The sequence below is a fragment of the Streptomyces sp. NPDC058619 genome (genome assembly GCF_042717785.1).
In the GTDB taxonomy this organism is placed as follows: Bacteria; Actinomycetota; Actinomycetes; order Streptomycetales; family Streptomycetaceae; genus Streptomyces.
In genome coordinates this window covers 1-111,243 of sequence record NZ_JBHXQN010000023.1, presented here as the reverse complement: position 1 = coordinate 111,243, position 111,243 = coordinate 1, and the positions used below count along the sequence as shown (strand labels likewise).

At 72.9% G+C, this 111,243-nt stretch carries 105 protein-coding genes, 3 tRNA genes and 3 pseudogenes (1 of these 111 only partly in view); 55 read left to right on the top strand and 56 right to left on the bottom strand.

Annotation, left to right across the window (positions count from 1 at the left end):
* Both ACFWTC_RS22870 and ACFWTC_RS22865 read left to right on the top strand, forming a co-directional pair.
* On the top strand, positions 1-327 hold the 3' end of the coding sequence (locus ACFWTC_RS22870; RefSeq protein WP_383915416.1) for an alpha/beta hydrolase. It extends 813 nt beyond the left edge of the window; the window shows 327 of its 1,140 coding nt (coding positions 814-1,140); the start codon falls outside the window, past its left edge; its stop codon occupies positions 325-327.
* Between the two features lie 66 nt (positions 328-393).
* Positions 394-1,242: a DUF4429 domain-containing protein gene (locus ACFWTC_RS22865; protein ID WP_383915366.1), complete on the top strand. Its 849-nt coding sequence runs from the start codon at positions 394-396 to the stop codon at positions 1,240-1,242.
* 45 nt (positions 1,243-1,287) lie between these two features.
* Here the strand turns inward: ACFWTC_RS22865 and ACFWTC_RS22860 are convergent, their stop codons facing one another.
* On the bottom strand, positions 1,288-2,310 hold the full coding sequence (locus tag ACFWTC_RS22860) for an aldo/keto reductase (protein WP_384028047.1): 1,023 nt from the start codon (positions 2,308-2,310) through the stop codon (positions 1,288-1,290).
* Positions 2,307-2,765, bottom strand: a complete 459-nt coding sequence (locus ACFWTC_RS22855) for a MerR family transcriptional regulator (RefSeq protein WP_383915364.1) — start codon at positions 2,763-2,765, stop codon at positions 2,307-2,309. Before ACFWTC_RS22855 ends, ACFWTC_RS22860 begins: the two co-directional genes overlap by 4 nt.
* Positions 2,766-2,843: 78 nt before the next feature.
* Between ACFWTC_RS22855 and ACFWTC_RS22850 the strand changes: the two genes are divergently transcribed.
* Positions 2,844-3,668 (top strand): serine hydrolase domain-containing protein, encoded by an 825-nt coding sequence (locus tag ACFWTC_RS22850; RefSeq protein WP_384028073.1) that lies wholly within the window; start codon positions 2,844-2,846, stop codon positions 3,666-3,668.
* A gap of 13 nt (positions 3,669-3,681) precedes the next feature.
* Here the strand turns inward: ACFWTC_RS22850 and ACFWTC_RS22845 are convergent, their stop codons facing one another.
* Positions 3,682-4,335: a pirin family protein gene (locus tag ACFWTC_RS22845; protein ID WP_383915363.1), complete on the bottom strand. Its 654-nt coding sequence runs from the start codon at positions 4,333-4,335 to the stop codon at positions 3,682-3,684.
* 81 nt (positions 4,336-4,416) lie between these two features.
* Between ACFWTC_RS22845 and ACFWTC_RS22840 the strand changes: the two genes are divergently transcribed.
* The 5 genes from ACFWTC_RS22840 (at position 4,417) to ACFWTC_RS22820 (ending at position 9,337) form a co-directional block, all read left to right on the top strand.
* Positions 4,417-5,634 carry a PucR family transcriptional regulator gene (locus ACFWTC_RS22840; RefSeq protein ID WP_383915362.1) on the top strand — a complete coding sequence of 406 codons (1,218 nt, stop codon included), beginning with the start codon at positions 4,417-4,419 and terminating at the stop codon, positions 5,632-5,634.
* 89 nt (positions 5,635-5,723) lie between these two features.
* On the top strand, positions 5,724-6,641 hold the full coding sequence (locus tag ACFWTC_RS22835) for an ACP S-malonyltransferase (RefSeq protein ID WP_383915361.1): 918 nt from the start codon (positions 5,724-5,726) through the stop codon (positions 6,639-6,641).
* Positions 6,642-6,660: 19 nt separating this feature from the next.
* On the top strand, positions 6,661-7,665 hold the full coding sequence (locus tag ACFWTC_RS22830; RefSeq protein WP_383915360.1) for a ketoacyl-ACP synthase III: 1,005 nt from the start codon (positions 6,661-6,663) through the stop codon (positions 7,663-7,665).
* A gap of 54 nt (positions 7,666-7,719) precedes the next feature.
* A complete protein-coding gene (locus ACFWTC_RS22825) occupies positions 7,720-7,968 on the top strand; it encodes an acyl carrier protein (protein ID WP_073914859.1) in 249 nt (82 codons plus the stop codon).
* Positions 7,969-8,047: 79 nt separating this feature from the next.
* Positions 8,048-9,337 (top strand): beta-ketoacyl-[acyl-carrier-protein] synthase family protein, encoded by a 1,290-nt coding sequence (locus ACFWTC_RS22820; protein WP_383915359.1) that lies wholly within the window; start codon positions 8,048-8,050, stop codon positions 9,335-9,337.
* Between the two features lie 59 nt (positions 9,338-9,396).
* Here the strand turns inward: ACFWTC_RS22820 and ACFWTC_RS22815 are convergent, their stop codons facing one another.
* Positions 9,397-9,891 carry a DUF3145 domain-containing protein gene (locus ACFWTC_RS22815; RefSeq protein WP_383915358.1) on the bottom strand — a complete coding sequence of 165 codons (495 nt, stop codon included), beginning with the start codon at positions 9,889-9,891 and terminating at the stop codon, positions 9,397-9,399.
* A 250-nt stretch (positions 9,892-10,141) separates the two neighbouring features.
* Between ACFWTC_RS22815 and ACFWTC_RS22810 the strand changes: the two genes are divergently transcribed.
* Positions 10,142-11,038, top strand: coding sequence for an SGNH/GDSL hydrolase family protein (locus tag ACFWTC_RS22810; RefSeq protein ID WP_383915357.1), 897 nt, complete (start codon positions 10,142-10,144; stop codon positions 11,036-11,038).
* Positions 11,039-11,146: 108 nt separating this feature from the next.
* On the opposite strand, the gene ACFWTC_RS22805 is transcribed toward ACFWTC_RS22810, so the two are convergent.
* Complete coding sequence (locus ACFWTC_RS22805; RefSeq protein WP_384028048.1) at positions 11,147-13,627, bottom strand: glycoside hydrolase family 3 protein; 2,481 nt, start codon at positions 13,625-13,627, stop codon at positions 11,147-11,149.
* Between the two features lie 207 nt (positions 13,628-13,834).
* Between ACFWTC_RS22805 and ACFWTC_RS22800 the strand changes: the two genes are divergently transcribed.
* Positions 13,835-14,425, top strand: a complete 591-nt coding sequence (locus ACFWTC_RS22800; RefSeq protein WP_384028049.1) for a TetR/AcrR family transcriptional regulator — start codon at positions 13,835-13,837, stop codon at positions 14,423-14,425.
* A gap of 250 nt (positions 14,426-14,675) precedes the next feature.
* On the opposite strand, the gene ACFWTC_RS22795 is transcribed toward ACFWTC_RS22800, so the two are convergent.
* Entirely contained in the window at positions 14,676-15,011 is a 336-nt protein-coding gene (locus ACFWTC_RS22795) for a winged helix-turn-helix transcriptional regulator (protein WP_383915354.1), read from the bottom strand.
* A 96-nt stretch (positions 15,012-15,107) separates the two neighbouring features.
* Between ACFWTC_RS22795 and ACFWTC_RS22790 the strand changes: the two genes are divergently transcribed.
* Both ACFWTC_RS22790 and ACFWTC_RS22785 read left to right on the top strand, forming a co-directional pair.
* Entirely contained in the window at positions 15,108-16,025 is a 918-nt protein-coding gene (locus tag ACFWTC_RS22790) for an NAD(P)-binding domain-containing protein (RefSeq protein ID WP_384028050.1), read from the top strand.
* Positions 16,026-16,037: 12 nt separating this feature from the next.
* Positions 16,038-16,358, top strand: coding sequence for a DUF6193 family natural product biosynthesis protein (locus tag ACFWTC_RS22785; protein WP_383915352.1), 321 nt, complete (start codon positions 16,038-16,040; stop codon positions 16,356-16,358).
* Here the strand turns inward: ACFWTC_RS22785 and ACFWTC_RS22780 are convergent.
* The 3 genes from ACFWTC_RS22780 to ACFWTC_RS22770 all read right to left on the bottom strand — a co-directional run bounded on the left by ACFWTC_RS22780 (position 16,355) and on the right by ACFWTC_RS22770 (position 18,791).
* Positions 16,355-17,182, bottom strand: coding sequence for an EI24 domain-containing protein (locus tag ACFWTC_RS22780; RefSeq protein ID WP_383915351.1), 828 nt, complete (start codon positions 17,180-17,182; stop codon positions 16,355-16,357). The genes ACFWTC_RS22785 and ACFWTC_RS22780 overlap by 4 nt on opposite strands.
* A 99-nt stretch (positions 17,183-17,281) precedes the next feature.
* The gene (locus ACFWTC_RS22775; RefSeq protein WP_383915350.1) at positions 17,282-17,704 is read right to left on the bottom strand and encodes an organic hydroperoxide resistance protein; all 423 of its coding nucleotides are present in this window, start codon (positions 17,702-17,704) and stop codon (positions 17,282-17,284) included.
* Positions 17,705-17,768: 64 nt separating this feature from the next.
* Positions 17,769-18,791, bottom strand: coding sequence for an NADP-dependent oxidoreductase (locus tag ACFWTC_RS22770; protein ID WP_383915349.1), 1,023 nt, complete (start codon positions 18,789-18,791; stop codon positions 17,769-17,771).
* A 94-nt stretch (positions 18,792-18,885) separates the two neighbouring features.
* On the opposite strand from ACFWTC_RS22770, the gene ACFWTC_RS22765 reads away from it, so the two are divergent.
* The gene (locus ACFWTC_RS22765; RefSeq protein WP_383915348.1) at positions 18,886-19,308 is read left to right on the top strand and encodes a MarR family winged helix-turn-helix transcriptional regulator; all 423 of its coding nucleotides are present in this window, start codon (positions 18,886-18,888) and stop codon (positions 19,306-19,308) included.
* A gap of 9 nt (positions 19,309-19,317) precedes the next feature.
* Here the strand turns inward: ACFWTC_RS22765 and ACFWTC_RS22760 are convergent, their stop codons facing one another.
* On the bottom strand, positions 19,318-20,130 hold the full coding sequence (locus ACFWTC_RS22760) for a hypothetical protein (protein ID WP_383915347.1): 813 nt from the start codon (positions 20,128-20,130) through the stop codon (positions 19,318-19,320).
* A gap of 78 nt (positions 20,131-20,208) precedes the next feature.
* On the opposite strand from ACFWTC_RS22760, the gene ACFWTC_RS22755 reads away from it, so the two are divergent.
* The gene (locus ACFWTC_RS22755; protein WP_383915346.1) at positions 20,209-20,832 is read left to right on the top strand and encodes a hypothetical protein; all 624 of its coding nucleotides are present in this window, start codon (positions 20,209-20,211) and stop codon (positions 20,830-20,832) included.
* Here ACFWTC_RS22755 and ACFWTC_RS22750 read toward each other — a convergent pair.
* Positions 20,829-21,539, bottom strand: coding sequence for an esterase/lipase family protein (locus ACFWTC_RS22750; RefSeq protein ID WP_383915345.1), 711 nt, complete (start codon positions 21,537-21,539; stop codon positions 20,829-20,831). The two genes, ACFWTC_RS22755 and ACFWTC_RS22750, sit on opposite strands and share 4 nt — an antisense overlap.
* Positions 21,540-21,750: 211 nt before the next feature.
* Between ACFWTC_RS22750 and ACFWTC_RS22745 the strand changes: the two genes are divergently transcribed.
* The 4 genes from ACFWTC_RS22745 (at position 21,751) to ACFWTC_RS22730 (ending at position 26,093) form a co-directional block, all read left to right on the top strand.
* Positions 21,751-22,788, top strand: a complete 1,038-nt coding sequence (locus tag ACFWTC_RS22745; protein ID WP_383915344.1) for a rod shape-determining protein — start codon at positions 21,751-21,753, stop codon at positions 22,786-22,788.
* Positions 22,785-24,356, top strand: a complete 1,572-nt coding sequence (locus tag ACFWTC_RS22740) for a GAF domain-containing protein (protein WP_383915343.1) — start codon at positions 22,785-22,787, stop codon at positions 24,354-24,356. Before ACFWTC_RS22745 ends, ACFWTC_RS22740 begins: the two co-directional genes overlap by 4 nt.
* A 93-nt stretch (positions 24,357-24,449) precedes the next feature.
* On the top strand, positions 24,450-24,725 hold the full coding sequence (locus ACFWTC_RS22735) for a hypothetical protein (protein WP_384074398.1): 276 nt from the start codon (positions 24,450-24,452) through the stop codon (positions 24,723-24,725).
* Positions 24,726-24,734: 9 nt separating this feature from the next.
* Positions 24,735-26,093, top strand: coding sequence for a carboxyl transferase domain-containing protein (locus ACFWTC_RS22730; RefSeq protein ID WP_383915341.1), 1,359 nt, complete (start codon positions 24,735-24,737; stop codon positions 26,091-26,093).
* An 84-nt stretch (positions 26,094-26,177) separates the two neighbouring features.
* Here the strand turns inward: ACFWTC_RS22730 and ACFWTC_RS22725 are convergent, their stop codons facing one another.
* Positions 26,178-27,440 (bottom strand): MFS transporter, encoded by a 1,263-nt coding sequence (locus tag ACFWTC_RS22725; RefSeq protein ID WP_383915340.1) that lies wholly within the window; start codon positions 27,438-27,440, stop codon positions 26,178-26,180.
* 214 nt (positions 27,441-27,654) lie between these two features.
* Between ACFWTC_RS22725 and ACFWTC_RS22720 the strand changes: the two genes are divergently transcribed.
* Both ACFWTC_RS22720 and ACFWTC_RS22715 read left to right on the top strand, forming a co-directional pair.
* Positions 27,655-28,866, top strand: a complete 1,212-nt coding sequence (locus ACFWTC_RS22720) for a glutamate--cysteine ligase (protein ID WP_383915339.1) — start codon at positions 27,655-27,657, stop codon at positions 28,864-28,866.
* Between the two features lie 258 nt (positions 28,867-29,124).
* On the top strand, positions 29,125-30,741 hold the full coding sequence (locus tag ACFWTC_RS22715) for an MFS transporter (RefSeq protein ID WP_383915338.1): 1,617 nt from the start codon (positions 29,125-29,127) through the stop codon (positions 30,739-30,741).
* A 347-nt stretch (positions 30,742-31,088) separates the two neighbouring features.
* Here the strand turns inward: ACFWTC_RS22715 and ACFWTC_RS22710 are convergent.
* The 3 genes and pseudogenes from ACFWTC_RS22710 to ACFWTC_RS22700 form a co-directional block, all read right to left on the bottom strand.
* A pseudogene (locus tag ACFWTC_RS22710) lies at positions 31,089-31,713 on the bottom strand (FAD-dependent oxidoreductase); the annotation flags it as partial.
* Positions 31,710-32,501: an aquaporin gene (locus ACFWTC_RS22705; RefSeq protein ID WP_383915337.1), complete on the bottom strand. Its 792-nt coding sequence runs from the start codon at positions 32,499-32,501 to the stop codon at positions 31,710-31,712. The pseudogene ACFWTC_RS22710 and the gene ACFWTC_RS22705, both read right to left, overlap by 4 nt.
* A 39-nt stretch (positions 32,502-32,540) precedes the next feature.
* Positions 32,541-32,855 (bottom strand): ArsR/SmtB family transcription factor, encoded by a 315-nt coding sequence (locus ACFWTC_RS22700; protein WP_383915336.1) that lies wholly within the window; start codon positions 32,853-32,855, stop codon positions 32,541-32,543.
* Between the two features lie 76 nt (positions 32,856-32,931).
* On the opposite strand from ACFWTC_RS22700, the gene ACFWTC_RS22695 reads away from it, so the two are divergent.
* The 4 genes and pseudogenes from ACFWTC_RS22695 to ACFWTC_RS22680 all read left to right on the top strand — a co-directional run bounded on the left by ACFWTC_RS22695 (position 32,932) and on the right by ACFWTC_RS22680 (position 36,088).
* Positions 32,932-33,066, top strand: a complete 135-nt coding sequence (locus ACFWTC_RS22695; RefSeq protein ID WP_383915335.1) for a hypothetical protein — start codon at positions 32,932-32,934, stop codon at positions 33,064-33,066.
* A gap of 43 nt (positions 33,067-33,109) precedes the next feature.
* Complete coding sequence (locus ACFWTC_RS22690) at positions 33,110-33,529, top strand: arsenate reductase ArsC (RefSeq protein WP_383915334.1); 420 nt, start codon at positions 33,110-33,112, stop codon at positions 33,527-33,529.
* A gap of 32 nt (positions 33,530-33,561) precedes the next feature.
* A pseudogene (locus tag ACFWTC_RS22685) lies at positions 33,562-34,244 on the top strand (NAD(P)/FAD-dependent oxidoreductase).
* Between the two features lie 683 nt (positions 34,245-34,927).
* Complete coding sequence (locus ACFWTC_RS22680; protein WP_383915333.1) at positions 34,928-36,088, top strand: acyltransferase family protein; 1,161 nt, start codon at positions 34,928-34,930, stop codon at positions 36,086-36,088.
* Positions 36,089-36,358: 270 nt separating this feature from the next.
* Here the strand turns inward: ACFWTC_RS22680 and ACFWTC_RS22675 are convergent, their stop codons facing one another.
* The 4 genes from ACFWTC_RS22675 to ACFWTC_RS22660 all read right to left on the bottom strand — a co-directional run bounded on the left by ACFWTC_RS22675 (position 36,359) and on the right by ACFWTC_RS22660 (position 37,377).
* Complete coding sequence (locus tag ACFWTC_RS22675) at positions 36,359-36,850, bottom strand: hypothetical protein (RefSeq protein ID WP_383915332.1); 492 nt, start codon at positions 36,848-36,850, stop codon at positions 36,359-36,361.
* A gap of 119 nt (positions 36,851-36,969) precedes the next feature.
* Positions 36,970-37,043: transfer RNA gene (locus ACFWTC_RS22670), tRNA-Ile, on the bottom strand.
* Between the two features lie 183 nt (positions 37,044-37,226).
* A tRNA-Asn gene (locus ACFWTC_RS22665) sits at positions 37,227-37,299 on the bottom strand.
* Between the two features lie 5 nt (positions 37,300-37,304).
* Positions 37,305-37,377: transfer RNA gene (locus ACFWTC_RS22660), tRNA-Asn, on the bottom strand.
* A 145-nt stretch (positions 37,378-37,522) separates the two neighbouring features.
* On the opposite strand from ACFWTC_RS22660, the gene ACFWTC_RS22655 reads away from it, so the two are divergent.
* The 4 genes from ACFWTC_RS22655 (at position 37,523) to ACFWTC_RS22640 (ending at position 43,209) form a co-directional block, all read left to right on the top strand.
* Complete coding sequence (locus tag ACFWTC_RS22655; protein WP_383915331.1) at positions 37,523-37,825, top strand: YtxH domain-containing protein; 303 nt, start codon at positions 37,523-37,525, stop codon at positions 37,823-37,825.
* Between the two features lie 98 nt (positions 37,826-37,923).
* Positions 37,924-39,375 carry an FGGY family carbohydrate kinase gene (locus ACFWTC_RS22650; protein ID WP_383915330.1) on the top strand — a complete coding sequence of 484 codons (1,452 nt, stop codon included), beginning with the start codon at positions 37,924-37,926 and terminating at the stop codon, positions 39,373-39,375.
* A gap of 181 nt (positions 39,376-39,556) precedes the next feature.
* A complete protein-coding gene (locus ACFWTC_RS22645; protein ID WP_384028052.1) occupies positions 39,557-41,290 on the top strand; it encodes an ABC transporter ATP-binding protein in 1,734 nt (577 codons plus the stop codon).
* Positions 41,287-43,209: an ABC transporter ATP-binding protein gene (locus tag ACFWTC_RS22640; RefSeq protein WP_384074395.1), complete on the top strand. Its 1,923-nt coding sequence runs from the start codon at positions 41,287-41,289 to the stop codon at positions 43,207-43,209. Before ACFWTC_RS22645 ends, ACFWTC_RS22640 begins: the two co-directional genes overlap by 4 nt.
* An 80-nt stretch (positions 43,210-43,289) precedes the next feature.
* Here the strand turns inward: ACFWTC_RS22640 and ACFWTC_RS22635 are convergent, their stop codons facing one another.
* From ACFWTC_RS22635 to ACFWTC_RS22615, 5 genes are all read right to left on the bottom strand, one after another.
* The gene (locus tag ACFWTC_RS22635) at positions 43,290-44,420 is read right to left on the bottom strand and encodes an RNA polymerase sigma factor (protein ID WP_384028053.1); all 1,131 of its coding nucleotides are present in this window, start codon (positions 44,418-44,420) and stop codon (positions 43,290-43,292) included.
* 750 nt (positions 44,421-45,170) lie between these two features.
* Positions 45,171-47,249 carry a molybdopterin oxidoreductase family protein gene (locus ACFWTC_RS22630; RefSeq protein WP_384028054.1) on the bottom strand — a complete coding sequence of 693 codons (2,079 nt, stop codon included), beginning with the start codon at positions 47,247-47,249 and terminating at the stop codon, positions 45,171-45,173.
* A 46-nt stretch (positions 47,250-47,295) separates the two neighbouring features.
* Positions 47,296-47,694, bottom strand: coding sequence for a hypothetical protein (locus ACFWTC_RS22625; RefSeq protein WP_383915325.1), 399 nt, complete (start codon positions 47,692-47,694; stop codon positions 47,296-47,298).
* A gap of 119 nt (positions 47,695-47,813) precedes the next feature.
* Positions 47,814-48,578: a glucose 1-dehydrogenase gene (locus ACFWTC_RS22620; RefSeq protein WP_383915324.1), complete on the bottom strand. Its 765-nt coding sequence runs from the start codon at positions 48,576-48,578 to the stop codon at positions 47,814-47,816.
* Between the two features lie 72 nt (positions 48,579-48,650).
* Positions 48,651-49,265: a vancomycin high temperature exclusion protein gene (locus tag ACFWTC_RS22615; RefSeq protein ID WP_383915414.1), complete on the bottom strand. Its 615-nt coding sequence runs from the start codon at positions 49,263-49,265 to the stop codon at positions 48,651-48,653.
* A gap of 448 nt (positions 49,266-49,713) precedes the next feature.
* On the opposite strand from ACFWTC_RS22615, the gene ACFWTC_RS22610 reads away from it, so the two are divergent.
* From ACFWTC_RS22610 to dnaG, 4 genes are all read left to right on the top strand, one after another.
* Positions 49,714-50,496 (top strand): sirohydrochlorin chelatase, encoded by a 783-nt coding sequence (locus ACFWTC_RS22610; RefSeq protein WP_383915323.1) that lies wholly within the window; start codon positions 49,714-49,716, stop codon positions 50,494-50,496.
* 99 nt (positions 50,497-50,595) lie between these two features.
* The gene (locus ACFWTC_RS22605) at positions 50,596-51,924 is read left to right on the top strand and encodes a deoxyguanosinetriphosphate triphosphohydrolase (protein WP_383915322.1); all 1,329 of its coding nucleotides are present in this window, start codon (positions 50,596-50,598) and stop codon (positions 51,922-51,924) included.
* A 93-nt stretch (positions 51,925-52,017) separates the two neighbouring features.
* On the top strand, positions 52,018-53,292 hold the full coding sequence (locus ACFWTC_RS22600; RefSeq protein ID WP_383915321.1) for an NAD(P)/FAD-dependent oxidoreductase: 1,275 nt from the start codon (positions 52,018-52,020) through the stop codon (positions 53,290-53,292).
* A gap of 34 nt (positions 53,293-53,326) precedes the next feature.
* Complete coding sequence (dnaG, locus tag ACFWTC_RS22595) at positions 53,327-55,237, top strand: DNA primase (RefSeq protein ID WP_384028055.1); 1,911 nt, start codon at positions 53,327-53,329, stop codon at positions 55,235-55,237.
* A 31-nt stretch (positions 55,238-55,268) separates the two neighbouring features.
* On the opposite strand, the gene ACFWTC_RS22590 is transcribed toward dnaG, so the two are convergent.
* Positions 55,269-55,712, bottom strand: a complete 444-nt coding sequence (locus ACFWTC_RS22590) for a gamma-glutamylcyclotransferase family protein (protein ID WP_383915319.1) — start codon at positions 55,710-55,712, stop codon at positions 55,269-55,271.
* Positions 55,713-55,880: 168 nt separating this feature from the next.
* Between ACFWTC_RS22590 and ACFWTC_RS22585 the strand changes: the two genes are divergently transcribed.
* The 4 genes from ACFWTC_RS22585 to ACFWTC_RS22570 all read left to right on the top strand — a co-directional run bounded on the left by ACFWTC_RS22585 (position 55,881) and on the right by ACFWTC_RS22570 (position 58,701).
* Positions 55,881-56,078: a hypothetical protein gene (locus ACFWTC_RS22585; RefSeq protein WP_383915318.1), complete on the top strand. Its 198-nt coding sequence runs from the start codon at positions 55,881-55,883 to the stop codon at positions 56,076-56,078.
* On the top strand, positions 56,075-56,998 hold the full coding sequence (locus tag ACFWTC_RS22580; protein WP_384028056.1) for an ATP-binding protein: 924 nt from the start codon (positions 56,075-56,077) through the stop codon (positions 56,996-56,998). The genes ACFWTC_RS22585 and ACFWTC_RS22580 overlap by 4 nt, the downstream gene beginning before the upstream one ends.
* A 273-nt stretch (positions 56,999-57,271) precedes the next feature.
* Positions 57,272-57,814 (top strand): hypothetical protein, encoded by a 543-nt coding sequence (locus ACFWTC_RS22575; protein ID WP_383915315.1) that lies wholly within the window; start codon positions 57,272-57,274, stop codon positions 57,812-57,814.
* Between the two features lie 131 nt (positions 57,815-57,945).
* Complete coding sequence (locus ACFWTC_RS22570; protein ID WP_384028057.1) at positions 57,946-58,701, top strand: class F sortase; 756 nt, start codon at positions 57,946-57,948, stop codon at positions 58,699-58,701.
* Positions 58,702-58,735: 34 nt separating this feature from the next.
* Here ACFWTC_RS22570 and ACFWTC_RS22565 read toward each other — a convergent pair whose 3' ends face one another.
* The 3 genes from ACFWTC_RS22565 to ACFWTC_RS22555 form a co-directional block, all read right to left on the bottom strand.
* On the bottom strand, positions 58,736-59,512 hold the full coding sequence (locus ACFWTC_RS22565) for a sulfite exporter TauE/SafE family protein (protein ID WP_383915313.1): 777 nt from the start codon (positions 59,510-59,512) through the stop codon (positions 58,736-58,738).
* A gap of 37 nt (positions 59,513-59,549) precedes the next feature.
* Complete coding sequence (locus tag ACFWTC_RS22560; protein WP_383915312.1) at positions 59,550-59,837, bottom strand: hypothetical protein; 288 nt, start codon at positions 59,835-59,837, stop codon at positions 59,550-59,552.
* A gap of 177 nt (positions 59,838-60,014) precedes the next feature.
* Positions 60,015-61,310, bottom strand: a complete 1,296-nt coding sequence (locus ACFWTC_RS22555) for a ferric reductase-like transmembrane domain-containing protein (protein ID WP_384028058.1) — start codon at positions 61,308-61,310, stop codon at positions 60,015-60,017.
* A 157-nt stretch (positions 61,311-61,467) separates the two neighbouring features.
* On the opposite strand from ACFWTC_RS22555, the gene ACFWTC_RS22550 reads away from it, so the two are divergent.
* The 3 genes from ACFWTC_RS22550 to nirD are packed head-to-tail and all read left to right on the top strand — an operon-like array spanning position 61,468 to position 65,706.
* Entirely contained in the window at positions 61,468-62,844 is a 1,377-nt protein-coding gene (locus ACFWTC_RS22550; RefSeq protein WP_384028059.1) for an NAD(P)/FAD-dependent oxidoreductase, read from the top strand.
* 1 nt (position 62,845) lies between these two features.
* On the top strand, positions 62,846-65,377 hold the full coding sequence (nirB, locus tag ACFWTC_RS22545) for a nitrite reductase large subunit NirB (protein ID WP_384028060.1): 2,532 nt from the start codon (positions 62,846-62,848) through the stop codon (positions 65,375-65,377).
* A complete protein-coding gene (gene nirD / locus ACFWTC_RS22540) occupies positions 65,374-65,706 on the top strand; it encodes a nitrite reductase small subunit NirD (RefSeq protein WP_383915308.1) in 333 nt (110 codons plus the stop codon). The genes nirB and nirD overlap by 4 nt, the downstream gene beginning before the upstream one ends.
* Before the next feature lie 9 nt (positions 65,707-65,715).
* Here nirD and ACFWTC_RS22535 read toward each other — a convergent pair whose 3' ends face one another.
* Entirely contained in the window at positions 65,716-66,123 is a 408-nt protein-coding gene (locus ACFWTC_RS22535) for a VOC family protein (RefSeq protein WP_267718507.1), read from the bottom strand.
* Positions 66,124-66,760: 637 nt separating this feature from the next.
* Here ACFWTC_RS22535 and ACFWTC_RS22530 point away from each other — a divergent pair.
* The gene (locus ACFWTC_RS22530) at positions 66,761-67,921 is read left to right on the top strand and encodes an alkaline phosphatase PhoX (protein WP_383915307.1); all 1,161 of its coding nucleotides are present in this window, start codon (positions 66,761-66,763) and stop codon (positions 67,919-67,921) included.
* Positions 67,922-67,984: 63 nt separating this feature from the next.
* Here ACFWTC_RS22530 and ACFWTC_RS22525 read toward each other — a convergent pair whose 3' ends face one another.
* The 3 genes from ACFWTC_RS22525 to dusB all read right to left on the bottom strand — a co-directional run bounded on the left by ACFWTC_RS22525 (position 67,985) and on the right by dusB (position 73,624).
* A complete protein-coding gene (locus ACFWTC_RS22525) occupies positions 67,985-68,995 on the bottom strand; it encodes an ArsR/SmtB family transcription factor (RefSeq protein ID WP_383915306.1) in 1,011 nt (336 codons plus the stop codon).
* A 384-nt stretch (positions 68,996-69,379) separates the two neighbouring features.
* Positions 69,380-72,088, bottom strand: a complete 2,709-nt coding sequence (gene ppdK / locus ACFWTC_RS22520) for a pyruvate, phosphate dikinase (RefSeq protein ID WP_383915305.1) — start codon at positions 72,086-72,088, stop codon at positions 69,380-69,382.
* A gap of 375 nt (positions 72,089-72,463) precedes the next feature.
* Positions 72,464-73,624 carry a tRNA dihydrouridine synthase DusB gene (dusB, locus tag ACFWTC_RS22515; RefSeq protein ID WP_383915413.1) on the bottom strand — a complete coding sequence of 387 codons (1,161 nt, stop codon included), beginning with the start codon at positions 73,622-73,624 and terminating at the stop codon, positions 72,464-72,466.
* A 34-nt stretch (positions 73,625-73,658) separates the two neighbouring features.
* Here dusB and ACFWTC_RS22510 point away from each other — a divergent pair, with 34 nt between their 5' ends.
* Positions 73,659-75,095, top strand: a complete 1,437-nt coding sequence (locus ACFWTC_RS22510) for an MFS transporter (RefSeq protein WP_384028061.1) — start codon at positions 73,659-73,661, stop codon at positions 75,093-75,095.
* 119 nt (positions 75,096-75,214) lie between these two features.
* On the opposite strand, the gene ACFWTC_RS22505 is transcribed toward ACFWTC_RS22510, so the two are convergent.
* Positions 75,215-75,355, bottom strand: coding sequence for a hypothetical protein (locus ACFWTC_RS22505; RefSeq protein WP_384028062.1), 141 nt, complete (start codon positions 75,353-75,355; stop codon positions 75,215-75,217).
* Positions 75,356-75,435: 80 nt separating this feature from the next.
* On the opposite strand from ACFWTC_RS22505, the gene ACFWTC_RS22500 reads away from it, so the two are divergent.
* The 3 genes from ACFWTC_RS22500 to ACFWTC_RS22490 are packed head-to-tail and all read left to right on the top strand — an operon-like array spanning position 75,436 to position 77,451.
* Positions 75,436-75,747 carry a DoxX family protein gene (locus ACFWTC_RS22500; RefSeq protein WP_383915412.1) on the top strand — a complete coding sequence of 104 codons (312 nt, stop codon included), beginning with the start codon at positions 75,436-75,438 and terminating at the stop codon, positions 75,745-75,747.
* A 48-nt stretch (positions 75,748-75,795) separates the two neighbouring features.
* Complete coding sequence (locus ACFWTC_RS22495) at positions 75,796-76,836, top strand: aldo/keto reductase (protein ID WP_383915302.1); 1,041 nt, start codon at positions 75,796-75,798, stop codon at positions 76,834-76,836.
* A 21-nt stretch (positions 76,837-76,857) separates the two neighbouring features.
* On the top strand, positions 76,858-77,451 hold the full coding sequence (locus ACFWTC_RS22490) for a TetR family transcriptional regulator (protein WP_383915301.1): 594 nt from the start codon (positions 76,858-76,860) through the stop codon (positions 77,449-77,451).
* A 345-nt stretch (positions 77,452-77,796) separates the two neighbouring features.
* Here the strand turns inward: ACFWTC_RS22490 and ACFWTC_RS22485 are convergent, their stop codons facing one another.
* Positions 77,797-79,173 carry a glycine--tRNA ligase gene (locus ACFWTC_RS22485; protein WP_383915300.1) on the bottom strand — a complete coding sequence of 459 codons (1,377 nt, stop codon included), beginning with the start codon at positions 79,171-79,173 and terminating at the stop codon, positions 77,797-77,799.
* Positions 79,174-79,330: 157 nt separating this feature from the next.
* On the opposite strand from ACFWTC_RS22485, the gene ACFWTC_RS22480 reads away from it, so the two are divergent.
* From ACFWTC_RS22480 to ACFWTC_RS22465, 4 genes are all read left to right on the top strand, one after another.
* Positions 79,331-80,308: a metal ABC transporter substrate-binding protein gene (locus ACFWTC_RS22480; RefSeq protein ID WP_383915299.1), complete on the top strand. Its 978-nt coding sequence runs from the start codon at positions 79,331-79,333 to the stop codon at positions 80,306-80,308.
* 29 nt (positions 80,309-80,337) lie between these two features.
* Entirely contained in the window at positions 80,338-81,129 is a 792-nt protein-coding gene (locus tag ACFWTC_RS22475) for a metal ABC transporter ATP-binding protein (RefSeq protein WP_383915298.1), read from the top strand.
* Positions 81,129-81,992 (top strand): metal ABC transporter permease, encoded by an 864-nt coding sequence (locus ACFWTC_RS22470; protein ID WP_383915297.1) that lies wholly within the window; start codon positions 81,129-81,131, stop codon positions 81,990-81,992. The genes ACFWTC_RS22475 and ACFWTC_RS22470 overlap by 1 nt, the downstream gene beginning before the upstream one ends.
* A 65-nt stretch (positions 81,993-82,057) precedes the next feature.
* Positions 82,058-82,486 carry a Fur family transcriptional regulator gene (locus ACFWTC_RS22465; RefSeq protein WP_383915296.1) on the top strand — a complete coding sequence of 143 codons (429 nt, stop codon included), beginning with the start codon at positions 82,058-82,060 and terminating at the stop codon, positions 82,484-82,486.
* Here ACFWTC_RS22465 and ACFWTC_RS22460 read toward each other — a convergent pair.
* From ACFWTC_RS22460 to leuA, 6 genes are all read right to left on the bottom strand, one after another.
* Positions 82,483-83,007: a YcxB family protein gene (locus ACFWTC_RS22460; RefSeq protein ID WP_384074393.1), complete on the bottom strand. Its 525-nt coding sequence runs from the start codon at positions 83,005-83,007 to the stop codon at positions 82,483-82,485. The genes ACFWTC_RS22465 and ACFWTC_RS22460 overlap by 4 nt on opposite strands.
* A gap of 23 nt (positions 83,008-83,030) precedes the next feature.
* Entirely contained in the window at positions 83,031-83,852 is an 822-nt protein-coding gene (locus ACFWTC_RS22455; protein ID WP_384028064.1) for an isoprenyl transferase, read from the bottom strand.
* Positions 83,853-83,863: 11 nt separating this feature from the next.
* The gene (recO, locus tag ACFWTC_RS22450) at positions 83,864-84,610 is read right to left on the bottom strand and encodes a DNA repair protein RecO (protein WP_383915293.1); all 747 of its coding nucleotides are present in this window, start codon (positions 84,608-84,610) and stop codon (positions 83,864-83,866) included.
* A gap of 117 nt (positions 84,611-84,727) precedes the next feature.
* Positions 84,728-86,263, bottom strand: a complete 1,536-nt coding sequence (locus ACFWTC_RS22445; RefSeq protein WP_384028065.1) for a nucleobase:cation symporter-2 family protein — start codon at positions 86,261-86,263, stop codon at positions 84,728-84,730.
* Positions 86,264-86,911: 648 nt separating this feature from the next.
* A complete protein-coding gene (locus tag ACFWTC_RS22440) occupies positions 86,912-87,607 on the bottom strand; it encodes a TerB family tellurite resistance protein (protein ID WP_383915291.1) in 696 nt (231 codons plus the stop codon).
* A gap of 222 nt (positions 87,608-87,829) precedes the next feature.
* On the bottom strand, positions 87,830-89,593 hold the full coding sequence (gene leuA / locus ACFWTC_RS22435) for a 2-isopropylmalate synthase (protein ID WP_383915290.1): 1,764 nt from the start codon (positions 89,591-89,593) through the stop codon (positions 87,830-87,832).
* 362 nt (positions 89,594-89,955) lie between these two features.
* Here leuA and ACFWTC_RS22430 point away from each other — a divergent pair, with 362 nt between their 5' ends.
* The 4 genes from ACFWTC_RS22430 (at position 89,956) to ACFWTC_RS22415 (ending at position 92,972) form a co-directional block, all read left to right on the top strand.
* Entirely contained in the window at positions 89,956-91,026 is a 1,071-nt protein-coding gene (locus tag ACFWTC_RS22430) for a M4 family metallopeptidase (protein ID WP_384028066.1), read from the top strand.
* Between the two features lie 9 nt (positions 91,027-91,035).
* Positions 91,036-91,314, top strand: a complete 279-nt coding sequence (locus ACFWTC_RS22425) for a protealysin inhibitor emfourin (protein ID WP_383915288.1) — start codon at positions 91,036-91,038, stop codon at positions 91,312-91,314.
* A 26-nt stretch (positions 91,315-91,340) separates the two neighbouring features.
* Positions 91,341-92,141 (top strand): GNAT family N-acetyltransferase, encoded by an 801-nt coding sequence (locus tag ACFWTC_RS22420; protein WP_384028067.1) that lies wholly within the window; start codon positions 91,341-91,343, stop codon positions 92,139-92,141.
* A gap of 114 nt (positions 92,142-92,255) precedes the next feature.
* Positions 92,256-92,972 (top strand): class I SAM-dependent methyltransferase, encoded by a 717-nt coding sequence (locus ACFWTC_RS22415; RefSeq protein WP_384028068.1) that lies wholly within the window; start codon positions 92,256-92,258, stop codon positions 92,970-92,972.
* 105 nt (positions 92,973-93,077) lie between these two features.
* Here ACFWTC_RS22415 and era read toward each other — a convergent pair whose 3' ends face one another.
* From era to ACFWTC_RS22395, 4 genes and pseudogenes are all read right to left on the bottom strand, one after another.
* Entirely contained in the window at positions 93,078-94,028 is a 951-nt protein-coding gene (gene era, locus ACFWTC_RS22410) for a GTPase Era (protein ID WP_383915411.1), read from the bottom strand.
* Between the two features lie 501 nt (positions 94,029-94,529).
* Positions 94,530-94,841, bottom strand: a pseudogene (locus tag ACFWTC_RS22405) (WxL protein peptidoglycan domain-containing protein); the annotation flags it as partial.
* Between the two features lie 167 nt (positions 94,842-95,008).
* Positions 95,009-96,304 carry a beta-xylosidase gene (locus ACFWTC_RS22400; protein WP_383915285.1) on the bottom strand — a complete coding sequence of 432 codons (1,296 nt, stop codon included), beginning with the start codon at positions 96,302-96,304 and terminating at the stop codon, positions 95,009-95,011.
* A gap of 152 nt (positions 96,305-96,456) precedes the next feature.
* Entirely contained in the window at positions 96,457-97,617 is a 1,161-nt protein-coding gene (locus tag ACFWTC_RS22395; RefSeq protein WP_384028069.1) for a GlxA family transcriptional regulator, read from the bottom strand.
* Positions 97,618-97,688: 71 nt separating this feature from the next.
* On the opposite strand from ACFWTC_RS22395, the gene ACFWTC_RS22390 reads away from it, so the two are divergent.
* Positions 97,689-98,999: an MFS transporter gene (locus ACFWTC_RS22390; protein ID WP_383915283.1), complete on the top strand. Its 1,311-nt coding sequence runs from the start codon at positions 97,689-97,691 to the stop codon at positions 98,997-98,999.
* A 39-nt stretch (positions 99,000-99,038) separates the two neighbouring features.
* Here the strand turns inward: ACFWTC_RS22390 and ACFWTC_RS22385 are convergent, their stop codons facing one another.
* The 6 genes from ACFWTC_RS22385 to ACFWTC_RS22360 form a co-directional block, all read right to left on the bottom strand.
* Positions 99,039-99,392, bottom strand: a complete 354-nt coding sequence (locus ACFWTC_RS22385; RefSeq protein WP_383915282.1) for a cytidine deaminase — start codon at positions 99,390-99,392, stop codon at positions 99,039-99,041.
* Positions 99,393-99,476: 84 nt separating this feature from the next.
* Positions 99,477-99,839, bottom strand: a complete 363-nt coding sequence (locus ACFWTC_RS22380; protein WP_383915281.1) for an MmcQ/YjbR family DNA-binding protein — start codon at positions 99,837-99,839, stop codon at positions 99,477-99,479.
* On the bottom strand, positions 99,836-101,140 hold the full coding sequence (locus ACFWTC_RS22375) for a hemolysin family protein (protein WP_383915280.1): 1,305 nt from the start codon (positions 101,138-101,140) through the stop codon (positions 99,836-99,838). Before ACFWTC_RS22375 ends, ACFWTC_RS22380 begins: the two co-directional genes overlap by 4 nt.
* Entirely contained in the window at positions 101,137-101,634 is a 498-nt protein-coding gene (gene ybeY, locus ACFWTC_RS22370) for an rRNA maturation RNase YbeY (RefSeq protein WP_383915279.1), read from the bottom strand. Before ybeY ends, ACFWTC_RS22375 begins: the two co-directional genes overlap by 4 nt.
* Positions 101,635-101,647: 13 nt before the next feature.
* The gene (locus tag ACFWTC_RS22365) at positions 101,648-102,688 is read right to left on the bottom strand and encodes a PhoH family protein (protein WP_383915278.1); all 1,041 of its coding nucleotides are present in this window, start codon (positions 102,686-102,688) and stop codon (positions 101,648-101,650) included.
* Positions 102,689-102,917: 229 nt separating this feature from the next.
* Complete coding sequence (locus ACFWTC_RS22360; protein ID WP_384028070.1) at positions 102,918-104,015, bottom strand: PfkB family carbohydrate kinase; 1,098 nt, start codon at positions 104,013-104,015, stop codon at positions 102,918-102,920.
* Between the two features lie 221 nt (positions 104,016-104,236).
* On the opposite strand from ACFWTC_RS22360, the gene ACFWTC_RS22355 reads away from it, so the two are divergent.
* Complete coding sequence (locus ACFWTC_RS22355; RefSeq protein ID WP_384028071.1) at positions 104,237-104,632, top strand: hypothetical protein; 396 nt, start codon at positions 104,237-104,239, stop codon at positions 104,630-104,632.
* 88 nt (positions 104,633-104,720) lie between these two features.
* On the opposite strand, the gene ACFWTC_RS22350 is transcribed toward ACFWTC_RS22355, so the two are convergent.
* From ACFWTC_RS22350 to hrcA, 6 genes are all read right to left on the bottom strand, one after another.
* On the bottom strand, positions 104,721-105,629 hold the full coding sequence (locus tag ACFWTC_RS22350) for a ribonuclease Z (RefSeq protein ID WP_383915276.1): 909 nt from the start codon (positions 105,627-105,629) through the stop codon (positions 104,721-104,723).
* A gap of 3 nt (positions 105,630-105,632) precedes the next feature.
* Positions 105,633-105,992 carry a histidine triad nucleotide-binding protein gene (locus ACFWTC_RS22345; RefSeq protein WP_383915275.1) on the bottom strand — a complete coding sequence of 120 codons (360 nt, stop codon included), beginning with the start codon at positions 105,990-105,992 and terminating at the stop codon, positions 105,633-105,635.
* A 124-nt stretch (positions 105,993-106,116) separates the two neighbouring features.
* A complete protein-coding gene (locus ACFWTC_RS22340; protein WP_384028072.1) occupies positions 106,117-106,860 on the bottom strand; it encodes a 16S rRNA (uracil(1498)-N(3))-methyltransferase in 744 nt (247 codons plus the stop codon).
* Positions 106,857-107,948, bottom strand: coding sequence for a nitronate monooxygenase (locus tag ACFWTC_RS22335; RefSeq protein WP_383915273.1), 1,092 nt, complete (start codon positions 107,946-107,948; stop codon positions 106,857-106,859). Before ACFWTC_RS22335 ends, ACFWTC_RS22340 begins: the two co-directional genes overlap by 4 nt.
* Before the next feature lie 144 nt (positions 107,949-108,092).
* Positions 108,093-109,232 carry a molecular chaperone DnaJ gene (gene dnaJ / locus ACFWTC_RS22330; RefSeq protein ID WP_383915272.1) on the bottom strand — a complete coding sequence of 380 codons (1,140 nt, stop codon included), beginning with the start codon at positions 109,230-109,232 and terminating at the stop codon, positions 108,093-108,095.
* The gene (gene hrcA, locus ACFWTC_RS22325; protein ID WP_383915410.1) at positions 109,233-110,249 is read right to left on the bottom strand and encodes a heat-inducible transcriptional repressor HrcA; all 1,017 of its coding nucleotides are present in this window, start codon (positions 110,247-110,249) and stop codon (positions 109,233-109,235) included.
* Between the two features lie 159 nt (positions 110,250-110,408).
* On the opposite strand from hrcA, the gene ACFWTC_RS22320 reads away from it, so the two are divergent.
* Entirely contained in the window at positions 110,409-111,134 is a 726-nt protein-coding gene (locus ACFWTC_RS22320; RefSeq protein WP_383915271.1) for an MBL fold metallo-hydrolase, read from the top strand.
* Positions 111,135-111,243: the final 109 nt, after the last annotated feature.

Below are 111,243 nucleotides of genomic sequence, written 5' to 3'. Positions count from 1 at the left end.
GGGAGCCCCGGGATGCGCGCGCAGAACGTCGAGGGGCTGCACACCTCGGCCCGGGTGTGGGCGACCCGTGACGAGGACGACTGGATCGCGGACGTGCCGCACCTGGAGTTCGGCGGGCTGGGCCACGGGGCCGACCCGGTGGCGCCGGAGTTCGGCGCGCGGCTGCTGTCCTCGGCCGGGGCCAGGACCCATACCGGCTATTTCGCGCCAGGGACGGGCTCTGTGGAGAATTTCGCGAAGATCGGAACCGGCGCGTTCGGTTCCGTTGTCTGCGCGACCGGGGACGACGCCTGCCGGAGCGGAATCTCCGGGGACGCGCAGGACTGACGCGCGTAGAGGCCCGGCAAACGGACCCCGCACCGAGGGGGACGCGCGGGGGCACCTCCCTCTACGATGGCCCGCATGGGTGACGTACTGGCCGGAAACCATGCCGTCTGGGAGTTCGACTCGGACTCGGTGCTCATCCGCTTCGCACGGGGCATCAGAGCGCCGAGGCTCTGGCAGGCCCTCGGCTCGCGCCGGGTCCCCCTCGAAGCGGTGTCCGGGCTGACCGTGACCGCGGGGAAGCGGAACACGGTGGTTCTGCGCGCCCTCCCCCGGCCGGGCGCCGATCCGCTGATGGAGGCCGCCGACGGGCAGTTGCGGGAGTCCTGCGACCCCTACCGGCTGGTGCTGCCCGGCGACCGGGCGCCGCAGGCCGAGGCCTTCGCCGACGCCCTGCGCGCCCGCCTCGGCCCCGACGCCGCCGAGCCCTCCGGGGAGTTCCTTCTCGACGCGGCGCAGCCCCCGGTCCAGCTGAAGGCGTACGACGCGCGGGTCGGCTTCGACGGTTCGGCCGTGACCTTCCAGTGGTCCCGTACGGGCGCCACCGGCACCAAGTGGAAGGCGGGCGACCAGCGGTATCCGCTGGCCGCCCTCGCCGGGGTCGAGTGGGTCTCCCCGAGCGGCTCGGCCGGCCACCTGCGGCTGCTCCTGCGGGACGCCGTCGGCGACCCCCGCCCGGACCACGACCTCGCCGCGGCCGTCTTCGGCGTGGGCTGCGGGGCGGTGCACGAGTCGCTGCCGTTCGCCGCGGCCGTCCTCGCCGCCCTGCCCGGCCGCACCCCGGTCGCCTCGGTGCCCCGGGCCCGCTCCGGCGGCGACGACCGGCTGCGCCACCTGAGCGAGCTGTACGGCGCGGGCCTGCTGACGGACGCCGAGTACGCGGCGCTGCGGGAGCGGTTCGCGGCCGAGTCCCGGTAGGGGCGCGGCCGGGGAAACAGCGGCGGTCCGGGGCGCGTAGGCCGCTCAGTCCTCGCGGGCCGCCGAGGTGGAGCTCATGTCCGGGTAGCGGTCCCCCGCGACCCGGCCGGCGATCGGCTCCAGCAGCGCCAGCTCCGCCTCCGTCAGGGTGATCCGCGTCGCCGCCGCGTTCTCCGCGAGCCGTTCCGGCTTGCGGGTGCCCGGGATCGGCACCACGGTCAGCCCGTGCACGGCCGCCCGCTGCTGCACCCAGGCCAGGGCGATCTGCGCCGGGGTGGCGCCGTGCGCCCGGGCGATCTCCCGGACCGGGGCCAGCAGTTCGGCGTTGGCCTTTGCGTTGTCGCCGGTGAACCGGGGCTGGTGGGCGCGGAAGTCTCCCGCCGGCAGGTCCGTGCCCGCGTCGGCGAAGGCGCCGGTGAGGAACCCGCGCCCGAGCGGGGAGTACGGGACGAAGGCCACGCCCAGCTCGGCCGCGGCGCCGACCGCGCTGCGCTCCACGTCCCGGCTGAACAGCGACCACTCGGACTGGAGCGCCGCGATCGGGTGCACGGCGTACGCCTCGCGCAGCTCCGCGCCGGTGACCTCGCTGAGCCCGAGGTGGCGCACCTTGCCCTCGCCCACCAGTTCCGCCATGGCGCCCACCGACTCGGCGAGCGGCACGGCCGGGTCGCGGCGGTGCATGTAGTACAGGTCGATGACGTCCACCCCGAGCCGGCGCAGGCTGTCCTCGACGGCCCGGCGCACGTACGCCCGGTCGTTGCGGATGCCCCGGAAGTGCGGGTCGTCGGTGCGCTCTATGGCGAACTTGGTCGCCAGGGTGACCCCGTCCCGGTGCGCGGCCACGAACGGCGCGAGGAACTCCTCGTTGCGCCCGCGGCCGTACACGTCCGCGGTGTCGACGAGGGTGACGCCGGCGTCCAGCGCCGCCTCCAGGGTCGCCCGGGCCGCCGCCTCGTCGGTGTCGCCGTAGAACTCGCTCATGCCCATGCAGCCGAGGCCCTGCACGCCGACCTCCGGGCCCCCCTTGCCGAGTGCGACCCGGTCGATGGTGGTGCCGTGCTCCGTCATGGCCGTACCTTCCCCGCGACCGCCTCCACCGGCGTCGCGTTCGTCGAGGCGGAGTCCGCCGGCGCCGCGTGGTGCGGGGCCGGCTTCGCCGCGTACAGGTCGATCTTGTAGTCCAGTACCGCGAGCGCGTCCGTCAGCTCCGTGATCCGGGTCCGCACCTCGCGCCGCGTCCGCTCCAGCAGCTCGCGCCGCTCGTCGACCGTGTGCCCGCCCTCGCGCACCAGCCCGGCGTACCGGACCATGTCCGCCACCGACATCCCGGTGGCGCGCAGCTTGCCCACGAAGGCCAGCCAGTCGAGGTCCTTGTCGCTGAAGCGCCGCTGGCCCGAGTGGGAGCGGTCCACGTGCGGCATCAGGCCGATCCGCTCGTACCAGCGCAGCGTGTGCTGGGTCAGACCGGTCCGCGCCTCGACCTCGCTGATCGTGTACCGCGTCTGCGTCAGGCTCTGGCTCATGCCTCCACGCTAAAACCTTGGAGTGCACTCCAAGCAAGTAGGCTCGGCCGCATGGAGAGCGTGGAGGCCGTGAACAGCATGGAAAGCCTGCGGATCATCGAGAGCTGGCCGGCGGCGACCGCCGCGGCGGCCGTCGTACGGGCCGACGGGAGCACGGCCGGGTCACACGGCCCCCTCGACCACCGCTTCCCCCTGGCCTCGGTGACCAAGCCGCTCGCCGCGTACGCCGCGCTGGTGGCGTACGAGGAGGGGGCGCTGGAGCTGGACGACCCGGCCGGGCCCGAGGGCTCGACGGTCCGTCACCTGCTCGCGCACACCAGCGGCCTGGCCTTCGACGAGCACCGCGCGACGGCTCCGCCCGGACAGCGCCGGCTGTACTCGAACGCGGGCTTCGAGGAACTCGGCGACCACATCGCGAAGGCCACCGGCATCCCCTTCGCGCAGTACCTGCACGAGGCGGTCTTCGAGCCGCTGGGCATGGCGTCGAGCACCCTGGAGGGTTCGCCCGCCAAGGACGGCGTGTCCACCGTCTGCGACCTCGCCCGGTTCGCGGCGGAGCTGCAGGCCCCCCGGCTGCTGAACGTCCGCACGGTCGCCGCGGCCACCTCCGTCGTCCACCCCGGCCTGGGGGGCGTCCTGCCGGGCTACGGGCACCAGTCCCCCAACGACTGGGGCCTCGGCCTGGAGATCCGCGACGGGAAGTCCCCGCACTGGACGGGCACCGCCTCCTCGCCCCGCACCTTCGGGCACTTCGGCCAGTCCGGCACCTTCCTGTGGGTGGACCCGGACGCGGGCGCCGCGTGCGTGGCGCTGACCGACCGCGCCTTCGGGCCGTGGGCCGTGTCGGCCTGGCCCCCGTTCACCGACGCGGTCCTCGCCGAGCTCGCCGCCGGCCGCGCGTAGGGCGTCCCGGCCGCTACGGCAGTTCCAGGATCAGCAGCTCCCCCGGGGACCCGGCGGTGACCTGCAGGTCCTTCTCCGCGGTGATCCGCACCGAGTCCCCGGGGCCCAGCTCCTCGCCGTCGAGACGCAGGTCCCCGCGCACCACGTGCAGGTAGACCCGCTCCGCCGCCGGTACGGCCACCCGCTCGCCCGCGCCGGGCCGCCGGACGTGCAGGACGGCGCCGGCCGCGGGGATCGCGTACGGGGTCCCGTCGGCGAGGTTCCGCAGCACTTCGTACGAGGGAGCGCCGCCCGCGGCGAGCGGCGCGAGCCAGAGCTGCACGAAGCGCAGCCGCCGCCCGCCGTCGTTGCGCTCCGCGTGCCGGATGCCGGCTCCGGCGCTGAGCCGCTGTACGTCCCCGGGCCCGACCAGGCCCTTCTCGCCGGTGGTGTCCTGGTGGGTGAGCTCGCCCTCGACCACCCAGGTCACGATCTCGGTGTGGCTGTGCGGGTGCTCGTCGAAACCGGCGCCCGGCGCGAGGGTCTCCTCGTTGCAGGCGAGGACGGGGCCGAAGCGCAGGTTGTCCGGGTCGTAGAAGGACCCGAAGGAGAAGGCGTGCCGGGTGGTGATCCCGGCGGGCACGTCCCCGCCCTCGTACCGGTCGGCGCCGCGGCGTACATCAATCATGGAGGCCACCGTAACCCCCGGGCACGGGGGCGGCGCGGGACCGGACTCCGCTCGGCCTCACCGATAAGGCAGTCTTGTCACGTGCCTCAACCCGAACGTGAGCATTCCCCCGCGACCCATCCCGCGCATCCCGTGCCCGCCCATCCCCACGTCGCGACCCTGCGGCGGCTGGAGAAGTCCTCCGGCCGGCTCGCGGCCAACGCGATCGCGCGGATGGACGAGACCCTGCCGTGGTACCGGGCGATGCCCCCGGAGAACCGGTCGTGGATCGGCCTGGTCGCACAGGCCGGCATCGCCGCGTTCACCGAGTGGTTCCGGCACCCGGAGACGCCTCAGGCGATCTCCACCGACGTGTTCGGGACGGCTCCCCGCGAGCTGACCCGGGCGATCACGCTGCGCCAGACCGTCGAGATGGTCCGCACCACGATCGAGGTCATGGAGACCGCGATCGAGGAGGTGGCGGCCCCGGGAGACGAGTCGATCCTGCGCGAGGCGCTGCTGGTGTACGCCCGGGAGATCGCCTTCGCGACGGCCCAGGTGTACGCCCAGGCCGCCGAGGCGCGCGGGGCCTGGGACGCCCGGCTGGAGTCCCTCGTGGTCAACGCGGTGCTGTCCGGGGAGGCCGACGAGGGCGCGCTGTCGCGGGCGGCGGCGCTGGGCTGGAACTCGCCCGAGCACGTGTGCGTGGTGCTCGGCACCGCTCCGGAGGGCGACAGCGAGCTGACCGTCGAGGCGATCCGGCGCGCGGCCCGCCACCACAAGCTCCAGGTCCTCACGGGCGTGCTCGGTGACCGGCTGGTCGTCATCGCGGGCGGCAGCGACAACCCGATGCAGGTGGCGAAGTCCCTGATCGGCCCGTTCGCGGCCGGTCCGGTGGTGGCCGGTCCGGTGGTGCCCGACCTGCTGAACGCGACGAAGTCCGCGCAGGCCGCAGCGGCCGGACTGAAGGCCTGCACGGCGTGGCAGGACGCCCCGCGTCCCGTCCTGGCGGACGATCTCCTTCCAGAGCGGGCGATCGCCTCCGATCCCGCTGCGCGCGAGCAGTTGGTGGAGGAGATCTACAGACCGCTGGAGGAGGCGGGGTCGGCGCTGCTGGAGACGCTCAGCGTCTACCTGGAGCAGGCGAGCAGCCTGGAAGGGGCGGCCCGGATGCTGTTCGTGCACCCCAACACGGTGCGCTACCGGCTCCGACGTGTGACCGATGTCACCGGCTGGTCACCCTCCGATGTCCGTTCCGCGTTCACTCTGCGGATCGCCCTGATCCTCGGGCGTCTGGCCGACGGCGATCTTCAGTCCTAGACTTTTGTCGGACATCAACAATTACCCCGACGGTTCTTCGTCCCTGTCCCCACGGGCGGCGGGGGCCTACAACAAGAGAGAGTGTGAGGGTGCTCGTACTCGTCGCTCCCGGCCAAGGCGCTCAGACGCCCGGCTTCCTGACTCCCTGGCTCGACCTGCCCGGCGCCGCTGACCGCGTCGCCGCCTGGTCGGACGCCATCGGGCTCGACCTTGCCCACTACGGCACGAACGCCGACGCCGACGAGATCCGCGACACGGCCGTGGCCCAGCCGCTGCTCGTCGCCGCGGGTCTGCTGTCCGCCGAGGCGCTCGGCTCCCGTACGGCCTTCGGTGCCGTCGCGGGTCACAGCGTCGGCGAAATCACCGCTGCCGCGTACGCGGGCGTGCTGTCCGAGACGGACGCGCTGCAGCTGGTCCGCACGCGCGGACTGGCCATGGCCGAGGCCTCCGCCGTCACAGAGACCGGCATGGCCGCGGTCCTCGGCGGCGACCAGGACGTGGTCCTCGCCCATCTGGAGAAGCTGGGTCTGACCCCGGCCAACATCAACGGTGCGGGCCAGATCGTGGCCGCCGGCACCACGGAGCAGATCGCCGCCCTGGTGGCGGAGAAGCCCGAAGGCTCCATGAAGGTCGTCGCCCTCAAGGTCGCGGGCGCCTTCCACACGCACCACATGGCTCCCGCGGTCGCCACGCTGGCGAAGGCCTCCGAGGCCCTCTCCCCGGCGGACCCGGCGCTGACGTACGTGTCGAACAAGGACGGCCTCGTCGTCACCAAGGGCGCCGACGTCGTCGCCCGCCTGGTCGGCCAGGTCGCCAACCCGGTCCGCTGGGACCTGTGCATGGAGACGTTCGCCGAGCTGGGCGTCACCGGGATCGTCGAGCTGTGCCCCGGCGGCACGCTGACGGGTCTGGCCAAGCGCGCGCTCAAGGGTGTGCCGAGCGTGGCTCTGAAGACCCCGGACGATCTCGACAAGGCCGCGGCGCTCGTCGCCGAGCAGTCGGTCTGAGAGAAGGAGCCCACACAGCATGTCCAAGATCAAGCCGGCCAAGGGCTCCCCGTACGCCCGCATCCTCGGGGTCGGCGGCTACCGCCCGACCCGCGTGGTGCCCAACGAGGTCATCCTGGAGACGATCGACTCGTCCGACGAGTGGATCCGCTCCCGCTCCGGCATCGCGACGCGGCACTGGGCTTCGCCCCAGGAGACCGTCGCCGCGATGTCGGTTGAGGCCTCGGGCAAGGCGCTGGCCGACGCCGGCGTCTCCCCCGACCAGATCGGGGCGGTGATCGTCTCGACGGTCTCGCACTTCAAGCAGACCCCGGCGATCGCGACCGAGATCGCGCACCGGATCGGCGCGGGCAAGCCCGCCGCGTTCGACATCTCCGCGGGCTGCGCCGGTTTCGGCTACGGCCTGACCCTGGCCAAGGGCCTGGTGGTGGAGGGGTCGGCGCAGTATGTCCTCGTCATCGGCGTGGAGCGGCTCTCGGACCTGACCGACCTGGAGGACCGCGCGACGGCCTTCCTGTTCGGCGACGGCGCCGGCGCCGTGGTCGTCGGTCCCTCGGACGAACCAGCCATCGGCCCCACGGTGTGGGGTTCGGAGGGCGACAAGTCCGACACCATCAAGCAGACCGTGCCGTGGGACGAGTACCTCGGCAAGGACGGCGGCGAGAAGTTTCCGGCCATCACGCAGGAGGGCCAGGCGGTCTTCCGCTGGGCCGTCTTCGAGATGGCCAAGGTGGCCCAGCAGGCCCTCGACGCCGCCGGAATCGCCGCGGACGACCTGGACGTCTTCATCCCGCACCAGGCAAACATGCGGATCATCGACTCGATGGTGAAGACTCTGAAGCTGCCGGAGCACGTCACGGTCGCCCGTGACGTGGAGACCACCGGCAACACCTCGGCCGCCTCGATCCCGCTCGCTATGGAGCGGCTCCTGGCGACCGGAGCGGCGAAGAGCGGCGACACCGCGCTCGTCATCGGCTTCGGGGCGGGACTCGTCTACGCCGCGACGGTCGTTACCCTCCCCTAGGACCGGATGCGCATTCCGGTCCTGACACCCAGTTACTGAGAGAAGGAGCGCCACATGGCCGCCACCCAGGAAGAAATCGTCGAAGGCCTCGCGGAGATCGTCAACGAGATCGCCGGCATCCCCACCGAGGACGTCGCCGTCGAGAAGTCGTTCACCGACGACCTCGACGTCGACTCCCTGTCCATGGTCGAGGTCGTCGTCGCCGCCGAAGAGCGCTTCGACGTGAAGATCCCGGACGAGGACGTCAAGAACCTCAAGACGGTCGGCGACGCCGCCGACTACATCCTGAAGCACCAGGCCTGAGCCTGACGAGCGTTTGTCGCCACCTGGCGGTGGCGCCGTGACAATTCAGCACCCCCTGAGACGTGGAGAAAGAATTCCTGTGAGCCCGACCAATCGCACCGTGGTCGTCACCGGTATCGGCGCAACCACTCCGCTGGGTGGCGACAGCGCTTCGACCTGGGAAGGTCTGCTCGCCGGCCGTTCCGGCGTAAAGCCCCTGGAGGGCGAGCGCTTCGCCGAACTCCCGGTCCGCATCGCCGCCCGTGCCGCCGTGGACCCGAGCGAGGTCCTGCCCCGGCCGCTGGCCCGCAAGCTGGACCGCTCGGCGCAGTTCGCCGTCATCGCGGCCCGTGAGGCGTGGGCCGACGCCGGTTACACCGCTCCGGCGGGCGCCGAGGCCGCCGACGGCGAAGCCACCGGCCCGACCGTCGTGCCTGAGCGCCTGGGTACGGTGATCGCGTCCGGCATCGGCGGTGTCACGACCCTGCTCGACCAGTACGACGTACTCAAGGAGAAGGGCGTGCGCCGGGTTTCCCCGCACACCGTTCCCATGCTCATGCCCAACGGCCCGTCGGCCAACGTCGGCCTGGAGGTCAACGCCCGTGCGGGCGTGCACACCCCGGTCAGCGCCTGCGCCTCCGGCGCGGAGGCCATCGGCTACGCCGTCGAGATGATCCGTACCGGCCGTGCCGACGTGGTCGTCGCCGGCGGTACCGAGGCGGCGATCCACCCGCTGCCGATCGCCGCGTTCGCCAACATGATGGCGATGTCCAAGAACAACGAGCACCCCGAACAGGCCTCCCGCCCCTACGACAAGGGCCGTGACGGCTTCGTCCTCGGCGAGGGCGCGGGCGTCGTGATCCTGGAGTCCGCCGAGCACGCCGCCGCGCGCGGTGCCCGGGTCTACTGCGAGGTGCTGGGCCAGGGCCTGTCCGCGGACAGCCACCACATCGCGCAGCCGGAGCCGACCGGCCGCGGTGTCGCGGCCGCGGTGCAGAACCTGCTCGACAACACGGGCCTGGACCCGGCCGAGCTGGTCCACCTGAACGCGCACGCCACGTCCACCCCGCAGGGTGACACGGCCGAGCTGAAGGCGCTGCGCAAGGTGCTGGGCGACGACCTCGACCACATCGCGATCTCCGCCACCAAGTCGATGACCGGCCACCTGCTGGGCGGTGCGGGCGGGATCGAGACCGTCGCGACCGTGCTGGCGCTGTACAACCGGCTGGCCCCGCCGACGATCAACGTCGACGATCTGGACGACGACATCGACGCGGACATCGTGCGCGGCGAGCCGCGCAAGCTGCCGGCCGACGGCCCGATCTCCGCGATCAACAACTCCTTCGGCTTCGGCGGACACAACGTCACCCTGGCGTTCCGCACCGTCTAGTACGGCCGAACAGGCAAGGCCCGCCCGGGATACCGGGCGGGCCTCGTGCGTGTCGGGGGCTAGACGACCTGGTGGAGCCAGCGGACCGGGGCGCCCTCGCCCGCGTACCGGAAGGGCTCCAGTTCGTCGTCCCAGGGCTTGCCGAGCAGCTTGGCGATCTCGGCCTCCAGGTCGGTCTCGCCGTGGGCGGACCGGGCGAGGGCGGCGCGCAGCCGGTCCTCGGGGATCAGGATGTCCCCGTGCATGCCGGTGACGGCGTGGAAGATGCCGAGCTCCGGGGTGGAGCTGTAGCGCTCGCCCTCGGCGGTCGGACAGGGTTCCGCGGTCACCTCGAAGCGCAGCAGGTGCCAGCCGCGCAGGGCGGAGGCGAGTTTCGAGGCGGTGCCGGCTTCGGCCCGCCAGGAGAACTCGGCTCTCCAGGTGCCGGGGGAGGCGGGCTGCCTGATCCAGTCGAGGTTCACCCGCACCCCGAGCACACCCGCAACAGCCCATTCCACGTGCGGGCAGAGCGCGCGCGGCGCGGAATGCACGTACAGAACTCCACGTGTCGTCACCGGGACCTCCAGTGTGGGACGAGGTCGGGAATAAAACTCCAGAAAACGGACAGTATGTGACGTGATGTAATGTAACGGAATTTTTTTGACATTGCGCTACGGAACCTGCGGCCGAAACGCCACGGGAAAAAGCTACCGTGCGTCAGGGGTCGCGGTGTGACGTACGGTCGCTCCAAGGCCGGTCATCACAGAGCATTCACTCAGCAGGACGTCCCGGGGCGACCAGGGGGCGACGAGGAGGGACCCACCCATGCGCACCACCGCTCCGCGCCGCCGCGCGCGCCGGACCCTCGCGGGCGCGGGAGCGGCGGTGGTCCTGCTGGGCGGGGCGGTGACCGGGTGCGGCCCGGGCGGGTCGGGGGGAGAGGGCGAGCGCGGGGCGCAGTCCGCGCCGCGCTGGAACACGGCGCCCGCCTCGATCGCAGCCGTGGGCGACTCCATCACGCGCGGTTTCGATGCCTGTTCGGTCCTGGCCGACTGCCCGGAGGTGTCCTGGGCCACCGGGACCGACCCCGCGGTCCGCTCGCTGGCCACCCGGCTGCTCGGGGAGGCGCAGGCACCCGCCCGCAGCTGGAACCACGCGGTGACGGGATCCCGGATGGCGGACCTGCCGGGACAGCTCGCCGAGGCCGCCACGCACAAGCCCGACCTGGTCACGGTGATGGTGGGCTCCAACGACGCCTGCCGTCCGACGGCTTCCTCGATGACCTCGGTGGCGGACTTCCGGTCCGGTTTCGAGCAGGCGCTCGCCGGCCTGCGGGCCGCTTCGCCCGCCTCCCAGGTGTACGTCTCCAGCGTGCCGGACCTCCAGCGGCTGTGGGAGCAGGGCAAGGACCTCCCGATGGTCCGCCAGATCTGGAAGCTGGGCATCTGTCAGTCGATGCTCGCCGACCCGCTGTCGGCGGCCACGGGGGCGACCGCCCGGCGCGAACAGGTGCGGGCGCGGGTGGTCGAGTACAACGAGGTGCTGCGCGAGGTCTGCGCGAAGGACCCGCTGTGCCGCTACGACGGCGGGGCGGTGTTCCAGTACCCCTTCGACGCGCAGCAGTTGAGCCGCTGGGACTGGTTCCACCCGGGGCGGGACGGACAGGCGCGGCTCGCGGAACTGGCGCACCGCCAGGTCACGGCGGCCGATCCCCCGCGGTGACGCGGGTGGACCGGGAGCGGGTGTCAGGGCCCGCTCCCGGTCCGGTTCTTGGGTGTTTTCCGGCCAATCCGGACTAGGTGCGTCCCGCCGGTGTGTCGCGCCGGCGCGTCACGCGAGGTCGAGCGCGGCCGTCAGCCGGGTGTCGCCGTGGGCGTGGCTCGCGCGGACCTCGTAGGCGCCGCCGATCCGCTGCCAGCCGCGGGCGGCCTCGTCCCAGATCTCGAAGGCCCGGGCGGGCAGGCCGATCTCGACCTCGACGCTCTCGCCGGGACCCGCCTCGACGCCCGCGAAGGCGGCCAGCCAGCTCGCCGGCCGCTCCACGGCCGCGCTCCGGGCGCCGTCGTCCGCGCCGTCCCGGGGTGCCAGGTAGATCTGGACGACCTCGCGGCCGGGCCGGGTGCCGGTGTTGGTGACGCGGACCCGGACCGCGTCGGCGGTGGCCTCCAGCGACTCGTACGCCCAGTCCGTGTAGCCGAGGCCGTGCCCGAAGGGGTAGGCGGGGGCGATGCCCTCCTTCTCGTACGCCCGGTAGCCGACGAAGAGCCCCTCGCGGTACTCCAGGCGTCCGTCGACGGGCAGCACCTCGGTGACGGGCGCGTCGGCGAACCGGACCGGCCAGGTGGTGGGCAGCCGTCCGCCGGGCTCCGCGTCGCCGAGGAGCACGTCGGCCAGCGCGGCCCCGCCCTCCTGGCCCGGGAACCAGGTCAGCAGGACCGCGGCCACGTCCTCGCGCCACGGGAGCTCCACCGGGGAGCCCGCGTTGACGACGACCACGGTGTTCGGGTTGGCGGCGGCGACCGCGCGGACCAGGTCGTCCTGGCGGCCGGGGAGGGACAGGTCGCGGCGGTCGAAGCCCTCGGACTCCACGCGCTCGGTGGTGGCGACGACCACGACGGCGGTGTCGGCGGCGCGCGCGACCGCCACGGCCTCGGCGATGAGCGTGTCGGCGTCGCGCTGCGGGCCGAGGTGGAGCAGTGAGAACATGATCGCCTTGAGGGGCAGCGCGGTCATGTCGGGGACCTGGTAGGTCAGCGACACCTCGACGGGCTCCCCCTCGGTGAGGGTGGTCCGGGCGCGCTCGCTGGGGGCGCCGAAGAACGCCTCGAAGGGGTCGGCCTCGTCGCCCATCTCCTGGACGCCGGTCCACAGGGTCTCGCCGCCGACGGCGAGGGTGAAGGCGCCGAGCCCGCGGGTGCCGAAGGCGTGCTCGCCGCTCTCGCGCGGGAGGAACCTACCGGTGACCTCGATGCTCGCCATGGTGTCGTACGCGGCGCCCGCGGGCAGGTCGTCGCCGATCCACTGGACCTGGCCGGACGGCAGGGTGCCCTCGCCGATGACGGCGCCGGAGGCGTCGCGGCATACGGCGCGCAGGCCGAAGCCCTGGTCGGCGGGGACGAGTTCCTCGGAGGGGTCGGCGCCGACGGCGAAGGCCAGGGCCCCGTCCGGGAGGGCGGCCGTGAGGCCGTCCAGCGGGGAGACGATCCGCTCGGGGAAGACGGTGGCGGAGCCGCCGCCGAGGACCCGGGCGTCGCGGGCGGCGGCCCCGATGAGGGCTACGGTGCGTCCGGCGGAGGCGTCGAGCGGGAGGGCGCCGTCCTCGTTGCGCACGAGGACGAAACCACGGGCGGCGAGCTCCCGGGCCAGGGCCTGGCCGTCGATGCCTGCGGGCGGCTCGGCGACGGCGGCGGGGGCGCCCTCCAGGATGCCGACGCGGGCGGCGAGCCGCAGGACGTTGCGGACGGCCGCGTCGACGGCGGACTCGGGGACCTCCCCGGCGCGCACGGCCTCGGCGAGGGCGGGGCCGTAGACGGTGGCCGGGCCGGGCATGGCCACGTCGAGGCCGCCCTCGATGTCGCCGGTGGTGGAGCGCGCCGCCATCCAGTCGGAGACGTTGTAGCCGTCGAAGCCCCACTCGTCGCGCAGGACCTCGTTCACCAGGTCCCGGTTCTCGGTCATCGAGGTGCCGTTGACCCGGTTGTAGGAGGTCATGATGCCCCAGGGGTGGGCGTTCTCGACGATGGCCTCGAACGGGGCCAGGTACAGCTCGCGCAGCGGGCGCGGGGCGATGACGCAGTCGACGGTGAACCGCTCGGTCTCCGCCTCGTTGCCGGCGAAGTGCTTGACGGTGGTGCCGACGCCGCCGTCCTGGACGCCCTTCACGTAGCCGCTGCCGACCGCCCCGGTCAGGTACGGGTCCTCGGAGTAGCACTCGAAGTGCCGGCCGCCGAGCGGGGAGCGGTGCAGGTTCACCGTGGGCGCGAGGAGGACGTGGACGCCCTTGCGGCGCGCCTCCTGGGCGAGGAGCCGGCCGGCACGGCGGGCGAGCGCGGGGTCCCAGGCGGCGGCGAGCGCGGTCGGGGACGGCAGGGCGACGGAGGGGTCGTCGGCGGTCCAGCGCACGCCGCGCACCCCGATGGGGCCGTCGGACATGACCAGGGACTGCAGCCCGATCTCGGGGACGGCGGGCAGGGACCACATGTCCTGGCCGGCCAGGAGCCGGGTCTTGGTGTCGAGGTCCAGCTTGTCGAGCGCCGCCTCCACGGCGTCTTCACGGGTCTGGTCGTCGCGGGCCTGATCGGCATCGGTCACGGCCGTGCCTCCTCGTCGAGTGCGGGGGTGCGGTGGGTGCGGAGTGCGGTGGTGCGGCTGCGCCTGCGCGGTGCGGCTGCGCGGTGCGGCGCGGTCGCCCCCATCGTGGACCCGATACCTGGTGAACGGTAGGGTTCGTGATGCATTCGTGATATTCGGATGCCGTACGGTCCTGCTGGCGGCTGTGAACGAGGAGAGGGACCGGCGATGGCCAGGGCGAGGAGCGAGGAACGGCGCGGGGAGATCGTCCGCGCGGCCGTCGAGGTGATCGCGGAGCGCGGCTACCGGGGCGCGTCCCTGGCCGCGGTGGCCGAGCGCGTGGGCCTGACCCAGCAGGGGCTGCTGCACTACTTCCCGACCAAGGAGGCCCTGCTGGTCGCGGTCCTGGAGGAGCGCGACCGGTGGGACACGGGCGGCGGCTCGCGCGCCTCGGCCGAGACCTGGCGCCTGGACCTGCTGGCGTCGCTGGTGGAGTACAACGCCATGCGCCCGGGCATCGTGCAGACCTTCTCGGCGCTGCTGGGCGAGAGCGTGACCGACGGGCACCCGGCCCGGGAGTTCTTCACCGAGCGGTACGCGCAGGTCCGCTCCGAGATGGCCGCGGTGCTGCGCGCCGAGTTCGGCGACCGGCTCCCCTCGGGCCTGACCCCGGATCAGGCCGCGCCGCTGCTCACGGCGGTGATGGACGGCCTGCAGTACCAGTGGCTGCTGGCACCGGAGTCGGTGGACATGCCCGCCGCGTTCCGCTCGTTCCTGACCCTGTTGCGGGGTCCGGAGCCCGGCCGCCGACCCGAATGACCCGGCTGACCCGCCTGACCCGCGCGCGGCCCTATCGTCCCGGCGGTACGCCGAGCAGCGGGTCGTGGACCGGGCAGGACGGACGGCGCGCGGGCACCCGGCAGGGGGGCGGGTGCGCGGCCGGCCCGTCCAGGGCTCGTCGGGCGACCGGCGCCGGACCAGCAGGTGGCGGCCGCTGCCCGCCGCCAGGTGGGACCGGTACTCGTCCAGCAGCGGGTCCCCCTCCCCGGTCCGCGGGACGGGAGCGGCGCTACGCTGAGTCGGGCAGGAGGTGCTTGGTGCCCCACTGCCCCAGCGCCTCCAGGGCCGCGTTCAGGTCCTGGCCGAGCGGGGTCAGGGAGTACTCCACGCGCGGCGGGACCTCGTCGTACACCTCGCGGTGGACGATGCCGTCGGTCTCCAGCTCGCGCAGCTGGGCGGCGAGCACCTTCTCCGACACCCCCGGTACCAGCCGCCGCAGTTCGCCGAAACGGCGCGGCCGCTGCTCCAGCTCCCACAGGAGCGAGACCTTCCATTTGCCGTCGATCACGGACATCGCCGCGGCGATCCCGCAGTGATCCGCGCCGGGCCTTCGCGTCACCGCCATCGCGCACCCCTCCCACCTGCTCGCTCACCTCGGGGTAACCACCCACCCCAAAGTGCGTACTTGAGCGCCTCACGGCCTGCCACCAGGCTAAACGCCATGACCGACAACCACACGACGAAGCGTCCGCTCACCCTGCTCGGCCTCGGCGACATGGGCACCGCCCTCGCCCGCACCTGGCTCGCCGCCGGGCACCCCCTCACCGTCTGGAACCGCACCGCCGCCAAGGCCGCGGCCCTCGCCGCCGCCGGCGCGACCGTCGCCGCCGACCCCGCCGGGGCGGTCGCCGCGAGCGACCTGGTCGTGCTCTGCCTGCTGGACGACGCCAGCATCGACGACGTCCTGAAAAACGTGGACCTCACCGGCCGGGACCTGGTCAACCTCACCACCGGCACGCCCGCCGAGGGCCGCGCCCGGGCCGCCTGGGCCGCGGAGCGCGGGGCCCGGTTCGTGGACGGCGGGATCATGGCCACGCCGACGATGATCGGCGTCCCCGAAGCCGGGGGCTACGTCTTCTACAGCGGCTCCCGCGCCCTCTTCGACACCCACCGGACGGCGCTGGAGGTCCCGGTCGGCGCCCGCTTCGTCGGCGAGAACCCCGGACACGCCGCCCTGCACGACGTGGCGCTGCTGAGCGCGATGTACGGGATGTTCGCCGGGATCTCGCACGCCTACGCGCTGATCGAGGGCGAGGACATCGCCCCGAACGACCTGGCGCCGCTGCTGTCCGAGTGGCTGGGCGCGATGGGCTTCTTCGTCGGCAACGCCGGCGAGCGGCTCACCTCGCGGGACCTCACCTCGGGGGTGGTGTCCAACCTCGCCATGCAGGTCGCGGCCAGCGGCACCCTGCTGCGCACCGCCGGGGAGCAGGGCGTCAGCGCGGAGCTGATCGCCCCGTACCTGGAGCTGATGCGGCGCCGGCTGGACGCCGACCCGGCGGCCCACGGCGGGGAGGACACGGTCGGCGCCATCGCCCTGCTGCGCTCCGGGACCGCGGGCGGCCGGCAACTGCCGTAGCGGACCGGACCGGTGGACGGCGGCGCGGCGGCCCGGTGGAGGCGGATGCGCAGGGCCGCCGCCGGTCCGCAGTTCGCCGGGCTGCACGAGCTGGTCGAGGCCGCCTTCGGGGAACCGGTGCTCCGGGCCCTGGCGCCGGGTACGAGCATGCACTGGCTCCGCTTCAGCCGCCGCGCCACCCGGCCCCGCTGCGCCGACCTCCCGTGGGTCGTGCCGGTCGGGAACGGCCGCTACCGGGTGCGGACCGCCGGCGGCCGCACGCGGGAGACCACGGGCGTCGCCGAGACCGTCGGGCTGATCCTCGCCCTCCTGCCCGCCGGCGTGCGCAACTAGTAGACCGGCGGCGGTCCGAAGCCGGTCGACGGGGCGGCGGGCGCCGCCGGCTCCCCGGCCGTCCCCTGCCCCGGCGTGTCCGTGCCGGAGTCGCCCATCAGGTCACGGGCCATCAGCGTGGCCCCGGCCACCGCGCCCGGCATCAGGAACACCGCGACCAGCGGCACCAGGAAGGACAGCACCAGCGGCACGCCGAAGCCGAGCACCATCATCCGCCGCGCCCGCAGCATCACGAGCCGCTCCGCCAGGTCCACCTTGCGGCGCTGGAGCGCGACGGCGGTGAGCTCCTGGGTCAGGAAGTAGCCGGAGACGCAGAACCCGAGGAACGGGACCACCGTCTGCCCGATCACCGGGACGAAGCCCAGGGCGAAGAGCAGGATGCCGTAGAGCAGCACGCGGCCGAGCACCTTCACGCTGTCCCGGGCCGAGATCCACAGCTCCAGCCAGAGCGGGAGCCCGGACTCGGGCACGTCACCGCCCTCGCTGCGGTCGACCTGCTCCGAGAGGGACTCGTAGAACGGCTGGCCGATCAGCAGGGTCACGGCGGTGAAGGTGATGACCGCGAGGAAGAGACCCAGGCAGAAGAACAGGCCGGTCAGGAAGCCGCGGAAGAGCCCGGACCAGGGCGAGGTCCAGTCGTCGGCGAACGGCGTCGCCCACACCGTCAGGTCGTCGGCGCCGTAGGAGAGCCCGATCAGGGCCGCGGTGTAGAGGACGAGCGACACCAGTCCGGGCAGCAGCCCGAAGCCGAGCCACCTGCCGTGCCCGAACACCCATCGCTGGCCGGCCAGCAGATACCGGAAACCCCCCGCAAGATCACGCATGGGGTCAGTTTACGGCGAAGGCCGCACCCCCGAACGGGGAGTGCGGCCTTCAGATGTGCGTGGGCCGGTTCCGGCGTGCGATCAGCGGGAGCCGCTGGATCAGACGGCGAGGTCGACGGTGATGTTGCCGCGGGTGGCCTTGGAGTACGGGCAGACCTGGTGGGCCTTCTCGATGAGGTCCTTGGCGGTGGCGGCGTCCACGTTCGGGATCACGGCGGAGATCTTGACGATCAGGCCGAAGCCGTCGTCGTTCTTGCCGATGCCGACCTCGGCGGTGACGGTGGAACCGGAGATGTCGGCGTTCTCGTTCTTCGCGACGACGCCCAGGGCGCCCTGGAAGCAGGCGCTGTAGCCGGCGGCGAACAGCTGCTCCGGGTTGGTGCCGACGCCGCTGCCGCCGAGCTCCTTCGGCGGGTTCACGACGACGTCGAGCTGCCCGTCGTTGGTGGCGACGCGGCCGTCACGGCCGTTCTCGGCGGTGGCGACAGCGGTGTACGCGACATCGGACTGCTGGATGGACATGTAGAGGATCCTCCTGGTGATCGTCGCGACTCGCGCCCACGGGCCGCGACGGTGTGGAGTGAGCCTAACCGGTGAAAGAAACGATCATCTTTCCGGTGTTCTCTCCGCGCAGCATGCCGAGGAAGGCGGAGGTGGCGTTCTCGACGCCCTCGACGACCGTCTCGTCGTAGCGCAGCTCGCCCGAGGCCAGCCAGCCGGCCACGTCCTGGACGAACTGCTGCTGGAGTCCGGCGTGGTCCCCGACGAGGATGCCCTGGAGCCGCAGCCGCTTGCCGATGACCTGCATCAGGTTGCGCGGGCCGGGGGCGGCCTCGGTGTCGTTGTAGCCGGCGATCGCACCGCACAGGGTGGCGCGGCCGTGCACCTTGAGGGAGGAGATCGCGGCTTCGAGGTGGTCGCCGCCGACGTTGTCGAAGTAGACGTCGATGCCCTCGGGGGCGGCGGCGCGCAGCTGCTCGGCGACCGGGCCGTTCTTGTAGTTGAAGGCGGCGTCGAAGCCGTACTTCTCCGTGAGGAGGGTCACCTTCTCGTCCGAGCCGGCGGAGCCGATCACCCGGGAGGCGCCCTTGATCTTCGCGAACTGGCCGACGAGGCCGCCGACCGCGCCCGCCGCGCCGGAGACGAAGACGGCGTCGCCCTCCTTAAAGGAGGCGACCTCGAAGAGGCCCGCGTACGCGGTGAGGCCCGGCATGCCGAGCACGCCGAGGTAGGCGGAGAGCGGGGCGAGCGCGGCGTCGACCTGGGTGGCGTGCTTCGCGTCGAGGTCGGCGTACTCGCGCCAGCCCAGGTGGTGCAGGACGTGGTCGCCGACGGCGAAGCCCTCGGCGGCGGAGGCGACGACCTCGCCGACGGCCCCGCCCTGCATCGGCTCGTCGAGCCGGAAGGGCGGTACGTAGGACTTCACGTCGTTCATCCGGCCGCGCATGTACGGGTCCACCGACATGTGGAGGTTGCGCACGAGGATGCGGCCGGGTGCGGGCTCGGCGGACACAGGGACCTCGCGCAGGGCGAAGTCCTCGGCGACGGGCCAGCCCTGCGGGCGACGGACGAGGTGCCACTCACGGCTGACGGCGGGGATCTCGGTCATGGGGACTCCTGGATGCGGAAGAAATGCTTCACAACGTGAAACAACCATGCGCCTGGATATTTCATGTTGTCAAGTAAATGGGTACGCTGGTTCCATGCCCAGTCGTCGCGCAGACCCAGTGACCCTCGAGGTCGTCGAACTCATCGGCGACGTCGTGGCCCGCTACCACATGGAGTACGAGCACGTGGCCGCCAGCCACCAGCTCACGGGCGCCCAGGCCCGGGTCCTGAACCTGCTGGCCCTGGAGCCGCTGCCGATGCGCCGGATCGCGCAGAAACTGCGGTGCGAGCCCTCGAACGTGACCGGCATCATCGACCGGCTGGAGACCCGCGGCCTGGTCGAGCGCCGCCCGGACCCGGCGGACCGCCGGGTCAAGCTGGCCGCCCCCACCGAGGAGGGCCTCCAGACGGCGGACCGGCTGCGCGAGTCCCTCGACTTCGCGCGCGAGCCCCTGGCAGGGCTGTCGGCGCAGGAGCGGACGTCCCTGCGGGACCTGCTCAAGCGGATGCTGGGCTGACGGCCCGGCTCACCAGCAGGTGAAATCCCACCATTCGCAGGGCCGCGGGGTCTTCGTCGGGGTGGGCTTCGGAGTCGGCGTCGGCTTGGACTTGGCCGACGCCGAGGTCTTCGGCGGCTTCGCGCTCCCCGAGGCGCTGGGCGACGGCTTCGCGGACGTTACCGGCTTTACGGTGGCCCCCGCGTCGGGGGTCCCGGAGGACGGGCCCGTCGGGGCGGGCGCGGGCGCCGACGACGCCGGACCCGGCTTCGCCGCGCTCGCGGAGGACGCCGCGGGACCGGCCGTCTTCGTCGCCCCGCCGGCGGCCTTCGCCGGGGCGGTGGCCCGGCCCGGCGCACCGGCCGAGGGCGCCGCGGCGGACGGCGCGCTCGGGGCGGGCACGGGAACGCCGGGCACCGAGTCGTCGGTCAGCACCACGGTGGAGGCGCGGTCGCTGCCCTCCCCGTCGGTCGCCAGCCGGACCACCGCGAGCGCGCCGCCGGTCGCGAGCAGCAGGCCGAGCCCGACGTTCAGCACGGTCCGGCGGCGCCTGCGGTGCGCGGAGCGGCGCCGGGCGCCGGGGCGGCGCTCGTTCGGCGCCGACAGGACGACGAGGGAGTCCGCGTCGACGTCCGCGAACCCGTGCGGCCCACCGGGGCCCGGGACCGGGCGCGGCTCCGGGCCCGGTACCGGGTCCGCGGCAGACGCGGCGAACGCGGCGGGAGCCCCCGGGGCGCCCGGCGGGACGGGGGCGGCGGGGACGAGGTATTCGGCCGGGGTTCCGCACCCGGCGCACGCCAGTGCGCCGTTGAGGTGCCTCCGGCAGGCGTGGCAGTAGTTCATGGCGCCCGCAGGCTATGCGGTCACCGGCCACATCCGTAACGCGGGAACGTAAGGATCCTGTGTGGAATCGTGGCCTCCATGACAGCGACCCCGCCCGGACACCCGGGGCCCTTCGGCCCGGAAGCCTTCCAGCTCGTGCTGTTGCGCCGGATGGCCGACTTCCAGCCCGACCTCGCCGACCGGGCCCGGCACCGGCTGGGCGCCTCGCTCGCGGACCAGCGCGAGGCCAACAAGCGCTGGCAGGCCATGGTTCGCTCGCCCCGCTCGCGCGGAGCCCTGGCCCGGTACCGCTCGGTGCTGGGCCCGGCGGAGTCCGCCGAGCGCCGGAAGATCGGCGATCTGGAGTGCGAGGCCCTGATGTGGCCGGTGCCGCTCTGGCCCGACCTGCGGTTCGAGGTGCTGGCCGCGCCGGACGGGGCGGTGTGGAACGAGTGGCTGGTCCGGGCCCCCGGCGCGGCCGGTCCCGTACTGGAGTCGGCGCAGGACCTGCTGCCCTGGTCGGCGACGGTGGACGAGGTGGCGCGCGCCTTCGCGCCGGCGCGGCCGATGGAGGGCACCGCGCCGACCCGCTGGCGCCTCGCGTTCGCCGCCGGGGGGCGGCCCTGCGTGGCGGAGTTCACCTACGGCCTGCTCCAGCGGGTCGGGTTCGCCGACACCCCCCAGGGACCTGAGGACGACACGGTCCAGGGGCGACACGCCTAGGAGGCGAGGAAGGCCCGTACGCCCGCCGAGGTGGCGTCGTCGCCCAGCAGGTCGTTGTGCTCGATGCAGCCGACCTGCGCGTTGGCGGCTCCGGCGAGCGGGACGCTGTCGTCCGGGTTGACGATCTCGTCGCACGGGGACCAGAACGTCGCGTACCTCACCGCGCCCGGGGTCTCGTCCCCGGCGTTCAGGTTCTTCACCACGTACGAACCGGGCGTCATGTCCCGGCAGGCCTGGTCCCACAGGGCGCAGGCCCAGGCGGTGGAGGTGCCGCGGTTGGGGCCGGCCAGCGAGACCCAGTGGTCGACGGTGGCGGCGCCGCCCCCGAACTTCACGTACCAGCGGCTCACCAGCGAGCCGAAGGAGTGCGCGACGACGTCGACGCGGGCGGCGCCGGTCTGCCGGCGGACCTCGTCGACGTACGCGCCGAGCCGGCCGGAGAGGACCTCGTTGACGGACCGGTGCGTGTCGTAACCCCACGAGAAGAGCTCCGAGTCGGCGTACCCGGCGGCGCGCAGGTCCTCGCGCAGGGCCCCCCAGACGCCGGGGTCGGCGTTGTAACCGTGGACGAAGACCACCGGATTGCGCGGGGGCGCCTGGCCGGGGGCGTACCCGGTCCCCCGGTCGGCGGCATGGGCCGGGAAGGGCGCCAGCAGCGCCAGGCAGAGCGTCAGAAGTGCCAGGAGTCTCTGGCGGGTCGTCAGCATCGTTTCCCCCTTTACCTTGTTACGCACGAGTAGTGCGTGCGGTGCGCGCATGGTGCTGTCTGTCGGTACAGAAATCCACCCCCGTGCAGGCACCCGGCACCCCCGGCCGGAGCATCCCAACAGGCGGTTCACCCCATATGCCCGGGATGATATGAGAAGCGACCGGCGGTCCGCCGGTCTTCTTGCGTCAGCGCTCTCGGGAGGATCTGCCGTGACCGTCAGTCTTGAGCAGTTGCGCCGCTGCCACGTCGCCGTCGACCTGGGCGCGGCCCGGACCCGCGTGTACGTCAAGGGAGCCGGCCTCGTCGTCGACGAGCCCAGCGTCGCAGCGGTGAACACGCGCACCGGCGCGCTCATCGCCGTCGGAACCTTCGCCGAGCGGATGACGGGCCGCACGCCCGACTACATCCGGGTCGTGCGCCCCGTCTCCGGCGGCACCGTCGTCGACATCGAGATGGCCCAGCGGATGCTGCGTCACCTCCTCGGCGAGAAGCTGCGGCGCGCCCTGCGCCGCAAGCCCCGGCTGCGCGCCGCGGCCTGCACCCCGCACGACGCGGACCCGCTGGCCCAGCGGGCGACCGTGGAGACCCTGGTCGGGCTCGGCGCCCGCCGCGTCGAGCTGGTCGACACCCTGATCGCGGCGGCCGTCGGCTGTGGCCTGCCCGTGGAGCAGCCGACCGCGACGATGATCATGGTGTGCGGGGCGGCGGCCACCCAGGTGGCCGTCCTCTCCCTCGGCTCGATCGTCACCGCCGAGCGCATCCCGGTCGGCGGTGAGGCCATCGACCACGCGATCGTCCAGCACCTGCGCCACGCGCACGAGCTGATGCTGCCCAGCCAGGCGGTCCGGCCGCTCCAGCTGGCGCTGCACGGCAACGGCATCACCGCCGAGGGTCCGGCCTCCACCCTGATCCACGGCCGCGACGTGGCCACCGGTCTGGCCCGCTCGGTCCATGTGGACACCGCCGCCGTGCGCGACGCGATCTTCACCCCGCTGACCGCCGTCCTCGACGGCATCGGCAAGGTCCTGCGGGACTGCCCGCCGGACCTGGTGGCGGACCTGACGGACCGGGGGATCATGATGGTGGGTGGCAGCGCCCTGCTGCCGGGCCTGGACCAGATGCTGCGCGACGCCACCGGCATGCCCGTCGCCATCGCGGAACGGCCGGACGTGTGCGCCGTGCTCGGTCTCGGCGCGATGCTCGAAGGGAAGATCGCACCCATGGTTCTCAACCCGCTGGCCGGATGACGAACGCGGGACGGGAGCCCGACCGGTACCAGGAGCCGCCCAGCCTGCCCGTCCTGCTGGAGGCGGTGCTCAGCGTCGGCTCCGAACTGGAGCTGCACTCCACCCTCCAGCACATCGTCGACTCGGCGACCGGGCTGTGCGGGGCCCGGTACGGGGCACTCGGGGTCATCGACCCCGAGCGCGTCCGGCTGACCGGGCTGTTCACCTCCGGGATGACGGAGGCGGAGCGGGCCGCCGTGCCCCACCTCCCGGACGGCCGCTCCGGCCTGCTCGGATCCCTGATCGGCGACCCGCGCCCGCTGCTGCTCGACGATCTCACCCAGGACCCCCGGTCGGCCGGCTTCCCGCCCGGCCACCCGCCCGTGCACAGCTTCCTGGGCGTTCCGATCCGGGTGCACACCGAGGTCTTCGGCAACCTCTACCTCACCGAGAAGCACGGCGGCGGCTCCTTCACCGACGAGGACCTCGCCCTGCTGCGCGTCCTCGCCTCACAGGCGGGCATAGCGATCGGCAACGCCCGGCTGTTCGAGACCGTGCGCCGCCGGGAGCGCTGGATCGAGGGCGCGGCCGCGGTCACCACGACCCTGCTGGCCGGCCGCCCCGCCGCGGACGCGCTGATGTGCGTGGCGGAACGGGCCCGGCTGCTGGCGGACGCCGCGGCCGGGGTCGTCCTCCAGCCCACCCCCGAGGGCGGCATGGAGATCGTCGCCGCCTCCACCCAGGGCGAACCCGGGGACCTGATGGGAACGGCGATCGCGCCCGGCTCCCCGGTCCTGGAGCAACTGCTCGGCGGGGAAGCCGTCTTCATAGAGGACTCGGCGACGGACCCCCGGATGACCACGCACGTCCGGGAGCGCTTCGGCCCCAGCATGATGCTGCCCCTGCAGAGCGGCGGGCAGCTGATCGGCACCCTGGCCCTGCCCCGGGACCGGGGCGGACCGGCGTACGACGCCGTGGACCGGCTGCTGGCCTCGCAGTTCGCCTCGCAGGCGGCGCTGGCCCTCGTCCTGGCGGACGCCCAGCACGACCGGGAGCAGCTCGCGGTCTACGAGGACCGCGACCGGATCGCCCGGGACCTGCACGACCTGGTGGTCCAGCGGCTGTTCGCGACGGAGATGATGCTGGAGAGCACCCGGCGGAGGTCCTCGAACGCGGCGTCCGGGGACACCGTCGGCGACGAACTGGCCCGCGCCGTCGACGAGCTCGACTCCACCATCCAGGAGGTCCGCACCGCCATCTTCGCCCTCCAGCAGCCGCCGTCCGACGCCCCGACGACCTTCCGGGGCCGGGTCCTGCGCGAGACGGGAGGCGCGGCGGTCCTGCTGGGCTTCCAGCCGTCGGTGCACTTCGCGGGGCCGCTGGACGCCCTGCTGCCGGAGCCGGTGGCGAGCGACCTGCTCTCCGTCCTGCGCGGCGCCCTGGCCGCGGCGCACCGCCGCAGCGAGGTCGCCTCCATCGAGGTGGAGGTGGACGCGACCCCGTCCCGGGTCCGCCTGACGGTGTCGGACGACGGCCGTACGGAGTCGGCGTCCCGCGGCACGACGGTGACCTGGGAGTCACCGCTGTAGGGGCGGGCGGGGAGTCGGCGTTCCGGGGGCATCGGATCCACCGCCCCGGCGGACGCGGGCCCGCCGCTCTTCCACGTCGGACTCGTACGGCTCGTGGTCCGGCTCGTGGTCCGGCTCGTGGTCCGGCTCGTGGTCCGGCTCGTGGTCCGGCTCGTGGTCCGGCTCGTGGTCCGGCTCGTGGTCCGGCGTCGCGTCAGCCCCCGGTGCCCCGTCCTGGTGGTGGCCGGCACCGCCGCCTCGGCCGTCAGCCCGGATCTGCGCCCGCTCGGCGTGCTCCTCTTCGCCGCGGCCGCCTCCCCGCGTCCCGCGCCCTGCCCGCCGGGCAGCCTCCCGCACCGGGCCTGCCCTGACCGCGACGGCACCGCCTAGGGTGGCCCCGTGACGACGACCCGCCTCTCGGCCCGCGCGGCCATCGCCTCCCTCGCCGACGCCGGCAGCTTCGCCGAACTCCCGCCGCCCCCGGGCCAGTCGGCGCCCGACGGGCCGCTGGGATGGACCGGGTACGACGAATCCCGCGCCCGCGCCGCGCGGCGGACCGGCGAGGAGGAGTCCGTCGTCACCGGCGCCGCCCGTTTCGGGGGCGTCGAAGCCACCGTGATCTCCTTCGAGTTCGGCTTCCTCGGCGGTTCCCTTGGCCAGCGCACCGGCGACCGGCTCGAAGCCGCCCACGCCCACGCCCGCGCACACCGCCTGCCCCTGGTCTCCCTGATCGCGACCGGCGGCTCCCGCATGCAGGAGGGCATGCTCGCGCTGACCCAGCTCCAGCGCGTGGCCCGCCAGTGCGTCCTGACCCGCGCCGCCGGACTCCCCCAGCTGGCCGTCCTGCGCGATCCGACCACCGGCGGCGGCTGGGCCACCCTGGGGGCCGGGGCCGACGTGGTCCTCGCGCTCCCCGGGGCGCAGGTCGGCTTCGCCGGCTCCCGGGTCCGCCCGGCGGACGCGGACCCGGCGGCCTACACGGCCGAGGGGCAGTACGCCGCCGGGCACGTGGACGCCGTCGTACCCCCGGCCGAGCTGCCCGGGACCCTCGCCGACTGGCTCCGCGTGCTGACCGCGCCCCGCCCCGGCGGGCCCGTCGAGCCGCCGGCCGCGCTGGGCGGCGTACACGACGGGACACCGCCGGAGACCGGCTGGGACGCCGTCCGCCAGGCCCGCCATCCGGACCGGCCGCGCGCCGGGGCCTACCTGGACGCGTACTTCGCGCTGCGCCTGCCCCTCTCCGGGGACCGGGCGGGCGGTACCGACCCGGGAATGCTGTGCGGGTTCGGGCTGCGGGAGGGCCGCGCGGTCGCGTACGCCGCCCAGTGCGGCACCGCCACCCGCCCGGCCGGCTACCGGACGGCCGCCCGCGTCGTCCGGCTCGCGGACCGGCTCGGCATTCCCGTGCTCACCCTGGTGGACACCCCGGGCGCGGCCAACGACGCCGCCGCCGAACACGCGGGCGCCGGGCCCGCCATCGCGGACGTCTTCGCGGCGCTGGCCTCGGCGGCGGTGCCCGTCACCACCCTGCTGATCGGCGAGGGCGGCTCGGGCGGCGCCCTCGCGCTGGCCGCGCCGGGCAACACCTGGGTCACCCCCGACAGCTACTTCTCGGTGATCGCACCGGAGTTGGCGGCGGCCATCCTCAAGCGGCCCCCGGAGGCAGCCCCGGCGACCGCCGACCAGCTCCGCATCCGCCCCCAGGACCTGGTGGCCCTGGGCGTGGCACGGGGCGTGGTCCCGCTCCGGACCGGCTGACCGGACGGCCCCCGGGCACCGGGGGCGGCGACCGCACCCGGCAGCCGGTGGACGCCCGACCACCCGACGCCCGGCCCCAGGGGGCTACGCCTGCGGCGACTTCGCGTCGTAGCGGGCGAAGCCCCGCCAGCGCAGGGCGAGCAGGCCCAGCACCAGGACGCACGCGAGCCCGCCGCCCGTGATCGCCACGGCCGGCGAGGTCAGGTCGGCGACGGAGCCGGCGACGAAGTCCCCGAGCCGGGGGCCGCCCGCGACGACCACGATGAACACGCCTTGGAGCCGTCCCCGCATCTCGTCCGGGGCCGCGGCCTGCATCATCGTCGACCGGAACACCATGGAGATGGTGTCGGCCCACCCCGCCATGGCGAGGAAGAACAGCCCGATCCACAGGTTCCGGGTGAGTCCGAAGGCCGCGATGGCCAGCCCCCACGAGGCGACGGCGAGCAGGATCGCCAACCCGTGCCGGCGGATGCGGCCCTGCCAGCCGGAGAGCACCCCGCCGAGCATCGCCCCCAGGGCGGGGGCGGCCACCATCAGGCCGACCGTCTTGGCGTCGCCGCCGAACCACAGCACCGCGATGGCCGGGAACAGCGCCTTCGGCTGGGCGAGCACCATCGCGGCCAGGTCGGAGAAGAAGGTCATCCGGATGTTGGGCCTGGTCCCGAGGAAGCGCAGGCCGTCCAGAACGGAGGCCCGCCCCCGCACGCCCTCGGCGCGGTCGGGCTTCATCGACGGCAGCCGCCACTGCGCGTACAGGGCGGCGCAGAAGGTCACGGCGTCGATGAGGTAGGCGGCCTGGAAGCCCCACCAGCCGACGATCAGGCCGCCGAGCATCGGACCGGCCATGGTCCCGGTGGTCATGGTGACGGAGTTCAGGGCGTTGGCGGCGGGCAGCTGCTCGGCCGGCAGCAGCCGGGGGATCATCGCCGAGCGCGCCGGACCGCTGAGCGCGCCGCACACCGACTGGAGGGCGACGACGGCGTACAGGAACCAGACCCGGTGGTAGTCGAGCAGGGCCGCCCCGGCCAGCGCGAGGGACAGCGCGGCAGCGCCGAGGGAGGCGTACAGGCCGAGCTTGCGGCGGTCGAGGGTGTCGGCGATGGCACCGCCGTACAGGCCGAAGGCGACGAGCGGGACGAGCGAGAAGAGGCCGACCAGCCCGACGGAGAAGCTGGAACCGGTGATGTCGTAGACCTGGAGCGAGATCGCGAGCGCGGTCATCGCCTGCCCGACCCAGGAGATCATGCTGCCGGTCCAGAGCCGCCGGTAGTGCGCAGAGGTGCGCAGTGGAGTGAGGTCGGCGAATATCCGGAGCCGGGTGCGCGTGGGTGCGGTCGTACGGGTCACAGCGGATGGTAACCACCGCCCGGCCGCACGACCCAGACGATTTCCCCCGCTTCACACAGCGGCCACAGTCGCCCCACTCGGCCCCGGAGCCCCGACGCGGCCGGGCGCTTGCCGCTAACCCGCCACTATCACCCGACATTTGACCGAATCGGCGTGCGCTCCCCGCCTCGTGTTCGGCTCATGATGAAAAGACTCGTATGTCCAGGGAGGCGTAGTGATCGAACCTGGCAACAGCACCACGAGCGACAGCACCCCGCGTACCGGCACCCCGCGTACCGGCGCCGCGCACCACACGGTGCGTCCCGGCGTCCCGCCCGCCGTCCCCCCCGTCGTCCCCCTCACCGTCGGAGTCGAGGAGGAGTTCCTGCTCGTCGACGCCCGTACGTTCCGGGTGGTCCCCGCCGCCGGGCTCGTCCTCGCCACGGCCGGCGGCCTGCCGGGCGAGCTGCACCCCGAGGGCACCCGCTACCAGGTGGAGCTGTCCACCCCCGTCACGCACTCGGCGGCCGCGCTGCGCAAGGAGCTCGCGGCCCTGCGCCGCACCCTCGCGCGCGCGGCCCGCGCCCACGGCTGCCGGCTGCTGGCCTCGCCCTCGCCGGTCGTGGCCGTGGAGGGGCCGCTGCACCTGACCGACGACGAGCCGCGCCAGCGCGAGCAGCACCGCCGCTTCGGCTCGCTCACCGAGACCCTGGTCAGCTGCGGCCGCCACATCCACATCGGCACGCTCGACGTGGACACGGCGGTGGCCGTCTCCAACCGGGTCCGGCCCTGGCTGCCCACGCTGATCGCGCTGGCCGCCAACTCGCCGTTCTGGGGCGGCCGCGACACCGGCCACGCCAGCTGGCGGGCGATGGCCTGGGCGGGCTGGCCCTCGGCGGGACTGCCCCCGCACTACACCTCCACCGCGCACTTCCGGCGCTCGGTGCAGACCCTGCTGGGCTCCGGGGCGGCCCTGGACACCAAGATGGTCTACTGGGACCTCCGCCCCTCGGGGCACTGGCCGACCCTGGAGATCCGGGCGCCGGACATGTCCGCGGACATCGACACGGCCATCCTCCAGGCCGAGCTGACCCGGGCCCTGGTGGCCACGGCCCTGCGGGAGATCGCGGAGCGTCGCCCGGAGCCGGCGCTGCGGGACGACGTACTGCGCCTGGCGCGCTGGCGGGCGGCGCACGACGGGCTGGAGGGCTTCGGCCTCGACCCCCACACGGGCGCGGAGCTCCCCGCGGCCGACCTCGCGGAGGCCCTGCTGGACCTGGTCGCCCCGGAACTGGCGGCCGTGGGCGACCTGGACCACGCGGCGAAGACCCTGGCGGGCCTCCTGCGCGACGGCTCGGGCGCCCACCGCCAACGCGCGGCCTTCGCCCACCGCCAGGACCTGACGGACGTACTGCGACACATGGCCGACGAGACGGAGAACGTCTAGCCACCCGGCCGCAGTCCTTCCGGACCTGTACGTGTACCGGCCGCTCGGGGTGGGCGGGTGGGCGGGTGGGCGGGTGGGCGGGTGGGCGGGTGGGCGGGTGGGCGGCTCGGCCACGAGGCTCGTCCGCACCCCGCCTGACCCCGGCGGGTGTTTCGTACGCATCCGGCCCACGCGTCACGTGCGTCGGGCCCCCTCCGTCCGGTTGACCGCCTGGCGCGCCAGCCCGGCTGCCCCCCTGGTGGCTGGGACGATGCGCCCATGGCTTCCCGGGTAAGTACCGCCGAGCGTTCCGCGAAGGCTCGTATCGTCCTGCTGACGCTCGCTTCCGGTCAGTTCCTGATGGCGCTCGACAGCTCCGTCATGAACGTCTCCATCGCCACGGTGGCCGAGGACGTGGGCACGACGGTGACGGGCGTCCAGAGCGCGATCACCGCCTACACCCTCGTGATGGCCATGTTCATGATCCCCGGGGGCAAGATCGGAGCACTGATCGGCCGCAAGCGTGCGTTCATGATCGGATGCTGCGTCTACGGAGCCGGCTCCCTCACCACGGCCCTCGCGCCGAATCTGCCCGTACTGCTGCTGGGATGGGCGTTCCTGGAGGGACTGGGAGCAGCACTCATCCTGCCCGCCATCGTGGCGCTCGTGGCCGGCAACTTCGCCGTCGAACGGCGCCCCGCCGCCTACGGACTCGTCGTGGCGGCAGGGGCCGTGGCCATCGCGGTCGGGCCGCTCGTCGGCGGGGTCGCGACGACCTATTTCTCGTGGCGGTGGGTCTTCGCCGGCGAGGTCGTGGTGGTGCTGGGCATCCTCCTGCTCGCGCGCCGCATCGCGGACGCCCCGCCCGGTGAGCGCCGGAGCATCGACTTCACGGGCGCCGTCCTCTCCGCGCTCGGGCTCGGGGCCTTCGTCTACGGCGTGCTCCGGTCCGGCGAATGGGGCTTCTTCCAGCCGAAGCCCGGCACGCCCTCGTGGATCGGCGTGTCCCTGACGACGTGGCTGATGCTGACGGGCCTGCTGTTGATCTGGCTCTTCCTGCGCTGGGAGGCGAGGGTCGTCGAGCGGCGCGGGGATCCCCTCGTCGACCCCGGCATGTTGCGGAACAAGCAGCTGACCGGCGGCCTGACGATGTTCTTCTTCCAGTACCTCGTGCAGATGGGCGTCTTCTTCGTCGTCCCGCTCTACCTGTCGGTCGCTCTGGGCCTGACGGCACTGGAGACCGGTGCCCGCCTCCTGCCCCTCTCGGTGAGCTTGCTGGCGGCCGCGACCCTGATCCCGCGGTTCCTCCCGGACGTCTCGCCGCGGCGAGTGGTGCGGCTCGGAATCCTTGCGCTGCTCGCGGGCGCGGTGGTTCTGATGGCCGCGCTCGACGCGGACGCCGGCGCGGAAGTCGTCACCGGCCCCCTCCTGCTGATCGGACTGGGCATGGGCGCGCTGGCGTCCCAGCTCGGCTCGGTCACCGTGTCCGCGGTGCCGCAGGCCCAGAGTGCGGAGGTCGGCGGCGTGCAGAACGCCGTGACCAACCTCGGCGCTTCGATCGGCACGGCACTCGCCGGATCGATCATGATCGCCGCACTCACGTCCTCCTTCCTGGCCAGCATCGAGGCGAATCCGGCGGTCCCCGCCAGCGTCAAGACCCAGACCGGCGTCCAACTCCAGAGCGGCGCCCCCTTCCTCTCCGACGCCCAGCTCGTCACCGCGCTCGACGAGGCCGGCACGAATGCGGAGGTGTCCCAGGCGGCTCTGGACGCCAACGCCGCGGCCAGGCTGGACGGCCTGCGCGCGGCACTCGCCATCCTGGCCCTCGCCGCGCTCCTCGCCCTGTTCTTCTCCCAGCGGATCCCATCGACCCAGCCGCGCTCGGCGGAGCCGTAACCCTCCCCGCGCAAGGCGCTTCCCCGGCACCATCCGGCCGGGACGCACCCGGGACCCCCGTCCACGGCAGGCCGCGACGGGTCCTGCGGGGGGCCAGAGGCTTGCACGCGCCTCGCCTGAGGGTGCGACAGAGCCCGGACACGCCAAAGCCGCAGGCGCGATCGTTTCTGCACCTGCGGCTCGCAGTGGGGCGGGTAAGACACTGGTGTCGCTGGCGACCATGCTGGTCGCCTTCGCCCGCTACAGGCGCGACGGCAGCTTCGCCGTCCTGGGCGCCAACGGCGGGGGACGAAGCGGGCGTAGACGACCATGCCGAGGACTTCGACGAGGCTCTGGGTGACCACCACGACCGCAGCCGCTGAAAGGGCGTCGGGCAGGTAGCGGGGCGGACGCTGGGTGACCCAGGTCAGATCGGCCGCAGAGACGAGGTTGGCTGCGATCTGGGCGCCGGAGGCTCGCCGCCCACCACGATCACCCGCTGACCGGCGAACTCGGCCGGGCTCTTGTACTGCACGGTGTGGAGCTGACGGCCGGCGAACTCCCGGCGGCCGGGGACAGCGGGGATGAACGGGCGGGTCCAGGTACCGGTGGCGCTGATGACCGCGCGGGCCTGCCAGTCGCCGCAATCGGTCTCGGCGCGCAGGAAGGCACCGTCACGGTGGACCGGGTCGACCCACACGCCGCGCTGGACCGGAAGGTCGTACCGCTTCTCGCAGTCGGCGAGGTAGTCCACGACATGCTGCGCGTCCGGGTACGTCTGGCCGGGCTGGAGCGGCATGGGCCGCCCCGGCAGCGAGGAGTACCGGGCCGGGGAGAACAGGCGCGGGGAGTCCAGGCGTGCTGCCAGGCTCCGCCGGGCGCCACCTGTGCGTCGAGGATTACGTGTTCGACGCCCAGGCGGCGCAGGTGGTAGCCGGCGGCGAGTCCTGCTTGGCCGCCGCCGATCACCACCACGTCCGTGCGCTGCTTCATGCCGCCGGCTGGCCCTGCTCGGTCTTGGGGCGCATGAAGATGACCGCCACCAGCGCCAGCCCCACCACGACGCCGATCAGCTGCATGCCGATGAAGCCGGGCACGGAGGCCGGGGCGATTCCGGCGAAGGTGTCGGTGAAGGCGCGGCCGATGGTGACGGCCGGGTTGGCGAAGGAGGTGGAGGAGGTGAACCAGTACGCGGCGCCGATGTAGGAGGCGACCGCGACGGGTGCGAAACGGAGGCGGTCGCTCTTGGCCAGGCCGAAGATCAGCAGGATCAGACCGGCGGTCGCGACGACCTCGCCGAGGAGGAGGTTGCCGGCGGAGCGGTCGTGGGTGGACCACTTCACCAGCGGCTCGCCGAACATCGCGTCCGCGAGGATCGCGCCGACGATCGCGCCGACGATCTGGGAGGGCAGGTAGACGGCGAGTTCGCGTGCGGTGACGCCGGCGCCGCCGCGGCGGGCACTCCACCACTCGGCGAGGGTGACGGCCGGGTTGAAGTGGGCGCCGGAGACCGGCCCGAGGAGAGTGATCAGGACGAAGAGGCCGAAGACGGTGGCGGTGGAGTTGGCCAGCAGCTGCAGGGCGACATCGTCGGTGAGCTCGGTGGCCTGGATGCCGGAGCCGACCACGATCGCGACCAGAGCCGCGGTGCCGACCAGTTCGGCGGCCGCGCGGGCGATCAGCGGGGTGCGGGGCGGGGTCGCGCCGGGTGCGGGCTGGGGCACGTCGGCGGCTATGGGACTTTCTGCTGCGGGGGCGGCGACGGGCTCGGTGGCGGTCAAGACGAGTTCTCCTCGGGCAGGGAGGCAAGGCGCGAAAAACTATGGACAGGACCGCTTGAGGTTCGCTTCGGCGGTGGACCGCGCGGTCTGGGCGAGGTCGGCGAACTGACCGGCGAGGGTTTCGATGACTTCCGGGCGCAGCCTGTAGTAGATGTACCGCCCGCATGGCTCGGTCTCCACCACCCCGGCCTCTCTGAGCACCTTCAGGTGGTTGGAAAGGTTCGTCTGCTTGGCGCCCGTCTCCTCCACGAGGTGGGTGGTGCAGAGCGTCTCGCGGGCGAGGAGGGTCACGATCTGGAGCCTGAGCGGGTCGGCCAGAACCCGGATCAGATCAGTGTCGACTGACGTCATCATGTGCTGATACTGTCACATCATCTGGGGCTGACACCAGTCCGAGCTGACCTTGTTGGCTCCTTTGAACGGGAACGCCATGTCCACACCCCTCCCTCCCCTTCTGCCGGACGAACGCCTGGCCGCGGGGGCTGCCCGGCTCCCCCTCGTCCGCGACATCCGCGACGCCATCGACGCGCACATCACCGGGCTGCTCGCCCGGCTCGCCCCCTGACCCCCCACCGCGACCGCAGTCGACCGACCCCAAGGAAGAAAAGATGTCCTCCGCTCCTGCCGCCTCCGTCCTCTTCGTCTGCATCCACAATGCGGGCCGCTCACAGATGGCGGCCGGGTTCCTGCGCCACCTCGCCGGAGACCGCGTCGAGGTCCGCTCCGCCGGCTCCGTGCCCGGCGACCAGATCAACCCCTCCGCGGTCGCCGCGATGGCCGAGCTGGGCATCGACATCTCCGACCAGAAGCCGAAGGTCCTCACCACCGAGGCCGCCCGGGCATCCGACTACATCATCACCATGGGCTGCGGCGACGCCTGCCCGTACTTCCCCGGCAAGACCTACCTCGACTGGCAGCTCGAGGACCCGGCCGGCCAGGGCGTCGAGGCAGTCCGCCCCATCCGCGACGAGATCAAGGGCCTCATCGAGGGCCTGATCGCCGAGATCGACGCCAAGAAGCAGGTCTGACGCCGGCGTCCGAGACGACCGCCGGCGACGGCATACGCAACGTCATCGTCATCGGCCCCGCCGGGTACACCGCCGCGCTCTACACGGCGCCCACCGACCTGAAGCCGCTCCTGTTCGGCGGTGCGATCTTCGCCGGTGGCTCGCTGACGACGACCCCCGAGGTCGAGAACTTCCCGGCCGCGGCATGTCCTGGTGCGCCACCTGTGATGGCCTCTTCTTCCGCGACCGCGACCGCGACATCGTCGTGGTCGGCGGCGGCGACACCGCCATGGAGGAGGCGACCTTCCTGACCCGCTTCGCCAAGTCCGTGACGGTCGTTCACCGGCGCTCGACCCTGCGGGCCTCCCAGGTCATGCAGAACCGCGCGTTCACGGACGCCGAGATCTCATTCCTCGTCGACAGCGAGATCACCGAGCTGTACGGCAAGGACGGCAAGCTCTCCGGTCTGACGGTCCGCAACATTTTCACCGCAGAGTCCCGCCACCTCGACGTGACGGGCCTGTTCATCGCCATCGGGCACGACCCGCGCAGCGAGCTCTTCACCGGACAGGTCGACTTGCACGGCGAGGGCTCCCTCAAGGTCCAGTATCCTTCCACGCGCGCCGGCCTGCCCGGAGTGCTCGCCGCGGGCGATGTCGTCGACCACACCTACCGCCAGGCCATCACGGCCGCCGGTACCGGCTGCCAGGCCGCGCTCGACGCCGAGCGCACGTGACCGACGCATCCTTCGAAGCCGATGTCCTCCAGAGCGGCAAGCCCGTGGTCGTCGACTTCTGGGCTCTCTGGTACGCCCCTGCCGTCAGCTCACCCCGCCGCTCGAAGCCATCGCCTCGGAGCACGGCGACCGGATCGAGCGAGGTCGCCCAGACGCTCCTCGGAGCAGAGCCCGAGGCGGTCTGGAGGGAGACGCGCCAGGTACAGTCCGGGCGCCCATCGCCTTGAGTCCGGGCCACCTGGCAGGCGTCCTGGTCGCGGGCATGCCCAGCAGCCCAACCCATCCGGGGACCCGAGGTGACGGACACATCCGTGGACCCTTGATCTCCGTCCCGGGCCGTTTCCACTGCGCAACGCTTTCACTACGGGCCGTTCCCCGCGTCGGCGGCAAGAACCGCAGGAGGGGCCGCCCTTCCGCGAGGAGGCCAGCTTCGCGGTCCGGAAACCACCCTGTCCGATAGGTCCGGATATGGGGCACAATCGCGTCCGCGTACCTGGTTTAGAATCCCCCGAGCACCCCCGTTCGCCGCGTAGACCAAACCAGTCCACCGCCAAGAGGTCCGGGGCAGATCGGAACCCCTGGGGGAAAGTCACGTGGAGCCCACGAATCAGCCTGCGCAAGGCATACCCGCCACGGCCGCCCATGGCGGTCGCAGGCGGAACGCGCGGGCCGGTGGCCGCCTCGTGGCGCTGGACGGACTGCGGATCCTGGCCGCGTTGATGGTGGTGTTCCACCACTACGTCGGTTACGGCGGCGCCGCCGCCGGGGCGGGCAACGCATGGTCGCGCCCGATCGCCCACGTCTTCCCGCTGGCCTCCAAGTTCGGGGCCTACATGTGGACGGGTGTCAGCCTGTTCTTCCTGATCAGCGGCTTCGTGATCGGCATGAGCACCTGGGGGCGGGGACTTGGCGACTTCTTCACGTCCCGGGTCGTCCGCCTGTACCCGGCCTACTGGTTCGGGGTGCTGGCGACCACCGCCGTGCTGACGGTATGGCCGATGGTGGCCCAGCCACTGCACGCGCACGAGGTGTTGGCGAACCTGACGATGCTTCAGGGTGCGATGCACATCACCAACGTGGACGCCTCGTACTGGACGCTCTGGTACGAGCTCTGCTTCTACCTGCTGTTCGCCCTCGTCGTCCGGCAGGGCCTCACCTACCGCCGCGTAGTCGCCTTCTGCATGCTGTGGACGGTGGCGGGACTGGGCAGTGTCGCGATGGAGTGGGGCCCCCTCCAGGTGATCGCGATGCCCTGGATCTCCTCGTTCTTCATCGCCGGTCTCGCCTACTACCTGATGTACCGCTTCCGGGCGACCCTGCTGCTCTGGGCGATCATCGGCGTCAGCCTGGCACTGTCCCTCATCTACGCCCGCGACCACCAGCAGGCGATCGACGCGGCGCTCGGCGGCCGGCACCTGCCGGCCTGGCCCGCCTACGTGATGATCATGCTGTGCTACGCGGTGATGGCCGCGGTGTCGCTCGGCTGGCTCTCCCGCATCCGCTGGCGCTGGCTGACGGTCGCCGGTTCCCTGACGTATCCCTTGTACCTGCTGCACGAGGCGATCGGGTGGACGGCCATCAGGCTGCTCCACGACCGGATCCCGAAGTGGACCCTGGTCGGGCTGGTCACGGTGGGCATGCTGGTGGCCGCTTACGCGGTGCACCGGATCGTCGAACGCCCGCTCTCCCGGCTGCTGAAGCGCGGTATCAGCTCGGGCCTGGCCGAACTCCGGGCGGGCGGTACCCCAGCACCGGTCGGACCCGCGGCGGGAGGCGGTTTGCAGCCGGGCGCGCCGGCGCCGACCGAAGCCGCCGCGCAACAGCCGGCAACCGTCCAGGTCTGAGCCTCCCTGTCCCCCCTACTGCGCGCAGGTCACGTACCCCGGGAGCGGGGTCTCCTTGACCAGGCGGCGGGGCACGGACAGGCCGAAGTGGTGTTCCAGGACGGCGAGGATGAGGCGATCCGCGTCCGGTTCGTCCGCGTGGCAGCCGTCCGGGGTGAGGACCCTGGCCTCGATCAGCTCCGGCAGCAGGAAGTCGGGGCAGTGATCTTGTAGGTGCCGGGAGCGGTGCGGACCAAGCGGCCGCCCCGGGCCCAGTGGCCGAGTGCCTGCTCAGGCTGTTGAAGGGCTTCCGGCCGGTGACGCCGCGCGCGCGAGCGATCCGTCGGGGCCGGGTTCGGGGCTCAGTCCGCTGATACGGATGACGGTGTCGCGTGCGGCTTCGAGGGCGACGGCGAAGCAGGCCCGGTCGGGATCCGACCCCTGGGATTCGACAGCGGTAACCATGACCGAGCGCAGGGCCTTGTAGAGCGCGAGCAGGCCCCGGAGTTCCTGGGTGGTCCCCGCGGGGTCCTTCGAGCGCGGGGACGCGACCTTTGAGGGAGTGTGACGCGGGGCGGAGAGGGCGCACTCGACTTCCCAGCGCCCGCGACAGAGGCGACCCGGCGACGTGGCAGGGTCGGTGCGGTGATCGGTCAGAGTGGTCAGCAGCCGGTAGGTGCCGGTGCTGCCGCTGCCATCGGTTCCGCGCACGAGGATGTCTGCCTCGATGACACGAACCGCAAGGCCGCCGATCCGGCTCAGATGGGAGTAGGCCGGGAACATGACCAGCACCGGCGGCCGACGGGCTTGGACCGCATGAGGAACTGGGTGCCGCGCCTAGCGCCCCTGGGCGCGAGCAGCACATGACCAGGTCAGAACGTTTCTTCTGACCCGGGGTGCGGTGGGGCGGGTGGGACTCGAACCCACGGCCGACGGATTATGAGTCCGCTGCTCTAACCGGCTGAGCTACCGCCCCTTCACGGCGTGGCGCGTACACATGTGCGCGCCGTCTGCCGCAGCATAGCCGCTCATACGATCTCCTGCCTCGGGTGCCTCGCATGATCGGCTTCGCCTGCTCAGAGAGACCGCGCTGAGGGCTGCCCGGTTCCAGAGGAGGGCAAAAAAGAAGAGGACCCACCCGGGGCCCTCTTCTTCCTTGCTCCCCCGGCTGGACTCGAACCAGCAACCCTCCGGTTAACAGCCGAATGCTCTGCCAATTGAGCTACAGGGGACCGCGCTCCCCCGACTGGACTCGAACCAGTAACCTGCCGATTAACAGTCGGCTGCTCTGCCAATTGAGCTACAGGGGATTGCTGCGGTGCATCGAACAGCCCACCTCCGGCCTTGCCGGGGGGCGACCGTCCGTTGCGAGACATAGATTAGCGCAAGCAGGGGGGTGCTCCGCCAATCGGTATCGCCAGCGGGCCGGGCTCCCCACGACGAAGGGTGGCAGGCATGCGGTACAAGGTCACGTTCGTGGTCGGACTGACCCTGGGTTACGTGCTCGGGACGAGGGCCGGGCGCGAGCGGTACGAGCAGCTGAAGAAGTCCGCGCGCGAAGTGGCGCAGCATCCGGTGGTGCGCAACGCCGCCGAGACCGCCGGGCACAACGGGCGGGAGTTCGCCGGGAAGGCCTTCACCGCGGTGAGCCAGAAGGTCGGCGACGCCGTGCCGCAGGGCCTGTCCGAGCGGGTGCGCGGCCTGCGCGACCGGGTCGGCGGCGGCGCCGAGGACGACTGGGGCACCAGCAACACCTGACCCCGTCGCGGGGCCCGCGGGGGCCCCTGGGGTCCCCGCGGGGCCTCCGGGGGTCCGCGGCGGTGGAGTCCGGCCGCGCGTGCGGCAGAATCCTACGCATGGGGATAGTCGCCGGGCTGGACAGCTCTTCCACCTTCACTCGTATCGTCGTCTGCGATGCCGATACGGGCGCCGTACTGCGCCAGGGGTACGCACCCCATCCACAGCCCACGGGCGAACCCGACGGCGCGAACCCCCACGAGACCGATCCGCAGGCCTGGCTGCTCTCGCTCGGCGAGGCCGCCGGCGGCGGGCTCCTCGAAGGCGTGCAGGCCATAGGGGTCTCCGCGCAGCAGCACGGCCTGCTGCCGCTGGACGCGCAGGGCGCTCTCGTACGCTCCGCGCTGGTCGGCAACGACAAGCGCGGCCAGGTCGCCGCCGCCGACCTCATCGACTCGCTCGGCGGCCGCCAGGCCTGGTCCGAGGCGGTGGGCGCGGTCCCGCACTCCGCGCAGCCGATAGCCAAGCTGGCCTGGCTGGCCCGTACCGATCCCGACGCCGCCCGCCGGGTCGCCGTGCTGATGTCCCCGCACGACTGGCTGGTCTGGCAGCTGCTGGGCCGGCCGGTCCGGCGGACCACCGACCGGGGCGGCGCCTCTGGGACCGGGTACTGGTCGGCGGCCACCGGTTCCTGGCGCCCCGACCTGGTCGACATGGCGCTCGGGCACCGGGCCCTGCTGCCCGAGGTGCTCGGCCCGTCCGATGCCGCCGGGACCACGCCCGAGGGTCTGCTGATCTCCGCGGGCACCGGCGAGACGATGGCCGCCGCGCTGGGGCTCGGCCTCGCCCCGGGCGACGCCGTGGTCTCCCTGGGCGCCTCCGGTTCGGTGATGGCCGTGCACCGCGAGGCCCTGTCGGAGCCGGGCGGCCTGATCACCTCCCTGGCCGACGCCAGCGGCCTGCACCTGCCGGTGGTGAACACCTCCAACGCCGTACGGGCCCTGCGCGGCACGGCGGAGCTGCTCGGCACCGACCTGGAGGGGCTCTCCGCGCTCGCGATGAAGTCGACGCCGGGCGCGCACGGGCTCGTGCTCCTGCCGTACCTGGAGGGTGAGCGGACGCCGAACCTGCCGCACACCGCCGGGACCCTGTCCGGGCTCCGCCGGGACTCGATGAAGCCGGAGCACCTGGCCAGGGCCTCCTTCGAGGGCATGCTGTGCGGGCTGGTGGATGCCCTTGACGTGCTGCGCTCGCGCGGTGTCGAGATCCGCCGGGTGTTCCTGCTCGGCGCGGCGGCCGAGCTGCCCGCCGTGCAGGCGTTTGCACCGGGCCTGTTCGGGACGCAGATCGTGGTCCCCGCGCCGGCCGACTACGCGGCGCTCGGCGCGGCCCGCCAAGCGGCCTGGGCGCTCGGCGCGGCGCGGGGCACGCTGGCCCCGCACACCCCGCCGGTCTGGCCGTCCCCGGCCGCGGAGGTCTTCGAACCGGACGAGGAGCTCCCGGCCTGGCGGGCGGTGCGGCAGCAGTACACCGCGACGCGGGAGCAGATCCACCCGGGCGCGTTCGCGTAGGGCGCACCGTACGGAACCGGAGTCCCCGGGCCCGCCGGCTGGCGCGGGGACGGGCCCGGGGCCGGGGCGTACGGCTGCCTACTCCTTTTGACCGGGCTTTGCGAAATCCGGTGGGGATCGGGCCGCCGGTTGGCCCAAGATGGGGTGAACCCCCCTCGATCTTGCCGACCGGAGCCTGCGCGTGCTCATACGACTTCTGCGGACCCACCTGGGTCCGTACCGGAAACCCATCGCTCTGCTGGTCCTGCTCCAGCTGCTGCAGACCAGCGCGAGCCTCTACCTGCCGACCCTGAACGCGGACATCATCGACAACGGTGTCGTCAACGGGGACACCGGCTACATCCTGCGCTTCGGCGCCCTGATGATGGCCGTCTCGCTCGTCCAGCTCGTCTGCAACGTCGGCGCCGTCTACTACGGCGCCCGTACCGCGGCCGCCTTCGGCCGCGACGTCCGCGCCGCGATCTTCGACCGGGTGCAGAGCTTCTCCGCGCGGGAGCTCGGCCAGTTCGGCGCCCCGTCCCTGATCACCCGTACGACCAATGACGTCCAGCAGGTCCAGATGCTGGTGCTGATGACCTTCACACTGATGGTCTCGGCGCCGATCATGTGCGTCGGCGGCATCGCCATGGCGCTCTCCCTCGACGTGAAGCTCTCCGGCGTCCTGCTCGCCGTGGTCCCCGTGCTCGGCCTGTCGGTCGGCGCGATCGTCTTCCGCACGCGGCCGCTGTTCCGGCAGATGCAGGAGCGCCTGGACACGGTGAACCGGGTGCTGCGCGAGCAGATCACCGGCAACCGCGTGATCCGCGCGTTCGTCCGCGACGACTACGAGAAGGAGCGCTTCCGGGAGGCCAACGCGGACCTGACCGGCGTCTCGCTGGCCGCCGGCAAGCTCCTGGCGCTGATGTTCCCCACCGTCATCGTGGTCGTGAACATCTCCAGCGTCGCGGTCATCTGGTTCGGCGCGATGCGCGTCGACAGCGGCGGCATGGAGATCGGCCAGCTGACGGCGTTCCTCGCCTACCTGATGCAGATCGTCATGTCCGTGATGATGGCCACCTTCATGTTCATGATGGTGCCCCGCGCCGAGGTCTGCGCCGAGCGCATCCAGGAGGTCCTGGACACCGACTCCAGCGTCGTCCCGCCTCTCGACCCGGTGCGCAAGTTCGCCCGGCATGGGCAGCTCGAACTGCGCGGCGCCGACTTCCGCTACCCGGGTGCCGAGGTGCCCGTGCTGCGCGGGGTGGACCTGGTGGCCCGGCCCGGCGAGATCACCGCGGTGATCGGCTCCACCGGCAGCGGCAAGTCCACGCTGCTGGGGCTGGTCCCCCGGCTGTTCGACGCGACGGGCGGCGAGGTGCTCGTCGACGGGGAGGACGTACGCCGGCTCGACCCGGACCTGCTGGCCAGGACGGTCGGCATGGTCCCGCAGAAGCCGTACCTGTTCTCCGGAACGGTTGCCTCCAACCTGCGCTACGGGCGCCCCGACGCGACCGACGAAGAGCTGTGGCGGGCCCTGGAGGTCGCGCAGGCCAAGGGCTTCGTGTCGGAGCTGGAGGGCGGCCTGGAGGCTCCGGTCAACCAGGGCGGAACCAACGTGTCCGGCGGCCAGCGCCAGCGCCTGGCCATCGCCCGCACCCTGGTGCAGCGACCGGAGATCTACCTGTTCGACGACTCCTTCTCGGCGCTCGACTACGCCACGGACGCGGCCCTGCGCGCGGCGCTCGCCCGGGAGACGCAGGACGCGACCGTGGTCATCGTCGCCCAGCGGGTCTCCACGATCCGCGACGCCGACCGGATCGTCGTCCTGGACGAAGGCCAGGTGGTGGGCGAGGGGCGGCACCACGAACTGATGGCCGGCAACGAGACCTACCGGGAGATCGTGCTCTCCCAGCTGACGGAGGCGGAGGCCGCATGAGCGGGCCCGGAGGACGGATGATGACGGGGCCGGCCCAGCGGTCCATGGACTTCAAGGGCTCGGGCAAGCGCCTGCTGGGCCAGCTCGCGCAGGATCGGGCCAAGCTGTGGGGCATGGTCGGCGCGGTCGTCGGCAACGTCGGCTGTGCGGTCGTCGGGCCGAAGATCCTCGGCGACGCCACCGACCTGGTGTTCGCGGGGATCGTGGGGCGGCAGATGCCGTCCGGGATCACCAAGGAACAGGCCCTGGAGCGGATGCGGGCCGACGGGCAGGGCGGCATGGCCGACATGCTGTCCGGCACCGCCTTCACCCCCGGCAAGGGCATCGACTTCGGTGCTGTCGGGGTCGTGGCGATCTGGGCGCTGGTGGTGTTCACGCTGGCCGGCCTGCTGATGCTGGTCGCGACGCGGCTGTCGAACCACGTCATGAACGGCACCGTGTACCGGCTGCGCGAGGAGCTGCAGGCGAAGCTGTCGCGGCTTCCGCTGTCGTACTTCGACCAGCAGAAGCGCGGCGAGGTGCTCAGCCGCGCCACCAACGACATCGACAACATCGGGCAGACGCTCCAGCAGACGATGGGGCAGCTGCTCAACTCGCTGCTGACCATCGTGGGCGTGCTCGCGATGATGTTCTGGATCTCGCCGCTGCTGGCGCTGGTCGCGCTGGGGACCGTACCGGTCTCGATCTTCGTCGCGGCGAAGATCGGCAAGAAGTCGCAGCCGCAGTTCGTGGCGCAGTGGAAGACCACGGGCACGCTCAACGCCCACGTAGAGGAGATGTACTCGGGGCACACGCTGGTCAAGGTCTTCGGCCGGCAGAAGGAGTCGGCGGCGCTGTTCGCCGAGCAGAACGAGGAGCTGTACCGGGCCACGTTCAAGGCGCAGCTGGTCAGCGGGATCATGCAGCCGGTGATGTTCTTCATCTCGAACATCAACTACGTGCTGATCGCGGTCGTCGGCGGTCTGCGGGTGGCCTCGGGCACCCTGTCGATCGGTGACGTGCAGGCCTTCATCCAGTACTCGCGCCAGTTCTCGATGCCGCTGACGCAGGTCGCCTCGATGGCGAACCTGGTGCAGTCGGGCGTCGCCTCGGCGGAGCGGGTGTACGAGCTGCTCGACGCGGAGGAGCAGGAGGCCGACGCGGTGGTGCCGGAGCGGCCGGAGCGGCTGCGCGGGCAGGTCACGCTCGACAAGGTGGCCTTCCGCTACGAGCCGGACAAGCCGCTGATCGAGAACCTCTCGCTGACGGTCGAGCCGGGTCACACGGTCGCGATCGTCGGCCCGACAGGCGCCGGCAAGACGACGCTGGTCAATCTGCTGATGCGGTTCTACGAGGTCACGGGCGGGGAGATCGCGCTCGACGGCGTCGACATAGCGAAGATGACCCGCGAGGAACTGCGCGGGGGCATCGGCATGGTGCTCCAGGACACCTGGCTGTTCGGCGGGACCATCGCGGACAACATCGCGTACGGCGCCTCGCGCGAGGTCACTCGGAGCGAGATCGAGGAGGCGGCGAAGGCGGCCCACGCGGACCGCTTCATCCGCACCCTGCCGGACGGCTACGACACCGTGCTGGACGACGAGGGGGCGGGGGTCAGCGCCGGCGAGAAGCAGCTGATCACCATCGCCCGGGCGTTCCTGTCCGACCCGGTGATCCTGGTCCTGGACGAGGCGACGAGCTCGGTGGACACCCGGACCGAGGTGCTGATCCAGAAGGCGATGTCCCGCCTCGCGCACGGCCGTACGTCCTTCGTGATCGCGCACCGGCTGTCCACGATCCGCGACGCGGACGTGATCCTGGTGATGGAGAGCGGCTCGATCGTGGAACAGGGAACGCACGAGGAGCTGCTGGCGTCGGACGGCGCCTACGCGCGGCTGTACGCGGCGCAGTTTGCGCAGGCGGTCGCGGAGGTCGACTAGCCGAGGTCGACCAGCGGAGGCCGACCAGTCGACGCGGTCGGCCCGCCCGCCCCGCCGCGGGTGGGCGGGCCGGTCGCGGATCAGTCCAGGTAGCCGCGGAGCTGGTCGGCGAAGGCGTGGTCGCGGAGCTTGTTGAGGGTCTTGGACTCGATCTGGCGGATCCGCTCGCGCGTCACGCCGAAGATCCGCCCGATCTCCTCCAGGGTGCGGGGGCGGCCGTCGGCGAGCCCGTACCGCAGCTGGACGACCTTGCGCTCGCGCTCGCCGAGGGTGGAGAGCACGGCTTCGAGGTGCTCGCGCAGCAGGAAGAACGCGGCGGACTCCACGGGAGAGGCCGCGTCGCCGTCCTCGATCAGGTCGCCGAGGGCGACGTCGTCCTCCTCGCCCACCGGGGAGTGCAGGGAGATCGGCTCCTGGGCGAGGCGCAGCACCTCCATGACCCGCGCGGGCGTCAGTTCCAGGTGGGTGGCGACCTCTTCGGCGGTGGGCTCGTACCCGCGCTCCTGGAGCATGCGGCGCTGGACGCGGACGACCCGGTTGATCAGCTCCACGACGTGGACCGGCACGCGGATGGTCCGGGCCTGGTCGGCGAGGGCCCGGGACATCGCCTGGCGGATCCACCAGGTGGCGTAGGTGGAGAACTTGTAGCCGCGGGCGTAGTCGAACTTCTCGACGGCCCGGATCAGTCCGAGGTTCCCCTCCTGCACGAGGTCGAGCATGGTGAGCCCGCGGCCCACGTACCGCTTCGCGACGGAGACGACGAGCCGCAGGTTCGACTCGATGAGACGGCGCTTGGCCATCCGGCCCATGACGACGAGCTTGTCGAGGTCGAGGGCCATCCGGGAGTCGAGGTCCGGGGTGCTGGCCAGCTTCTCCTCGGCGAACAGTCCGGCTTCCACGCGCCGGGCGAGGTCGACCTCCTCGGCGGCGGTGAGGAGCGGGATCCTGCCTATCTCGCGCAGGTACTGCCGGAACAGGTCGGCGGAGGGGCCCGCTCCGCTGTTGGCGTCGCTGCCGCTGCGCAGGCGCGGCGCCGGTACCGGTACCGGCTCGTGCAACTCCGGCACGTGCAGCTCCGGCTCGCGCAGCTCCGGTACGTCGGGCTCCTCGGCGGCCTCGTCCGCTGCTCCGTCCACGGCGTCGGCCTCTGCCTCGGCCTCGTCGGCCTCCGAGGACTCGCTCACGTTCACGGTCAAGGGCTGGGTCTGCACGGGGGCGGCCTCCAGGGCTCCGAGGACGGGGGCACCGCACCTCAGTGTGGCGTACGGCACATCACCGCCACGAGGGGCGTGCGAGCACTTTCTGGGTCCGGTACGTGACCGGATGGTTACCCCCCGGCGGGAACCCCGACGCGGATCGGACTCATGTCCGAGAAGATCGTTTTCAAGCCTGCGTACGAACCCACGTGACGGTGCGGGACCGCACGGGCCACGAGGTTCTGGTGCCGCAGCTGCGGGCGGCCGGCTTCGACCCGGTGCGCGTCACGGTGGAGACCGTGCCGTGGACCTCGGAGCCCGCGGGCCCCGGCGGCGGTTACTTCGAGCACCACCTCGTGCTGCGGCTGCCGGCGCGTGTCCGGCGCACCGCGATGGAGGTCGCGCTGCGGGCGGTGGCGCCTCGGGGTGGGCGGACTCGCTGGTGCAAGGACCTGCACGACGCGGTGCTGCTCGCCGCTCGCGCAGGACCGCGTACTGCCGTACCCGCTGCCGGCGGAGGTGTTCCGGAGGTCCGGGGAGTGGGAGGCGGGCGGTGTCCACACCCCGCCCGCGCTGTCCGTCACTTCGGCGGCTTCGAGGGCACCGACTGGACGGCCTTCGGCACGAGTACCCGGGGATCGACGTCTCGGGGAACCGGCACGTCCGCCGGCGGCTGCTGGACCTGCTGCGACCGACGTTCGCGCAGGCCGGTCAAGCGGCCTGCCGGGGTTCTGCCTGGGTGCCGGCGGGAGTTCGGCCTGCCGGTCAGGCCGGTTCGACGCGGACCGCGCAGACCTTGAACTCGGGCATCCGGGAGACGGGGTCCAGGGCCGGGTTGGTGAGGGTGTTGGCGCGGCCCTCGCCGGGCCAGTGGAACGGCATGAAGACGGTGTCCGCGCGGATGGTGTCGGTGATGCGCGCCGGGGCCACCGCGCGGCCGCGGCGCGAGGTCACCGCCAGCGGTGTGCCGTCGGCGACGCCGAGGCGGGCCGCGAGGCGGGGGTGCAGCTCGACGAAGGGGCCGGGGGCGGCGGCGTTGAGCTCGTCGACCCGGCGGGTCTGGGCGCCGGACTGGTACTGGGAGACCACCCGGCCGGTGGTGAGGAAGAGCGGGTACCGGGCGTCGGGGACCTCGGCGGCGTCGCGGTGGGAGACGGGGACGAAGCGGGCGCGTCCGTCGTCCGTGGCGAAGGCGTCGAGGAAGAGGCGCGGCGTGCCGGCGGCGCCTTCGGGGCAGGGCCAGAAGACGCCCTGCTCGGACTCGATCCGGGCGTAGGTGATGCCCGAGTAGTCGGCCGGGCCGCCCGCCGAGGCGCGGCGCAGTTCGTCGAAGACCTCCTCGGGGGCGGTGGGGAAGCCCTTCTCGACGCCGAGCCGGGAGGCCAGGCCGTGCAGGACCTCCAGGTCGGTGCGGACCCCGGGCGGCGGGGTCAGGGCGCGGCGGCGGAGCAGGACGCGGCCCTCCAGGCTGGTGGTGGTGCCGGTCTCCTCCGCCCACTGGGTGACCGGGAGGACCACGTCGGCGAGGGCGGCCGTCTCGGAGAGGACCACGTCGGCGACCGCGAGGAAGTCCAGGGAGCGGATGCGGTCCTCTATGTGGGCGGCGCGGGGGGCGGAGACCACCGGGTTGGAGCCCATCAGGAGCAGGGCCCTCACGTCGGTGCCGAGGGCGTCGAGGAGTTCGTAGGCGCTGCGGCCGGGGCCGGGGAGGCTGTCGGGGTCGACGCCCCAGACCCCCGCGACGTGGGCGCGCGCCGCCGGGTCGGTGAGCTTGCGGTAGCCGGGGAGTTGATCGGCCTTCTGGCCGTGCTCGCGGCCGCCCTGGCCGTTGCCCTGGCCGGTGAGGCAGCCGTATCCGGACAGCGGGCGGCCGGCTCGGCCGGTGGCCAGGCACAGGTTGATCCAGGCCCCGACGGTGTCGGTGCCCTTGGACTGCTGCTCGGGGCCCCGGGCCGTGAGGACCATGGCGGAGGAGGGCGCGCAGAACATGGCCGCCGCCTCGCGGAGCTTCGGGACGGGGACGCCCGTGACGCGTTCGACGTGCTCGGGCCAGTGCGCCATCGCGGCGGCGCGGGTTTCCTCCCAGCCGGTGGTGCGGGCGGCGATGAACGCGTCGTCCGTACGGCCTTCCGCGACGACCAGGTGCAGCAGGCCCAGCGCCAGCGCGAGGTCGGTCCCCGGGCGGGGCGCCAGGTGGAGGTCGGCCTGCTCGGCGGTGCGCGTGCGGCGGGGGTCGACGACGATCAGGGTGCCGCCGTTCTCCTTGAGTTCGGTGAGGTAGCGCAGCGCCGGGGGCATGGTCTCGGCCAGGTTGGAGCCGACGAGGATCACGCAGCCGGTGCGCGGCACGTCCTCCAGCGGGAACGGCAGACCGCGGTCGAGGCCGAAGGCCCGCTGGTGGGCGGCGGCCGCGGAGGACATGCAGAAGCGGCCGTTGTAGTCGATCTGCGAGGTGCGCAGGGCGACGCGCGCGAACTTGCCGAGCGCGTACGCCTTCTCGTTGGTGAGCCCGCCCCCGCCGAACACCCCGACCGCGTCACGGCCGTGGGTCCGGCGGGTGCGGGCCAGACCCTCGGCGACGGTGCCGAGAGCCTCCTCCCAGGTGGCCGGTTCCAGCCGCCCGGCGTGGGTGCGGACGAGCGGCTCGGTCAGGCGCACCCGGGAGGACAGCACGGCGGGGGCGGTGCGGCCCTTGCCGCACAGCGCGCCCCGGTTGACCGGGAAGTCCGTCCGCTCCTCGACCGCCACGCCCGTGCCGCCGGGCTCGGGCCGGAGGTTCATCCCGCACTGGAGGGCGCAGTACGGGCAGTGCGTGGCGGTGACGGAGGCTTCCGGGGGGTGCATGCCCCCCACCCTGCGTCGCCGGTGTTACACGGACCCCCGCCGCCGGTTACACCTCCCGTACGGCCGCCTCAGCGCCGCCCGCCGGGCGCGGTGAGGCCGGGCGCGGTGAGGCGGCCCGGCGCGGTGGGGCGGCCCGGCGCATCGCGGGCCGGTCGAGGACCTCGGCGTACATGATCCGGCCGTGGACGACGTCGAGGTTCAGGTACCCGGAGCCCGGGAAGAGGCACACGGTGCGGTGGCCCGGGCCGAAGGGCACGCCCGGTTCGTGGGGTGCGGTGGAGAAGCTCTGGCAGGAGTCGTCCCCGCAGCCGCAGTCCCGGACCATGCGCAGGTCGTGGGCGCAGATGGCGAGGGCGTGCTCCCCTTCTTCCCCCAGGAGCCGCACGAGGTCGGCGGCCAGGCCGGGGAAGACGTCCCGGACCAGTGGTGCGTCGTGATCGTTCACGGCCGGACCGTACCCGGCGGCCCGGCCGCGGGCACGCGGATATCCGCCCGGAGTCACCCGGGGCGCCGGGGGCATCCGGGGGCGCCTGGGCACGCGGGAGGGGCATCGGCCGCGCGGGGCTACTGGCCCGTCAGGTACCTTACGGTCAGGCCCGCCGTCCAGCCGCCGTCCACGGCGAGTTCGGCGCCCGTCATGTACCCGGCGGCGTCCGAGAGCAGGAACGCGACCGCCGCCGCGACCTCCCCGGGGACGCCGACGCGGCCCATCGGGGCTCCGGGGTAGTTGCCCTCGCCGGCCTGGATGCCGACCGGTGCGGTCATCGGGGTCAGGGTCATGCCGGGGTGGACGGAGTTCACGCGGATCCGCGCCTCGGCGAGCTCGACCGCGCCGATCTTCGACAGGCCGCGCACCGCCCACTTCGAGGCCCCGTAGCCGGCGCTGAGCGCGAGGCCGGTCAGTCCGGCGGCGGAGGAGATGTTGACGATGGACCCGCCGCCTCCGGCGCGCAGGAGCGGGATCGCGGCCTTGATGCCGATGAACACGCCGACGAGGTTGATCTCGACGACCCGGCGGAAGTGCTCGACGCTCTCGTGCTCCAGGAACTGGCCGGTGGATATCCCGGCGTTGTTCACGAGGCCGTCGATGCGGCCGAACTCGGCCACCGCGCGGTCGAGCGCCGCCTGCCAGTCGGCCTCGCTGGTGACGTCGTGCCGGACGAACCGCGCCGCGTCGCCGAGCTTCGCGGCGGTCTCCGCGCCCTCCGTCTCCAGCACGTCGGTGATCAGCACCCGGCCCCCGCCGTCCACGACGTCCTGGGCGATGGCGGCGCCCAGGCCGCGGGCTCCACCGGTGACGAGGACGATCTTGCCGCTCAGATCCACCACAGCCACGGTTCCGCCCCAGACGCTCGAACAGCCAAACCGGCATATGACTAATCGGCATAGCCGGACCGCGCGTCAGTCTGCCAGAGCGGTCAGGGCCCGCGACACCCCCGGCTCCTTCGGCCCGAGGAAGCGCGGCTCGGGCTTGAAGGCCGCGTCCAGGGCCGCCTTGCCCGCCGCGAAGACCTCGCGGGTGCCGCCGTAGTACCAGGTGGCGTCGTGCTCGTCGTCGACCCCGACCCCGTAGGAGTCCACGCCCGCGGCCTCGCACAGGGCCACGGCCCTGCGTATGTGGAAGCCCTGGCTGATCAGCACGGCCCGCTCGACCCCGAATATCTCCCTGGCCCGGACACACGAGTCCCAGGTGTCGAAGCCGGCGAAATCGCTCACGATCCGGTCGCCCGGCACCCCCTTCCCCGTCAGGTACGTGCGCATCGCGCCGGGCTCGTCGTATTCGGTGCGGCTGTTGTCCCCCGTGATCAGGACGACCCTGACCCGCCCCGCCCGGTACAGCTCGGCGGCCGCGTCCAGCCGTCTGGCCAGATAGGGGGTGGGCTGCCCGTTCCACAGGCCCGCCCCGAAGACCATCGCCACCTCGGCGGCGGGAGCGTCCGCCGTGCTCCGCAACCGGTCGGCCGCCGTCGCGTGCGTCCATGCCGAGGGCAGCAGGGCCAGCACGCACCCCGCCATCACGACCTGGACCGCCCGCCGTCGCGCCCCGACCCCGCGCGGCAGCCGCACCGCCCTCCTCAGCCGCCCCGCCGCCGCCCGCACCGCCCCCGCCGACCGTCCCGCCACCGCCCGCACCCAGCCCGGCATTCCCATGACCGTTCCCCCCTTGCACTCAACACCGTTCGCACGGATTGACGAACAGCCCCGGCGCCCAGTTCCACGGCCTCCACCTTTCACCCGTACGAATGAGCGAGTGAGCAGCCGGAAAAGAGCCGACACCCCGGCGCAACGCACCGGCAACCTCCGGCGCGCAGGATCGGTTCATGACGGAGCCGGTGCACCCTCCCGACACCCTGTCCCTCCCCTTCGGCAGCGCCGCCGAGCTGCTCACCCGGATCACCGCCCAACTCGGCACGCAGCTCAGCGGGCTGTGCCCGCCGCGCGCCCGTCACCCCGGAGCCCACCCATGCAGCACGAGCAGCACCAGCACCGGCAGCACGAACAGCAGCCCGCCCTCGTCGCCGTGGCCCACGGCAGCCGCGACCCGCGCGCCCCGCGCGCCGTCGAAGCCCTCCTCGAAGGGGTCCGCGAGCTCCGCCCGCTCCTCGACGTACGGCTCGGGCACCTGGAGTTGAACGCCCCGCTGCTCACCGACACCCTGCGCGCGGTCTCCGACCACGCCGCCGTCGGGGCCGCCGGGGCCCCCGGCGGGGCGGTGCTCGTCCCGCTGCTCCTCGGACGCGGGTACCACGTCAAACGGGACCTCCCCGCGGCCGCCGCCCGCGCCCCCCGCCTCCGGGTCCGCGTCGCCGCACCCCTCGGCCCGCACCCGCTGCTCGTCGAGGCCCTCCGCGACCGGCTCCGGGAAGCCGGCTGGACCCCCGGCACGGCCGTGGTGCTGGCGGCCGCCGGATCGCGCGACCCCGACGCGGCCGCCGACACCCGGGCCGTCGCCGCCCTGCTCTCCGAGCGCCTCGGCGGGGTCGCCGTCGTCGCGGCCTACGCCTCCGCCGCCTCCCCGACCGTCCCCGAGGCGGTGCGCGCTCTCGCCGCCCGCGGCCACCACCGGCCCGCGATCGCCTCGTACTTCACCGCCCCCGGCCACTTCGCGACCCGCAGCGCCGCCGCCGCTCCCGGCCCGGCCGCGGCCCCGCTCGGCGCCCACCCGGCCTTGGCCCGCCTCGTCCTCCAGCGCTACGACGAGGCCCTCGCCCAGCGGGGGACCCGTCTCCAGCTGGCGTCCGCGTAAGGGCCTCGTACGGGCCTCGTACGGGCCTCGTACGGGCCTCGTGAGGACCGCGTGCGGTCGTATTGCTCGGATTGTCGGGTCTCCGGTTAACGTCTGACCATGGAAGGCACCGCGCACGCTCCCGCAGACCCGACCGACCCCCGCGAGCCCTACGACCCCGCCGCCACCGAGCGCTGGGCCACCGAGCCCGACAAACGACCCGGCCGGACCGCCTTCCAGCGCGACCGCGCCCGCGTGCTGCACTCCGCCGCGCTGCGCCGGCTCGCCGGGAAGACGCAGGTCGTCACCCCCGGCACCCGCTCGTACGACTGGGACGCGAGCCCCCGCACCCGGCTGACCCACTCGCTGGAGTGCGCCCAGGTCGGCCGGGAGCTCGGCGCGGCGCTGGGCTGCGACCCCGACCTGGTGGAGGCCGCCTGCCTCTCCCACGACATGGGCCACCCGCCCTTCGGCCACAACGGCGAGGAGGCGCTCAACGAGTTCGCCAAGGACTGCGGCGGCTTCGAGGGCAACGCCCAGTCCCTGCGCCTGCTGACCCGCCTGGAGCCCAAAAGGTTCGTGCCCGACGCGGACGGCGAGCTCGTCAGCGTCGGCCTCAACCTCACCCGGGCCTGCCTGGACGCCGCCACCAAGTACCCGTGGGCCCGCGGCGACCACCCCACCGACCCCGGCTCGGTGAAGTTCGGCGCGTACGAGGACGACCTGCCGGTCTTCGAGTGGCTGCGCCTCGGCGCGCCCGCGGACCGCAATTGCTTCGAGGCGCAGGTGATGGACTGGGCGGACGACGTCGCGTACTCGGTGCACGACTTCGAGGACGGCCTGCACGCCGGCCACCTCGACCCGAACCTGCTCCACGCCGAGCCCGAGCGGGCCGCGATCTGGCGGGTCGCCATCGGCCGGTACGTCCCGGCCGACACCGAGCCCGAGGAGCTGCGCGAGGCCCTGGACCGGCTGATGGAGCAGGAGTGGTGGCCGCACGGGTACGACGGCTCGGCCGTGGCCCAGGCCCGGCTGAAGGACGGCACGAGCCAGCTCATCGGCCGGTTCTGCCAAGCCGCCGAGGGCGCCACCCGCGAGGCGTACGGCCCGGGCCGCCTCACCCGGTACGCGGCCGGGCTGGTGGTCCCGCGCGAGGCGCGCAACGAGTGCGCGGTCCTCAAGGCGGTCGCCGACCTGTACGTGATGCAGCGCGACGAGCAGGAGCGGATCCGGGCCGACCAGCGCGTCGTCCTGGCCGAACTCGCCGAGGCGCTGAGCCGGCGGGCGCCCGAGGGACTGGACCCGCAGTTCCGGGCCATCTTCGACGCGGCCCCGGACGACCGGGCGAGGAAACGCGCGGTCGTCGACCAGATCGCGTGCCTCACGGACGCGGCGGCCCGCTCCCTGCACGCCCGTCTCACCGGGCGCACACGACGCGCCGAAGGGTGAGCCGATCGGGCCACTCCCCCTTCACGCGGCACGCTCAGTGCGGGACGCTCGCATGTGGCCGCACGTGACGAAGAGGTAATGAGGAGGCATCAGGTGGTCGACGCACACCAGACGTTCATCATCGTCGGCGGAGGGCTGGCCGGGGCTAAGGCGGCCGAGACGCTGCGGGCCGAGGGGTTCACCGGCCGGGTGATCCTGATCGGCGACGAGCACGACCGCCCGTATGAACGTCCCCCGTTGTCCAAGGGGTTCCTGGTGGGCAAGGAGGAGCGCGACAGCGTCTTCGTGCACGAGCCGTCCTGGTACGCGAGCGCCGACGTCGAGCTGCACCTCGGCCAGCCCGCGGTGCACCTGGACCGCGAGAACAAGTCGGTGCGCCTGGGCGACGGCACCCTGCTGCACTACGACAAGCTGCTGCTGGCCACGGGCTCGGAGCCGCGCCGCCTCGACCTCCCCGGCACGGACCTGGTGGGCGTGCACCACTTGCGCCGCCTGGCCCACGCCGAGCGGCTGCGGGGCGTCCTGGCCGCCCTCGGCCGGGACAACGGCCACCTGCTGATCGCGGGCGCCGGCTGGATCGGCCTGGAGGTCGCCGCCGCGGCGCGCGGGTACGGGGCCGAGGTCACCGTGGTCGAGGCCGAGGCCACCCCGCTGCACTCGGTGCTCGGACCGGAGATCGGCCGGCTCTTCGCGGACCTGCACGCCGGGCACGGGGTGCGCTTCCACTTCGGGGCCCGGCTGACGGAGATCGTCGGCCAGGACGGCATGGTGCTGGCCGCCCGTACCGACGACGGCGAGGAGCACCCGGCGCACGCGGTCCTCTCGGCGATCGGGGCGGCGCCCCGCACCGCCCTCGCCGAGACCTCCGGGCTCGCCCTCGTGGACCGGGCGCACGGCGGCGGGATCGCCGTGGACGCCTCCCTGCGCACCTCCGACCCGGACGTCTTCGCGGCGGGGGACGTGGCCGCCGCCCACCACCCGGTGCTGGGGACGCGGCTGCGCGTCGAGCACTGGGCCAACGCCCTCAACGGCGGGCCGGCCGCGGCGCGGGCGATGCTGGGGCAGGAGGTCAGTTACGACCGGGTGCCGTACTTCTTCTCCGACCAGTACGACGTGGGCCTGGAGTACTCGGGGTACGCGCCGGCCGGGGGCTACGACCAGGTGCTGATCCGCGGGGACGTCGGCAAGCGGGAGTTCATCGCCTTCTGGCTCTCGGACGGACGGGTGCTGGCCGGTATGAACGTCAACGTGTGGGACGTCACCGAACACATCCAGGCCCTGATCAGGTCGAAGGCCCCCGTGGACCGCGACAAGCTCGCGGACCCGTCGGTTCCGCTCGCGGCCCTGGTCACGGCGGAGGGGGCCTGACAGGTTTGCCCCCGCCCGGCCGTAGACTTCACGGGTGGCAGGACGGATCAACGACGACGACGTGAAGGCGGTACGGGACGCGGTCCCGATCGACGCCGTGGTCTCCGAATACCTCCAGCTGCGCAACGCGGGCGGCGGCAACCTCAAGGGCCTCTGCCCCTTCCACGACGAGAAGTCCCCGTCCTTCCAGGTCAGCCCCAGTAAGGGGCTGTACCACTGCTTCGGCTGCCAGGCGGGCGGGGACACCCTCGACTTCATCATGAAGATCGACCACCTCTCCTTCTCGGAGGCGGTCGAGCGCCTGGCCGGCCAGGCCGGCATCACCCTGCGGTACGAGGAGGGCGGCTACACCGCCGGCACCAGCGGCCGCGGCGAGCGCATCCGCCTGGTCGAGGCCCACAAGGCCGCCGCCCAGTTCTACGTGGACCAGCTGGACTCCCCCGAGGCGGAGATCGGCCGCAAGTTCCTGGCGGAACGCGGCTTCGACCAGGCCGCGGCCGCCCACTTCAGCGTGGGCTACAGCCCGGCCGGCTGGGACCACCTGACCCGCTTCCTGCGCGGCAAGGGCTTCAGCGACAAGGAGCTGATCACCTCCGGGCTCGCCCAGGACAGCCGCAGCGGCAAGCCGATCGACCGCTTCCGGGGCCGGCTGATGTGGCCCATCCGGGACATCACGGGCGAGGTCGTCGGCTTCGGCGCGCGCAAGCTCCGCGAGGACGACAACGGCCCCAAGTACCTCAACACGCCCGAGACGGCGATCTACAAGAAGTCCCAGGTGCTGTACGGCATCGACCTGGCGAAGAAGGAGATCGCGAAGACCTCGCGGGCCGTCGTCGTCGAGGGCTACACCGACGTCATGGCCTGCCACATGGCCGGGGTCACCACCGCGATCGCCACCTGTGGCACCGCCTTCGGCGGGGACCACATCAAGATCCTGCGCCGGCTGCTGATGGACAACGCCACCGCCGAGGTGATCTTCACCTTCGACGGCGACGCGGCGGGCCAGAAGGCCGCGCTGCGGGCCTTCGAGGACGACCAGAAGTTCGCCGCCGAGACCTCCATCGCGATCACCCCGGGCGGCATGGACCCCTGCGACCTGCGCCTGGCGCAGGGGGACGCGGCGGTGGCCTCCCTGGTGGAGACCCGTACCCCGCTCTTCGAGTTCGCGCTGCGGCACATCGTGTCGCGGCACAACCTGGAGAACCCGGCGGGCCGGGCGGCCGCCCTCGACGAGGCGGCCCCGGTCGTCGCGCACATCAAGAACATCGCGATCCAGCACGAGTCGGCGGTCCAGCTGGCGGGCATGCTGGGCATCCGCGACGAGGCGTTCGTCGTCAAGCGGGTCGCGCAACTGGCCCGCTGGGCCCGCGACCGCGGCAACCAGCCGCCCCAGCAGGGGCGCGGCGGGGGCGGACGCCCGTCCTACGACGCGGCCCCCGCGCCGGCCGAGCGGCCGGCCGGCGGCCCCGCGCTGAACCTGCGCAGCCCCGCCCACCGCACCGAGCGCGAGCTGCTGAAGCTGGCCCTCCAGCGCCCCGCCCTGGTCTCCCCGGCCTTCGACGCGTACGGGATGGACGAGTTCACCGCCCCGCCGTACGCGGCCGTGCGCCAGGCCATCCTGGACGCGGGCGGCGCCTCGCTCGGCACCGAGGACTACCTGGCGAAGGTCCGCGAGGCCGCCCCGAACGACACCGTCCGCGCGCTCGTCACGGAGCTCGCGGTCGAGGCGATCCACGCGAAGACGGTCGACGAGATCTACGCGGGCGTCCAGCTGGTGCAGGTGCGCCTGCGCGCCGTGGACCGCCGGGTCCACGAGATCCAGGGCACGATGTCCCGGCTCGGCCCGCAGGCCCCGCCGGAGCAACTGACCGCGGTCCAGGAGGAGCTGTGGGTCCTCCAGCAGTACGGCCGCCGGCTGCGCAACCGCGGTGCCGAGGGCCTGTAGCCCCCGTACGCGGACACGAGGCCCCGACGGCCTACCGGCGGAACCAGTCGCCGTCCGGTATCTCGGTGCCCGAGGCGCACAGGTCGCGGGCGACGAGCGGGGACGCCAGGTAGACCCAGGCCCGGACCGGCGTCCCGTCGGGGCACAGCACCTCGCGGGCGATCCGGTCGTAGAGGTTGCCCGGGCGGCCCGGGCCCCCGTACTCCTCCAGCCGGTCGAGGGCCGCGAGCAGTTCCGGGTACGCGCCGGGGGCGGGGGTGATCAGCTCCCCGACGACGGCCGAGCCGGGGCGGTGGACGGCGTACGGGTACCCGGGACCGTCGTAGAGCGCCGCGTCGGGCAGCCGGGCGGGCTCCTCGCAGGCCGTGCGGCCGCGCAGGAACAGGCCGTGGTTGACCTCCCCCGGGCGCAGGGTTCCGTAGACGAAGAACGGCAGCGGGGCGGGCGGCTCCCCGGGCCGAACGGCCGATGTCACGCGGGCACTCCCTCGGGTATGGCGACTGGTCCGCAGGCCTGGCCGAAGGTCCCGACTTCCCCTGCGCGCCTCCACCGTACGCACGGCCGTTACACAACCTCCCGGCGGCCGTGACCCGGGACGTCTACCGTCGGCCTCCCCCTCCCCCCAGCCTCCGGTCCGGCCTCCATGACGCACTCGCCCCGCCGCCTCGTCTCCGCCCTCCTGTGGGCCTGCGCCTGCGCGCTCGCCGCCGGCGGGTGCTGCGCGCCCGGCGGCCTCGGCGCGGGCGGCGCCGCGCCGCCCGTGTCGGTCCAGCCGCGCCCCGAGGCCGTCCCGGCGCCCACGGCGGGCTGTTCCCCCGGCCAGGGGGGTCCGTCGCGGTGAGGCCGGTACTGATCCGCTACCGCCACCTGCTGCGGGCCCTCGGCCTGCGCTGGAAGATCGCCGTGCTGCTGGCCACCGGCTGCTCGCTCGTCGCGGTCGCCATCGGCGTCCTCATCCACGACGCGCGCCACCGGCAGGTGGCCGACGCGGCCCGCGAGAGCGCCACCGCACAGCTGATCCGCGTACCGCAGGTGTACGAGCTGACGGGCCGGCTGGAGTTCGACAAGGTCGGCGAGGCCGACGCCCGGATCGACTGTCCGACGCTGGCGGAGCCGCTGCGCAGGGCGGCGCTGGCGGGAGAGCGGAACACCTACCTCGACCTGTCCGGGCCGCACCCGGCGGTGTGGGCGGCCCGGCCCGTCGGGGGCGACCACGTGCTGTCGGTACGGCAGTCGCTGGTGGCGGAGCAGGCCGAGCTGCTCGATCTGGACCGGCAGCTGGTCGCGTACGGGGTCCTGGTCGTGGCGCTCGCGGCGGTCGGCGGGGCGGTGCTGGCCAGCCGGCTGAGCCGCGAGCTGCGGACGGCGGCTCAGACGGCCCGGCGGATCAGCGCGGGCGAGCTGGACGCCCGGATCGGGCCCTCGGGAGTGCGCATCCTGACCAACCTGCTGGCCAACGCGCGGCGGTACGGCGGCGGTCCGGTGACCGTGACCGTGTCGGGGACGACGGTGACGGTGCGGGACCGGGGCCCGGGCTTCCCGGAGAAGCTGCTGCGCGAGGGGCCGCAGCGGTTCCTGACCGGCGCGCCCGAGCGCGGCCAGGGCACGGGTCTGGGCCTGACCATCGCGCTGGGCCAGGCCCAGGTCATCGGGGCACGGGTCACCCTGGCGAACGCTGAGCCGGCGGGCGCCGTGGCGACGGTGGTGCTCCCGCCGGGCGACGACCCGGACGCGGGGAGGGTGGCCGGGGCGGGGGCGTGAGCGGGGGCGGGGGCGGGGCCTGCGGCCCGGGGAGGGCGGGGGCCGGGGCGGGGCAGTCCCCGGTGGGGGCCGTGATCCGGCGAGGCCGTGAGCCGGTCGGTCGGGTCACCCGGACGGCGCGGGTGGCTCCGATGGCCGCAGCGAGGCCGCTGAGCTGCGGAAATGTCCCGCAGGGGGAGCGGTTGCGGCCCTACCTGACGGGACATCAGCAGGCGCGGTCGGAGCGGGCCGGGTTATCTCGGGAACACGACCCCGTGTCTCCAGGAGAATCCCATGCGCCGACGTACCGCTCACGCGCTGACCGCCACCGCGCTGACCGCCGCCGCGTTCACCGGCCCGGTCGCCGGCGCGGTCGCGGCCGCGGACCTCGGCATCGTGAGCTTCGCCCCCGGTGACTTCGCCGCGCTGGAGGTGTGGCCCAAGTCCGCGGCCACCGGCGCCACCGTCACCGTGAACACCACCGCGTGCGGCCGCGGCAGTCATGCGGAGGGCGACGCCAGCACGGTCGGAGGCGGCCGCTTCAAGCTGGTCCCGGGCACCCACAAGCAGGTGGTCGTGGGACAGTTCCAGGTCGCCCGCGGCACCCGGCCCGGCACCTACGCCATCGGCGCCACCTGTGCGAACGGCAAGTTCGCCACCGGCGACCTGGTCGTCACCGAACGCGGGCCGCAGGGCCCCGTCCACACCGGGGTGGGCGGTGGCACGACCACCACCGCCGACCCGGCCACGATCGCGGCGGGAACGGCCGTACTGGCCGCGACCGCCGTCGGCGGTATCTGGCTCCTGCGTCGCCGGGCGAGCGGCACGCGGAGCTGACGGACGCCCACCGCGGCTCCGGCCGCGGTCCGACCGGTACCGTCCCCCGTCGCCCGCCCCGCGAGGTCCCCCCCCGTTCGCGGGGCCGGGCGACGGCCAGTCACCCCGAAACGGAAGCCGAGGGGGTACGCATGGGTGGCGATGTCCGGAGCTCCCGAAGCTCCCCGGGCGGCCCGCCGAAGAACCGTCAGCCCTGGCCCGCGGCCGGCAGCGCCCGTACGGGCACCCCCGGATCGGCTCCGGCGGTCCGCGGCATCGCCCGGAGCCGCCACACCCCCACCGCCCGCCACGGCGGACTCGTCGCCCTCGCCGCCTGCGTCGGCATCTGGCTCGTCACCAGCGGCTCCCGCGAGCCCGTGGGCCCGCCGCTGCCCTCCCCCGCCGAGGCGCTGAGCGCCGCCAGCGCGTCGGGACCCGGCATCGATCCGCTCCCCGGCTCCCCGCCCGCCCGGATCCGCATCCCGTCCATCCGGGTGGACGCCCCGCTGACCGGGCTCGGCCTGCAGCCGGGCGGCAGCCTCGAAGTGCCCCCGCCCGACCGGCGGGACCTGGCCGGGTGGTACCGCGAGGGCACCACCCCGGGCGCCACCGGCACCGCGGTGATCGCGGGCCACGTGGACGACGCGGTCGGCCCCGGGGTCTTCTACCGCCTGGGCGCGCTGCGCCGCGGGGCCGCCATCGAGATCCCGCGCGCGGACGGCCGTACGGCGGTGTTCACCGTCCACGCGGTCGGGGTGTACGACGCCAAGGCCTTCCCCGACTCCCTCGTGTACGGCCCCTCGTCGCGCGCCGAGCTCCGGGTGATCACCTGCGGCGGCGGCTTCTCCCCGCGCACGGGCTACCGGGGCAACGTGGTCGTCTTCGCCCACCTCACGGGGACCTACTAGGCGCCGTCGGCCCGGTGGCTCCGGCGGCCGGCGTTCAGCCCCACTGCTCGAAGCCGAGGCGGATCACCAGCGCCCCCACCACCGTGAGCAGCACGCCGCGGACGAAGGCGCTGCCCTTCTTGAGCGCCATGCTCGCGCCGATCATGCCGCCGGCCAGGTTGAACAGGGCCATCAGCGCGGCCAGCTGCCACAGCACCCGGCCCTGGTAGGCGAACATCGCGAGCGCCCCGGCGTTCGTGCACACGTTGACGATCTTGGCGGTCGCGGAGGCGGACACCAGGTCGAGGTGGAGCAGCGCGGTGAGGGCCAGTACCAGGAAGGTTCCGGTACCCGGTCCGATGAGGCCGTCGTAGAAGCCGATGCCGAGACCGGCGAGCCCGATGGTCAGCAGGACCCGCTGCCGGGAGACGGGCGAGGCGGAGGGGGCGGCGCCGAAGCCGGGCTTGAAGATCACCACGGCGGCGACGACCACGAGGACCGCCATGATCAGCGGGCGCATGGCGTCCTTGTCGATGCCGCCCGCCAGCGCGGCACCGCCCATCGAGCCGGCGAGCGCGGCGAGGCCGATCCGTACGGCGACCTTGACGTTCACCGGGGCCTTGCGCACGTACGTCACCGCCGCGCCCGCGGTGCCGACGATGGCCACCGCCTTGTTGGTGCCGAGCACGGTGGCGGGGTGGGCCTGGGGCAGGCCGAGGAGCAGGGCGGGCAGCAGGAGCAGGCCGCCGCCGCCGACCACCGCGTCGATCCAGCCGGCCGCCGCGGCGGCCACGCACAGCACGATGATCATGGTCGTTGATATGTCAGGCACGATCCCGACCCTATGGAGCGGTTGGGTGCAGGGACCATCAATCCCCGGAAACTTGCGCAAACGTTGAGCTTTGCCTGGCCGGCACCCGGTCCGGGGCCACCGGCGCGGCCGGGTCCACGGTCGCTGTGAGCACGGTCGCGGCCAGCACGCTGACCAGCCCCAGCCCGGCCGCCAGCCGCCGCGCGGGCGGCACGGCGGCCGCGACCGACCGCCAGGCCGGCGGCTTGCGGTGCCGGGCCGCGGCCGGACCCGCCGGGGCGGGAACCGACAGGGGCACGGACAGGGGCGCGGGCACGGACAGGGCGATGTGCAGCGGGTGGCGCATGGCGCGGCGACCTCTCGGGCGGCGGGGCGGAAGGACGGAGGGGCGGGGAGGGGACCCCGCGCCGTCGGAGGGCTCGGCAGGACGGCAGGGCGGCAGGCGCCCGTACGGCGGTGGCAGGTGGCAGGCGGCGGGCGCCCATACGGCAGACGGCGGGCGGCGGGCGGCAGACGGCGGGGCTCAGAAGGCGAAGCACTCGGAGTGGATGTGGCCGGCCGGCACCCCGGCCCGCAGCAGCGCGGCCTGCGCCGCCCCGGCCATCCCCGGCGGCCCGCACAGGTACACGTCGTGCTCGGCGAGGTCCGGCACCAGCGCGGCCAGCGCCTGCGGGGCGAGCGGATCATAGGCGGCGCCGGACGGTCCCAGCAGGTAGTGCAGCCCGGCCTGCCGCTCGGCGGCGATGGCCTCCAGCTCGGCGCGCAGGACCAGATGCTCCTCGGCCCCGGCCCGGTAGAGCAGGGTGAGCTCCCCGGGGCCGCCGGGCAGCGTCTCGAACAGGGCCCGGATCGGGGTGATGCCGACCCCGCCCGCGATCAGCAGCACCTTGGCCCGGGTCCGCCGGGCGGCGGTGAGCGCCCCGAACGGGCCGGTGGCGAGGACCCGCGTCCCGGGCCGCAGACTGCGGATGCGGCGGGAGTGGCCGCCGAGTCCCTTGACGGTGATGCGGAGGGTGTCGCCGCGGACCGGCGCGGACAGCGAGAACGGCAGCGCGGTGTGCCACAGCCTGCGCCGGAGGAACCGCCAGCGCAGGAACTGCCCCGGCTCGGCGCGCAGTTCGGCCAGGTGCTCCCCGGACACGGTGACGGATACGACGCCGGGCCCCTCGACCCGTACCTCGGCGACCCGCAGCGCGTGCCGCAGGGCCTGCCGTACGGGGACCACGGCGCGGTACCAGACCAGCATGACGGCGACGGCGGTGTGGGCGAGGGCCCAGAACCAGGCGACCGGGGCGACGTCCGGCCCGGCGAGCTGGTGGCCGAAGGCGAGGGCGGCGGCGAGGTAGACCAGCAGGTGCACCCCGCGCCAGGTCTCGTGCGACACCCGGCGGCGCACCGCCCGGGCGGAGGTCACGCCGACCGCGGCCAGGAGGACGGTCCCGGCCGCGGCGGCGGCGAGCGCGGGGTAGCCGAGCAGGTCCCGGGCGGCGGACACCACGTCGACCCCCTCGTGCACGGCGTAGCCGAGCAGGGCGAAGAGCCCGTGCCCGAAGCAGAGGAGCAGCACGTACCGGCCGCCCGCGGCGTGCCAGCGGGCCAGCCGGTCGGCGCCGACGCCGTGCTCGACGGCCGGGACCCGGGCCATGAGGAACAGCAGCACCAGCACCCCGTACCCGGCGAGCAGGCCGGTCAGGTGGGCGGCCGTGGCGAACAGCGCGTCGGGCCGGGCCGACGGGCGCACCTGCGCGGCCCAGAGCACGGTCACGGCCCCCGCCCCGCCCAGCATTCCGCCCCTGACCCGCACCACCGCATCTCGCATACGGGTCACGCTAAGCGCCCGGACGGGCACGCGGATGATTCTTAAGGCGCCCTTGAGGGCGGCCTCACCGACCCTTAACCCCTGCGCTGAGGTGGGCGTTCCGTCCGGGTAACAACGACGATGCGGCGGGGAAACAGCGTCCCCGCACGCTCGTGGCATGACCTCGGAGCAGCGTGTGGTGGTGATCGGCGGCGGCCTCGCGGGCCTGCGGCTGGCACAGCGGATGGGCGGCGCGGGCACGGCGGTGACCGTGCTGGGCGAGGAGACGCACGTCCCGTACAACCGGGTGCTGCTCGCCGAGGTCCTCGCGGGCCGGTACGCGCCGGAGGTGACGGCCCTGCCGGCCCCCGGCCCGGCCCTGCGGCGGGGCGTCCGGGCGGTGCGGATCGACCGCGCGGAGCGGGCGGTGCACTGCGACGACGGGAGCGTGGAGCGGTACGACACCCTGGTCCTGGCCACGGGTTCGAACCCGGTGCTGCCGCCGCTGCGGGGGCTGTTCGTACCGGACGGGCGGGAACTGCCCGACGGGGTGCACCCGTTCCGCACGATGGACGACTGCCTGGCCCTGTCGGCGGCCGTGGGACCGGGCGTGCGCGCGGTGGTCATCGGCGGCGGCCTGCTGGGCGTCTCGGCGGCCCGCGCGCTGGCCGCGCGGGGCGCCCAGGTGGTCCTGGCCCAGCAGGCGGAGCGGCTGATGGAGCGCCAGCTGGACGCGGCCGCCTCGGCGCTGCTCCACGCCCACCTGACCGCGTTGGGCGTGGAGATCCACACGGAGTGCCGGGTGCGCGGCTTGAGTACGGCCGGCCCGCCCGGGCGCGGGTCCCGCAGGGTCACCGGTGCCGAACTCGCCGACGGCTACCGGCTGGACGCCGACCTCGTCGTGCTGGCCTGCGGGGTGCGCCCCCGTACCGGTCTGGCGGTGGCCGCCGGGCTCGACGTCCGCACGGGCGTCGTCGTCGACGACCGGCTGCGCACCAGCGACCCCCGCATCCACGCCGTCGGCGACTGCGCCGAGCACGCCGGCCGGGTGTACGGCCTGGCGGGCGCGGCCCTGGAGCAGGCGGACGCCCTGGCCGCGATCCTCACCGGCCCGGCCCCGCACGGGGGTCCGGACGCTGCGCCAGCCGTCGGGGTCACCGCGGCCGCGGACCCCGCCGCGCACGCCGGCGCAGGGGCCGCCCCGGACCCCGCCGCCGGGCCGACCGCCCCGGACGCCCGCCCCGGCGCGGCGGCCCCGTACACCGGCACCCGGGCCCTCACCCGGCTCACCCTCGGCGGAGCGGGCCTGCGCACGCTCGACCTCGCCGCCTTCGGCGAGACCACCCCGCTCCCCGGAGACGACGTGGTCCGCCTCGCGGACGCCACCCGCCGTACGTACCGGCAGGTCGTCGTCCGCGGCGACCGCCTCGTCGGCGGGGTCCTGCTCGGCGAGCTCTCCAGCGTGGGCGCGCTCGCCCGCGGCTGGGAGGGCGGCGAGCCCCTGCACGACCCCGCCGACCTGTTCCGCCTGCTCACCGACGACGGAGGCCACTGACATGACCGAGCCCCTGCCCACCCTCGTGCTCATCGGGCACGGCATGGTCGGCCAGCGCTATCTCGAAGCCCTCGCCGAGCGGGGCGCCACCGCGACCCACCGGGTCACCGTGCTCTGCGAGGAGCCCCGGCCGGCCTACGACCGGGTGCACCTCACCTCGTACTTCTCCGGCAGCACCCCCGAGGACCTGTCCATGACGCCGTCCGGCTTCATGGAGGAGCACGGCATCACCCTGCACCTCGACGACCCCGCCGAGTCCGTCGACCGGGACGCCCGCACCGTCATCTCCCGCTCCGGCCGCGTCTTCCCGTACGACGTCCTGGTCCTGGCGACCGGGAGCTACCCCTTCGTGCCGCCGGTGCCCGGCAAGGACGCGCCCGGCTGCTTCGTCTACCGCACCATCGAGGACCTCCTCGCCATCGAGGAGTACGCGAAGACCCGCACCCACGGCGCCGTCGTCGGCGGCGGCCTCCTCGGGCTGGAGGCGGCCGGCGCCCTCCAGGGGCTCGGACTCACCGCCCGCATCGTCGAGTTCGCCCCGCGCCTGATGCCCGTACAGGTCGACGAGGGCGGCGGCGCGGCACTGCTGCGCACCATCGAGTCCATGGGCCTCACCGTCCACACCGGGGTCGGCACCCAGGAGGTACTGACCGGCGAGGACGGCAGCGTCAGCGGGATGCTGCTCTCCGACGGCTCCCGCGTGGACACCGAGCTCGTCGTCTTCTCCGCGGGCGTCCGCCCCCGCGACGGGCTGGCCCGCGCCGCCGGGCTGGCCGTGGGCGAGCGCGGCGGCATCGCCGTCGACGCCCGCTGCCGCACCTCCGATCCGCGCGTGTACGCCATCGGCGAGTGCGCGCTCGCCGTCGACGGCCGCGTGTACGGCCTGGTCGCCCCCGGCTACGAGATGGCCGAGACCGCCGCCGACGACCTGCTGGGCCGCGAGCGGCAGTTCACCGGTGCCGACCTCTCGACCAAGCTCAAGCTCCTCGGCGTCGACGTGGCCTCCTTCGGCGACGCCCACGGCGCCACCCCCGACAGCCTCGACGTGGTCTGGTCCGACTCCCGCTCCGGGGTCTACAAGAAGCTGGTCGTCTCCCCCGACGGGGTGCTGCTCGGCGGTGTCCTGGTCGGCGACGCCGACTCGTACGGGCTGCTGCGCCCCCTCACCGGCAGCGTGCCGCCCGTCTCCCCCGAGCAGCTGGTCCTGCCCGCCGGCCTCGGCGCGCCGGTCGCCCTCGGCCCGTCCGCGCTCCCCGACCACGCGGTGATCTGCTCCTGCCACAACGTCACCAAGCAGGCCATCGCCGCCTGCACCACCGTGCCCGAGGTCAAGAAGTGCACCAAGGCGGGCACCGGCTGCGGCAGTTGCCTCAAGGTGATCGGGCAGCTGCTGCCGCCCGCCGCCGACCCGGGCCTGTGCGGCTGCTTCCCGCACACCCGCACCGAGCTGTACGAGATCGTCCGCACCCGGCGGCTGACCTCGTACGGGCAGCTGCTGGACGGCCACGGCCGCCCGGAGGCCCGCGGCGGCGACGGCTGCGAGGTGTGCAAGCCCACCGTCGGCTCGATCATCGCCTCGCTCGCCCCGACGCTCGGCGCGAGCGGCTACGTCCTCGACGGGGAGCAGGCGGCCCTCCAGGACACGAACGACCACTTCCTCGCCAACATCCAGCGCAACGGCTCCTACTCGGTCGTCCCGCGCATCCCCGGCGGCGAGATCACCCCGGACAAGCTGATCGTGATCGGCGAGGTGGCACGCGACTTCGGCCTCTACACGAAGATCACCGGCGGGCAGCGGATCGACCTGTTCGGCGCGAGCGTCGACCAGCTTCCGCACATCTGGGCCCGCCTGGTCGACGCGGGCTTCGAGTCCGGGCACGCGTACGGGAAGGCCCTGCGGACGGTGAAGTCCTGCGTGGGGCAGACCTGGTGCCGCTACGGGGTCCAGGACAGCGTGCGCATGGCCATCGGCCTTGAGCTGCGCTACCGGGGCCTGCGGGCACCGCACAAGCTGAAGTCGGCGGTCTCCGGCTGCGCCCGCGAGTGCGCGGAGGCGCAGAGCAAGGACTTCGGGGTGATCGCGACGGCGAGCGGCTGGAACCTCTACGTCGGCGGCAACGGCGGGGCCACCCCGCGCCACGCCGACCTGCTGGCCCAGGACCTGTCGGACGCCGAGCTGATCCGCCTCGTCGACCGGTTCCTGATGTTCTACATCCGCACCGCCGACCGGCTGGAGCGGACCTCCACCTGGCTGGAGCGGATGGAGGGCGGCCTGGAGCACCTGCGGGACGTGGTCGTGCACGACTCGCTCGGGCTGTGCGCGGAGCTGGAGTCCCTGATGGCCGACCACGTCGCGCACTACCGCGACGAGTGGGCCGAGACCCTGTCCGACCCGGAGCGGATGCGCCGGTTCGTGTCCTTCGTCAACGCGCCCGGGGCCCCCGACCCGACCGTGAAGTTCGTGCCCGAACGCGACCAGGTCAAGCCCGACCTGGCCGTCCTCACCCTTCAGCCGCTGGGAGGCACCCGATGACCGTCGAACTGGAGGTGGAGGAGGGGTGGCTGACGGTGTGCGAGCTGTCGGCGCTCGTCCCCGGCCGCGGAGTCGCCGCCCTGCTGCCCGACGGGAGCCAGGCCGCGGTGTTCGTCGACCGCGCGGGGCGCCCGTACGCCATCGGCAACCAGGACCCCTTCACCGGCGCCCATGTGCTCTCGCGGGGGCTGCTGGGGTGCGCGGCCGGGCGGCCGTTCGTGGCCTCGCCGCTGCTCAAGCAGCGCTTCGACCTGGAGTCGGGGCGCTGCCTGGACGACGAGGAGGTCGCGGTCCGGACCTACCGGGTGCGGACCGCCGCCACCTCGTGAGGGCGGTGCTCAGCCCTGGACCGCCGCCGGGTCCATCCACATGATCTCCCAGGTGTGGCCGTCGAGGTCGTCGAAGGCGCGGCCGTACATGAACCCGAGGTCCTGGGCCGGGCGGGACTCGGTGCCCCCGGCGGCGACGGCCGCGTCGACGAGCGCGTCGACCGCGGCGCGGCTCTCGGAGCTGAGACAGAGCAGGACCTCGGAGGTTTTGGTGGCGTCCGCGATCTCCTTGTGGGTGAAGTCCTTGTAGCGGGCCTCGGTCAGGAGCATCGCCACGATCGTGTCGCTGATCACCATGGAGGCGCAGTTCTCGTCGCTGAACTGGGCGTTGAAGCCGTAGCCGAGCTCGCCCCAGAAGGCCTTGCTGGCGTCCAGGTCCTTGACCGGCAGGTTGACGAAGATCATGGTGGCGGACATCTCGGGCCCTCTTCCCTCGGGTGGCGCACGCACCGTGCGGCGCGTTCGAGAGGTAGACCGGAGGGCGCCGGAAAACTCATCGCTCGTTGGGAAAAACCCTCGGGTTTTCCCGGCGGGGAACGAAGCCGCAGTTCAGGGCGGCGCCGCCCCACAGCGCACACCGGCCGTTACGGCCGGTGGGACGAAGCTCCGGCCGTCCCCGGCGCGCGTCAGGGCCCCGCCACCCGCCCGGGGGGGATGAAGGTCCTTCAGGCGGTCCCCCGCTCCCGCAGGAGGCCCCGTAGGCCGGTGCGCGGGGCGGTCGGACGAAACCCCGGGCGCCGGAATCGGCCGGAACCGGCCCCTCGGCCCGCCCGGCCGCGGAGGCCGGCGGGGTGGGGGGCAACTGGTTGTACGCACACCGAATCATCCGCCGCCCGGTGAACGGCGCCGCCGCGGGGAAGCGGAAACCCCTCGGGAAAAGGACCTCCGCACCCCCGAATCGCTTCAAGTGAAGGGTGCACGGCCATTGACCCCGAGCCGGTCGCCCGCGCGTCATAAGGAATTGACGTCACGTCAACTCAGCTCTCCTAGGTTCCTCGACGCGTGCGACTCCGCGTCCGACCGGACGCGGGGCCTTCCTCCCACAGGAGTGACCGTGGAACGTCGTACCTTTCTGCGCGGCGCAGTCATAGGCTCGTCTGCCGCCGCCTTCGGCGGCACCCTGATGCACGGAGCTGCGTACGCGGCGCCCGCCCAGCCGGGGGCCGGCCCGTACGGAGCGCTCGGCGCGGCCGACGCGAACGGCCTGCAGCTGCCCGCCGGCTTCAGCAGCCGGGTGATCGCCCGGTCGGGCCAGAACGTCGGCTCCACCACGTACAAGTGGCATAGCGCGCCCGACGGCGGCGCCTGCTTCGCGGACGGCACGGGCTGGATCTACGTGTCGAACTCGGAGATCAACCCGAGCGGCGGCGCCAGCGCGGTGAAGTTCGGCGCGACCGGCGCGATCACCGGCGCGTACCGGATCCTCTCGAACACGCGGCAGAACTGCGCGGGCGGCAAGACGCCCTGGAACACCTGGCTGTCCTGCGAGGAGGTCACCCGCGGCTACGTGTACGAGACCGACCCGTACGGGGTGAACGCGGCCGTCCAGCGCCCGGCGATGGGCCAGTTCAAGCACGAGGCGGCCGCGGCCGACCCGGTCCGCAAGGTGATCTACCTGACGGAGGACGAGACGGACGGCTGCTTCTACCGGTTCGTCCCGACCACCTGGGGCAACCTCTCCGCCGGCACCCTCCAGGTCCTGAAGGCGTCCACGGCCACCTCCGGCTCGTTCACCTGGGCCAACGTCCCGGACCGCGACGGCTACCCGACCGCCACCCGCAGCCAGGTCTCGGGCGCGAAGAAGTTCAGCGGCGGCGAGGGCTGCCACTACGCCAACGACACCGTGTGGTTCACCACCAAGGGCGACAACCGGGTCTGGCAGCTGAACCTCGCCGCGAGCACCTACGAGCTGGCCTACGACGACTCCCTGGTCCCCGGCGGCGCGGCCCCGCTGACGGGCGTGGACAACGTCACGGGGTCCTCGTACGGGGACCTGTACGTGGCCGAGGACGGCGGCAACATGGAGATCTGCGTGATCACGCCCGACGACGTGGTCGCCCCGTTCCTGCGGATCACGGGACAGTCCTCCTCGGAGATCACCGGCCCGGCCTTCTCCCCCGACGGCACGCGGCTCTACTTGAGCAGCCAGCGCGGGACGAGCGGCAGCTCGTCGGGCGGCATCACGTACGAGGTCACCGGCCCCTTCCGCACCTGATCCCCGGCCCCGGCACCCGGACCCGGCACCCGGACACGAGCCGGGGCCGGGTGCCGGGCGCGCTCACGAGGCCACCGCGCCGCCTTTCAGCAGGGCCGCGCCCAGCGGGGTCACGGTGTGCAGCACCGCGTTCCCGTGCCGCAGGGTGGTGACCAGGCCCGCCTCACGCATCACGCAGGCGTGCTGGCTCGCGGAGGCCAGGGAGACGCCGGCCCGGCGGGCCAGCTCGCTGGTCGTCGCCCCGTCACCTATGGCGCGGAGCACCACCGAGCGGGTGTGCCCGACCAGCTTGCCCAGGGTGCGCTGGCGCCGCTCCTCCACCGGCCGGGCGGACTCTCCCCCCGCGGGCGCCGAGGCCAGCTGCGCCGCGGCCGGGTAGACCAGGACCGGCGGCTGCTCCGGGTCGTGCAGGGTCACCGCGGTGCGCCGGCAGAAGAACGACGGCTGGAGCAGCAGCCCGCGCCCCCGCAGCCGTACGTCGCGGTCCACCGGGTAGTCGCACTCCAGGACCGGGGCCCGCCAGCGCAGCATCGGCGGCAGCGAGGCCAGCAGCTCGTCCGCGCCCCCGTCGAGCAGGGCCCGGCCGCGCGCGGCCCGTTCGGCCTCGATCTGGGCCTGGATGTGCGTCCAGTACGGCTCCACGGCCGCGCGGTGGTAGCCGCGCAGCTCGCCCAGCAGCCTGGGCAGGTGCTTGGCGCCGCCGTCCATGAACTCGCGCAGCCGCGGCGCCACCGCCGAGCCGGGGGCCGTCCCCGCGCCCAGGATCAGCAGCTCGCGCCGCATCCGCTCGGGGCGTATGCCGCGCAGCGCGTCGAGGCCCACTTCCCACCCGTACTGCCCCTCCACAGGGGTCAGGAAATCGGGAAAATAACCTCTGCCCGGTATAAGCATACCGAGCGTGCGTGTTTCACTGTTCAACCTGCTCCGGGTTTCCGTACGCCATTCACCGAAGAGCCGGGCGTCACGCCGGTCCCTTAAGCGGTGAAAGCTCAGAATCGTTTCCCACAACGCATCGGGACGACCTGCCATCCGTACGCGTGCCAGGTCCACTCCAGTGAAATGGATACGCAGCACCGAACCCCCACCTGTGCAACCGCAATCCCCCCGCCCCATGAGTATGCATGCCGTCACACGTGGTCACCACGCCCTTTCGGCCACAGTTGAAACCCCTTTCGGCGGAGGCGTGACAACCGAAATCCTGTACTCCGCCGGGCACACTCCGATGCGACCGAAACGCTCCGTGAAGGCCGTGGGGGGCTTTGCGGGGCCTGGCGGTCGGTCGCACCGGGAAGCGCCGACGTGCCCGGCAGAATGACAGCGGCGGTGGACGGGTGGGGATCCGTCCACCGCCTGCTGGCGTAAAGATTTGTTGAACACAAAAAAATAGACGCGCCCGCCTCCGGGTGTCAGGGAACCCGGGGGCGGGCGCGGTCGGTGGGCCCCTCACGGGGCGGGGGGTCAGCGGCTGTCGCTGCCCTTCGATTCGGCGGCCGCGCGACCGGCCTCCAAGCGCGCCACCGGAATCCGGAAGGGCGAGCAGGAGACGTAGTCGAGGCCCACCTCGTGGAAGAAGTGGACGGACTCGGGGTCACCGCCGTGCTCGCCGCAGATGCCGAGCTTGAGGTCCGGGCGGGTGGCCCGGCCGGCCTGGACGGCGCTGCGGACCAGCGCGCCGACGCCGTCGCGGTCGATGGTCTCGAAGGGCGAGACCCCGAAGATGCCCTTCTCCAGGTACGCGGTGAAGAACGAGGCCTCGACGTCGTCGCGGGAGAAGCCCCACACCGTCTGCGTCAGATCGTTCGTGCCGAAGGAGAAGAACTGCGCGGCCTCGGCGATCTGCCCGGCCGTCAGGGCGGCGCGGGGCAGCTCGATCATCGTGCCGATGGTCAGCTTGAGGCTGGTGCCGGTGGCGGCCTCGACCTCGGCGATGACCGTGTCGGCCTCGTCGCGGACGATCTCCAGCTCCTGGACGGTGCCCACGAGCGGGACCATGATCTCGGCGCGCGGGTCGCCCTTGGCGTTCTTGCGCTCGGCGGCGGCCTCGGCGATCGCCCGCACCTGCATGGCGAACAGGCCGGGGATGACCAGGCCGAGGCGGACGCCGCGCAGGCCCAGCATCGGGTTCTGCTCGTGCAGCTTGTGCACGGCCTGGAGCAGGCGCAGGTCGTTCTCGTTGGCGTCCTTGCGGGACTCGGCGAGGGCGACGCGCACCGACAGCTCGGTGATGTCGGGCAGGAACTCGTGCAGCGGCGGGTCCAGGAGGCGGACGGTGACGGGCAGTCCGTCCATCGCCTCGAACAGCTCGACGAAGTCCTTCTTCTGCAGCGGCAGCAGGGCGGCCAGCGCGCCCTCGCGCTCCTCGTCGGTGTCCGCGAGGATCAGACGCTCGACCATCTCGCGGCGCTCACCGAGGAACATGTGCTCGGTGCGGCACAGGCCGATGCCCTGGGCGCCGAAGCGGCGGGCGCGCAGCGCGTCCTCGGCGTTGTCGGCGTTGGCGCGCACGCGCAGGCGTCGGACGCGGTCCGCGTAGGCCATGATCCGGTGCACGGCGGCGACCAGCTCGTCGGCGTCGTCGGCGCCGGCGTGCATGCGGCCCTCGAAGTACTCGACGACCGGGGAGGGTACGACGGGTACCTCGCCGAGGTAGACCTTGCCGGTGGAGCCGTCGATGGAGACGACGTCGCCCTCTTCGATGACCGTCCCGCCGACCGTCATGCGGCGGCGCTTGGTGTCGACGTCGAGCTCCTCGGCGCCGCAGACGCAGGTCTTGCCCATGCCGCGGGCGACGACGGCGGCGTGCGAGGTCTTGCCGCCGCGCGAGGTCAGGATGCCCTCGGAGGCGATCATGCCGTCGAGGTCGTCGGGGTTGGTCTCGCGGCGGATCAGGATGACCTTCTCGCCGGAGCGGGACCACTTGACGGCCGTGTAGGAGTCGAAGACCGCCTTGCCGACCGCCGCGCCCGGGGAGGCGGCGATGCCGCGGCCCAGGAGCTGGGTCGTCGCGTCGGCGTCGAAGCGCGGGAACATCAGCTGGGCGAGCTGGGCGCCGTTGACGCGCTGGAGGGCCTCGGCCTCGTCGATCAGGCCCTGGTCGACGAGCTGCGTGGCGATGCGGAAGGCGGCGCCCGCGGTGCGCTTGCCGACGCGGGTCTGGAGCATCCAGAGCTGGCCGCGCTCGATCGTGAACTCGATGTCGCAGAGATCCTTGTAGTGGGTCTCCAGCGTCTCCATGATCGTCATGAGCTGGTCGTAGGAGGCCTTGTCGATGCCCTCCAGGTCCGCGAGGGGGACGGTGTTGCGGATGCCCGCCACCACGTCCTCGCCCTGGGCGTTCTGGAGGTAGTCGCCGTAGACGCCCTGGTGGCCGCTGGCGGGGTCGCGGGTGAACGCGACGCCCGTGCCGGAGTCCGGGCCGAGGTTGCCGAAGACCATGGAACAGATGTTGACGGCGGTGCCCAGGTCGCCGGGGATGCGCTCCTGGCGGCGGTAGAGCTTGGCGCGGTCGGTGTTCCACGAGTTGAAGACCGCTTCGACGGCGAGGTCCATCTGGTCGCGGGCGTCCTGCGGGAACTCGCGGCCGGCCTCCTTCGCCACGATCTTCTTGAAGTGCTTGACCAGCTTCTTCAGGTCGGCGGCGTCGAGGTCGGTGTCGACGGTGACCTTCTTGGCGGCCTTGGCCTCCTCGAGGGCCTCCTCGAAGAGCTCGCCGTCGACGTCCATGACGGTCTTGCCGAACATCTGGATGAGGCGGCGGTAGGAGTCCCACGCGAAGCGCTCGTCACCGGACTGCGCGGCGAGGCCGGTCACGGACTCGTCGGAGAGGCCGATGTTGAGGACGGTGTCCATCATGCCGGGCATCGAGAACTTGGCGCCGGAGCGCACGGAGACCAGCAGCGGGTCGTCCGACTGGCCGAGCTTCTTGCCCATCTTCGCCTCGAGGGCTTCCAGGTGGGCGCTGACCTCGTCGCGCAGCGCGGCCGGAGCCGTACCGCTGTCGAGGTAGACCTTGCACGCCTCGGTGGTGATGGTGAAGCCGGGAGGGACCGGGAGGCCGAGGTTGGTCATCTCGGCGAGGTTGGCCCCCTTGCCGCCGAGAAGGTCCTTGAGGTCGCGGTTGCCCTCGGTGAAGTCGTAGACGAGCTTCTGATCTTTGTTTTCCGACACGGGTCTCGACTCCTCGAGGACTCGGTGGCTGCCCTGACGGCCAGGAACATACCCAGATCGAAGGCTTATGGGTACGTCCACTTGGCGGTCATGCGGCCGTAACCACCCGTGCGCCAGGAGATCGAAAGTAACTCATCGGTAGCGAGAACCTCCCAAGATCGTTCACTTCCCGAAGAAGAAACTGCCCACTGAGGCTTGATTCTGCTCGGATGAGCGATCATCGATCCATTTGTGTTCAAGTATTGAACATACAAAGGGTGGCACCCAGTGCCACCCTTTGAAAGTCTTATCCGCGGTTCTTGTGCTCATGTGAGCGCAAGCCCACCCATGCGTGGCGTATGTCACGCCAGTGAAGGCACGTTTTGCCAGGCCGTGTCAGCCTCCAGACGTGTCCAGTTCGGCTTCCTCGGTCACGCCCGCGCAGTCGTACGGATCGTTCAACCAGCCCTCCGGCAGGACAACCCGGTTGTTTCCGGACGTCCGGCCGCGCGGACCGTCCGCGCTCTCGGGCCACGGCTGGTCCAGGTCCAGCTCGCTCAGATGAGCGTCCAGCTCGGCCAGGGAGGAGGTGACCGCCAGCTTCTGGCGCATCTCCGAACCGACCGCGAAGCCCTTCAAGTACCAGGCCACGTGCTTACGGAAGTCGATCACCCCGCGCGCCTCGTCGCCGATCCACTCCCCCAGCAGCTCGGCATGGCGGTGCATGGTCGCCGCGACCTCCCGCAGCACCGGCTTGTGGAAGTCCTCGGGGCGCCCCTCGAAGGCCGCCACCAGGTCGTTGAACAGCCACGGACGGCCCAGGCAGCCGCGCCCGACGACGACGCCGTCGCAGCCGGTCTCGCGGACCATGCGCAGCGCGTCCTCGGCGCACCAGATGTCGCCGTTGCCGAGCACCGGAATCTCCGGCACGTGCTCCTTGAGCCGCGCTATGGCGTCCCAGTCGGCGGTGCCGCCGTAGTGCTGGGCGGTGGTGCGCCCGTGCAGGGCGATGGCGGTGACCCCCTCCTCGACGGCGATCCGGCCGGCGTCGAGGTAGGTGAGGTGCTCGTCGTTGATGCCCTTGCGCATCTTCATGGTCACCGGCAGGTCGCCGGCGCCCGCGACGGCCTCGCGCAGGATCGCGCGCAGCAGGTTGCGCTTGTACGGAAGGGCCGAGCCGCCGCCCTTGCGGGTGACCTTCGGGACCGGGCAGCCGAAGTTGAGGTCGATGTGGTCGGCGCGGTCCTCCTCGACGATCATCCGAACCGCCTTGCCGACCGTCACGGGGTCGACCCCGTAGAGCTGGATCGAGCGGGGCTTCTCCGTCTCGTCGAAGTGGATCAGCTGCATGGTCTTCTCGTTGCGCTCGACCAGGGCGCGGGTGGTGATCATCTCGCTCACGAACAGCCCCTTGCCGCCCGAGAACTCGCGGCAGAGGGTGCGGAACGGGGCATTGGTGATACCGGCCATGGGTGCGAGCACCACCGGGGGCTGCACGGTGTGCGGGCCGATCGCGAGGGGCGGGGGGAGCGTGGTCATCCGCCCATTGTCCCGCATGCCGGGGCGGTGGGGCGGACGTACCATCGGCCGCATGATCGAGTCGAGTCCCCGGCAGCGCACGCTCGTCCTGGCGATCTGCTGCATGAGCCTGCTGATCGTCAGCCTCGACAACACCGTCCTGAACGTCGCGCTGCCGTCCATGCGCCGCGATCTGGACGCCTCGGTCGCGGGGCTGCAGTGGAGCATCGACTCCTACACCCTGGTCCTGGCCTCGCTGCTGATGCTCGCGGGGTCCACGGCCGACCGGATCGGGCGCCGCAAGGTGTTCGTCGCCGGGCTCGTACTGTTCACCCTCGGCTCCCTGCTGTGCTCGCTCGCCCCCAGCCTCGACTGGCTCATCGTCTTCCGGATGGTCCAGGCGGTCGGCGGTGCGATGCTCAACCCGGTGGCGATGTCGATCATCACCAACACCTTCACCGAGCCCGCCGCCCGGGCCCGGGCCATCGGCGTGTGGGGCGCGGTCGCGGGCCTCTCCATGGCCGCCGGGCCCCTGATCGGCGGCCTGATGGTGGACTCCGTGGGCTGGCGCTCCATCTTCTGGCTCAACCTGCCGATCGGCTTGGCCGCCCTCGTCCTGACCCTGCGCCACATCCCCGAGTCACGGGCCGCCCGGCCGCGCCGGCCGGACCCGGTGGGCCAGGTGCTGGTCATGGCGCTGCTGGGCAGCGTCACGTACGGGATCATCGAGGCGCCCGCCGTCGGCTGGAGCTCGCCGCTGATCGTGGGGTGCGCCGTGGTCGCCGTCGCCTCGCTCGTGGGGCTGCTGGTGTACGAGCCCCGGCGGGAGGAGCCGCTGGTCGACCTGCGGTTCTTCCGGAGCGCTCCGTTCAGCGGCGCGACCGTGATCGCGGTCAGCGCGTTCGCCGGACTGTCCGGCTTCCTGTTCCTGAACACGCTCTACCTCCAGGACGTGCGCGGGCTCGGCGCGCTGGACGCGGGGCTGTACATGCTGCCGATGGCCGTGCTGACCTTCCTGTTCGCCCCGCTGTCGGGGCGGCTGGTCGCGACCCGCGGTCCGCGGCTGCCGCTGCTGGTCGCGGGCGTGACGATGGCGACGAGCGGCCTGCTCTTCGCGGTCTTCGAGGCGGAGACGTCCACCCCGCTGCTCTTCGCCGGCTACATGCTCTTCGGGCTGGGCTTCGGCATGGTCAACGCCCCGGTCACCAACACGGCGGTGTCCGGGATGCCGCGCTCCCAGGCGGGTGTCGCGGCGGCCATCGCGTCCACCAGCCGGCAGACCGGCGGCACCCTGGGCGTCGCGGTGGTCGGCTCGGTGCTGGCGTCCGGGATGGGACACGGTGCGGACTTCGCCGAGGCGACCGGGCCGGCCTGGTGGATCATCACGGGCTGCGGGCTGATCGTGCTGGTGGTGGGGGTGGCCACGAGCGGCCCCTGGGCCCGCTCGACGGCGGCTCGCACCGCCCGCACACTCGACCCCGCGGCCGCGCCGGCACCGGCGGACGCCTGACCGTTCACGCGGTCGCACTCGCGGTGGCGGTCGCGTGGGCGGGGCGGGGGCTCAAGGGCTGACGGGCCGGCCGACCGGCTGACGGGCTCGCGCTACGGGGCCCCAGCGCTCCCCCGGGCTCACTCCTGGCAGCTGAAGTCCTCCGCGCGCGTGTCGATCCGGCCCAGCAAGGCGCGCAGCGTCGTCCGGTCGGCTGCGGAGAGGTCCCCGAAGAGCCCCTGCTCGACCTCGTCGAGGGCCGCGTTCGTCGTGTCCAGCACGGCGGACCCCGCGGAGGTGAGGGCCACGTAGTGGCGCCGGCGGTCGGCCGTGTCGCGGCGGCGTTCGACCAGGCCGTTGTCTGGTCCTCGCGGCCTCCGCGACCGCCACACTCAGCCGCAATGACCAGGTCATGGCGAGCATGCGCAAGGTCGGGGTGCCGGAGGCATGGCTGCCGCGCCTCGCCGCCCTCAAGGCGGCCGGCGCGGTCGGACTCGTCGCCGGGCTCTGGTTCACCCCGCTCGGCATAGCCGCCGCCGTCGGCGTGACCCTCTACTTCATCGGCGCGGTCATCGCCCACCTGCGCGTCAAGGACTACGAGCTCGCACCCGCGGCGATCCTGACCCTCGTCGCGGCGGCGGCGCTGGTCCTGCGCGTCACGGCACAGCCCTGACGAGTGACAGATATTGAAATCTGTCACTCGTCATGCCATTCTCGTTTCATGACCACGAACGCGAACGCCTCCGCTCCCGCTTCCACCGCCCACCGCCGGCTCGGCACCACCGGGCCGGCCGTCTTCCCGCTCGGTCTCGGCTGCATGGGCATGTCCGCCCTGTACGGCGAGGCCGACCGCGCCGAGTCCCTCGCGACGATCCACGCCGCCCTCGACGCCGGCGTCACCCTCCTCGACACCGGTGACTTCTACGGCATGGGGCACAACGAACTGCTGATCGGCGAAGCCCTGCGCACCGCGCCCGTGGCGGCCCGCGAACGGGCGCTGACCAGCGTCAAGTTCGGCGCGTTGCGCACGGTCGAGGGCGGCTTCGCCGGGTACGACGGCCGGCCCGATGCCGTCCGGAACTTCCTGGCCTACTCGCTCCAGCGGCTGGGGCGGGACCACATCGACATCTACCGGATCGCCCGCGTGGACCCGGACGTCCCGATCGAGGAGACCGTCGGGGCCATCGCCGAGGCGGTCCACGCCGGACACGTGCGGCACATCGGCCTCTCCGAGGTCGGCGCTGACACCCTGCGCCGGGCCGCCGCGGTGGCCCCGATCGCGGATCTCCAGATCGAGTACTCGCTGATCTCCCGCGGCATCGAGGACGAGATCCTGCCGACCGCGCGCGAGCTCGGCATCGGCGTCACGGCGTACGGAGTGCTGTCCCGCGGGCTGATCAGCGGCCACTTCTCCCGGGACCGCGAGCTGACGCCCGGGGACTTCCGCGGCATGAGCCCCCGGTTCCAGGGCGACAACCTCGACCGGAACCTCGATCTGGTCGACGCCCTGCGGAAGGTCGCGGACGAGAAGGGGGTCAGCGTCGCCCAGACGGCCATCGCCTGGGTCCTCTCGCGCGGCAGCGACATCGTGCCGCTGGTGGGTGCCCGGCGCCACGACCGGCTCACCGAGGCACTGGGTGCCATGGACGTCACCCTCAGCGCCGCGGACCTGGTCGCGATCGAGGAGGCCGTCCCCGTGGGCTCGGCGTCCGGCGAGCGGTACCCGGCAGCGCAAATGGCCCACCTGGACAGCGAGCACTGAGCTGGCGGTACGGTCGTCCCCATGCCCCCCGCTGCTGCCGAGCCCCTGACCCCCGAGCGCATCCTGGCGACCACCGAGGAGGTGCTGCGCCGCTTCGGTCCCACAAAGGCGACCGTGGTCGACGTGGCCCGCGCCCTGGGCGTCAGCCACGGCAGCGTGTACCGGCACTTCCCGTCGAAGGCGGCGCTGCGCGAGGCCGTCACCGAGCGCTGGCTCACCAAGAGCGCGTTGCTGCTGGAGGGGATCGCCGCGACCCCCGGCGCGAGCGCCCCCTCCAAGCTGGAGGCGTGGCTCGAAGCCCTCTTCGAGGCCAAGCGCCACAAGGCGGGAGACGACCCCGAGCTGTTCGCCACCTACACCGTGCTGCTCGCCGAGAACAGCGGGGTGGTGGACGAGCACCTGACGGAGCTGGTCGCCCAGCTGGCCCGGATCATCGCCGAGGGGGTCGCGGCCGGCTCGCTCGCCGCCGACGACGTCCCGGGCGCCGCCCGCGCGGTCTTCGACGCCACCGGCCGCTTCCACGACCCGCAGTACGCGGCCGACTGGCTCTCGCCGACGATCATCCCGGAGTTCGAAGCGGTCACCTCCCTGGTCATCCGGGGCCTGCGCGCCTGACCGGGCGTCCCGGGCGCACACGGGCCGGCACCGGGCACCGGCCCGGCGCGTCCGGAACGCGCAGCCGGAACAGCCAGCCGGAGCGCTCGGCCGGAATGCTCCGGTCCGGACGCCTTGGTGATCATGACCTGGCGGCGCGAGCTCGACGGGTTCGCGGTCGTCACCCTGGTGTTCCTGGTGATCACGGCGGTCGTCCCGCTCGTCGGCGCGCACTCGGCCCGGGCCCTGCTGATCAAGGACTCGGCCGCCCCGGAGCTCCTCGGGCTGCTCTGCCCGGCCCGACAGACCGGTGGCCCGGTGCGCGTCGCGCTCCGGGCCACCGGCCGGTTTTCATGCCCTGCGGATCTAGCAGCCGAGCAGGCGGCTGCCGAGGTAGCTCTGGATCTGGTCCAGGGAGACGCGCTCCTGCTTCATGGTGTCGCGCTCGCGCACGGTCACCGCGTTGTCGTCCAGGGTGTCGAAGTCGACGGTGACGCAGAACGGCGTGCCGATCTCGTCCTGGCGGCGGTAGCGGCGGCCGATGGCGCCCGCGTCGTCGAACTCGATGTTCCAGAACTTGCGCAGGTCGGCGGCGAGGCCCTTGGCCTTCGGCGACAGCTGCGGGTTGCGCGACAGCGGCAGGACGGCGACCTTGACCGGGGCCAGGCGCGGGTCGAGGCGCATCACGGTGCGCTTCTCCATGACGCCCTTGGCGTTGGGGGCCTCGTCCTCGATGTACGCGTCGAGCATGAAGGCGAGCATGGCGCGGTTGACACCGGCCGCCGGCTCGATGACGTACGGCGTGTAGCGCTCCTTCGACTCCTGGTCGAAGTACACGAGGTCCTGGCCGGAGGCGGCGGAGTGGGCCTTGAGGTCGTAGTCGGTGCGGTTGGCCACGCCCTCCAGCTCGGAGAACTCGTTGCCGCCGAAGTTGAAGCGGTACTCGATGTCAGCGGTGCGCTTCGAGTAGTGGGACAGCTTCTCCTTCGGGTGCTCGAACCAGCGGATGTTCTCCTCGCGGATGCCGAGGCCGCGGTACCAGTTCCAGCGCTCGGCCATCCAGTACTCCTGCCACTGCTCGTCCTCGCCCGGCTTGACGAAGAACTCCATCTCCATCTGCTCGAACTCGCGCGTGCGGAAGATGAAGTTGCCCGGAGTGATCTCGTTCCGGAAGGACTTGCCCATCTGCGCGATGCCGAAGGGCGGCTTCTTGCGCGAAGTGGTCTGCACCTGGGCGAAGTTGGTGAAGATGCCCTGGGCGGTCTCGGGGCGCAGGTACGCCTTGGAGTCCTGGGTCGGGCCGAGGTGCGTCTCCAGCATGCCGGAGAACTGCTTGGGCTCGGTGAACTGGCCCTTCACGCCGCAGTGGGGGCAGTTGACGTCGGCGAGGCCGTTGGCCGGCGGGCGGCCGTGCTTGGCCTCGTACGCCTCTTCAAGGTGGTCCGCGCGGTGGCGCTTGTGACAGGCGGTGCACTCGGTCAGCGGGTCCGAGAAGGTCGCGACGTGGCCGGAGGCCACCCAGACCTCCGGGGCCAGGATCACGGACGAGTCGAGGCCGACGATGTCCTCACGCCCGGTGACCATCGCCTTCCACCACTGGCGCTTGATGTTCTCCTTGAGCTCGACACCCAGCGGGCCGTAATCCCAGGCGGCCTTGGAGCCGCCGTAGATCTCACTGCAAGGGAAAACGAAGCCACGGCGCTTGCTCAGGCTGACGATGGTGTCGATCTTGTCGGCGGCCACGGTGCTCTCTTCATTAACGAGGACGAACGGCGAAGCCTTTAGGTTACCGGCGCCCACACCCTCCCCTTCAAATCGGATCCCCCCCTCCACGGCCCCGGGGCCGGGCTCCCACCTGGTTTGTTGACAACCGTTTCCATCTTTGATGAAAATGGATGTCATGAACGTACGACGCCTCATACCCGCAGCCGCCCTCGCCGGTGCCGTCGCCCTCGGCGCCACGGCCCTCACCGCCTGCTCCGGAGCCAGCGCCGCCGGCAACGGCACCGACGGCAAGCTCGACGTGACGGCGTCGTTCTACCCGATGCAGTTCCTCGCCGAGAAGATCGGCAAGGACCACGTGAAGGTCTCCACCCTGACGAAGCCGGGTGTCGAGCCGCACGACCTGGAGATCACCCCCAAGCAGACCGCGCAGCTCAGCGAGGCCGACGTGGTCCTCTACCTCAAGAGCCTGCAGCCCGCCGTCGACAAGGCCGTCGAGCAGTCCGGCGTGAAGAACGCCGTCGACGCCGGCACCCTCACCACGCTGGAGGCCCACGGCGCCTCAGGCCACGACGACCACGCCGCCGAGGGCGAGGGCGGGGCCGAGGGCCACGACCACAGCCACGGCGAGGCCGGCGAGGACCCGCACGTCTGGCTCGACCCCGCCAAGTACGCGGAGATCGCCAAGGGCGTCGGCGCGGCCCTGGAGAAGGCCGACCCCGGCCACGCGGCGGACTACAAGAAGAACACCGAGGCGCTGGTCGCCGAACTGAACACGCTGGACACGGAGTTCAAGGACGGTCTGAAGAACACGGCCTCCCGGACCTTCATCACCACCCACTCCGCCTTCGGCTACCTCGCCGAGCGCTACGGCCTCGACCAGGAGGGCATCTCCGGCGTCGACCCCGAGTCCGAGCCCAGCCCGGCCCGCATGAAGGACCTCCAGGCCGTGGCGGCGAAGGACAATGTGAGCACGGTGTTCTTCGAGACCCTGGCCAGCGACAAGACGGCCAAGACCCTCGCGAAGGACACGGGCCTGAAGACCGACGTCCTCGACCCGCTCGAGGGAATCACCGACGGCTCCCAGGGCGCCGACTACTTCGAGGTCATGCGGTCGAACCTGAAGAACCTCCAGAAGGCGCTCGGAGCCAAGTAATGACAGCAGCAGCAACGGAGGCGCGAGCCATGCAGTCCACGCCAGGGCAGGCAGCGGACCAGCCCGTCATATCCCTGCGCGGGGCCACGGCCTCGCTCGGCTCCCGCCCCGTGCTGCGCGGCGTCGACCTCACCGTCCACCGCGGCGAGGTCGTCGCCCTGCTCGGCGCCAACGGCTCCGGCAAGTCCACGGCCGTCCGCGCCGTGGTCGGCCAGGTCCCGCTGACCGACGGGGAGCTGTCCCTCTTCGGTACGGACTTCAAGCGCTTCCGCGCGTGGTCGCGGATCGGGTACGTCCCGCAGCGCACCACCGCCGCAGGCGGCGTCCCCGCCACCGTCCGGGAGGTCGTTTCCGCCGGACGCCTCGCCCGCTCCCGCTTCGGCCTGCTGCGCCGGGCAGACAAGGACGCCGTCGGCCGCGCCCTGTCCCTCGTCGACATGGACGCGTACGCCGACGCCTCGGTCAACGCCCTCTCCGGCGGCCAGCACCAGCGCGTGCTCATCGCCCGGGCTCTGGCTGTCGAGCCCGAACTCCTGATCATGGACGAGCCGATGGCGGGCGTGGACCTCGACAACCAGGCGGTCCTCGCGCACGCCCTGCGCAACCAGGTCGACGCCGGCACGACCGTGCTGCTCGTCCTGCACGAGCTGGGCCCGCTGGAGCCGCTGATCGACCGGGCCGTCGTCCTGCGCGACGGCTGCGTCGTCCACGACGGCCCGCCCCCGGAGGCCGTGGGCCAGCACGCCCTGCCCGGCCACGACCACGTACACCCCCACGCGGCGCACGACGCCGAGCCCCTGCGGACGGGACTCCTGAGCTGATGGAACTCCTCGACTACCCCTTCATGGTGCGGGCGCTGATCGCGGCCGCACTGGTCGGCATCACCGCGCCCGCGATCGGCACGTACCTCGTCCAGCGCCGCCAGGCCGTCATGGGCGACGGCCTCGGCCACGTGGCCATGACCGGCGTCGCGCTCGGGTTCGTCCTCAACACCAGCCCGGTCTGGATGGCGACCCTGGTGGCCGTCGTCGGCGCCATCGGCATGGAGCTGATCCGGTCCCGCGGCAAGACCAGCGGCGACGTGGCGCTCGCCATGCTGTTCTATGGCGGCCTGGCCGGCGGCGTCATGATCATCAGCGTGGGCGGGGGCTCCACGGCCAAGCTGCTCAGCGCGATGTTCGGTTCGATCACCACGGTCGCGGCCGAGGACGTCGTCGCCGTGGCGGTCCTCTCCGCGTTCGTCCTCGCCGTCACCATCGGCCTGCGCCGGCAGCTGTTCGCCGTCTGCCAGGACGAGGAGTTCGCCCGGGTCACCGGCCTGCCGGTGCGCCTCCTGAACCTGCTGATCATCGTGACCGCCGCGGTCACCGTCACCGTCGCCATGCGCATCGTCGGCCTGCTGCTGGTCAGCGCCATGATGGTGATCCCCGTGGCGGCCGCCCAGCGGGTCACCCGCGGGTTCACCGCGACGCTGTCGCTGGCCATGGCGATCGGCCTGGTCGTCTCCCTGACCGGCACGGTCACCACGTACTACGTCGAGGCGCCCTCGGGCGCGGCCATCGTGCTGCTCGCCATCGCCGTCTTCATGGCGATGACCGCCCTGTCGACGCCGCTGGCCAGGCGCCGGGCGAAGGCCGCACGCGCGGCCGAAGAGGTCTGCACCCGGGACGACGTGAAGGTCTAGGAGGGCCGACCGCCTGGCACAATGGGCCCGAGCCGAACGCCCGAGGCCGATACGAGGAGGAACCGGTGGCGACTGCGCCTGGCGAGACGAATACCGCGCCAGTACGAGGACGATCCACCCGGCAGCGGGCCGCCGTGGCGGCGGCGCTGGACGAGGTGGACGAGTTCCGCAGTGCCCAGGAACTCCACGACATGCTCAAGCACCGTGGCGACTCCGTGGGCCTGACCACCGTGTACCGCACCCTCCAGTCGCTCGCGGAGGCCGGCGAGGTCGACGTCCTGCGCACCAGCGACGGCGAGTCGGTCTACCGCCGCTGCTCCACCGGCGACCACCACCACCACCTGGTCTGCCGCAAGTGCGGCAAGGCGGTCGAGGTGGAGGGCCCGGCCGTGGAGAAGTGGGCGGAGTCGATCGCCGCCGAGCACGGCTACGTGAACGTGGCCCACACGGTGGAGATCTTCGGCACCTGCGCGGACTGCGCCGCCGCCGGCTAGATCCTGCTCAGGTGCCGGTCCAGGACGGCACGGATCCGGTCGATGTCCCCGGGGTCCGCGGCCGCCCGCTTCGGGAGCCAGCCCAGGGTTCCGCCGGCGAAGACGAGGACGAACAGGTTCCGGGTCTCCGTCCACCCCCGGTACCTGTCCCATCTGTACGCGACCACCGTGCCGTCGGGCCGGTGGTTGGACATCCCCCGTTCGGTGACCACGCAGCGGTACTCCGGGTGCTCCGCCGCCCAGCGGTACATCCGGCGTGCGAGCCGGCACAGGTCCAGGCAGAGGCAGAGGGCCCCCAGCGCCGACCCCACCCCGGCCGCGAAGGCCAGGCCGGCCGGGCTCGTCCCCCGTCCGTGCTGCCCCACGATCAACACGACCGGCACCAGGGGAACCAGTACCAGCCACAGCAGCGCCTGACCGCGCCCGGCTGGCGCCCGGACCGCGCGCCAGCGCAGCACCTCCCGTACGTCGCGCCGGGCCGGGCCGTAGTGCAGCTCCACCGCCTCGTCAGTCATGTCCATGACGGTGGAGCCTAGTGGGCGCTTCAGCCCGCGGAGCCCTCCGCCTGGTTCGGGACCGCGCCGCCGAAGCGGCGGTCGCGCTGGGCGTACTCCAGGCACGCGGCCCAGAGGTTGCGGCGGTCGAAGTCGGGCCACAGCACGTCCTGGAAGACCATCTCCGCGTACGCGCTCTGCCAGAGCAGGTAGTTGGAGGTGCGCTGCTCTCCGCTGGGCCGCAGGAACAGGTCCACGTCCGGCATGTCCGGGTAGTACATGTACTTCGCGACGGTCTTCTCGTTCACCTTCGACGGGTCGAGCCGGCCCGCCGCCACGTCGCGGGCGATCGCCTGCGCCGCGTCCGCGATCTCCGCGCGGCCGCCGTAGTTGACGCAGAAGTACAGGGTCATCGCGTCGTTGTCGACGGTCTGCTCCTGGGCGACCTGGAGCTCCTGGACGACCGACTTCCACATCTTCGGCATGCGGCCCACCCAGCGGATGCGGATGCCCAGCTCGTTCATCTCGTCGCGGCGGCGGCGGATGACGTCGCGGTTGAAGTTCATCAGGAAGCGGACCTCGTCGGGCGAGCGCTTCCAGTTCTCCGTCGAGAAGGCGTACAGGGAGAGGTTCTTGACGCCCATCTCGAGGCAGCCCTTGAGCACGTCGAGCACGACGCCCTCGCCCACCTTGTGCCCTTCGGTGCGCGGCAGACCGCGCTCCTTGGCCCAGCGGCCGTTGCCGTCCATGACGACCGCGACGTGGTTCGGGACCAGCTCACCGGGGATCTTCGGCGGACGCGCACCGGACGGGTGCGGCTCGGGAACCTTGTACTCGCGGCGAGAGCGTCCCAGAATCCCGCGTCGTGCCATGTGCCCAGCTCCTATTTCTCGACGTATCGAAGGGAGCGTAGCCCGCGCTCCAGATGCCAGTGCAAATAGGCGGAGACCAGCCCACTGCCCTCCCGCACGTGACGCGGCTCGCACGCGTCGGCATGGTTCCAGTCGCCCGTCAGCAGGGCGCTGAGCAGGGCGATGGCCTCCGACGAGGGTACGACGCTGCCGGGCACCCGGCAGTCCCCGCATATGACTCCGCCCGCGGCGACGGAGAAGTGGCGGTTGGGGCCGTGGATGCCGCACTTGGCGCAGTCCTCGAAGCTGGGCGCGTAGCCGTTGACGGCGAGGGAGCGCAGCAGGAAGGCGTCGAGGATGAGGTGCGGCTCGTGTTCGCCGCGCGAGAGGGTGCGCAGGGCGCCGACGAGGAGCAGGTACTGCTGGACGGAGGGCTCGCCCTCGTTCTCCGTGAACCGCTCGGCGGTCTCCAGCATGGCGGTGCCGGCGGTGTAGCGGGCGTAGTCGGTGACGATGCCGTTGCCGTACGGGGCGATGATCTCGGTCTGGGTGCAGAGCGGCAGGCTGCGGCCGATCAGCTCGCCGCCGCGGGCGAAGAACTGCACGTCGGCGTGGGAGAAAGGTTCCAGCCGGGACCCGAACTTGGATTTCGTACGCCGGACTCCGCGGGCGACGGCCCGCACCCGGCCGTGGCCCCGGGTCAGCAGCGTGATGATGCGGTCCGCCTCACCCAGCTTCTGGGTGCGCAGCACGATGCCGTCGTCGCGGAACAGACTCATGCGCCCATTGTCCCCTGCGGTCCACCCGTACGGGAACGCGCGCACGGACGGGGCCGGACGGCGCCGGCCCCGCCGCGGACCGGGGTCCGGGCGGGGGCGGGCACCCGTGGGGAGGGATCAGGGAGCGGGGGTTCCCGCGTCCCCCGCCGTGGCGACCCTGCCGTCGGCCTTCCCGGTCCCGGCGTCGGCCTTCCCTGCCCCGGTGTCGGCCTTTACGGCACCGTCGTCCGCCGGGTCGTCCCCCACCGGGGCCGCCGCCTGGGCGGGCAGCTCTGCGCGGGGGACGGACTGCGCGCCGTCCGCGGCCGGGCCGTTGAAGATCAGGTTGAGGACGATGGCGGCGGTGGCGCCGAGGGTGACGCCGCTGTTCAGGAGCGAGGACAGGTCCGCGTCCATGTGCTGGGTGAAGAACACCGGGACGGTCGCGGGGAGCAGGGCGAAGGCGAGGGACACGCCGACGATCAGCGCGTTCCTCTCCTCCTTGAGGTCCACCTTGCCCAGGGTCTGGATGCCGGCCAGCGCGACCATGCCGAACATGACGGTCGCGGCCCCGCCCAGGACCCCGTGCGGCACGGCGGCGACGATCGCGGCGGCCTTGGGGAGCAGACCGAGCACGATCATGAAGACGCCGGCGGCGACGACCACGAACCGGCTCTTGACCTTCGTCATCCGCACGAGGCCGACGTTCTCGGCGAAGGCCACGTACGGGAAGGAGTTGAGGACGCCGCCGAGGGCGGTCGCGGCGCCGTCGGCGCGCAGGGCGCGGGCCACGGTCTCGCTGTCGATGTCCTTCTCGACGATCTCGCCGACGGCGTACGTGTCACCGGTCGTCTCGACCATGGTGATCAGCATGACGATGAGCATCAGGACGATCGGGAACCACTCGAACTTCGGCACGCCGAAGTGGAAGGGGGTGGTGACGCCGATCCAGCCGGAGTTGCCGACGTCGCCGAACTTCGCGTCCCCGAGGAGGAACGCGACCGCGGTGCCGCCGACCAGGCCGAGGAGGATGGAGATGCTGGAGAGGAACGGCTTGCCGATCTTCATCAGGACGAGGATGAAGAGCATCGTGCCGCCCGCGTAGGCGAAGTGCTTCGGGTCGCCGAAATCGGGGCTGCCGACGCCACCGGCGGCGTCGTTCAGGCCGACCGGGATCAGGACGATGCCCAGGACGGTGATCACCGTGCCGGTGACGACCGGCGGGAAGAGCCGCATGACCGACCGGAAGGCCTTGGCGGGCAGCCAGGCGAAGGCGAAGGTCGCGATGCCGGCGGTGATGACGGCGCCGTAGATGACCAGCAGCGCGGCGGTGCCGCCTCCCGCACCGAGGCCGATGGCGATCATCGGGGAGACGGCGGTGAAGGTGACGCCCTGGATGAGGGGCAGCCGCGCGCCGATCCGGCCTATGCCCCAGGCCTGGATGATCGAGGCGATGCCGCAGGTGAACAGGTCCGCGTTGATCAGGTAGACGAGCTGCTCGGGGCTCAGCTTCAGCGCGTTGCCGACGATGATCGGGACGATCACCGCGCCGGCGTAGAACGCGAGTACGTGCTGGAAGCCGTACAGCGCGAGCTTGGGGAGGGGGAGCACCTCGTCGACCGGGTGCGTGCTCTGCTGTCCGTTGACGGAAAGCCGGGCGGCGACACGTGCCATCTCTGCCTTGCCCTTCAAGAGGTGAGGTAAGTGAGAGGAGTTCTGGTGATCCCTGGCCGGAGTGGGTCGCTAACCCGTTGGTCCGTCAGGGTGGTCAGGAGTTCACGTGCATCGAAGCCCCGTGGTGTTACCGGCGGCGTCTCGTCGTGTGACCGGAATTGAACGCCTGTGGGGGTCCTCACAGATATCGTCGGCTTCTACAAACTGTTGACTCCCCCGGGCATCCGATTCGTAGGTTCCGCCCCTGGTCTGGCGCCCGGCACGGGAGTAAGGGCGGGTGCGCGGGCGCCGGTCATCCCCTGCTGCACTCCTGCGAAGCGGCCTGCGCCGCGCCATGCCGCTACGCGCGTCCACCGCGTTCCGCACAGCAAACCGGCAGGCCGCGCTCCGGCCGTCGTCGGGTGGTGCCGGGTGGCCCGGAGCAACCCGCTCCACGGGCTCGTACGGGTCACGGGCGGCGCCGTTCCGGCGCCGCGAGGCCGGATCGTTACGCCGGGAGGGCCCGTTCCGGACCGGTATGGGCGCCCCGCGCGCGACCGGAACCGAAAGGATCAGGCCCGGCGGCCGCATACAGCCGTGGTCGCGCGCCGGCGCGCCCACCCCGAGGCGGGCGGTCGGCGCCGGCGCGGCCGCTCCTGGAGGGGGCCGTCAGGGGGCCCGTACGGCCGACAGCAGCCGGGCGACCTCGTCCGCGTCGATCCGCAGCGCCGCGCCCACCGTGGCGAGCACCTCGCGTTCGGCCGGGATGTACGGGCCGTCCGCGAGGGCGATCCGCGCGCCCTGCAGCAGGATCGATTCGCGGCCGGGGGCGGCGAGGTGCGGAGCCAGCGGCTCCAGGGCCTCGTGGAGCTCTATCGACAGCGCGGCCCCGCAGCACTCGGGCACGTCGTACAGCCCGAGCCGGCCCTCGTCGCTGCACAGCGCCTCCACGAGGGACTCCAGCTGCTCCTCCCCGCAGTCCTGGAACCCCGCGGCCCGTACGGCGCACACGGCGGCTTCCAGCGCGCTGCGGGAGGCCGTCCCGCCCGCGGCCAGCACGGCCAGCGCCACGGTGTGCACCGCGTCGCGCAGCAGCGCCGTGAAGCGGGTGGTGGTCAGGTGGTCCAGGACGTCGGTGTCGAAGCGCTCACGGCAGGCGTGGCACTCCACGACGGGCCCGGCGAGCCCGCGGGGCAGCAGCGGCACCCCGAGGACGGCGAAGCGGCGGCGCCCGGTGCGCCGGCGGTAATTCCGGTCCCCACCGCAGGCGGGGCAGAAGAACTCCCCGTCGCCCACGGTGCTCCAGGTGGTACGGGTGCCCCAGACCCTCAGCTTCCGGCCGTCCCCACCCCGAACTGGCAGCACGTCGCACCTCCGTAACCTTCCGGCAACATCGCCGGGTGGGCGTGATGTTAGCCACATCGGTGAGGATGCGTCAGTCGTGTGACAGGACAACATGGCGCGGGACGGGGACTTGGCCGGTCTGCGCCCCCGCGCACGCCCCCGTTTTCCGGGCCGTACCGGGCCCGGGAACCGCGGAACCCCGCCCCTCCCCGGAGGGAGGCGGCGGGGTCTGTCGCAGGAGTGTCAGCGGCCCGCGCGGTTGACGGCCGAGATGACCGCCTTCAGGGAGGCGCGGGTGGTGTTGGCGTCGGTGCCGATGCCCCACAGGACACGGCCGTCGATCGCGCACTCGATGTACGAGGCGGCCACGGCGGAGGCGCCCTCGCTCATGGTGTGCTCGGTGTAGTCCAGCAGGCGGGCGTCGATGCCGATGCCGGCCAGCGCGTCGAAGAAGGCCGAGATCGGTCCGTTGCCGGTGCCCTCCAGCACGGTGTCCACGCCGTCCACGACCGCCTCGACGGTCAGCGTGTCCGTGCCGTCCTTGTCGGTGGTGGTCTGGCCGGAACGCAGCTGGATGCGCCCCCACGGGTTCTCGGGGTTGGGCAGGTACTCGTCCTGGAAGACGGACCAGATCGCCTTCGGCGTGACCTCGCCGCCCTCGGAGTCGGTCTTGGCCTGGATTATGCGGGAGAACTCGATCTGCATGCGGCGCGGCAGGTCCAGCTTGTGGTCGTTCTTCAGGACGTAGGCGATGCCGCCCTTGCCGGACTGCGAGTTGACGCGGATGACGGCCTCGTAGGAGCGGCCGACGTCCTTCGGGTCGATGGGCAGGTACGGGACCGCCCACTCGATTTCGTCCACGGTCCTGCCGGCGGCGGCCGCGTCGGCCTCCATGGCGTCGAAGCCCTTCTTGATGGCGTCCTGGTGGGAGCCGGAGAAGGCGGTGTAGACCAGGTCGCCCGCGTAGGGGTGGCGCGGGTGGACCTCCATCTGGTTGCAGTACTCGCTGGTGCGGCGGATCTCGTCGATCTGCGAGAAGTCGATCTGCGGGTCGATGCCCTGGGAGAACAGGTTCATGCCCAGGGTGATCAGGTCGACGTTGCCGGTGCGCTCGCCCTGTCCGAACAGGCAGCCCTCGATGCGGTCGGCGCCGGCCATCAGCGCCAGCTCGGCGGCGGCGACGGCGGTGCCGCGGTCGTTGTGCGGGTGCACGGAGATGCAGATGTGCTCGCGGCGGGTCAGGTTGCGGGCCATCCACTCGAAGCGGTCGGCGTGCGTGGACGGCGTCGAGCGCTCGACCGTGGCGGGCAGGTTCAGGATGATCTCGCGGCCCTCGCCCGGCTGCCACACGTCGCAGACGGCCTCGCAGACCTCCAGGGCGAAGTCCAGCTCGGTGTCGGTGAAGATCTCCGGGCTGTACTGGTAGCCGAAGGTCGTCTCCGGGCCCAGCAGCTTCTCGGCGTACTCCATGACCAGGCGGGTGCCGTCGACGGCGATCTGCTTGATCTGCTCCTTGGAACCGCGGAAGACGACCCGGCGGAAGGTCGGGGCCGTCGCGTTGTACAGGTGCACGGTGGCGCGGTGGGCGCCGACCAGGGATTCCACGGTCCGCTCGATCAGGTCCTCGCGGGCCTGGGTCAGTACGGAGATGGTGACGTCGTCCGGGATCGCGCCCTCTTCGATGATGGACCGCACGAAGGCGAAGTCCGTCTCGCCGGAGGAGGGGAAGCCGACCTCGATCTCCTTGTAGCCCATGCGCACCAGCAGGTCGAACATCTCGCGCTTGCGGGCCGGGGTCATCGGGTCGATCAGCGACTGGTTGCCGTCGCGCAGGTCGGTCGACAGCCAGCGGGGAGCCCGGGTGACGCGGGCGTTCGGCCAGGTGCGGTCGGGGATCTCGACCTGCTCGTAGGAGCCGTACTTGTGGATCGGCATCCCGGAGGGCCGCTGGGTGTGGGTCGCGTTCGTGATGGGCGTGGGGCGACCGACAAAAGGCTGCTGGCTCATGGCGTTGGGCTCCTCGCGTGTCCGCGTGTAGTTCGCTGGGCCGACGGGCGGTCGCAAAACCGCAACACCAAACTCCGCGGGGAGGGGGCCGGCCTACGACTACAGACCCTCGCCGCGGCAGCTAAGGAGAAGCAGCCCGAAACGCATGATGGGCCGAGCCTAACCGAGCCGCGCGTGCGCGGGGGTCCTGTTTCAGTATGCAAGACCCTCCAGTCCGATTTACACCAAATGTGAGCTAAGTCGCTTAAGGTGCGGCGCGAGTCAGTGGGGTCCGTCAATCCGGAGCCCCCGCGTTCAGACGTGCGAATGAATCATGGTTGCAGGTAGTGACAGAGAAGTGACCCGCTGCCACATTGCCGAGCATGGACGCCTCTCCGACCCGCCGCCACCCCGTCTTCTGCACGGTCGTGCCGCCGCACCTGCTCGACCGCATCGCCCGCTCCCGGAACCCCCGGTTCGCCGATCTCGCGCAGGCCACCCTCGAACGCGACTCCCTCCTGCGCACCCGCCGTCGGGTCACCGCCGTCCGGGGCGTCGCGGCCCCCGCCCCGGCCGCGCCCGCCCCCGACCGGCCCGACCGGACCGTGTACGACGCCCAGCACCGGACCCGGCTGCCCGGGCGGAAGGTCCGCGAGGAGGGCGGGCCCGTCAGCGCGGACGTCACCGTCAACCGGGCCCACGCCGGGCTCGGGGCGACGTACGAGCTGTTCCTGACCGCCTTCGAGCGCCGCTCGATCGACGACGCCGGGCTCCCGCTCGACGCGACCGTCCACTACGGCGAGGAGTACAACAACGCCTTCTGGGACGGGCGGCAGATGGTCTTCGGCGACGGCGACGGCGAGCTCTTCCTCGACTTCACCGTGTCGGTGGACGTCATCGGCCACGAGCTCGCGCACGGGGTCACCCAGTACACGGCGAACCTGGAGTACCACGGCCAGTCGGGCGCCCTCAACGAATCCGTGTCGGACGTCTTCGGCTCCCTCATCAAGCAGTACTCGCTCGACCAGACGGCCGACCGCGCGGACTGGCTGATCGGGGCCGGACTGCTGGGGCCCGCCGTCGACCGGGGCCAGGCCCTGCGGTCGATGAAGGCGCCCGGGACGGCGTACGAGGACGACGAGCTCGGCAAGGACCCGCAGCCGGCCACGATGGACGACTACGTCGACACCGTCCGCGACAACGGCGGGGTGCACATCAACTCCGGCATCCCGAACCACGCCTTCTACATCGTGGCGAGCGAGCTGGGCGGCAAGGCCTGGGAGCGGGCCGGACAGATCTGGTACGACGCCCTGACCGGCGGGGAGCTCGCCACGGACGCCGACTTCCGGGACTTCGCCCGGGTGACGGCGGCGGCGGCCGTGGCCCGGTACGGCGAGGGCGGCGCGGAGCACCAGGCGCTCCAGAAGGCGTGGTCCGCGGTCGGGCTGGGGTAGGAGGCGGACATGCGGATCTCAGTGGTGCGGACGGGCGGCTTCGCGGGCATCGAGCGACGGGGCGAGGTGGACACCTCCGGACGGCCGGACGAGGACGAGTGGCGGGCCCTAGCCCTGCGGGCGCTGCGGCCCGGCCCGCCCTGCGATCCGGCGGGCCCGGCGGGCGGCGTCCGGGACGGGTTCTCGTACACGGTCACCGTGGACGGGCGGACGGTGTCGTTCCGCGACCCGCACCTCTCGGACGCGCAGCGGGCGCTGGTCTCGCGCGTCCTGAAAGAAGGTGCCTGAGCCGGGCCGCTTTGCTTGGATGACGGATGAGCGACCAGGTGATCGACGAGACGACGCTGTCCGAGCTGGAGCGGTACTACGACACGGTGCCCCGCGAAGGCGGGGCCCGGGCCGAGGACTTCGGACCGCTGACGCTCTTCGTGCAGGAGGGCGCGGGCTGGCCGTACTACGCGCGGCCCGCGCCCGGCGGCCCCGACGCGACCGCCGACGACGTACGGCGGGTCGTGGCGCGGCAGCGCGAGCTGGGGGTCCCCGAGGCCTTCGAGTGGGTGGCCGAGACCACCCCCTCGCTGCGCGCGGCGGTGGAGGATGCGGGGCTGCACGTCCACGCGCACCCGCTGATGGTGCTGGACCCGGCCGCGGTACGGACGCCCGCGCACCCGGAGGTACGGCTGCTCGGCGCGGACGACCCGCTGCTGGCGGCGGCCGTGGCCGTCCCGTCCCTGGCCTTCGCGGCGCCGGGCACGGCGGTGGGCGAGGCCGGACCCGCCGAGCTGGCCGCGGCGCTGGCCGACCCGGAGGCGGAGGCCCGCCGGGCGCGCGTCGCGGACAGGATCGCGTCGGGCCGCACGGCGATGGCCGCGGCCGTCCGGGACGGCGTGGTCCTCTGCTCCGGCCTGTACAACCCGGTGGGCGACGTGGCCGAGGTGGTCGGCGTGGGCACGCTGCCGTCGGCGCGCCGGCAGGGCCTGGCCCTCGGCGTCACGTCGGCGCTCGTCGCGGCGGCCCGCGAACGGGGCGCCCGTACGGTCTTCCTCTCGGCGGGCGACGAGGACGTGGCCGCCTCTACGGCCGCATCGGCTTCCGCCGGGTGGCGACGGCCCTGATCGCGGAGCCGCAGCACGCGTAGTTTGCCGGAACGGCAACGGGGTTTGCCCGCGCGGGCGGGGCGGGCGGAGCATCGGCGGTGTCCGCACCGCCACCGGTCGAGGAGTGATCCCGTGTCCGCACAGCACCAGCAGCCGCACCATGACCCGCACGCAGAGCACGAGCAGCCGGCGCCGCACCCGCACCAGGAGCACCCGCACGAGCCGGGCGACGAGGGCGGGGAGCAGTACTGGGACGGCCGCTACGGCGAGAGCGACCGGATCTGGAGCGGCGACGCCAACGCCGCCCTGGTCCGGGAGACTTCGGAGCTTCCCCCCGGCCGGGCCCTGGACCTCGGCTGCGGCGAGGGCGGCGACGCCATCTGGCTGGCCCGGCGCGGCTGGCGGGTCACCGGTACGGACATCTCCGGGGTGGCGCTGGAGCGCGCAGCCGGGCACGCCGTCGAGGCGGGGGTCGGCGACCTCGTGGAGTGGCAGCGGCACGACCTGGCCGAGTCGTTCCCGGCCGGGGAGTTCGACCTGGTGTCGGCGTGCTTCCTGCACACGTACGGGGATTTCCCGCGCGAGCGGATCCTGCGCACCGCGGCCGCCGCGGTGGCCCCTGGCGGGACCCTGCTGATCGTCGGCCACGGCGGCTGGGCGTCCTGGCAGAAGAACCTGCACCCGGAGGTGCACTTCCCGACGCCCGGCGAGGTCGTGGAGCAGCTGGAGCTGCCCGAGGGGGACTGGGAGGTGCTGGTGGCCGAGGAGCACGAGCGGGTCCAGGCGCAGCCCGACGGCACGCCCGGGACGCGCACGGACAACGCGGTCAAGGTCCGCCGACTGCGCTGACGCCGGCCCGGGGCGCCTCCCCGCCGGCCTCCGCAAGCCTCCCCCTGCCCCCGGCCTCCCCGACACCCCCTGCCCGTCCGACCGGGCAGGGGGTGTCGGGGTCCGTCAGAAGCCGAGCTTGCGCAGCTGCTTGGGGTCGCGCTGCCAGTCCTTGGCGACCTTCACGTGCAGGTCGAGGAAGACCGGGGTGCCGAGCAGCGCCTCGATGTGCTTGCGCGACTTCATCCCGACCTCCTTCAGGCGGGCGCCCTTCGGGCCGATGATGATGCCCTTCTGGCTCGGCCGCTCGATGTAGACGTTCGCGTGGATGTCGAGCAGCGGCCGGTCGGCGGGGCGGTTCTCCCGCGGGATCATCTCCTCGACGACCACGGCGATGGAGTGCGGGAGCTCGTCCCGTACGCCCTCCAGCGCGGCCTCGCGGATCAGTTCCGCGACCATGACCATCTCGGGCTCGTCGGTGAGGTCGCCCTCCGGGTACAGCGGCGGGCTCACGGGCAGCAGCGGCGCGATCAGGTCGGCCAGCAGCTGGACCTGGGTGTCGCCGACCGCCGAGACGGGAACGATCTCGGCCCACTCGAAGCCGAGCTCGGTGCTGAGCTGGTGGATCGCGAGGAGCTGCTCGGCGAGCTGCTTGGACTCGACCAGGTCGGTCTTCGTCACGATGGCGATCTTGGGGGTCTTCTTGATCCCCGCGAGCTCCTTCGCGATGAACTTGTCGCCGGGGCCCAGCTTCTGGTCGGCCGGCAGGCAGAAGCCGATCACGTCGACCTCGGACCAGGTGGCGCGGACGACGTCGTTGAGGCGCTCGCCGAGCAGGGTGCGCGGCTTGTGCAGCCCCGGGGTGTCGACGAGGACGAGCTGCGCGTCGGGGCGGTGCACGATCCCGCGGACGGTGTGGCGGGTGGTCTGCGGCCGGTTGGAGGTGATCGCGACCTTGGTGCCCACGAGTGCGTTGGTGAGGGTCGACTTGCCCGCGTTGGGGCGTCCGACGAAGCAGGCGAAGCCCGCACGGTGCGGGCTGGTGGACTCGGGGGAACGATCGCTCATACGGGCCATTCTCCCCGATGCCGCTCCCAGCGCCGACCAGGCCCCGGCGGCGAGGGCGCTCCCGCCCGCGAGGAGGGGGGCCAGGAGGGGGTGCGGGGCATGGCTGGCACGGCCCTGAGCTGTGGTTCCGTCGGCCGCGGCCCGTACGGTCACCTCGGCCCATTCTGCCCCGGGAGGGTCCTCCCAGCGGGCGCGGAGCCGGACCTCCTGACCCGGCAGCAGCTCGGCCGGCACCCCGGTGAGCCCGCGGGCGACGAGGGTGCGGCCGAGCGCGCCGGTGGCGGTGAGGGCGGCGCGCGGGCGCAGGGTGACGTTGCCGGTGTTGCGGAGCGTGTACGCGACCTCCGCGCCGGCGCCGCCCCGGCTGACGGAGACCCCCCGGACGGCGAGGGCGGGGGCGGTCGGGCCGGTCACCCGCAGGTAGAGCCGCGCGGCAACGGCCTGCCGGACGCCGATCCCCCGGCCGGTGACGGCCCCGGGCCGCTCCTCCAGGGCCACGATGGCGCCGGGGTGGTCCCCCGGTTCGGCGCGGTCCGGAACGGTCACGGTGAAGCCGACGCCCACGGCCCCGCGGGCGGGCACGGTGACCCGCTCCCGGTCGAGCCTGGCCCAGGCGGCGGTGGCCCGGCGCGGCTCGTCGGGGCCGCGCAGGGCGAAGCCGCCGTCCCGGGCGGTGTTGTAGGCGTCGGCGGCGTAGAGGCGGAAGGTGCGGGGGCGGTCGGTGCGGTTGGCGATGGTGACGGTGTCCGCGGCGGCGGCGCCGGGTGCGGCGGCGAGGTAGAAGTACGGGCGCTGGCCGACGGCGGTGGCGGCGGGCAGCACGGACCACTGCCCGTTGTCGGCGGCCGCGGCCGCCCCCGCGGTGCCCAGCAGGACGGCGGCCGGGGCGAGGACGCCGAGCAGCAGGGCCCGCACGGCGGCGCCGCGCCGCGGGCGCACCGGCCGCGAAGGGGACGGCGGCGGTGACGGCCGGGCGGTCACGACAGGGTTCACGACAGGGTGAGGGTCAGGACCGCCGTGTACGCGCCCGGCGGGGTGTAGCGGGGCACCTGGAGCGTGACCGCGGCGTCGACCGTGAAGTCACCGCCCACCACGGCCGCGTCGGGGGTCGAGGCCAGCACCGCCCCGTCGGGGCCGACGGGGCCCGCGCTGCCCGGCGTACAGGGGCTGGGGCTGCCGGCCGCGGCGGCGCAGGACGGGGTCCAGGAGAGGGAGGCGCCCGGGATGCGGACCCCGCCCGGGCCCGTGAAGTCGGTGACCTTGCCGGTCAGGGACCAGCCGGCCGGGCCGCCGCGGGCGTCCTTGACGGAGACCGTCCCGATCCGGCCGGGGGCGGCGCCGCCGTCGCCGTACGGGACCGCGCCCAGCGCGATGTCCTCGCCGGCCTGCGTCATGCCGAGCACGCCCGGCTCGACGGTGGCCGTGACCTTCCGGGTGCCCGGGGGCGGCGGCGCCGCGTCGATGACGGCGTACGCGGCAGGACCCGACCCCAGCCCCGCCGACCAGGCCGGCCCCTCGTACGCGACGACGCCGGTGGTGGCCCGGTCGGTGACGGGCAGCCGGGCCAGGACCACGCCCGCCCCGTCGGCGGTGGCGGTGACCCGGTCGGCGGTCCCGGCGGCCCCGGCGCGGCCGGCCAGCGTCACGGACGTGCCCGGGGGGAAGCCGGCGGCGGTGACCTCGACGACGGCGCCCGGTCTGCCGTGGGCGGAGCCGAGGAAGACGCTGCGGAGGTTGGCGGTGGGCAGCTCGGTCGAGGTGAGGCGCGCGGAGACAGGGGTCCCGGTGGCCGTGCACACGGTGTCGAGGTCCAGGAGGTGACTGGTGTGCAGGGTGTAGCCGCCCGGGGCGAGGGTGATTTCGCCGGGGGCGGTGACGGTGAAGGCGCCCGTCATGGCGACGGGCGGGAGCGGCTCGCCCGCCCCGACGGGATCGTTGCGCTCGGCGCCGACGACGGTGACCTCACCGCTCTGCGCGCCGGCCAGCAGGATCCGCCCGGTCGGGGTCACCACGTCCGCGGGGAGTCCGGCGCCCACCGGGTTCACGGCGGGGGTCCGGGTCACCTGGTAGGTCACGGTGACGGTGTCCCCGACCCGCGGCGCCGGGTTGTCGACGGTGATCCGGGCCGTGGTGGGTCCCTCGGCGGGCGGAAGTCCGGCCTCCTGCGGCGCCACGCACTGGGTCGGGAAGTCCACCCGGCCCGGCACCCGGCCGGCGGGGGGCTCCCCCTCGGCGGCGGCGGGCGGGCCGAGCGCTCCCCCGGTCGCCGCCGCGAGCACCGCCATGCCGACGGCCGCCGACCATCTCCGGTTCCGCGCCCCTGTTCGCACTGCCCGCCCCCTGGGTTCCGTCCCGCCGACAGGGGGCCATTCACGAGCGGACGGCGGCAGAAGTCAATGCGCGGACCCGGCACCGCCTGATGGTCCATCAGGAGATGTCAGGATGCCCGCACGCCGGCCCCGCCCGCGCCGCCGGCGACCCCCGCGCTGCCGGTACCGTCCGTACCGCCCGCGCCGCCTTCACGGAAGGTGCGCCGGTACGCCGTCGGACTCACCCCGAGCACCGCCTGCACGTGTTTGCGCAGCGACTGGGCGGTCCCGAACCCCGTCTCCCGCGCCACCTGCTCCACCGGCAGGTCCGTCAGCTCCAGCAGCCGCCGCGCCCGCTCCACCCGCTGTCCGGTGATCCACTGCCCGGGGCTGATCCCCGACTCCTCGCGGAAGCGGCGCGTGAAGGTCCGTACCGACATGGCCTCCTGGCGGGCCAGGTCGGTCAGGCGCAGCGGCTCGTGCAGCCGGTCCAGCACCCACGCGCGCGCCGCCGTGGTGCTGGCGAGCTGCGGCTCGGGCACCGGACGCTCGATGAACTGGGCCTGGCCGCCCTCCCGGTGGGGCGGTACGACGGTCCGCCGGGCCACCTCGTTCGCGACGGCAGCCCCGTGGTCGCGGCGCACGATGTGCACGCACAGGTCGATCCCGGCCGCGACCCCGGCCGAGGTCAGCACGTCCCCGTCGTCGGTGTAGAGCACCCCGGGGTCCACCCGTACGGCGGGGAAGAGCCGCTGGAAGTGCTCGGCGGAGGCCCAGTGCGTGGTGGCCGGGCGGCCGTCGAGGTACCCGGCGGCGGCCAGCACGTAGCCGCCGGTGCAGATGGAGACGAGCCGGGTGCCGGGGCGGATGTGCGCGAGGGCGGCGGCGAGCTCCCCGGTCAGCCGGCCGTGGTCGTAGACCGGCCCCAGCTCGTACGAGGCGGGGACCACCACCGTGTCGGCCGTGGCCAGCAGTTCGGGGCCGTGCTCGACGTGGACGGCGAAATCGGCGTCGGTGCGCACGGGCCCGGGGGCGAGCCCGCAGGTGAGGATCTCGTAGAGCGGCCGCCCGGCGGGGTCCTTGGCGCGTCCGAAGATGCGGTGCGGGATGCCGAGCTCGAAGGGCAGCAGCCCGGCGAGGGCGAGCACGACGACCCGGTGCGCGTCGGCGCGCCGCGGCTCCGGACGCTCCGGCTCGACGCGGCCCAAGGGCGACGGCGACGGCAGCGGGGACGGCTGCTGCGGCCGCTGCGGCAACGGCGACGACTGCGGCTTCGCCTTCGGCTCCATGGCCCGATCGTAGCGAAGCATGACAGTCAGGCCACTGTCGTCCGGATCCCCACCGGCCCGATGCTGGCCGCGTGACACAGACAGCCCCCGCCTCCACGGCCACCCCGCCCGCCCCGCGCCCCGCCGGACGGATCCACCGCGCGTGGTTCGTCGCGGCCGTCGCCTTCGTGACGATCATCGGCGCCGCCGGGTTCGCCTCCCTGCCCGGGCTGCTCATCGAGCCGCTGCACACCGAGTTCGACTGGTCCCGCGGCACCATCGGCTTCGCCGTCTCGGTGAACCTCGCCCTGTACGGACTCACCGCGCCCTTCGCCGCCGCGCTCATGGACCGCTTCGGCATCCGCCGGGTCGTGGCGGTGGCCCTGCTCGTCATATCCGGCGGCTCGCTCGCCACCGTGTGGATGACCGCGTCCTGGCAGCTGGTGCTGTTCTGGGGCGTCCTGGTGGGGCTGGGCAGCGGCTCGATGGCGCTCGCCTTCGCCGCGACGGTGACGAACCGCTGGTTCACGGCCCGGCGCGGGCTGGTCACCGGCGTCCTGACCGCCGCCGGCGCCTCCGGCCAGCTGATCTTCCTGCCGCTGCTGGCCTGGCTGGTGGAGCACCACGGCTGGCGCCCGGCGGCGGTGACCGTGTCGCTGGCGGCGACGGCCGTCGTCCCGTTCGTCTGGCTGCTGCTGAGGGACCATCCGGCGGACGTGGGCCTCGCCCCGTACGGGGGCACCTACACCGCCAAGCCCGCCCCCGTCCGGGGTGCCGCGCGCCGGGCCGTGACGGTGCTGTTCAAGGCCGCCCGCACGGGACCGTTCTGGCTGCTGGCCGGTACGTTCGCCATCTGCGGGGCCTCGACGAACGGCCTGGTGCGGACCCACTTCGTACCGGCCGCCCACGACCACGGCATGCCGGTGACGGCCGCGGCGGGGCTGCTGGCGGTGATCGGCGTGTTCGACGTCGTCGGCACGATCGCCTCGGGCTGGTTCACGGACCGCTTCGAGGCCCGGCGCCTGCTGGCCGTCTACTACGCCCTGCGCGGCGTGTCGCTGCTGTTCCTGCCGATGCTGCTGGCCCCGTCGGTCCAGCCGCCGCTGATCTTCTTCATCGTGTTCTACGGCCTGGACTGGGTCGCGACCGTCCCGCCGACCATCGCGCTGTGCCGGGAGCACTTCGGCGACGACAGCGCGATCGTCTTCGGCTGGGTGCTGGCCTCGCACCAGGTGGGAGCGGCCGTGGTGGCCTTCCTGGGCGGCCTGACGCGGGACGCCTTCGGCTCGTACGACGTCGTCTGGTACGCCTCGGGGGCGCTGTGCGCGATGGCCGCGCTGATGGCGATGGTCATCCGCCGGTCCCCCGCGCGGCCCGCGCCCCCGCTGCCCGCCTCGGCCTGACCCCGGGCCGGGGCGGGCCGCCGGGGGGGCGTACAGGTGTCAGCCGGCCGGGGTGGTGGACTTCAGGGTGCCGTCCGGGCCCGCCAGGAGGACCGGGGTGTCCGGTCCGCCCAGGTCGCGGACGGCCGCGCGGTCGGCCTCGGCGGGGGCTTCGGCCGCACTCACCACGGCGGCGGCCTCCAGGGACTGCGCCCCGCTGGCCACGGCCATCGCGACGGCGGTCTGCAGGGCGCTGAGCTTCAGGGAGTCGAGCTCCACCGTCCCGGCGACGTAGGTGCGGCCCGTCTCGTCGCGCACCGCGGCCCCCTCGGGCACGCCGTTGCGGGCCCGGGCGCTGCGCGCCAGCGTGATGATCTTGCTGTCCTCGGGGTCGATCCCGGTGCTGTCGGTCATGGGCGGAAGCATAGGGAGCCCGCGGACCAAGCGCCCGGGCGGGGCCACGCCCCGGCCCCGCCGCGGCGCCGCCCCGCGACCAAATCAGGGGCGGTCGAGCCGCAGCCGCTCCGCCTTCGGCAGGCCCGCCACCACGAGGTCGTACGAGTCCTCGATCAGCTCCCGCACCAGCGCGTCCGGCAGCCCGTCCGGCCCGCCCACCGTCACCGTGTTCCAGTGCCGCTTGTTCATGTGGTAGCCGGGCACGATCGCCTCGTGCTCCTCGCGCAGCCGCACCGCGAGCTCGGGCTCGCACTTGAGGTTGATCTTCAGCGGTTCCCCGTCCAGTGCGGAGAGCGCGAACACCTTGCCCAGCACCTTGAACACCGAGGTCTCCGGGGTGAAGGGGAACTCCTCCACCGCCGCGTTGAAACCGAGGCAGAAGGCACGCAGCCGTTCCGGGGTCATTCGCCCTCCCCGCCCTCGGCCGCCGCCGGGGGGGCCGGTTGGACCAGCACCGTCACGATCTTGTTCCGGCGGCCGGCCGGGGACTCGGCCGTCAGGCGCAGCGGACGGCCGTCCGGAAGCTCCACCAGCGCCGAGGCGCCCGCGATCGGCACCCGTCCGAGCGCTTTGGCGAGCAGCCCGCCGACGGTCTCCACGTCCTCGTCGTCGAAGGCCTCCACCTTGAACAGCTCGCCGAGGTCGGTGATGTCCAGGCGCGCCGTGACCCGGTAGCTGTCCTCGCCCAGGTCCTCGACCGGCGGGATCTCCCGGTCGTACTCGTCGGTGATCTCGCCGACGATCTCCTCCAGGATGTCCTCGATGGTGACGATGCCGGCGGTACCGCCGTACTCGTCGATGACGACGGCCACGTGGTTGCGCACCGACTGCATCTCTCGGAGCAGGTCGCCCGCGTTCTTGGTGTCGGGCACGAAGAGGGCGGGCCGCATCACGGTCGAGACGAGGTCGGACTCCGCCTCCCGGCTGACGTGCGTCTTGCGGACGAGGTCCTTCAGGTAGACGATCCCGACGATGTCGTCCTCGTTCTCCCCGGTGACCGGGATGCGCGAGAAGCCCGACCGCAGCGCGAGCGTGGTCGCCTGACGGATCGTCTTGTACCGCTCGATGCAGATCAGGTCGGTGCGCGGCACCATCACCTCGCGCACGAGGGTGTCGCCGAGCTCGAAGACCTGGTGCACCATCCGGCGCTCGTCGTCCTCGATCAGCGATTCCTTCTCCGCCAGGTCCACCATCGCGCGCAGCTCGGCCTCGGAGGCGAACGGCCCCTTGCGGAAGCCCTTCCCGGGCGTGAGCGCGTTGCCGATGAGGATCAGCAGCTGCGGGATCGGGCCCATGATCCGCGCGAGCGGCACGAGCACGTACGCCGCCGCCGTCGCGGTGTTCAGCGGGTGCTGGCGGCCGATCGTACGGGGCGAGACGCCGACGGCGACGTAGGAGACCAGCACCATCACGGCGATGGCCACCAGCAGCGCGGTCCAGTTCTCGCCGAACTCGTCGAGGCAGACGTACGTGACGAGCACGCCCGCCGCCATCTCGCAGGTGACGCGGACCAGCAGCGCCACGTTGACGTAGCGGGTGGGGTCGGCGGAGACCTGGGCGAGCTTCGCGCTGCCGCGCCGGCCCTCGCGTACGGCCTGGTCGGCGCGGAAACTGGAGATCCGGGCGATCCCGGACTCGGCGCACGCCGCGAACCAGGCGACGACCACCAGGAGGACGGCACCGGTGATCAGCTGGGTGGCGTTCACGAGACGGTCGGGGCCGGGGACGGACCGGTCATTCCGCGCTCACCGCGCCAGCCGTCGACGATGGCCGCCTGGAGACCGAACATCTCGGCCTTCTCGTCCGGCTCCTCGTGGTCGTAGCCGAGCAGGTGCAGCACTCCGTGGACGGTCAGGAGCTGGAGCTCCTCGTCCATGGAGTGCTGCGTCGGGGCGTCCTCGCCCTGCTGCTTTGCAACCTCGGGGCAGAGCACGATGTCGCCGAGGAGGCCCTGCGGGGGCTCCTCGTCGTCCTTCGTCGGCGGACGGAGCTCGTCCATCGGGAAGGACATGACGTCGGTGGGTCCGGGCAGGTCCATCCACTGGATGTGGAGCTGCTCCATCGCCCCCTCGTCGATCACGATGACGGAGAGCTCGGAGAGCGGGTGGATCCGCATCCGGGTGAGTGCGTAGCGGGCGATGTCGAGGATCGCCAGCTCGTCGACCTCGGTTCCGGACTCGTTGTTGACGTCGATCGACATGGTGCGCTGGGTTCTACTTCCGCTGATGGCCGTCCGGGGCCGGCCGGGTCTCGTCGTACTTCTCGTACGCGTCGACGATACGGCCGACCAGCTTGTGCCGGACGACATCCTCGGAGGTGAGCCTCGAGAAGTGGATGTCGGGCACGCCCTCCAGGATGTCCTGCACCTGCCGCAGCCCGCTCTTGGCCCCTCCGGGGAGGTCGACCTGCGTCACGTCACCGGTGACGACGATCTTCGAGTCGAACCCGAGGCGGGTCAGGAACATCTTCATCTGCTCGGTGGTGGTGTTCTGCGCCTCGTCGAGGACGACGAACGCCTCATTGAGAGTGCGACCCCTCATGTATGCCAGGGGCGCCACTTCGATCGTGCCCGCGGCCATCAGGCGCGGGATCGAGTCCGGGTCGATCATGTCGTGCAGCGCGTCGTAGAGCGGGCGCAGGTACGGGTCGATCTTGTCGAAGAGGGTGCCCGGCAGGAAGCCGAGCCGCTCCCCCGCCTCGACGGCGGGCCGGGTCAGGATGATCCGGCTGACCTGCTTGGACTGGAGCGCCTGCACGGCCTTGGCCATCGCGAGGTAGGTCTTTCCGGTACCGGCGGGGCCGATGCCGAAGACGATCGTGTTCTTGTCGATCGCGTCGACGTACCGCTTCTGGTTGAGGGTCTTGGGACGGATGGTGCGGCCGCGGCTGGAGAGGATGTTCTGGGTGAGGACCTCGGCGGGCGTCTCCTCCGAGCCGCCCTTGCCGTTGGTGCTCGCCTTGAGCATGCCGATCGAGCGTTCCACTGCGTCCTCCGTCATCGGCTGCCCGGTGCGGAGCACCAGCATCATCTCGTCGAACAGGCGCTGGATCAGGGCGACTTCCGCCGCGTCACCGATCGCGCTGACCTGGTTGCCCCGCACATGGATGTCGGCCTTCGGGAAGGCCCTCTCGATCACGCGCAGCAGGGCGTCGCCCGAACCGAGCACCGTGACCATCGGGTGCGTCGCGGGAACGGTGAAGTGGGCGCGCGCCTGGCCCGGCGCCGGGGTGTGGGATGTCGGTGTCTGAGTCATGGGCCGGCACTGTGGCCTGCACATACCTCCCGCTGGGGGGCCGCGCCGATCGACGGCCTCGGACTACCAAGCCTACGTCTCCGGCGCGCCTTCCCCGAGGGGTTTTACGCCCGGCCCGGCCACCGGGACCGCCCCGGACCCGCGGCCCCGGCGCCGGAGCCGCGGGTCCGGGGCGCCCGGGGGCCTCCGGGAGCACGACCCGCCGGTCCGCGGCTCCGCCCCGGCGTGCCTACGCCGAGTGGCGGAAGCCGATCGTCGGCACCGCGCGCCGCCGCGCCGCCGGGGTCGTTCCCGGCGGCATCAGCTCGTCCAGGAACGCGTACCGGCCGCGCAGCTCCTGCGGCGCGGCGCGCCACCAGTGGGCGACCTCCGGCCAGCCGGGGGCCGACAGGGAGCCGCCGAACTCCTGGACCGACAGCGCCGCCGTCAGCCCGGCGAAGGCCAGCCGGTCCGCCAGCGGCCAGCCCGCCAGGGTCCCGGTGACGAAGCCCGCCACGTACACGTCCCCCGCGCCCGTGGGGTCCAGCGCCTCGACCGCGATCCCCGGGACCTGGGCCGTCTCCCCGGTGCGCCCGTCCACGGCGTACGAGCCCTCCGCGCCCATCGTCACCACCGCGATCGGCACCTTCGCGGCCAGCGCCCGGGCGGCCGCCCGCGGGCAGTCGGTCCGGGTGTAGCGCATCGCCTCGCCCGCGTTCGGGAGGAAGGCCTCGCACTGCTCCAGGTCGGCCAGTGCCCCCAGGTCCCAGCGGCCGCTCTCGTCCCAGCCGACGTCCGCGAAGACCCGCGAGCCGCGCCGCGCGGCCTCGCCGATCCACTCCTCGCCGCGACCCGGTCCCAGCGAGGCCACGGCCGCGCGGGCCCTCGGCGGACACTGGGGGAAGGGGCCGGGGCCGGCCGGCGGCGGAGCCTCGTGGCCGTGCGAGACCATCGTCCGCTCGCCTTCGTAGGCCATCGAGACCGTGACCGGGCTGTGCCAGCCGGGTACGGTCCGCGACATCGACAGGTCGATGGCCTCGCCCTGTTCGAGCGCGTCCCAGCAGTATTCGCCGTAGTGGTCGTCCCCGAACGCCGCGGCCAGCGAGGTGCGCAGGCCGAGCCGGGCCAGCGCGGTCGCCATGTTGGCGACGCCGCCGGGGCTGGAGCCCATGCCGCGCGCCCAGGACTCCGTGCCGCGCACCGGCGCCGAGTCGAGGCCGGTGAAGATGATGTCGAGGAAGACGGTTCCGGTCAGGAAGACGTCGCAGCCGGGTTCCTCGGGGTCGCGTACCGGGCCGAGCGGATCCACGGCGGCTGAGAGGCTGTCGAAGCTGTCCCGACTGGTCACGGTGTACTCCCCGTTGTTCTGGAAGGGTCGTCGTTGCGCTGGAGGGGTCGTTTCTGCACACGGGCCTTCAGTGGAAAGCTGCCAGCCCTGCCCGCGCCGGACGGCAGCAAACCCAGTGTGGCGCAGATCACCACGAGAGCGCTCTTCTCCAACTCCGGCCCCTTGATAGACAGGGGCCCCGCTCACTCTGCGGCACCTCCCGCGCACCTCCTGGAACAACCGTGCTTCACCGCGCCTCCGCGCCCTCGCTCGGTGTGGCCTGCGGGCCCGTCACCGGGAGCCTGCCGGCCGAGGGCGCGGGCTTCCCGGGCATGGGGCTGGTCCTGGGCGGGCTGCTGCCAGCCGTGGCCGGGCCGATGACCGCCGTGGCCCTGCACGCGGGCGGCCTCCGGCTGACCGCCGGTTCGGTCCGCCGCCGCGGCGGGGCCCCGGCGGCGGTCCTGGCGGCCGGCGCGGGCGCTCCGTCGGGTGCGGTGCCGCGGGTGGGCGCCGCGGAACTGGAGGTCGCGGAGATCCGGCTCCGCCGGCTCCCCCACCGCGTGCTGCTGCGCGCGCCCGCGGCGCGCCGCTCGCGCGACCGCGCGGGGGCCCGCGACCGCGCGGGAGCCCGCGTCTAGACGGCCCGCGGACCCCCGCCGCCGGCACCGGGGCGCGGGGCACGACCCGCGCCCCGGTGGCGGCGGGGGTGCGTGCGCCGGGGTGGGCTCAGGGCGCCCGCCTCGGGACCGGCACGCGGGCCAGGTCCGCCGCCACCGTCAGCTCCCCCTCGAACCCCGCGGCCCGGGCCTGCCGTTCGAACTCCGACGGGTCCGGGTACCGCTGCGAGAAGTGCGTCAGCACCAGGTGCCGGACGCCCGCCCCGCGCGCCACGGTGGCGGCCTGCCCTGCGGTCAGATGACCGTGGTCGACGGCCAGTTGCTCGTCCTCGTCGAGGAAGGTCGACTCGATCACCAGCATGTCGCAGCCCTCGGCGAGCTCCGTGACGCCGTCGCACAGGCGGGTGTCCATGACGAAGGCGAACCGCTGCCCGGGCCGGGCCTCGCTGACCTCGTCCAGGGTGACGCCACCGAGACTCCCGTCCCGCTGGAGCCGGCCCACGTCCGGCCCCTTGATCCCGTGCCGCGCCAGCAGTTGCGGCACCATCCGCCGGCCGTCCGGCTCGGTCAGCCGGTACCCGAAGGACTCCACCGGGTGCGAGAGCAGCCGCGCCTCCAGCGTGTACGAGGCCTCCCGCGCCAGGACCCCGCCCCGGGCCACCGGCTCCTCGCGCAGCGCCACCGTCTCCCGGTACGCCGTCGCGTACCGCAGCCGGTCGAAGAACTTCTGCCCCGAGGCCGGGTAGTGCGCGGTGACGGGGTGCGGGACCCGGTCCAGGTTGATGCGCTGGATGACGCCGGCCAGCCCGAGGCTGTGGTCGCCGTGGAAGTGCGTGACGCAGATCCGGTTGATGTCGTGCGCGGCGACCCCGGCGCGCAGCATCTGGCGCTGGGTGCCCTCGCCCGGGTCGAAGAGGATGCCCTCGCCGTCCCAGCGCAGCAGGTAGCCGTTGTGGTTGCGGTGGCGGGTGGGCACCTGGCTGGCGGTGCCCAGGACCACGAACTCTCTGACGGACACCGTCTATCCCGGGGGCCACTCGAGGCCGCGTCCGCCGAGGACGTGCGCGTGCGCGTGGAAGACGGTCTGGCCGGCGCCCGCGCCGGTGTTGAAGACGATCCGGTAGCCCTGGCCGTCGACCTTCTCGTCCGCGGCCACCTGACCCGCCTCGCGCAGCACGTCGGCGGCTACGCCCGGCTCGGCGGCGGCGAGGGACGCGGCGTCGGGGTAGTGGACCTTGGGGATGACGAGCACGTGCGTGGGCGCCTTCGGGGTGATGTCCCGGAAGGCGATGGTCGTCTCGGTCTCCCGGACGACGGTCGCCGGGATGTCCCCAGTGACGATCTTGCAGAACAGGCAGTCGGCCTGCGGTTCCCCGGCCATTGGTGCGCCTCCCGTGACGGTGATCGGTCCGGGCATCGTATCCAGCCCGGCACCGGTCACGCCGGGCGCCCGGTTACCCGCGCCCGCCCGGCACCGGCGGCCCGCCGGGTCAGGCCGGGCCGGGTCAGGACCAGCGCCCCGTCCGCGCCAGCAGGACCGCCGTCGCGGCGGTGCCCGCCGTGGACGTGCGCAGGACCGAGCGGCCCAGCCGGTACGGGTGGGCGCCGGCGGCCGCGAACGCCGCGAGCTCGTCCGGAGAGACCCCGCCCTCCGGGCCGACCACCAGCACGACCGAACCCGCCGCGGGCAGGGCCGCCGAGGCCAGGGCCTGCGAGGGGGTGTCGCGGTCCTCGTGCAGAACCATCGCCAGGTCGGCGCCGGCCAGCAGCGCCGCGACCTGCTTGGTGGACAGGGCCTCCGCCACCTCCGGGAAGCGGACCCGGCGGGACTGCTTGCCCGCCTCCCGGGCCGTGGCCCGCCACTTGGCCAGGGACTTGGCGCCGCGGTCGCCGCGCCACTGGGTGATGCAGCGCGAGGCCTGCCACGGCACGATCGCGTCGACGCCGGTCTCGGTCATCGTCTCTACGGCCAGCTCGCCCCGGTCCCCCTTGGGGAGCGCCTGGACCACGGTGATCCGTACGGCCGGCTCGGCCTCCTCGAAGACCCCGGAGACCGACACGACGAGCCGGTCCTTGCCCTCCGCGGCCTTGACCACGCCCTCCGCCCAGCGGCCGCGGCCGTCCGCGAGGACCACCGCCTCGCCCGGGTTCAGCCGCTTCACGGACACCGCGTGCCGGCCCTCCGGGCCGTCCAGGACGAACTCCGCTCCCGCGGGCACCTCTTCGACCACGAACACCGGGGCGGTCATGACACACTCCTCATCTGCATTGCCTTCAACGTGCGCTGCGCCTCGGCCAGTTCGGCCGCCAGCACCTCCACCAGCTCCCCGGCGGGCAGCGTCCGTGCCAGCCTGTGCCCCTGCCCGGCCCACAGCGCCATGCCCTGCGGGTCGCCCGCCGCGGCGGCCGCCTTGCGCAGCCCCGAGGTCAGGTGGTGGACCTGCGGGTACGCGGCCGGGGCGTACGGCCCGTGCTCGCGCATGAAGCGGTTGACCAGCCCCCTCGCCGGCCGCCCGGAGAAGGCGCGGGTCAGTTCGGTCCGTACGAAGAGCGGGTCCGTCAGCGCCTTCTTGTGCAGCGGGTGCGCCCCCGACTCGGGGCACGCGAGGAAGGCCGTCCCGAGCTGGGCCGCCTCGGCGCCCGCCGCGAGCAGCGCCGCGACCTGGGAGCCCCGCATCAGACCGCCCGACGCGATGATCGGGAGGGCCACCGCTTCCCGTACCTGCGCCACCAGCGCGAGCAGCCCGACGGCCGCGGTGCCGTCGGCCTGCGGGTCGTCGCGGTGGGTGCCCTGGTGGCCGCCGGCCTCCACGCCCTGGACGCACACCGCGTCGGCGCCCACCTCCTGCGCGCCGCGGGCCTCCTCGACGGAGGTCACGGTGACGACGGTGTACGTACCGGCCTCGCGCAGCGCGGTGAGCGCCGCGCCGGAGGGGCGGCCGAAGGTGAAGGAGACGACGGGGACCGGGTCCTCCAGGAGGATCGCGAGCTTGGCGTCGTAGCCGTCGTCGGAGGTGCCCATGATGTCGTCGGCGGCGAGGGAGATCCCGTACCAGTTCGCCTCGCCGGCCAGCTGTCCGCGGTACGCCTCGACGGCAGCCGGGTCCACGTAGCCGGTCTGCGGCAGGAAGAGGTTGACGCCGAACGGGCGCCGGGTGAGGGCGCGCACCTGCTTGATCTCCTGGTACATGCCGTCGGCGGTCTTGTACCCGCCGGCCAGGAAGCCCAGTCCGCCCGCCTCGCACACGGCTGCGGCGAGCGGCGGACACGAGGCGCCGCCCGCCATGGGAGCCTGCACGATCGGGTACGGAGAGAGACCGTTCGGTGCGCTGGACATGGACTGCATCGTGCCATGTCCCGCTCATCGCACCGAATCACGGCATTCGCCGGGCATAGTCCGCATCCGGCCCGCCGGGCCCGGTGCGGCGAGCCCGGCCGGGGGTGTCCCCCGGCCGGGCTCGTACGCGTTCCCGCGGGCCGCTCAGCGGCCGTTGAAGGCGTCCTTCAGGCGGCTGAACAGGCCCTGCTGGCCCGGCGCGAACTGGCCCGTGGGCCGCTCCTCGCCGCGCAGCTTCGCCAGCTGGCGCAGCAGCTCCTCCTGCTGGGCGTCCAGCTTGTTCGGGGTGGTGACCTCGACGTGCACGATGAGGTCACCGCGCCCGCCGCCGCGCAGGTGCGTGACGCCGCGCCCGTGCAGCGGGATCGCCTGGCCGGACTGGGTGCCGGGCCGGATGTCGATCTCCTCCAGGCCGTCCAGCGTCTCCAGCGGGCACTTGGTGCCCAGGGAGGCCGCCGTCATCGGGATGGTGACCGTGCAGTGCAGGTCGTCCCCGCGGCGCTGGAACGTCGAGTGCGGCAGCTCGTGGATCTCCACGTACAGGTCGCCGGCGGGACCGCCGCCGGGGCCGACCTCGCCCTCGCCCGCGAGCTGGATCCGGGTGCCGTTCTCGACGCCGGCCGGGATCTTGACCGTGAGGCTGCGGCGGGACCGGACCCGGCCGTCGCCCGCGCACTCGGGGCACGGGGTCGGGACGACGGTGCCGAAGCCCTGACACTGCGGGCAGGGGCGCGAGGTCATGACCTGGCCCAGGAACGACCGGGTGACCTGCGAGACCTCACCGCGGCCGCGGCACATGTCACATGTCTGCGCCGAGGTGCCGGGGGCGGCGCCCTCGCCGGAGCAGGTGGTGCACACGACGGCCGTGTCGACCTGGATGTCCTTGGTGGTCCCGAAGGCCGCCTCGTCCAGTTCCAGGTCCAGGCGGATCATGGCGTCCTGGCCTCGGCGGGTCCGCGAGCGCGGTCCGCGCTGCGAGGCCTGGCCGAAGAAGGCGTCCATGATGTCGGAGAAGTTGCCGAAGCCGCCCGCTCCGAATCCGCCCGCGCCGCCGCCGCCGCCCGAGGAGGACAGCGGGTCACCGCCGAGGTCGTAGACCTGCTTCTTCTGCGGGTCCGAGAGCACCTCGTACGCCGCGTTGATCTCCTTGAAACGCTCTTGCGTCTTGGGATCGGGGTTCACATCCGGGTGCAGCTCGCGCGCAAGCCGCCGGAATGCCTTCTTGATCTCGTCCTGGGAGGCGTCGCGGCGCACGCCGAGAACGGCGTAGTAGTCCGTGGCCACTTACGACTCCGCCAGGATCTGTCCGACGTAACGTGCCACTGCGCGTACCGCTCCCATCGTTCCGGGGTAATCCATGCGGGTCGGTCCGACCACGCCGAGTTTGGCGACGGATTCGCCGCCCGAACCGTAACCGACCGAGACCACCGACGTGGAGTTCAGCCCCTCGTAGGCGTTCTCATGCCCGATCCGTACGGCCATTCCCGACTCACTGGCCTCGCCCAGCAGCTTGAGGAGCACGACCTGCTCCTCCAGCGCTTCGAGCACCGGCCTGATCGTCAGGGGAAAATCGTGTCCGAAGCGGGTGAGATTGGCGGTACCGCCAATCATCAACCGTTCCTCGGCTTCCTCAACCAGGGTTTCGAGGAGCGTCGCGAGCACGGTGGACACCGTGGCGCGGTCGTCGGCCTCGAAGGACTCGGGGAGGTCCTGGACGAGCGGGGGCACGTCGGTGAAGCGGCGGCCGACGACCCGGCTGTTGAGCCGGGCCCGCAGGTCCGCGAGCGAGACCTCCCCGAAGGGGGTCTGGCAGTCGATGAGCCGCTGCTCGACGCGCCCGGTGTCCGTGATCAGTACGAGCATCAGCCGGGCCGGGGCCAGCGACAGCAGCTCGACGTGGCGCACGGTGGAACGCGTCAGTGAGGGGTACTGGACGACGGCGACCTGCCGGGTGAGCTGCGCGAGCAGCCGCACCGTGCGGCCGACGACGTCGTCGAGGTCCACCGCGCCGTCGAGGAAGTTCTGGATGGCCCGCCGCTCGGGCGTCGACAGGGGTTTGACCCCCGCCAGCTTGTCGACGAAGAGGCGGTAGCCCTTGTCGGTGGGGATGCGGCCGGCGCTGGTGTGCGGCTGGGCGATGTAGCCCTCGTCCTCCAGGACGGCCATGTCGTTGCGCACGGTGGCCGGTGAGACGCCGAGCCGGTGCCGCTCGGTCAGCGCCTTGGAGCCGACCGGCTCCTCGGTCCCGACGTAGTCCTGGACGATGGCGCGCAGCACTTCGAGCCTGCGTTCACTGAGCATCGCGCACACCTCCAGCTGTGGTCCGTCGCCGTGTTCCGCCGGCATGTTGCCGGCTCTCCGTTGGCACTCTGGTCGTTCGAGTGCCAGCGATCCCCCGCTCAGTGTACGGCCGGGTAGTGAGGCCCTGGCAAGGGCGGCCCGTCAGGGTAGCGTCGCGGCATGGACGTGCGATGGGAAGAGGCGGGCTGGGAACGGCTGACCGGACGGGCCGGGCGGCGGCGTCTTCCGGTGTGGGACTGCACCGTGGGACTGGTGGTGGGAGACGATTCGGTGCTCCTGGTGGACCCCGGCTCGTGCGTGCGTGAGGGCGCGGAGATCCGTGCCGAGGCCGAGCGGCTGACGGGTCGCCGCGTGACCCATATCGCATTCACGCACGGGCATTTCGATCACGTGCTGGGCGCGGCCGCCTTCTCCGGGGCCGAGGTGTACGCCGCGGTCGGGCTGGACTCCGTCCTGGACGCCCGGCGGGAGTCGCTGCGGCGGTCCGCGGTGCGGCACGGGCTGGCCGGGCCGGAGGCGGCGGAGGCCGTCGAGCTGCTGGTGCTCCCCCGGCACCCGGTGTCGGGGGAGTGGACGCTGGAGCTGGGCGGGGTGCGGGTGCTGCTGGCCAACGTGGGGCCGGGGCACACGGGGCACGACCTGGCGGTGTTCGTCCCGGGCGAGCGGGAGGCGGTCTTCTGCGGGGACCTGGTCGAGGAGTCGGGCGAGCCGCAGGCGGGCGGCGACGCGGTGCCGGCGCGCTGGCCGGACGCCCTGGACCGGCTGCTGGCCCTGGGCGGCGACGACGCCCTGTACGTGCCGGGTCACGGAGCGGTGGTCGACGCGGCCTTCGTCCGTGCGCAACGCGCCACACTGGCCGCGCGTTTCGGCGTGTCGGAGGCGTGATCGCCGCGCCTCTCCTAGATGAGTGAGTCCAAGGGATGGCCTGCGGACATAGGACGAGGGCGTCCAATGTCAGTGTGTGAAGACGGACCTGGACACCCTCGCGACAGCA

What these genes read in the sequence shown, in the direction of transcription:
- ACFWTC_RS22865 (WP_383915366.1), top strand. Translation starts at nt 394, where the DNA reads ATGGCCCGCATGGGTGACGTACTGGCCGGAAACCATGCCGTCTGGGAG.
- ACFWTC_RS22860 (WP_384028047.1), bottom strand. Translation starts at nt 2,310, where the DNA reads ATGACGGAGCACGGCACCACCATCGACCGGGTCGCACTCGGCAAGGGG.
- ACFWTC_RS22855 (WP_383915364.1), bottom strand. Translation starts at nt 2,765, where the DNA reads ATGAGCCAGAGCCTGACGCAGACGCGGTACACGATCAGCGAGGTCGAG.
- ACFWTC_RS22850 (WP_384028073.1), top strand. Translation starts at nt 2,844, where the DNA reads ATGGAAAGCCTGCGGATCATCGAGAGCTGGCCGGCGGCGACCGCCGCG.
- ACFWTC_RS22845 (WP_383915363.1), bottom strand. Translation starts at nt 4,335, where the DNA reads ATGATTGATGTACGCCGCGGCGCCGACCGGTACGAGGGCGGGGACGTG.
- ACFWTC_RS22830 (WP_383915360.1), top strand. Translation starts at nt 6,661, where the DNA reads ATGTCCAAGATCAAGCCGGCCAAGGGCTCCCCGTACGCCCGCATCCTC.
- ACFWTC_RS22825 (WP_073914859.1), top strand. Translation starts at nt 7,720, where the DNA reads ATGGCCGCCACCCAGGAAGAAATCGTCGAAGGCCTCGCGGAGATCGTC.
- ACFWTC_RS22810 (WP_383915357.1), top strand. Translation starts at nt 10,142, where the DNA reads ATGCGCACCACCGCTCCGCGCCGCCGCGCGCGCCGGACCCTCGCGGGC.
- ACFWTC_RS22800 (WP_384028049.1), top strand. Translation starts at nt 13,835, where the DNA reads ATGGCCAGGGCGAGGAGCGAGGAACGGCGCGGGGAGATCGTCCGCGCG.
- ACFWTC_RS22795 (WP_383915354.1), bottom strand. Translation starts at nt 15,011, where the DNA reads ATGGCGGTGACGCGAAGGCCCGGCGCGGATCACTGCGGGATCGCCGCG.
- ACFWTC_RS22790 (WP_384028050.1), top strand. Translation starts at nt 15,108, where the DNA reads ATGACCGACAACCACACGACGAAGCGTCCGCTCACCCTGCTCGGCCTC.
- ACFWTC_RS22780 (WP_383915351.1), bottom strand. Translation starts at nt 17,182, where the DNA reads ATGCGTGATCTTGCGGGGGGTTTCCGGTATCTGCTGGCCGGCCAGCGA.
- ACFWTC_RS22775 (WP_383915350.1), bottom strand. Translation starts at nt 17,704, where the DNA reads ATGTCCATCCAGCAGTCCGATGTCGCGTACACCGCTGTCGCCACCGCC.
- ACFWTC_RS22770 (WP_383915349.1), bottom strand. Translation starts at nt 18,791, where the DNA reads ATGACCGAGATCCCCGCCGTCAGCCGTGAGTGGCACCTCGTCCGTCGC.
- ACFWTC_RS22765 (WP_383915348.1), top strand. Translation starts at nt 18,886, where the DNA reads ATGCCCAGTCGTCGCGCAGACCCAGTGACCCTCGAGGTCGTCGAACTC.
- ACFWTC_RS22760 (WP_383915347.1), bottom strand. Translation starts at nt 20,130, where the DNA reads ATGAACTACTGCCACGCCTGCCGGAGGCACCTCAACGGCGCACTGGCG.
- ACFWTC_RS22755 (WP_383915346.1), top strand. Translation starts at nt 20,209, where the DNA reads ATGACAGCGACCCCGCCCGGACACCCGGGGCCCTTCGGCCCGGAAGCC.
- ACFWTC_RS22750 (WP_383915345.1), bottom strand. Translation starts at nt 21,539, where the DNA reads ATGCTGACGACCCGCCAGAGACTCCTGGCACTTCTGACGCTCTGCCTG.
- ACFWTC_RS22740 (WP_383915343.1), top strand. Translation starts at nt 22,785, where the DNA reads ATGACGAACGCGGGACGGGAGCCCGACCGGTACCAGGAGCCGCCCAGC.
- ACFWTC_RS22715 (WP_383915338.1), top strand. Translation starts at nt 29,125, where the DNA reads ATGGCTTCCCGGGTAAGTACCGCCGAGCGTTCCGCGAAGGCTCGTATC.
- ACFWTC_RS22700 (WP_383915336.1), bottom strand. Translation starts at nt 32,855, where the DNA reads ATGATGACGTCAGTCGACACTGATCTGATCCGGGTTCTGGCCGACCCG.
- ACFWTC_RS22695 (WP_383915335.1), top strand. Translation starts at nt 32,932, where the DNA reads ATGTCCACACCCCTCCCTCCCCTTCTGCCGGACGAACGCCTGGCCGCG.
- ACFWTC_RS22690 (WP_383915334.1), top strand. Translation starts at nt 33,110, where the DNA reads ATGTCCTCCGCTCCTGCCGCCTCCGTCCTCTTCGTCTGCATCCACAAT.
- ACFWTC_RS22675 (WP_383915332.1), bottom strand. Translation starts at nt 36,850, where the DNA reads ATGTTCCCGGCCTACTCCCATCTGAGCCGGATCGGCGGCCTTGCGGTT.
- ACFWTC_RS22655 (WP_383915331.1), top strand. Translation starts at nt 37,523, where the DNA reads ATGCGGTACAAGGTCACGTTCGTGGTCGGACTGACCCTGGGTTACGTG.
- ACFWTC_RS22650 (WP_383915330.1), top strand. Translation starts at nt 37,924, where the DNA reads ATGGGGATAGTCGCCGGGCTGGACAGCTCTTCCACCTTCACTCGTATC.
- ACFWTC_RS22640 (WP_384074395.1), top strand. Translation starts at nt 41,287, where the DNA reads ATGAGCGGGCCCGGAGGACGGATGATGACGGGGCCGGCCCAGCGGTCC.
- ACFWTC_RS22630 (WP_384028054.1), bottom strand. Translation starts at nt 47,249, where the DNA reads ATGCACCCCCCGGAAGCCTCCGTCACCGCCACGCACTGCCCGTACTGC.
- ACFWTC_RS22615 (WP_383915414.1), bottom strand. Translation starts at nt 49,265, where the DNA reads ATGGCGGGGTGCGTGCTGGCCCTGCTGCCCTCGGCATGGACGCACGCG.
- ACFWTC_RS22610 (WP_383915323.1), top strand. Translation starts at nt 49,714, where the DNA reads ATGCAGCACGAGCAGCACCAGCACCGGCAGCACGAACAGCAGCCCGCC.
- ACFWTC_RS22605 (WP_383915322.1), top strand. Translation starts at nt 50,596, where the DNA reads ATGGAAGGCACCGCGCACGCTCCCGCAGACCCGACCGACCCCCGCGAG.
- ACFWTC_RS22585 (WP_383915318.1), top strand. Translation starts at nt 55,881, where the DNA reads ATGACGCACTCGCCCCGCCGCCTCGTCTCCGCCCTCCTGTGGGCCTGC.
- ACFWTC_RS22575 (WP_383915315.1), top strand. Translation starts at nt 57,272, where the DNA reads ATGCGCCGACGTACCGCTCACGCGCTGACCGCCACCGCGCTGACCGCC.
- ACFWTC_RS22570 (WP_384028057.1), top strand. Translation starts at nt 57,946, where the DNA reads ATGGGTGGCGATGTCCGGAGCTCCCGAAGCTCCCCGGGCGGCCCGCCG.
- ACFWTC_RS22560 (WP_383915312.1), bottom strand. Translation starts at nt 59,837, where the DNA reads ATGCGCCACCCGCTGCACATCGCCCTGTCCGTGCCCGCGCCCCTGTCC.
- ACFWTC_RS22555 (WP_384028058.1), bottom strand. Translation starts at nt 61,310, where the DNA reads ATGCGAGATGCGGTGGTGCGGGTCAGGGGCGGAATGCTGGGCGGGGCG.
- ACFWTC_RS22550 (WP_384028059.1), top strand. Translation starts at nt 61,468, where the DNA reads ATGACCTCGGAGCAGCGTGTGGTGGTGATCGGCGGCGGCCTCGCGGGC.
- nirB (WP_384028060.1), top strand. Translation starts at nt 62,846, where the DNA reads ATGACCGAGCCCCTGCCCACCCTCGTGCTCATCGGGCACGGCATGGTC.
- nirD (WP_383915308.1), top strand. Translation starts at nt 65,374, where the DNA reads ATGACCGTCGAACTGGAGGTGGAGGAGGGGTGGCTGACGGTGTGCGAG.
- ACFWTC_RS22535 (WP_267718507.1), bottom strand. Translation starts at nt 66,123, where the DNA reads ATGTCCGCCACCATGATCTTCGTCAACCTGCCGGTCAAGGACCTGGAC.
- dusB (WP_383915413.1), bottom strand. Translation starts at nt 73,624, where the DNA reads ATGCGGGACAATGGGCGGATGACCACGCTCCCCCCGCCCCTCGCGATC.
- ACFWTC_RS22510 (WP_384028061.1), top strand. Translation starts at nt 73,659, where the DNA reads ATGATCGAGTCGAGTCCCCGGCAGCGCACGCTCGTCCTGGCGATCTGC.
- ACFWTC_RS22495 (WP_383915302.1), top strand. Translation starts at nt 75,796, where the DNA reads ATGACCACGAACGCGAACGCCTCCGCTCCCGCTTCCACCGCCCACCGC.
- ACFWTC_RS22490 (WP_383915301.1), top strand. Translation starts at nt 76,858, where the DNA reads ATGCCCCCCGCTGCTGCCGAGCCCCTGACCCCCGAGCGCATCCTGGCG.
- ACFWTC_RS22480 (WP_383915299.1), top strand. Translation starts at nt 79,331, where the DNA reads ATGAACGTACGACGCCTCATACCCGCAGCCGCCCTCGCCGGTGCCGTC.
- ACFWTC_RS22475 (WP_383915298.1), top strand. Translation starts at nt 80,338, where the DNA reads ATGCAGTCCACGCCAGGGCAGGCAGCGGACCAGCCCGTCATATCCCTG.
- ACFWTC_RS22470 (WP_383915297.1), top strand. Translation starts at nt 81,129, where the DNA reads ATGGAACTCCTCGACTACCCCTTCATGGTGCGGGCGCTGATCGCGGCC.
- ACFWTC_RS22460 (WP_384074393.1), bottom strand. Translation starts at nt 83,007, where the DNA reads ATGGACATGACTGACGAGGCGGTGGAGCTGCACTACGGCCCGGCCCGG.
- ACFWTC_RS22455 (WP_384028064.1), bottom strand. Translation starts at nt 83,852, where the DNA reads ATGGCACGACGCGGGATTCTGGGACGCTCTCGCCGCGAGTACAAGGTT.
- recO (WP_383915293.1), bottom strand. Translation starts at nt 84,610, where the DNA reads ATGAGTCTGTTCCGCGACGACGGCATCGTGCTGCGCACCCAGAAGCTG.
- ACFWTC_RS22445 (WP_384028065.1), bottom strand. Translation starts at nt 86,263, where the DNA reads ATGGCACGTGTCGCCGCCCGGCTTTCCGTCAACGGACAGCAGAGCACG.
- leuA (WP_383915290.1), bottom strand. Translation starts at nt 89,593, where the DNA reads ATGAGCCAGCAGCCTTTTGTCGGTCGCCCCACGCCCATCACGAACGCG.
- ACFWTC_RS22430 (WP_384028066.1), top strand. Translation starts at nt 89,956, where the DNA reads ATGGACGCCTCTCCGACCCGCCGCCACCCCGTCTTCTGCACGGTCGTG.
- ACFWTC_RS22425 (WP_383915288.1), top strand. Translation starts at nt 91,036, where the DNA reads ATGCGGATCTCAGTGGTGCGGACGGGCGGCTTCGCGGGCATCGAGCGA.
- ACFWTC_RS22420 (WP_384028067.1), top strand. Translation starts at nt 91,341, where the DNA reads ATGAGCGACCAGGTGATCGACGAGACGACGCTGTCCGAGCTGGAGCGG.
- era (WP_383915411.1), bottom strand. Translation starts at nt 94,028, where the DNA reads ATGGCCCGTATGAGCGATCGTTCCCCCGAGTCCACCAGCCCGCACCGT.
- ACFWTC_RS22400 (WP_383915285.1), bottom strand. Translation starts at nt 96,304, where the DNA reads ATGGCGGTGCTCGCGGCGGCGACCGGGGGAGCGCTCGGCCCGCCCGCC.
- ACFWTC_RS22395 (WP_384028069.1), bottom strand. Translation starts at nt 97,617, where the DNA reads ATGGAGCCGAAGGCGAAGCCGCAGTCGTCGCCGTTGCCGCAGCGGCCG.
- ACFWTC_RS22385 (WP_383915282.1), bottom strand. Translation starts at nt 99,392, where the DNA reads ATGACCGACAGCACCGGGATCGACCCCGAGGACAGCAAGATCATCACG.
- ACFWTC_RS22380 (WP_383915281.1), bottom strand. Translation starts at nt 99,839, where the DNA reads ATGACCCCGGAACGGCTGCGTGCCTTCTGCCTCGGTTTCAACGCGGCG.
- ybeY (WP_383915279.1), bottom strand. Translation starts at nt 101,634, where the DNA reads ATGTCGATCGACGTCAACAACGAGTCCGGAACCGAGGTCGACGAGCTG.
- ACFWTC_RS22365 (WP_383915278.1), bottom strand. Translation starts at nt 102,688, where the DNA reads ATGACTCAGACACCGACATCCCACACCCCGGCGCCGGGCCAGGCGCGC.
- ACFWTC_RS22345 (WP_383915275.1), bottom strand. Translation starts at nt 105,992, where the DNA reads ATGGCCGGGGAACCGCAGGCCGACTGCCTGTTCTGCAAGATCGTCACT.
- ACFWTC_RS22340 (WP_384028072.1), bottom strand. Translation starts at nt 106,860, where the DNA reads ATGACCGCCCCGGTGTTCGTGGTCGAAGAGGTGCCCGCGGGAGCGGAG.
- ACFWTC_RS22335 (WP_383915273.1), bottom strand. Translation starts at nt 107,948, where the DNA reads ATGTCCAGCGCACCGAACGGTCTCTCTCCGTACCCGATCGTGCAGGCT.
- hrcA (WP_383915410.1), bottom strand. Translation starts at nt 110,249, where the DNA reads ATGCTCAGTGAACGCAGGCTCGAAGTGCTGCGCGCCATCGTCCAGGAC.
- ACFWTC_RS22320 (WP_383915271.1), top strand. Translation starts at nt 110,409, where the DNA reads ATGGACGTGCGATGGGAAGAGGCGGGCTGGGAACGGCTGACCGGACGG.